General features: G+C 64.0%; 111 protein-coding genes, 1 tRNA gene and 4 pseudogenes (1 of these 116 only partly in view). 54 read left to right on the forward strand and 62 right to left on the reverse strand.

Annotated features, from left to right (window positions below):
• Window positions 1–71 precede the first annotated feature (71 nt).
• From GDA49_07650 to GDA49_07660, 3 genes and pseudogenes are all read left to right on the forward strand, one after another.
• Window positions 72–260, forward strand: a complete 189-nt coding sequence (locus GDA49_07650) for a hypothetical protein (protein MBC6440270.1) — start codon at window positions 72–74, stop codon at window positions 258–260.
• Window positions 257–3,259: pseudogene (locus GDA49_07655) on the forward strand (type I restriction endonuclease subunit R). Before GDA49_07650 ends, GDA49_07655 begins: the two are co-directional and overlap by 4 nt.
• Window positions 3,260–3,338: 79 nt before the next feature.
• Window positions 3,339–4,856 carry a M81 family metallopeptidase gene (locus tag GDA49_07660; protein ID MBC6440271.1) on the forward strand — a complete coding sequence of 506 codons (1,518 nt, stop codon included), beginning with the start codon at window positions 3,339–3,341 and terminating at the stop codon, window positions 4,854–4,856.
• A gap of 188 nt (window positions 4,857–5,044) precedes the next feature.
• On the opposite strand, the gene msrB is transcribed toward GDA49_07660, so the two are convergent.
• Window positions 5,045–5,467, reverse strand: coding sequence for a peptide-methionine (R)-S-oxide reductase MsrB (gene msrB, locus GDA49_07665; protein MBC6440272.1), 423 nt, complete (start codon window positions 5,465–5,467; stop codon window positions 5,045–5,047).
• Window positions 5,468–5,732: 265 nt separating this feature from the next.
• Entirely contained in the window at window positions 5,733–7,244 is a 1,512-nt protein-coding gene (locus GDA49_07670) for an ABC transporter substrate-binding protein (GenBank protein ID MBC6440273.1), read from the reverse strand.
• Window positions 7,245–7,610: 366 nt separating this feature from the next.
• Between GDA49_07670 and GDA49_07675 the strand changes: the two are divergent.
• A pseudogene (locus tag GDA49_07675) lies at window positions 7,611–8,118 on the forward strand (GFA family protein).
• Between the two features lie 121 nt (window positions 8,119–8,239).
• Here GDA49_07675 and groL read toward each other — a convergent pair.
• The 8 genes from groL to hisG all read right to left on the reverse strand — a co-directional run bounded on the left by groL (window position 8,240) and on the right by hisG (window position 15,076).
• Complete coding sequence (gene groL / locus GDA49_07680; protein MBC6440274.1) at window positions 8,240–9,874, reverse strand: chaperonin GroEL; 1,635 nt, start codon at window positions 9,872–9,874, stop codon at window positions 8,240–8,242.
• A 28-nt stretch (window positions 9,875–9,902) separates the two neighbouring features.
• Window positions 9,903–10,190 carry a co-chaperone GroES gene (gene groES / locus GDA49_07685; GenBank protein ID MBC6440275.1) on the reverse strand — a complete coding sequence of 96 codons (288 nt, stop codon included), beginning with the start codon at window positions 10,188–10,190 and terminating at the stop codon, window positions 9,903–9,905.
• A gap of 263 nt (window positions 10,191–10,453) precedes the next feature.
• Window positions 10,454–11,707 (reverse strand): phosphoribosyl-ATP diphosphatase, encoded by a 1,254-nt coding sequence (gene hisE / locus GDA49_07690; GenBank protein MBC6440276.1) that lies wholly within the window; start codon window positions 11,705–11,707, stop codon window positions 10,454–10,456.
• Complete coding sequence (locus GDA49_07695) at window positions 11,704–12,228, reverse strand: MFS transporter (GenBank protein ID MBC6440277.1); 525 nt, start codon at window positions 12,226–12,228, stop codon at window positions 11,704–11,706. Before GDA49_07695 ends, hisE begins: the two co-directional genes overlap by 4 nt.
• 8 nt (window positions 12,229–12,236) lie before the next feature.
• Window positions 12,237–13,010, reverse strand: a complete 774-nt coding sequence (gene hisF, locus GDA49_07700; GenBank protein ID MBC6440278.1) for an imidazole glycerol phosphate synthase subunit HisF — start codon at window positions 13,008–13,010, stop codon at window positions 12,237–12,239.
• Entirely contained in the window at window positions 13,004–13,609 is a 606-nt protein-coding gene (hisH, locus tag GDA49_07705) for an imidazole glycerol phosphate synthase subunit HisH (GenBank protein ID MBC6440279.1), read from the reverse strand. Before hisH ends, hisF begins: the two co-directional genes overlap by 7 nt.
• Window positions 13,606–14,193, reverse strand: a complete 588-nt coding sequence (gene hisB, locus GDA49_07710; protein MBC6440280.1) for an imidazoleglycerol-phosphate dehydratase HisB — start codon at window positions 14,191–14,193, stop codon at window positions 13,606–13,608. The genes hisH and hisB overlap by 4 nt, the downstream gene beginning before the upstream one ends.
• A 7-nt stretch (window positions 14,194–14,200) precedes the next feature.
• Window positions 14,201–15,076 (reverse strand): ATP phosphoribosyltransferase, encoded by an 876-nt coding sequence (hisG, locus tag GDA49_07715; protein ID MBC6440281.1) that lies wholly within the window; start codon window positions 15,074–15,076, stop codon window positions 14,201–14,203.
• Between the two features lie 311 nt (window positions 15,077–15,387).
• Between hisG and GDA49_07720 the strand changes: the two genes are divergently transcribed.
• Together GDA49_07720 and hisD are read left to right on the forward strand one after the other, a co-directional pair.
• Complete coding sequence (locus tag GDA49_07720) at window positions 15,388–15,792, forward strand: carboxymuconolactone decarboxylase family protein (GenBank protein MBC6440282.1); 405 nt, start codon at window positions 15,388–15,390, stop codon at window positions 15,790–15,792.
• An 8-nt stretch (window positions 15,793–15,800) separates the two neighbouring features.
• On the forward strand, window positions 15,801–17,108 hold the full coding sequence (hisD, locus tag GDA49_07725) for a histidinol dehydrogenase (GenBank protein MBC6440283.1): 1,308 nt from the start codon (window positions 15,801–15,803) through the stop codon (window positions 17,106–17,108).
• A 223-nt stretch (window positions 17,109–17,331) separates the two neighbouring features.
• Here hisD and GDA49_07730 read toward each other — a convergent pair whose 3' ends face one another.
• On the reverse strand, window positions 17,332–18,405 hold the full coding sequence (locus GDA49_07730) for a coat protein (GenBank protein MBC6440284.1): 1,074 nt from the start codon (window positions 18,403–18,405) through the stop codon (window positions 17,332–17,334).
• An 80-nt stretch (window positions 18,406–18,485) separates the two neighbouring features.
• Here GDA49_07730 and GDA49_07735 point away from each other — a divergent pair, with 80 nt between their 5' ends.
• The 5 genes from GDA49_07735 (at window position 18,486) to GDA49_07755 (ending at window position 21,653) form a co-directional block, all read left to right on the forward strand.
• The gene (locus GDA49_07735) at window positions 18,486–18,743 is read left to right on the forward strand and encodes a hypothetical protein (GenBank protein ID MBC6440285.1); all 258 of its coding nucleotides are present in this window, start codon (window positions 18,486–18,488) and stop codon (window positions 18,741–18,743) included.
• Entirely contained in the window at window positions 18,743–18,865 is a 123-nt protein-coding gene (locus GDA49_07740; GenBank protein ID MBC6440286.1) for a histidinol dehydrogenase, read from the forward strand. Before GDA49_07735 ends, GDA49_07740 begins: the two co-directional genes overlap by 1 nt.
• Window positions 18,866–18,984: 119 nt before the next feature.
• Window positions 18,985–19,983 (forward strand): membrane dipeptidase, encoded by a 999-nt coding sequence (locus GDA49_07745; GenBank protein MBC6440287.1) that lies wholly within the window; start codon window positions 18,985–18,987, stop codon window positions 19,981–19,983.
• Window positions 19,984–20,271: 288 nt separating this feature from the next.
• Complete coding sequence (locus GDA49_07750) at window positions 20,272–21,210, forward strand: OmpA family protein (protein MBC6440288.1); 939 nt, start codon at window positions 20,272–20,274, stop codon at window positions 21,208–21,210.
• A 53-nt stretch (window positions 21,211–21,263) separates the two neighbouring features.
• Entirely contained in the window at window positions 21,264–21,653 is a 390-nt protein-coding gene (locus tag GDA49_07755) for a cupin domain-containing protein (protein MBC6440289.1), read from the forward strand.
• 108 nt (window positions 21,654–21,761) lie between these two features.
• Here the strand turns inward: GDA49_07755 and GDA49_07760 are convergent, their stop codons facing one another.
• On the reverse strand, window positions 21,762–23,183 hold the full coding sequence (locus tag GDA49_07760; protein MBC6440290.1) for an FAD-binding oxidoreductase: 1,422 nt from the start codon (window positions 23,181–23,183) through the stop codon (window positions 21,762–21,764).
• The gene (gene cysQ / locus GDA49_07765; protein MBC6440291.1) at window positions 23,164–24,000 is read right to left on the reverse strand and encodes a 3'(2'),5'-bisphosphate nucleotidase CysQ; all 837 of its coding nucleotides are present in this window, start codon (window positions 23,998–24,000) and stop codon (window positions 23,164–23,166) included. The genes GDA49_07760 and cysQ overlap by 20 nt, the downstream gene beginning before the upstream one ends.
• A gap of 100 nt (window positions 24,001–24,100) precedes the next feature.
• On the opposite strand from cysQ, the gene GDA49_07770 reads away from it, so the two are divergent.
• The gene (locus GDA49_07770; protein MBC6440292.1) at window positions 24,101–24,826 is read left to right on the forward strand and encodes an SPOR domain-containing protein; all 726 of its coding nucleotides are present in this window, start codon (window positions 24,101–24,103) and stop codon (window positions 24,824–24,826) included.
• A 6-nt stretch (window positions 24,827–24,832) separates the two neighbouring features.
• Here the strand turns inward: GDA49_07770 and GDA49_07775 are convergent, their stop codons facing one another.
• The 3 genes from GDA49_07775 to GDA49_07785 are packed head-to-tail and all read right to left on the reverse strand — an operon-like array spanning window position 24,833 to window position 28,639.
• Entirely contained in the window at window positions 24,833–25,387 is a 555-nt protein-coding gene (locus tag GDA49_07775; GenBank protein MBC6440293.1) for a DUF924 domain-containing protein, read from the reverse strand.
• Window position 25,388: 1 nt separating this feature from the next.
• A complete protein-coding gene (locus GDA49_07780; GenBank protein MBC6440294.1) occupies window positions 25,389–27,350 on the reverse strand; it encodes an FAD-dependent oxidoreductase in 1,962 nt (653 codons plus the stop codon).
• A 44-nt stretch (window positions 27,351–27,394) separates the two neighbouring features.
• On the reverse strand, window positions 27,395–28,639 hold the full coding sequence (locus GDA49_07785) for a multidrug effflux MFS transporter (GenBank protein ID MBC6440295.1): 1,245 nt from the start codon (window positions 28,637–28,639) through the stop codon (window positions 27,395–27,397).
• A 262-nt stretch (window positions 28,640–28,901) separates the two neighbouring features.
• Here GDA49_07785 and GDA49_07790 point away from each other — a divergent pair, with 262 nt between their 5' ends.
• The gene (locus GDA49_07790; protein ID MBC6440296.1) at window positions 28,902–30,227 is read left to right on the forward strand and encodes an aminotransferase class III-fold pyridoxal phosphate-dependent enzyme; all 1,326 of its coding nucleotides are present in this window, start codon (window positions 28,902–28,904) and stop codon (window positions 30,225–30,227) included.
• A gap of 327 nt (window positions 30,228–30,554) precedes the next feature.
• On the opposite strand, the gene GDA49_07795 is transcribed toward GDA49_07790, so the two are convergent.
• Complete coding sequence (locus GDA49_07795; protein MBC6440297.1) at window positions 30,555–30,917, reverse strand: Ltp family lipoprotein; 363 nt, start codon at window positions 30,915–30,917, stop codon at window positions 30,555–30,557.
• Window positions 30,918–31,063: 146 nt separating this feature from the next.
• Window positions 31,064–32,686, reverse strand: a complete 1,623-nt coding sequence (locus GDA49_07800) for a 5-guanidino-2-oxopentanoate decarboxylase (protein ID MBC6440298.1) — start codon at window positions 32,684–32,686, stop codon at window positions 31,064–31,066.
• 396 nt (window positions 32,687–33,082) lie between these two features.
• On the opposite strand from GDA49_07800, the gene GDA49_07805 reads away from it, so the two are divergent.
• Together GDA49_07805 and GDA49_07810 are read left to right on the forward strand one after the other, a co-directional pair.
• The gene (locus tag GDA49_07805; GenBank protein ID MBC6440299.1) at window positions 33,083–33,988 is read left to right on the forward strand and encodes an amidinotransferase; all 906 of its coding nucleotides are present in this window, start codon (window positions 33,083–33,085) and stop codon (window positions 33,986–33,988) included.
• Between the two features lie 108 nt (window positions 33,989–34,096).
• On the forward strand, window positions 34,097–35,188 hold the full coding sequence (locus tag GDA49_07810; protein MBC6440300.1) for an ABC transporter substrate-binding protein: 1,092 nt from the start codon (window positions 34,097–34,099) through the stop codon (window positions 35,186–35,188).
• 100 nt (window positions 35,189–35,288) lie between these two features.
• Here the strand turns inward: GDA49_07810 and GDA49_07815 are convergent, their stop codons facing one another.
• The gene (locus GDA49_07815) at window positions 35,289–36,557 is read right to left on the reverse strand and encodes an MFS transporter (GenBank protein ID MBC6440301.1); all 1,269 of its coding nucleotides are present in this window, start codon (window positions 36,555–36,557) and stop codon (window positions 35,289–35,291) included.
• A gap of 283 nt (window positions 36,558–36,840) precedes the next feature.
• Window positions 36,841–36,911 (reverse strand) — tRNA-Gln (locus tag GDA49_07820).
• A 147-nt stretch (window positions 36,912–37,058) separates the two neighbouring features.
• On the opposite strand from GDA49_07820, the gene recQ reads away from it, so the two are divergent.
• The 9 genes from recQ (at window position 37,059) to GDA49_07865 (ending at window position 47,293) form a co-directional block, all read left to right on the forward strand.
• Entirely contained in the window at window positions 37,059–38,885 is a 1,827-nt protein-coding gene (gene recQ / locus GDA49_07825; protein MBC6440302.1) for a DNA helicase RecQ, read from the forward strand.
• Between the two features lie 335 nt (window positions 38,886–39,220).
• Window positions 39,221–40,303 (forward strand): Ppx/GppA family phosphatase, encoded by a 1,083-nt coding sequence (locus GDA49_07830; GenBank protein ID MBC6440303.1) that lies wholly within the window; start codon window positions 39,221–39,223, stop codon window positions 40,301–40,303.
• Window positions 40,258–40,992: an RlmE family RNA methyltransferase gene (locus tag GDA49_07835; GenBank protein MBC6440304.1), complete on the forward strand. Its 735-nt coding sequence runs from the start codon at window positions 40,258–40,260 to the stop codon at window positions 40,990–40,992. The genes GDA49_07830 and GDA49_07835 overlap by 46 nt, the downstream gene beginning before the upstream one ends.
• A gap of 108 nt (window positions 40,993–41,100) precedes the next feature.
• On the forward strand, window positions 41,101–42,246 hold the full coding sequence (locus GDA49_07840) for an extracellular solute-binding protein (protein ID MBC6440305.1): 1,146 nt from the start codon (window positions 41,101–41,103) through the stop codon (window positions 42,244–42,246).
• 414 nt (window positions 42,247–42,660) lie between these two features.
• Entirely contained in the window at window positions 42,661–44,121 is a 1,461-nt protein-coding gene (guaB, locus tag GDA49_07845) for an IMP dehydrogenase (protein ID MBC6440306.1), read from the forward strand.
• Between the two features lie 20 nt (window positions 44,122–44,141).
• Window positions 44,142–44,669 (forward strand): GNAT family N-acetyltransferase, encoded by a 528-nt coding sequence (locus tag GDA49_07850; GenBank protein ID MBC6440307.1) that lies wholly within the window; start codon window positions 44,142–44,144, stop codon window positions 44,667–44,669.
• Between the two features lie 239 nt (window positions 44,670–44,908).
• Window positions 44,909–46,471, forward strand: a complete 1,563-nt coding sequence (gene guaA / locus GDA49_07855; GenBank protein MBC6440308.1) for a glutamine-hydrolyzing GMP synthase — start codon at window positions 44,909–44,911, stop codon at window positions 46,469–46,471.
• 133 nt (window positions 46,472–46,604) lie between these two features.
• Window positions 46,605–46,826 (forward strand): hypothetical protein, encoded by a 222-nt coding sequence (locus GDA49_07860; protein MBC6440309.1) that lies wholly within the window; start codon window positions 46,605–46,607, stop codon window positions 46,824–46,826.
• Complete coding sequence (locus GDA49_07865; GenBank protein MBC6440310.1) at window positions 46,823–47,293, forward strand: hypothetical protein; 471 nt, start codon at window positions 46,823–46,825, stop codon at window positions 47,291–47,293. Before GDA49_07860 ends, GDA49_07865 begins: the two co-directional genes overlap by 4 nt.
• Here GDA49_07865 and GDA49_07870 read toward each other — a convergent pair.
• The 3 genes from GDA49_07870 to GDA49_07880 form a co-directional block, all read right to left on the reverse strand.
• On the reverse strand, window positions 47,271–47,705 hold the full coding sequence (locus GDA49_07870) for a hypothetical protein (GenBank protein MBC6440311.1): 435 nt from the start codon (window positions 47,703–47,705) through the stop codon (window positions 47,271–47,273). The genes GDA49_07865 and GDA49_07870 overlap by 23 nt on opposite strands.
• A gap of 1,340 nt (window positions 47,706–49,045) precedes the next feature.
• The gene (locus tag GDA49_07875; GenBank protein ID MBC6440312.1) at window positions 49,046–49,978 is read right to left on the reverse strand and encodes a DMT family transporter; all 933 of its coding nucleotides are present in this window, start codon (window positions 49,976–49,978) and stop codon (window positions 49,046–49,048) included.
• Window positions 49,944–50,291 carry a DUF962 domain-containing protein gene (locus tag GDA49_07880; GenBank protein ID MBC6440313.1) on the reverse strand — a complete coding sequence of 116 codons (348 nt, stop codon included), beginning with the start codon at window positions 50,289–50,291 and terminating at the stop codon, window positions 49,944–49,946. The genes GDA49_07875 and GDA49_07880 overlap by 35 nt, the downstream gene beginning before the upstream one ends.
• Before the next feature lie 122 nt (window positions 50,292–50,413).
• On the opposite strand from GDA49_07880, the gene GDA49_07885 reads away from it, so the two are divergent.
• Genes GDA49_07885 through der form a run of 3 tightly spaced genes read left to right on the forward strand, consistent with a single transcriptional unit; the run spans window position 50,414 to window position 53,743 of the window.
• Window positions 50,414–51,070, forward strand: coding sequence for a tetratricopeptide repeat protein (locus GDA49_07885; GenBank protein ID MBC6440314.1), 657 nt, complete (start codon window positions 50,414–50,416; stop codon window positions 51,068–51,070).
• Window positions 51,067–52,395: a PQQ-binding-like beta-propeller repeat protein gene (locus tag GDA49_07890; protein MBC6440315.1), complete on the forward strand. Its 1,329-nt coding sequence runs from the start codon at window positions 51,067–51,069 to the stop codon at window positions 52,393–52,395. Before GDA49_07885 ends, GDA49_07890 begins: the two co-directional genes overlap by 4 nt.
• Window positions 52,396–52,402: 7 nt before the next feature.
• On the forward strand, window positions 52,403–53,743 hold the full coding sequence (der, locus tag GDA49_07895) for a ribosome biogenesis GTPase Der (protein MBC6440316.1): 1,341 nt from the start codon (window positions 52,403–52,405) through the stop codon (window positions 53,741–53,743).
• Between the two features lie 3 nt (window positions 53,744–53,746).
• Here der and GDA49_07900 read toward each other — a convergent pair whose 3' ends face one another.
• The 8 genes from GDA49_07900 to GDA49_07935 form a co-directional block, all read right to left on the reverse strand.
• Window positions 53,747–54,469, reverse strand: coding sequence for an SDR family NAD(P)-dependent oxidoreductase (locus GDA49_07900; protein ID MBC6440317.1), 723 nt, complete (start codon window positions 54,467–54,469; stop codon window positions 53,747–53,749).
• Between the two features lie 120 nt (window positions 54,470–54,589).
• Window positions 54,590–56,047, reverse strand: a complete 1,458-nt coding sequence (locus GDA49_07905) for an amidophosphoribosyltransferase (GenBank protein ID MBC6440318.1) — start codon at window positions 56,045–56,047, stop codon at window positions 54,590–54,592.
• A gap of 28 nt (window positions 56,048–56,075) precedes the next feature.
• Entirely contained in the window at window positions 56,076–56,756 is a 681-nt protein-coding gene (locus tag GDA49_07910; protein MBC6440319.1) for a CvpA family protein, read from the reverse strand.
• Complete coding sequence (gene radA, locus GDA49_07915) at window positions 56,753–58,129, reverse strand: DNA repair protein RadA (protein ID MBC6440320.1); 1,377 nt, start codon at window positions 58,127–58,129, stop codon at window positions 56,753–56,755. The genes GDA49_07910 and radA overlap by 4 nt, the downstream gene beginning before the upstream one ends.
• Window positions 58,130–58,267: 138 nt before the next feature.
• Complete coding sequence (locus GDA49_07920; GenBank protein ID MBC6440321.1) at window positions 58,268–59,047, reverse strand: ATP-binding cassette domain-containing protein; 780 nt, start codon at window positions 59,045–59,047, stop codon at window positions 58,268–58,270.
• Window positions 59,044–59,817, reverse strand: a complete 774-nt coding sequence (locus tag GDA49_07925; protein ID MBC6440322.1) for an ABC transporter permease — start codon at window positions 59,815–59,817, stop codon at window positions 59,044–59,046. Before GDA49_07925 ends, GDA49_07920 begins: the two co-directional genes overlap by 4 nt.
• Window positions 59,814–60,971 carry an alanine racemase gene (gene alr / locus GDA49_07930; GenBank protein ID MBC6440323.1) on the reverse strand — a complete coding sequence of 386 codons (1,158 nt, stop codon included), beginning with the start codon at window positions 60,969–60,971 and terminating at the stop codon, window positions 59,814–59,816. Before alr ends, GDA49_07925 begins: the two co-directional genes overlap by 4 nt.
• On the reverse strand, window positions 60,907–62,430 hold the full coding sequence (locus tag GDA49_07935) for a replicative DNA helicase (GenBank protein ID MBC6440324.1): 1,524 nt from the start codon (window positions 62,428–62,430) through the stop codon (window positions 60,907–60,909). The genes alr and GDA49_07935 overlap by 65 nt, the downstream gene beginning before the upstream one ends.
• A gap of 193 nt (window positions 62,431–62,623) precedes the next feature.
• On the opposite strand from GDA49_07935, the pseudogene GDA49_07940 reads away from it, so the two are divergent.
• The 3 genes and pseudogenes from GDA49_07940 to GDA49_07950 all read left to right on the forward strand — a co-directional run bounded on the left by GDA49_07940 (window position 62,624) and on the right by GDA49_07950 (window position 64,394).
• Window positions 62,624–63,211 (forward strand): annotated as a pseudogene (locus GDA49_07940) (amino acid synthesis family protein).
• Window positions 63,208–63,600, forward strand: a pseudogene (locus GDA49_07945) (GFA family protein). Before GDA49_07940 ends, GDA49_07945 begins: the two co-directional pseudogenes overlap by 4 nt.
• Window positions 63,594–64,394 (forward strand): alpha/beta fold hydrolase, encoded by an 801-nt coding sequence (locus GDA49_07950; GenBank protein ID MBC6440325.1) that lies wholly within the window; start codon window positions 63,594–63,596, stop codon window positions 64,392–64,394. The pseudogene GDA49_07945 and the gene GDA49_07950 overlap by 7 nt, the downstream one beginning before the upstream one ends.
• A gap of 688 nt (window positions 64,395–65,082) precedes the next feature.
• On the opposite strand, the gene GDA49_07955 is transcribed toward GDA49_07950, so the two are convergent.
• The 5 genes from GDA49_07955 to rpsF form a co-directional block, all read right to left on the reverse strand.
• Window positions 65,083–66,318, reverse strand: a complete 1,236-nt coding sequence (locus GDA49_07955) for a class I SAM-dependent methyltransferase (GenBank protein ID MBC6440326.1) — start codon at window positions 66,316–66,318, stop codon at window positions 65,083–65,085.
• Between the two features lie 84 nt (window positions 66,319–66,402).
• Entirely contained in the window at window positions 66,403–67,053 is a 651-nt protein-coding gene (gene rplI, locus GDA49_07960; GenBank protein MBC6440327.1) for a 50S ribosomal protein L9, read from the reverse strand.
• Complete coding sequence (locus GDA49_07965) at window positions 67,054–68,052, reverse strand: hypothetical protein (protein ID MBC6440328.1); 999 nt, start codon at window positions 68,050–68,052, stop codon at window positions 67,054–67,056.
• 29 nt (window positions 68,053–68,081) lie between these two features.
• Complete coding sequence (locus GDA49_07970; GenBank protein ID MBC6440329.1) at window positions 68,082–68,318, reverse strand: 30S ribosomal protein S18; 237 nt, start codon at window positions 68,316–68,318, stop codon at window positions 68,082–68,084.
• A 3-nt stretch (window positions 68,319–68,321) separates the two neighbouring features.
• On the reverse strand, window positions 68,322–68,702 hold the full coding sequence (gene rpsF / locus GDA49_07975; protein ID MBC6440330.1) for a 30S ribosomal protein S6: 381 nt from the start codon (window positions 68,700–68,702) through the stop codon (window positions 68,322–68,324).
• A 224-nt stretch (window positions 68,703–68,926) separates the two neighbouring features.
• Here rpsF and fabD point away from each other — a divergent pair, with 224 nt between their 5' ends.
• From fabD to mltG, 5 genes are all read left to right on the forward strand, one after another.
• A complete protein-coding gene (gene fabD / locus GDA49_07980) occupies window positions 68,927–69,868 on the forward strand; it encodes an ACP S-malonyltransferase (GenBank protein ID MBC6440331.1) in 942 nt (313 codons plus the stop codon).
• Between the two features lie 28 nt (window positions 69,869–69,896).
• A complete protein-coding gene (gene fabG, locus GDA49_07985) occupies window positions 69,897–70,634 on the forward strand; it encodes a 3-oxoacyl-[acyl-carrier-protein] reductase (protein ID MBC6440332.1) in 738 nt (245 codons plus the stop codon).
• A 176-nt stretch (window positions 70,635–70,810) separates the two neighbouring features.
• Complete coding sequence (locus GDA49_07990; GenBank protein ID MBC6440333.1) at window positions 70,811–71,047, forward strand: acyl carrier protein; 237 nt, start codon at window positions 70,811–70,813, stop codon at window positions 71,045–71,047.
• 42 nt (window positions 71,048–71,089) lie between these two features.
• Window positions 71,090–72,367 carry a beta-ketoacyl-ACP synthase II gene (fabF, locus tag GDA49_07995; protein MBC6440334.1) on the forward strand — a complete coding sequence of 426 codons (1,278 nt, stop codon included), beginning with the start codon at window positions 71,090–71,092 and terminating at the stop codon, window positions 72,365–72,367.
• A gap of 16 nt (window positions 72,368–72,383) precedes the next feature.
• The gene (gene mltG / locus GDA49_08000) at window positions 72,384–73,352 is read left to right on the forward strand and encodes an endolytic transglycosylase MltG (protein MBC6440335.1); all 969 of its coding nucleotides are present in this window, start codon (window positions 72,384–72,386) and stop codon (window positions 73,350–73,352) included.
• A gap of 4 nt (window positions 73,353–73,356) precedes the next feature.
• Here mltG and GDA49_08005 read toward each other — a convergent pair whose 3' ends face one another.
• Complete coding sequence (locus GDA49_08005) at window positions 73,357–74,133, reverse strand: SDR family NAD(P)-dependent oxidoreductase (protein MBC6440336.1); 777 nt, start codon at window positions 74,131–74,133, stop codon at window positions 73,357–73,359.
• A gap of 90 nt (window positions 74,134–74,223) precedes the next feature.
• Between GDA49_08005 and GDA49_08010 the strand changes: the two genes are divergently transcribed.
• Window positions 74,224–75,093 (forward strand): YicC family protein, encoded by an 870-nt coding sequence (locus GDA49_08010; GenBank protein ID MBC6440337.1) that lies wholly within the window; start codon window positions 74,224–74,226, stop codon window positions 75,091–75,093.
• 2 nt (window positions 75,094–75,095) lie between these two features.
• A complete protein-coding gene (gene gmk / locus GDA49_08015; protein ID MBC6440338.1) occupies window positions 75,096–75,737 on the forward strand; it encodes a guanylate kinase in 642 nt (213 codons plus the stop codon).
• A gap of 129 nt (window positions 75,738–75,866) precedes the next feature.
• Here gmk and GDA49_08020 read toward each other — a convergent pair whose 3' ends face one another.
• The 7 genes from GDA49_08020 to lptF all read right to left on the reverse strand — a co-directional run bounded on the left by GDA49_08020 (window position 75,867) and on the right by lptF (window position 84,200).
• Window positions 75,867–76,391 (reverse strand): N-acetyltransferase, encoded by a 525-nt coding sequence (locus GDA49_08020; protein MBC6440339.1) that lies wholly within the window; start codon window positions 76,389–76,391, stop codon window positions 75,867–75,869.
• Between the two features lie 256 nt (window positions 76,392–76,647).
• Complete coding sequence (gene rsmA, locus GDA49_08025; protein MBC6440340.1) at window positions 76,648–77,487, reverse strand: 16S rRNA (adenine(1518)-N(6)/adenine(1519)-N(6))-dimethyltransferase RsmA; 840 nt, start codon at window positions 77,485–77,487, stop codon at window positions 76,648–76,650.
• The gene (gene pdxA, locus GDA49_08030; protein MBC6440341.1) at window positions 77,480–78,484 is read right to left on the reverse strand and encodes a 4-hydroxythreonine-4-phosphate dehydrogenase PdxA; all 1,005 of its coding nucleotides are present in this window, start codon (window positions 78,482–78,484) and stop codon (window positions 77,480–77,482) included. Before pdxA ends, rsmA begins: the two co-directional genes overlap by 8 nt.
• Window positions 78,481–79,740: a peptidylprolyl isomerase gene (locus GDA49_08035; GenBank protein MBC6440342.1), complete on the reverse strand. Its 1,260-nt coding sequence runs from the start codon at window positions 79,738–79,740 to the stop codon at window positions 78,481–78,483. The genes pdxA and GDA49_08035 overlap by 4 nt, the downstream gene beginning before the upstream one ends.
• A gap of 87 nt (window positions 79,741–79,827) precedes the next feature.
• On the reverse strand, window positions 79,828–81,975 hold the full coding sequence (locus tag GDA49_08040) for an LPS-assembly protein LptD (protein ID MBC6440343.1): 2,148 nt from the start codon (window positions 81,973–81,975) through the stop codon (window positions 79,828–79,830).
• Complete coding sequence (gene lptG, locus GDA49_08045) at window positions 81,975–83,069, reverse strand: LPS export ABC transporter permease LptG (protein MBC6440344.1); 1,095 nt, start codon at window positions 83,067–83,069, stop codon at window positions 81,975–81,977. The genes GDA49_08040 and lptG overlap by 1 nt, the downstream gene beginning before the upstream one ends.
• Window positions 83,070–83,075: 6 nt before the next feature.
• On the reverse strand, window positions 83,076–84,200 hold the full coding sequence (lptF, locus tag GDA49_08050; protein MBC6440345.1) for an LPS export ABC transporter permease LptF: 1,125 nt from the start codon (window positions 84,198–84,200) through the stop codon (window positions 83,076–83,078).
• A gap of 199 nt (window positions 84,201–84,399) precedes the next feature.
• On the opposite strand from lptF, the gene GDA49_08055 reads away from it, so the two are divergent.
• The 6 genes from GDA49_08055 to GDA49_08080 all read left to right on the forward strand — a co-directional run bounded on the left by GDA49_08055 (window position 84,400) and on the right by GDA49_08080 (window position 88,853).
• Window positions 84,400–85,869, forward strand: coding sequence for a leucyl aminopeptidase (locus tag GDA49_08055; protein MBC6440346.1), 1,470 nt, complete (start codon window positions 84,400–84,402; stop codon window positions 85,867–85,869).
• Between the two features lie 12 nt (window positions 85,870–85,881).
• On the forward strand, window positions 85,882–86,340 hold the full coding sequence (locus tag GDA49_08060; protein ID MBC6440347.1) for a DNA polymerase III subunit chi: 459 nt from the start codon (window positions 85,882–85,884) through the stop codon (window positions 86,338–86,340).
• A gap of 287 nt (window positions 86,341–86,627) precedes the next feature.
• A complete protein-coding gene (locus GDA49_08065) occupies window positions 86,628–86,804 on the forward strand; it encodes a hypothetical protein (protein MBC6440348.1) in 177 nt (58 codons plus the stop codon).
• Window positions 86,805–88,025, forward strand: a complete 1,221-nt coding sequence (locus GDA49_08070) for a GMC family oxidoreductase N-terminal domain-containing protein (GenBank protein MBC6440349.1) — start codon at window positions 86,805–86,807, stop codon at window positions 88,023–88,025.
• Window positions 88,026–88,048: 23 nt separating this feature from the next.
• Window positions 88,049–88,270 carry a hypothetical protein gene (locus GDA49_08075; GenBank protein ID MBC6440350.1) on the forward strand — a complete coding sequence of 74 codons (222 nt, stop codon included), beginning with the start codon at window positions 88,049–88,051 and terminating at the stop codon, window positions 88,268–88,270.
• A gap of 238 nt (window positions 88,271–88,508) precedes the next feature.
• The gene (locus GDA49_08080) at window positions 88,509–88,853 is read left to right on the forward strand and encodes a hypothetical protein (protein ID MBC6440351.1); all 345 of its coding nucleotides are present in this window, start codon (window positions 88,509–88,511) and stop codon (window positions 88,851–88,853) included.
• A 218-nt stretch (window positions 88,854–89,071) separates the two neighbouring features.
• Here GDA49_08080 and GDA49_08085 read toward each other — a convergent pair whose 3' ends face one another.
• Both GDA49_08085 and GDA49_08090 read right to left on the reverse strand, forming a co-directional pair.
• Complete coding sequence (locus tag GDA49_08085) at window positions 89,072–89,326, reverse strand: hypothetical protein (GenBank protein ID MBC6440352.1); 255 nt, start codon at window positions 89,324–89,326, stop codon at window positions 89,072–89,074.
• A gap of 47 nt (window positions 89,327–89,373) precedes the next feature.
• Window positions 89,374–89,832, reverse strand: coding sequence for a GFA family protein (locus GDA49_08090; protein MBC6440353.1), 459 nt, complete (start codon window positions 89,830–89,832; stop codon window positions 89,374–89,376).
• A 164-nt stretch (window positions 89,833–89,996) separates the two neighbouring features.
• Here GDA49_08090 and ndk point away from each other — a divergent pair, with 164 nt between their 5' ends.
• Window positions 89,997–90,416, forward strand: a complete 420-nt coding sequence (ndk, locus tag GDA49_08095) for a nucleoside-diphosphate kinase (GenBank protein MBC6440354.1) — start codon at window positions 89,997–89,999, stop codon at window positions 90,414–90,416.
• Between the two features lie 135 nt (window positions 90,417–90,551).
• Window positions 90,552–91,508 carry a D-2-hydroxyacid dehydrogenase gene (locus GDA49_08100; protein MBC6440355.1) on the forward strand — a complete coding sequence of 319 codons (957 nt, stop codon included), beginning with the start codon at window positions 90,552–90,554 and terminating at the stop codon, window positions 91,506–91,508.
• A gap of 542 nt (window positions 91,509–92,050) precedes the next feature.
• Here GDA49_08100 and GDA49_08105 read toward each other — a convergent pair.
• Entirely contained in the window at window positions 92,051–92,695 is a 645-nt protein-coding gene (locus GDA49_08105; protein MBC6440356.1) for a phosphoribosylglycinamide formyltransferase, read from the reverse strand.
• Window positions 92,692–93,765, reverse strand: a complete 1,074-nt coding sequence (locus tag GDA49_08110; GenBank protein ID MBC6440357.1) for a phosphoribosylformylglycinamidine cyclo-ligase — start codon at window positions 93,763–93,765, stop codon at window positions 92,692–92,694. The genes GDA49_08105 and GDA49_08110 overlap by 4 nt, the downstream gene beginning before the upstream one ends.
• 69 nt (window positions 93,766–93,834) lie before the next feature.
• Between GDA49_08110 and GDA49_08115 the strand changes: the two genes are divergently transcribed.
• From GDA49_08115 to GDA49_08130, 4 genes are all read left to right on the forward strand, one after another.
• The gene (locus GDA49_08115; GenBank protein ID MBC6440358.1) at window positions 93,835–94,977 is read left to right on the forward strand and encodes a DUF2066 domain-containing protein; all 1,143 of its coding nucleotides are present in this window, start codon (window positions 93,835–93,837) and stop codon (window positions 94,975–94,977) included.
• The gene (locus GDA49_08120; protein MBC6440359.1) at window positions 94,974–95,666 is read left to right on the forward strand and encodes a DNA replication protein; all 693 of its coding nucleotides are present in this window, start codon (window positions 94,974–94,976) and stop codon (window positions 95,664–95,666) included. Before GDA49_08115 ends, GDA49_08120 begins: the two co-directional genes overlap by 4 nt.
• 3 nt (window positions 95,667–95,669) lie before the next feature.
• Window positions 95,670–96,449 carry an SDR family oxidoreductase gene (locus GDA49_08125; protein ID MBC6440360.1) on the forward strand — a complete coding sequence of 260 codons (780 nt, stop codon included), beginning with the start codon at window positions 95,670–95,672 and terminating at the stop codon, window positions 96,447–96,449.
• A gap of 102 nt (window positions 96,450–96,551) precedes the next feature.
• Window positions 96,552–96,743: a (2Fe-2S)-binding protein gene (locus GDA49_08130; GenBank protein MBC6440361.1), complete on the forward strand. Its 192-nt coding sequence runs from the start codon at window positions 96,552–96,554 to the stop codon at window positions 96,741–96,743.
• A 117-nt stretch (window positions 96,744–96,860) separates the two neighbouring features.
• On the opposite strand, the gene bfr is transcribed toward GDA49_08130, so the two are convergent.
• From bfr to rnd, 6 genes are all read right to left on the reverse strand, one after another.
• Window positions 96,861–97,337 (reverse strand): bacterioferritin, encoded by a 477-nt coding sequence (gene bfr, locus GDA49_08135; protein ID MBC6440362.1) that lies wholly within the window; start codon window positions 97,335–97,337, stop codon window positions 96,861–96,863.
• Between the two features lie 412 nt (window positions 97,338–97,749).
• Window positions 97,750–97,950 (reverse strand): hypothetical protein, encoded by a 201-nt coding sequence (locus GDA49_08140; protein ID MBC6440363.1) that lies wholly within the window; start codon window positions 97,948–97,950, stop codon window positions 97,750–97,752.
• Window positions 97,947–98,252: a hypothetical protein gene (locus GDA49_08145; protein MBC6440364.1), complete on the reverse strand. Its 306-nt coding sequence runs from the start codon at window positions 98,250–98,252 to the stop codon at window positions 97,947–97,949. The genes GDA49_08140 and GDA49_08145 overlap by 4 nt, the downstream gene beginning before the upstream one ends.
• A 72-nt stretch (window positions 98,253–98,324) precedes the next feature.
• Complete coding sequence (locus tag GDA49_08150; protein ID MBC6440365.1) at window positions 98,325–98,498, reverse strand: hypothetical protein; 174 nt, start codon at window positions 98,496–98,498, stop codon at window positions 98,325–98,327.
• A 144-nt stretch (window positions 98,499–98,642) separates the two neighbouring features.
• Window positions 98,643–98,825 carry a hypothetical protein gene (locus GDA49_08155; protein MBC6440366.1) on the reverse strand — a complete coding sequence of 61 codons (183 nt, stop codon included), beginning with the start codon at window positions 98,823–98,825 and terminating at the stop codon, window positions 98,643–98,645.
• Window positions 98,826–98,945: 120 nt separating this feature from the next.
• On the reverse strand, window positions 98,946–100,097 hold the full coding sequence (gene rnd / locus GDA49_08160; GenBank protein MBC6440367.1) for a ribonuclease D: 1,152 nt from the start codon (window positions 100,095–100,097) through the stop codon (window positions 98,946–98,948).
• Between the two features lie 170 nt (window positions 100,098–100,267).
• Between rnd and aspS the strand changes: the two genes are divergently transcribed.
• On the forward strand, window positions 100,268–102,073 hold the full coding sequence (gene aspS / locus GDA49_08165) for an aspartate--tRNA ligase (GenBank protein MBC6440368.1): 1,806 nt from the start codon (window positions 100,268–100,270) through the stop codon (window positions 102,071–102,073).
• 232 nt (window positions 102,074–102,305) lie between these two features.
• On the opposite strand, the gene panB is transcribed toward aspS, so the two are convergent.
• The 3 genes from panB to GDA49_08180 form a co-directional block, all read right to left on the reverse strand.
• Window positions 102,306–103,184: a 3-methyl-2-oxobutanoate hydroxymethyltransferase gene (panB, locus tag GDA49_08170; protein MBC6440369.1), complete on the reverse strand. Its 879-nt coding sequence runs from the start codon at window positions 103,182–103,184 to the stop codon at window positions 102,306–102,308.
• Window positions 103,159–104,016, reverse strand: a complete 858-nt coding sequence (locus GDA49_08175) for a pantoate--beta-alanine ligase (protein ID MBC6440370.1) — start codon at window positions 104,014–104,016, stop codon at window positions 103,159–103,161. The genes panB and GDA49_08175 overlap by 26 nt, the downstream gene beginning before the upstream one ends.
• A gap of 1,076 nt (window positions 104,017–105,092) precedes the next feature.
• A complete protein-coding gene (locus GDA49_08180; GenBank protein MBC6440371.1) occupies window positions 105,093–108,740 on the reverse strand; it encodes a vitamin B12-dependent ribonucleotide reductase in 3,648 nt (1,215 codons plus the stop codon).
• 544 nt (window positions 108,741–109,284) lie between these two features.
• Here GDA49_08180 and GDA49_08185 point away from each other — a divergent pair.
• The 4 genes from GDA49_08185 to GDA49_08200 are packed head-to-tail and all read left to right on the forward strand — an operon-like array spanning window position 109,285 to window position 110,781.
• The gene (locus GDA49_08185; protein MBC6440372.1) at window positions 109,285–109,647 is read left to right on the forward strand and encodes an NADH:ubiquinone oxidoreductase subunit NDUFA12; all 363 of its coding nucleotides are present in this window, start codon (window positions 109,285–109,287) and stop codon (window positions 109,645–109,647) included.
• A 13-nt stretch (window positions 109,648–109,660) separates the two neighbouring features.
• Complete coding sequence (mlaD, locus tag GDA49_08190; GenBank protein ID MBC6440373.1) at window positions 109,661–110,110, forward strand: outer membrane lipid asymmetry maintenance protein MlaD; 450 nt, start codon at window positions 109,661–109,663, stop codon at window positions 110,108–110,110.
• Window positions 110,111–110,167: 57 nt separating this feature from the next.
• Window positions 110,168–110,389 (forward strand): hypothetical protein, encoded by a 222-nt coding sequence (locus GDA49_08195; protein ID MBC6440374.1) that lies wholly within the window; start codon window positions 110,168–110,170, stop codon window positions 110,387–110,389.
• A 29-nt stretch (window positions 110,390–110,418) separates the two neighbouring features.
• Complete coding sequence (locus GDA49_08200; protein ID MBC6440375.1) at window positions 110,419–110,781, forward strand: DUF2155 domain-containing protein; 363 nt, start codon at window positions 110,419–110,421, stop codon at window positions 110,779–110,781.
• Here the strand turns inward: GDA49_08200 and GDA49_08205 are convergent.
• From GDA49_08205 to GDA49_08225, 5 genes are all read right to left on the reverse strand, one after another.
• Complete coding sequence (locus tag GDA49_08205; protein ID MBC6440376.1) at window positions 110,721–111,368, reverse strand: leucyl/phenylalanyl-tRNA--protein transferase; 648 nt, start codon at window positions 111,366–111,368, stop codon at window positions 110,721–110,723. The two genes, GDA49_08200 and GDA49_08205, sit on opposite strands and share 61 nt — an antisense overlap.
• 16 nt (window positions 111,369–111,384) lie before the next feature.
• Window positions 111,385–112,728, reverse strand: a complete 1,344-nt coding sequence (gene accC / locus GDA49_08210) for an acetyl-CoA carboxylase biotin carboxylase subunit (GenBank protein ID MBC6440377.1) — start codon at window positions 112,726–112,728, stop codon at window positions 111,385–111,387.
• Window positions 112,729–112,738: 10 nt separating this feature from the next.
• The gene (accB, locus tag GDA49_08215) at window positions 112,739–113,194 is read right to left on the reverse strand and encodes an acetyl-CoA carboxylase biotin carboxyl carrier protein (protein ID MBC6440378.1); all 456 of its coding nucleotides are present in this window, start codon (window positions 113,192–113,194) and stop codon (window positions 112,739–112,741) included.
• Window positions 113,194–113,640 carry a type II 3-dehydroquinate dehydratase gene (gene aroQ / locus GDA49_08220; protein MBC6440379.1) on the reverse strand — a complete coding sequence of 149 codons (447 nt, stop codon included), beginning with the start codon at window positions 113,638–113,640 and terminating at the stop codon, window positions 113,194–113,196. Before aroQ ends, accB begins: the two co-directional genes overlap by 1 nt.
• A gap of 83 nt (window positions 113,641–113,723) precedes the next feature.
• Window positions 113,724–113,967, reverse strand: partial view of a M48 family metalloprotease gene (locus tag GDA49_08225; protein MBC6440380.1) — the 3' portion only. Its footprint extends 1,154 nt past the window's final position; 244 of the gene's 1,398 nt are visible here — the last part of the coding sequence; the start codon falls outside the window, past its right edge; the stop codon is at window positions 113,724–113,726.

Raw genomic sequence — 113,967 nt, forward strand, 5'->3', positions numbered from 1 at the left:
TCCCCGACCTCGCGACCCAGCGTCGGATTGCCGGGTTTCTGGACCGGGAGACCGCAAGGCTGGACCTTCTGATGGCGAAGATCGACGCTTCCATCGACCTTCTCAGGGAACGTCGCGCCGCCCTGATCACCGCCGCAGTCACGGGGCAGATCGACGTGCCGACCTCTGCCAAATCCGACACCCCCGGCACCCCCGACCACCCCCCGACGGACCCCCCGACGGACACCATGAACGCCCCTCAGGAGGAGACGAGCGCATGACGGAGAAACCCCACACCACCGCCGACATTCATCGCGAGGCGGTCTTCGAGGAACATATCGTCGCCCGCCTGACCGCCGATCAGGGATATATCGAACGCGCTCCGTCCCATTATGACGTCGCCCGTGCCCTCGATACCGGCTTGCTGTTTCGCTTTCTGAAGGCCACGCAACCCGACGCATGGAAGGCGCTGGAAGCGCACTATCCCGCGCAGGCAGAGGCCGAGGTTCTGAAACGTCTCGAAAAGGCGTGGAAGCGGAATCCGACCCATGTCGTGCTGCGCGAGGGCCTCAGACTGGTGCCGAATATCGAGCTCGGGCTCTGCTTCTTCAAACCCGCGTCGAACCTGAACCCCGACCTGACCCGTCGCTACGAGGCGAACATCCTCTCCGTCATGCGGCAGGTGAGCTATTCGGCGAGGAACGGGAACACCATCGATCTCGTGATCTTCGTCAACGGCATTCCGGTTGCCACCCTCGAAGTGAAGAACCTGCTGACGAACCAGAACGTCAGTCACGCCGAGAAGCAGTATCGGGAAGACCGCTCCCCCGCCGGCGAACCGCTGCTGACCTTCAAACGCGGTGCCATCGCACATTTTGCGGTGGATCAGGACAACCTGTCCGTGACAACCCGTCTGAGAAACGGCAAGACGCGCTTCCTGCCCTTCAACCGCGGGCGCGATGGCGGGGCCGGAAACCCCGATATCCCCGGCGAGAACCGGGTTGCCTGGCTCTACAGCGATCCGCCCGACGGCAAGGCGGTCTTCTCGCGCGATGTGCTGCTCGACCTGATCGGGCGCTTCGTTCGCCTCGAACGCCCGGACGGAAAAGACGGAAATGAGGCGCTGATCTTCCCCCGCTTCCAGCAGCTCGACGCCGTGCGCAAGGTTCTCGCCGACGCCCGATCAAGGGGCGCAGGACAAAACTACCTGATCCAGCACAGTGCCGGCTCCGGCAAGTCCGCCACCATCGCCTGGATCGCCCACGGCATCGTCAACCTGCACGACACGGACGACCGACCGCGCTTCGATACAGCAATCGTCGTGACCGATCGCCTGGTTCTGGACCGGCAGTTGCAGAACACCATCGGCGGCTTCGCCCGGACAGAAGGCGTGGTCAGGAAGATCGACGGCACATCCCGCGATCTGAAAGCGGCGATCCTTGAGGGCGCGCGGATCATCGTCACGACGATCCAGAAGTTCGGCACCGAACACCTCGCCACCGTCTCGGGCCAGTCCGACAGGAACTTCGCGGTCATTATCGACGAGGCCCATTCCTCGCAATCGGGCAAGGCGGCACAGGCCATGAGCGGCGCGCTGACCCGCCAGACAACCGGTTCCGCCACCGATTCCGCCACCGGTTCCGCCACCGATTCCGAGCATATCGAGGATATCGTTCTGGCCTTCCAGAAGGCGCGGGGACCGCAGAAGAACATCTCCTTCCTCGCCTTCACCGCAACACCCCGCAACGTCACACTGGAACGCTTCGGCCACCCCGGTTCCGACGGCAAACCCCACCCCTTCCACCTCTATTCCATGCGTCAGGCAATCGAGGAAGGCTTCATTCTGGACGTGCTCCGGAACTACACGACCTATGAGGCCTATTACCGGCTCGAAAAGACCATCGAGGACGATCCGGAGTTTCGCGGACGCAAGGCCGGGGCCCGTGTCGCCCGTTATGCCTCGCTGCACCCGACCGCCATCGAACGGAAGGTCGAGGTGATCGTCGAACACTTCCGTCGCCACGTCGCCGGGGAACTCGACGGTCAGGCAAAGGCGATGATCGTGACCCGGTCTCGCGAACACGCCCTGCGCTACTGGCAAGGCCTGAACCGATACATCGCGGATAGGGAATACACCGACATCAGGGCCCTGGTCGCCTTCTCCGGCGATCTCGACGTCGACGGCCACACATGGACCGAGGCGAGCGCGAACGGCTTCGCCGCGACCGAACTGCCCCGCAGGTTCGACAGCGCGGAATACCAAATCCTTGTCGTCGCCGAGAAATACCAGACCGGGTTCGACCAGCCGAAACTCGTCGCCATGTATGTCGACAAGGAACTCGCAGGCCTCCATGCGGTGCAGACACTCTCCCGCCTGAACCGCACCCGGCCGGGCAAGCAGAACACCTTCGTTCTCGACTTCTGCAACACGACCGAAGACATCAGGGAGGCCTTCGCGCCCTTCTTCGAGGCCACGGAGCTTGAGGACCGCACCGACCCCAACCAGCTCTACGACCTCGAACAGCGCATTCACCATGCAACCTACATCGACAGGCGCGAGGTTGAACGCTTCGCCGACCGTTTCTTCTCCGGCAACCTCACCGAAGCGGATCGCCCGCCCCTCGAAGGCATCGTCCGCCTCGCGCGGGAGAGGTTCGTTCTTGACGAGGACGAGGCACAACAGGAAGAGTTCCGCCAGCTCTTGAGGAGTTTCCAGCGCTTCTATGCCTTCATCGCCCAGGTCGTCACGCTGAACGATTCGTCGCTGGAAAAACTTTTTGTCTATACATCCTGGCTCTCGCGCCTGCTGCCGTCCCGCAATATCCCTGCCGATATCTCTGTCACCGACGACATGCTGTCCCTCTCCGCCTTCAGACTGGAAGCGAAGGACGAGGGCGATGCCTCGCTGAACCCCGGCGAAACCGCAACCCTGCAACCCATCGGCAAGTTCGGTGCCAACCCTCCCACAGAGGAGGAGAAAAGATCGCTCTCGGAGATCGTCGAGGCCTTCAACGAACGTTATGGCACCAGCATTGGCGAAGAGGATTTTCTGGTGGTTTATCAGGTGGCGGACAGGACAAACGACGCCGAAATGAGGCAGATGATCGACAGGAACCCCGCCGATGTCGTGGAAAGCTTCTGGAACAGGGCCATGCGGAACAACCTGATCCAGACGATTATGCGGAACAACGAGCTCAACAATGCCCTGATGAGCGATGACGACCTCATGGCAAAGGTGATCGCCCATTCGTTCCAGCGCGCCCTGCGCCAGGCCAGGGACGTCCGGCCCAATCCGGCCCAATCCGGCCCAATCCGGCTGAATACCAATAAAAAACCCTGTAACCCGCAAAGAACGCATCATGGCACGCATTGCCGTCGGCGGCTTTCAGCACGAAACCAACACCTTCGCCTCGACCGAAGCCACCTTCGCCGATTTCGCCACCCACGACGCCTGGCCCGCCCTCACCCGCGGCCCCGCCCTCTTCGAAGCCGTCTCCGGCCTCAACCTCGGGTTGGAAGGGTTCATCCAGGCGGCCCTTGCCGACGGCCACGACCTGGTGCCCCTGCTGTGGGCCTCGGCAGAACCCTCTTCCTTCGTCACCGGGGATGCCTTCGAGCGCATCACCGGCATGATGGCCGAGGACCTCCGGGCGAAGGGTCCGTTCGATGCCGTGTTTCTCGATCTGCATGGTGCCATGGTCGCGCAGCACTGCCAGGACGGCGAGGGCGAAACCCTCGGGCGCGTCCGAAAGATCGTCGGCCACGGCATACCGGTGGTGAACACGCTGGACCTGCACGCCAACATCACCGAACGCATGGTCGCCATGTCGTCGGCAATGACGATCTGTCGCACCTATCCCCATATCGACATGGAGGCCACGGGCGAGCGTTGTTATCGGCTTCTGATGCGCCTTGCTTGCGGCGAAACCCTGCACAAGGGCTTCGCCAGGGCGCCGTTTCTGGTTCCGCTCTCCGCCCAATGGACCGATGCCCGGCCCAACCGGGGCTTCTATGACCGCATAGCGAACCAGGAGCGGGAAGGGCTTGCGAGCAGCGACCTGGCACTTGCCTTCCCGCTGGCCGACATTCCGGAGTGTGGGCCTGCCGCCGTGGCCTACGATCCCGATCCCGAACGCGCGCGCGCGGCGGCGGGCGCGATCGGTGAGGCGTTCTGCGCCGCCGAGGGAGACTTCCGCAACACGCTGCTGACGCCCGACGACGCGGTGCGGCAGGCCATGGCGGAGCCGCGCGGGCCCGTTGTTCTGGCTGACGTCCAGGACAATCCCGGTGCCGGTGCCCGATCCGACACCGTCGGCGTGCTGGAGGCGCTGGTGCGCAACCATGCCGAACGGGCTGCGCTCGGCCTGCTGTGGGATCCGGACGTGGCGCGCGAAGCCCATGCGCAGGGTGAGGGGGCCGCGTTCGACGCCCTGCTGGGCGGCAAGTCCGGCCGGCCCGGCCAGACACCCTTCCCAGCCCGCTTCCATGTCGAACGCCTCGGCAACGGCGTGTTCGCTTGCACAGGCGAGATGTATCGGGGCACCGTGACCGACCTCGGGCCGCTGGCACTGCTCTCGGTCGCGGACGCCGATTGCGATGTCAGGGTGGTTGTCTCAAGCCGTCGGTTCCAGAACCTCGACCGGGCCTGTTTCCGTCACATCGGTGTTGAACCCGCCGAACAGCACATCCTCGTCGTCAAGAGCACGGTGCATTTCCGCGCCGACTACGATCCCATTGCCGCGCGCACGATTCTGGTCGAGGCTCCGGGCGAGAACGCCTGTCGCCTGGTTGGGCTCGACTACCGCAATCTGCGTGAGGGCGTAAGGCTTGAGCCCTTGGGCCCGGAACACCGGCACCCCTCGGGCAGGAAGCCATGAGCAGGCGGGAGAATCTGACATCGCAAGCCGCTGCCGTGGTCCGGTGGCATCCTCGTGACACGGCCCGCCGTCGCCATTCCCGCCGCCCCCGCACTCTCGGCGCTGGCCCCCACCGGAACCCGGTCTTGCGGAACCCGGCGTCAACCCGCTGCCCCATACTGATGACCCTTACTGATGACCCGGACTGACTATTCCGCCGCCTCGCTCCCGGCGGCTTCGTCCTCAAGACGCAAGGCCGCCGAGTTCATGCAGTAGCGCAGGCCGGTGGGCTGCGGCCCGTCGGGAAAGACATGGCCGAGATGGGCGTCGCAGCGTGCGCACAGCACCTCGGTGCGTGGCATGAACAGGATGCTGCGGTCGGTCTCGGTCGCGACGGCCTCGTCGTCCACAGGCTGCCAGAAGCTCGGCCAGCCGGTGCCCGAGTCGAACTTCGTCGTCGAAGCGAACAGGGGCGCATTGCAGCAGATGCAACGGTAGGTGCCTGCCGTTTTGGCATCGTGATACTTGCCGGTGAAGGCGCGTTCGGTGCCCTTCTTGCGGGTGATATGATACTGCTCGGGCGTCAGCTGTTCACGCCACGCCGCATCCGTCTTCACGACCTTGTCCGTCATCGAAACGCTCCGTTCGTTGCCCCCAGAATATGGTCCTCAGGATATGGTCTTGTCGGTCGCCCGGGGCAAGGCGGCACCAGGGTCGCGCGGGTGTTCTTCCCTTCGCCCGTCGGTCACGTTTCGGTCAGGTCACCGAAAATGCGATCGCGGCAGGCGAACCGCTCGGCGGCCCGCGCCGGCATCGGTCTGCCCACCGACTGCGAGACAAAAAAGAAAAGGACGCCGCAGACGCAGCGCCCTTTCCCGAAAACGAGGGAAGTGAAACTCAGGCGGTCGGATCCTGGAACCACCAGCGTTCCATCAGACGGGAGCCGTCCATGTTCCAGTTGCCGGCCACATGCGGGCCGTGCGCCAGGTTGGTCGAGGCCGCATCGACATTGTTGGCGTAGGCGAAGACCACCACGCCGCCCTCGGTCGAGACGATTTCCTGCATTTCGCGATACATCTCGCGGCGCAGGCCCTCGTCGAGCTCGGCTCGGGCCTGAACCAGGAGTTCGTTGAAGCGGTCGTGCGACCATACCGTGTCGTTCCACGGCGCATCCGCCGAGTAGGCCGTCGAGAACATCCAGTCCTCGGTCGGGCGCCCGCCCCAGTAGCAGGTGCACCAGGGCTTTTTATTCCAGACATCCGACCAGTAGCCGTCCGGCGTCTCGCGGACGACATTGATATCGATACCGGCAGGCGCAGCATGTTCCTTGTAGAGCACGGCCATGTCGACGGCACCGACGAAGGCGGCCTCCGAGGTCGAGAGATCGACCGAGAGGCTGTCGAGGCCCGACTGCTGCAGATACCACCTGGCCTTGTCGGGGTCGTAGGACGCGGCATCGATGTCGTCGGCGAAGAAGCGGTTGGCTGGCGTGATCGGCGAGTCCTGACCGGTAATACCGTGACCGCGCAGGATCTTGTCGACAATATCGTCACGGTCGATGGCATACTTCAGGGCCTGACGCACATTGTTGTCGTCGAACGGTGCCGTGTCGGTCCGCATCGGGGCCGTGTAGTGCAGCGTGCCCGTGGCTTCCACCAGGTTCACCGACGGATGCTGGGCCAGCATATGCGCCGTCTTGGTGTCGACACGGTCGATCGCATCGACCTGGCCCGACATCAGCGCGTTCTGGCGCGCGGCGGGATCGGCAATGGTCGTCATCTCGACATCGTCGAACCAGGCATAGCCGTCCTTCCAGTAGTTCGGATGGCGCTTGAGGATCGCGCGCACACCGGGCTCGTACTCAACCAGCATGTAGCTGCCGGCGCCTACGCCCGAGAGCGGATCGACGATCCTGCCCTCGGCCGTCGGCTGAATACCGAGGTGATAGTCGCTCATGATGTAAGGGAAGTCGGCGTTGCTCGCGTTGAGCGTGATCACCACCGTGTTGTCCCTGGCCCGGATGTCTTCGACCTGCTCCAACAGGCTCGAAATCGCCGAGACCGAGTCCTCGCCGCGGTGATAGTTCAGGCTGCCGACGATGTCCTCAGGGGTCACGTCCTTGCCGTTGTGGAAGGTCGGGCCCTTGCGAATCCTGAAGGTCCAGACCTTGGCGTCCGGGCTGGCTTCCCACTCCTCGGCCAGTTCGGGCTCAAGCTGGTTCTGCTCGTCGACCGCGGTCAAGTAGTTGAACAGGCCGCCCATGCCCATGCCCGACGTGAAGCCGTTCTCATAGGTTGCGGGATCGAGCGAGTCGGTCGTCGAACCATGGCCGATACCCATGCGCAGCGTACCGCCGCGCTGCGGTTCGGCAGCCTTCGCCTCGTTGTGGCCTAGAACGGTCGGGCCCATGGCCGCCGCGGCGCCGGCCGCAGCCGCGCCACCGAGAACCGTACGGCGCGTTGCCCCGGGTTTATGGCTGTCGGGTTTACGGGTGTCGAATTTATGGATGTTGTCAGTCACGTCGGTGTCTCCCCAAGAGGTGTTCCTGATTCGGTGTTCCTGATTCGGTGTTCTCGATTCCGGATGCGCGTTGGAAGGCGCATGTCCGGTGTTTCGTGTCCGGTGTTTCGTTGCACCGGACCAATTTATTGTAGCGATGATGCACGAAACGGACAACGGAAACAACGGAATTCGACAAGCCTACGTCATGCCTCCCCGCTCCCGCTGTAAGTCCCGCTATGATGACAGGCAATTTGAGGTCGGGGAGTATCGCCCATGCGTGAGGTCCGTGTCCAGTTTCCGCTCGAGGGCGGGTGCCAGTGTGGAACCTGCCGCTACGCGGTCCATCGGCCGCCGCTGACGTTGTACTGCTGCCACTGCACGGAATGTCAGGCGCAGACGTCCTCGGCCTTCGGCATGTCGATGCTGGTGCGGCGCAGGGATCTCGCGACCGACTGGGACCGGCTCGGGGTCTGGTCGCGGGGGACTGACAGCGGCAACCGGATAAACGGCCATTTCTGTCCGCAGTGCGGTCTGTCCGCAGTGCGGCGTTCGTCTGTTCCATGTCGGCGGGAATGATCCCGACATCGTGTCGATCAAGGCCGGCTCGCTCGACGACCGGCGCGTGCTCCAGCCGATTGGCCATATCTGGACCGGCAGTGCCCAACCCTGGTTCCGCGCGCCGGACGATTCCGTGCTGTCTGCCGGTCAGCCCGACGATATGTCGGACTATATCGAGCGCTGGCGTAAGGTGACGGCGGACTGGTTCGTCGAAGCCGGTTGATGCATCGCAGGAACGATCGTTCATCCCGCAAAAACCCGAAAAAACCCGGAAAGTCTCACCGGAACGAAAGGGGCCGCAGCGTCGCCACCGCGGCCCCCTCGTGACGTCTGACAGTCTGCGATCAGAAGTCCATGTCCGGCATACCGCCCCCGGCCGCCGCCGCAGGCGCATCCTCCTTCGGCTTCTCGGCGACCATGGCCTCGGTCGTGATCAGCAGGCCAGCCACCGAGGCCGCATCCTGCAGAGCGGTACGGACTACCTTGGTCGGGTCGACGATGCCCGCCTTGACGAGATCCTTGTAGGTCTCGGACTGGGCGTCGAAGCCGTGGTTGGTGTCCTTCTGCTCCAGCATCTTGCCGGTCACGACGGCACCGTCGAGGCCCGCGTTCTCGACAATCTGGCGGGCCGGTGCCTCGATCGCCCGGCGCACGATGTCGACGCCGACCTTCTGGTCGGTGTCATCGAGCTTGAGCTTGTCCAGTGCACGGGTTGCGTAGAGCAGGGCCGCACCGCCGCCGGGCACGATGCCTTCCTCGACCGCCGCGCGGGTGGCGTTCATGGCATCCTCGACGAGGTCCTTGCGCTCCTTCACCTCGACCTCGGTCGAACCGCCGACCTTGATCACGGCGACACCGCCGGCGAGCTTCGCCAGACGCTCCTGGAGTTTCTCGCGGTCGTAGTCCGACGAGGTGCTCTCGATCTGCTGGCGGATCTGGTTGCAGCGGCCCTTGATGTCCTTGGCCTTGCCGGACCCTCCGACGATCGTGGTGTCGTCCTTGCGGATGATCGCCTTCGCCGCCGAACCCAGCATGTCGAGCGTGACGTTCTCGAGCTTGATGCCGACGTCCTCGCTGATCACCTGGCCACCGGTGAGGATTGCGATGTCCTCAAGCATGGCCTTGCGGCGATCGCCGAAGCCCGGTGCCTTGACGGCGACGGCCTTCAGGCCGCCGCGCAGGCGGTTCACCACGAGCGTGGCCAGGGCCTCACCGTCGACATCCTCGGCGATGATCATGAGCGGACGGCTCGACTTGGCGACCTCCTCCAGAATGGGAAGCATCGGCTGCAAGCTCGAAAGCTTCTTCTCGTGGATCAGGATCGCGACGTCGTCGTACTCGGTCTTCATCTTCTCGGTGTCGGTGACGAAGTAGGGCGAGAGGTAGCCGCGGTCGAACTGCATGCCTTCGACGACATCAAGTTCGGTCTCGCGTGTCTTGGCCTCCTCGACCGTGATCACGCCCTCGTTGCCGACGGTCTCCATGGCGCTCGCGATCATGGCACCGACTTCCGAGTCGCCGTTTGCAGAGATCGTGCCGACCTGGGCAACCTCATCCGACGACTTGATCTTGCGCGAACGCTTCTCGAGATCCTCGACAACGGCTGCAACCGCAAGGTCGACGCCGCGGCGCAGGTCCATCGGGTTCATGCCGGCGGCAACCGCCTTCGCACCCTCGCGCACGATAGCATGGGCCAGAACGGTCGCAGTGGTGGTGCCGTCACCGGCCATGTCGTTGGTCTTCGAGGCGACCTCGCGGACCATCTGGGCACCCATGTTCTCGAACTTGTTCTCGAGTTCGATCTCCTTGGCGACGGTCACGCCGTCCTTGGTGATCCGGGGGGCACCGAACGACTTGTCCAGCACGACGGTGCGGCCCTTCGGGCCCAGTGTGACCTTGACCGCATCGGCCAGGGTATTGACGCCGCGCAGCATGCGCGTGCGGGCGTCGGCAGAGAATTTGACTTCCTTGGCAGCCATTGTGTCTTGCTCCTGTTTTCGCCGCGAATCAGCCGATCACGCCCATGATGTCGGTCTCCTTCATGATGAGGAGATCCTCGCCATCGAGCTTGACCTCGGTGCCCGACCACTTGCCGAACATCACCGTGTCGCCCTTCTTCACGTCGAGCGGCTGAACCTTGCCGTTGTCGTCCCGCGCACCGGGGCCGACCGCGATCACCTTGCCCTCCATGGGTTTTTCCTGGGCCGTGTCAGGGATAATGATGCCGCCGGCGGTTTTCTCGTCGCTATCGGTACGACGAACCACCACACGGTCGTGCAGGGGACGGAACGCCATTCTTCAACCTCCTGATTCTGGGGTGTTTCCTGTTTGAGATGCCGGATGTTTCCTGTTGGAGATGTTTTCCTGTCGGGACATCCGGGTTGGCACTCGTTTCGGGTGAGTGCTACCGGCGATATGGTCGCGCTCCCTGACAGTTCAAGGGGAATCATACCCGAAAAGTTGATTCTGCCGGCGCGCGCCGCGGCGCCATGACTCTCGACAGGACAGGACTCTCGACAGGGTTCGCCTCGGCGGCGCTGGCGTCCTGAGCGATCCGACTATTTCGCGTCGCCCTTGCGGCGGGTCACCCTGAGACTGCGGCGGTCGAGTTCGCGCGCGATGGTGTCGAGGTCGACCCCGGCGCGTGCGGCGGCGGTGAGGGCGAAATAGATGACGTCGGCGGCTTCGTGGGCCACGTCGTCGGGCTCGCTTGCCCTGGCCAGCTCGCGCGCCTCTTCCAGGAGCTTGGCGTCGAGCAGGCCGGGCTCCTCGAACAGACGGCGCGTGTACGCGCCTTCGGGCGCGGTCTCGCGGCGCTCGGCGATCGTGCGGGCGAGCGCGGGAAGGCCGCGATCCTCGCCCCAGCATGTCCAGGTGTGGAGGTGGCAGAAGCCCTTGCCCGTCTGGCGCACCACGAAGCGCAGGGCATCGCGGTCGCAGTCGAGGTCGATCCTGAGCAGCTCCTGGGTGGCACCGGAGGTCTCGCCCTTCACCCAGAGACCGCGCCTGCGTGAGTGATAGGCGCCAACCCGACGCTCGACTGCAGTGCGCAGGCTTTCGGCATCGGAATAGGCCATGCCCAGGGCGCGGTCGTGTTCGTCGCAGACCACCGTGGGCCAGAGACCGTCGGACCGGTCGCTGACGAGCGGCGCGGCGATGGCATCGCCCAGATGCAGCGCGCCGGAGTAGAGCGCCATGCCGACCTGGGCGTCTGCCCCGGCCTTGTCGGCGGTCGCAATGTCCCCGGCGGTCGTGAAGCCGCCCGCAACCGTCAGGGTGCAGGGGCCTGCCGCGTTTTTCAGGCGGCGTGTGGCGTCGGGATCGGTGCCCTGCATGCGGCCTTCGCGTTCGACGAAGGTCACGAGGAAGCCGCCGACGTATTCGTGCAGCTCCGCCATGCGGTCGTCGACCGAGGCGCCGGTCCTGGCGGTCCAGCCGTGGGTGACGACCTCGCCCTCGACCGCATCGAGCGCGGCGATCACCCGCTCTCGCGGCAACGCGCGCAGGATCCCGGGTTTCGCGGCGGTGCCGAGTATGACCTTGCGTGCACCGGCATCGAGCCAACGGATGGCGGTCCCGACATCGCGGATGCCGCCGCCGACGCGGCAGGGCGCGATCCCGATGAGGTCCTCGATCAATGCCCGGTTGTCGCCCTGGCCGAGTGCGGCGTCGAGGTCGATCACGGCGATCTCGCCGGCAAGGCGGAACTGTTCGGCGATCGGCCGGGGGTCGCCCGCCTCGATCGCCACCTCCTTGCCGCCGACAAGCTGAACCGCCTGGCCGCCCATGAGGTCGATCGAGGGAACGATCACTCCGCCGGCTCCGCCCGGATCCCGGGGAAGGCAAGCGCCGGGCCCGGCGCGAAGACCTCGGCCAGCGTGCAGCCCATGGCGTGGATGCCGAGCACGCGGGCGCGCTGGCCGGGCATGGTCCGGGTCAGGGTTCCGGTCGCCAGCGGATGCCAGGCCGAGGTGCCCATACCCGCGATGGCCAGTATCAGCGTCAGGGTCCGGAAGTCGGGTGCCAGGCTCGCGAGCCCGTAGCCGACCACGACCCGGACGAATGTCGCCACGAACACCGGTCCGCGCCGGCGCGTGTGATCGCTGACCATGCCCGCGGGGATGAGGCTGAGCGTCGCGCCGATTGCGGTCACACCGATCATCATGCCGACATCGGAGGGCGAAAGGTCCATGGCGACGGCGCTTGCCGGGATCAGGATCCAGAGCGCACCATGGGGCCAGTCGACGGCCATGTGGCCGCCGCAGAAGGTCAGAATCGGCAGCCGCTTCGGGCCGTTGTTCAGGCGCTTTGCGCCATTGTCGTCGATGGCCACCGGAGACCTCAGGGCGTGGCAGTGTCGAGGCGGGTCGGGATGCCGGCCTCGATCATCGCCCGCTTGATGTCGCCCACCCTGCAGTCGCCGTCGTGAAAGATCGAGGCCGCCAGCACCGCATCGGCACCGGCTTCCAGGGCCTCGACCAGATGCTCCGGTGCTGCTGCGCCGCCCGAGGCGATCGTCGGGACATGGACGGCCTGCGAGACGGCTGCGAGCAGGGCGGTGTCGTAGCCCGAGCGGGTGCCGTCGCGGTCCCAGCTCGTCAGCAGGATTTCCCCGGCACCGCGCTCGACCGCCTCGCGCGCCCAGCCCAATGCGTCGATGCCGGTGCGCTTCCTGCCCGACATCGTCACGACCTCCCAGCCGTCGCCGTTCTCACGGCGGGCTGCGTCGATTGCGACGATGGCGCACTGGCTGCCGAAGCGCTCGGCGATGTCGGTCAGCAAACCGGGCCGGGTCACGGCGGCCGTGTTGGCAGCGACCTTGTCGGCGCCCGCTTCCAGCAGGGTGGCGGCATCCTCAAGTTTGCGAACACCGCCGCCCACCGTGAGCGGTATGCCGAGGGCCTCACGCACGGCCGCGACCGTGTGGTGTGCGTTGCTGCGGCCTTCGGGCGTGGCCGAGACATCGAGCATGACCAGTTCGTCCGCACCCTGCGCCTCGTAGGATGTCGAGAGCTCCACGGGATCGCCGGCATCGCGCAGCCCTTGGAAGCGCACGCCTTTCACGACGCGGCCGGAGTCGACATCCAGGCAGGGAATGACGCGGGCGGTCAGCATGGCAGGGCGATCCAGCGTGTCAGAAGCGCCCGGCCATAGGCACCCGAGAGCTCGGGATGGAACTGGCATGCCACCACCGCACCGCGCTCCATGGCCGCGACAAAGGCACCGCCGTGATCGGCCATCGCGACGGACCAGCCCTCCGGCGGCGCGATCAGACGGTAGGAGTTGGCAAAATAGGCGTAACCGTCCTCAAGCGTGCGGCAACCGCCATCGACGCCGATCGGGTTCCAGCCGAATTGCGGCACCCGCACAGTCTCGGGGAAGCGCGTGAAGGCCGCATCGACAACGCCGAGGCCTTCGGTGCCGGGCGACTCCTCGCTCGTCGTACCGAGCAGCTGGAGGCCGACGCAGATCGACAGCGTCGGCCTGCCGGAAGCCATGCGTTCGCGCAGCGGGTCGGCCATGTCGCTGTCGTTGAGACTGGCCATGGCCGCACCGAACGCGCCGACGCCCGGCAGCATGACATGACCGGCGTCGCGCACATCGTCGGGATGGTCCGCCATACGCGGCGTGCCGCCCGCCCGGCGCAGACCGGCGAAGACACTCGCCAGGTTTGCGGTTCCGGTGCGGCAGACAACGATCTCGCGGCCGCTCACAGCACCCCCTTGGTGCTGGGGACCTCGCCATGGCCTGCGTCGGCGATTGCCATGCGCAGGGCAAGCGCCAGCGCCTTGAAGGCGGCCTCGGCCCGGTGATGGTCGTTCTGGCCGCGGATCAGCTCGACATGGAGCGTCATCTTCGCGGCCATGGCGAAGGACTGCAGGACATGCCCGATCATTTCGGTCGCGATATCGCCGACCTTCTCGCGGCGCAGGCCGAGGTCGACATAGGCATAGGCGCGCCCGGACAGATCGATCGCGGCGCGCGCCAGCGCCTCGTCGAGCGGAGCATGGCTCTCGCCGAAGCGGCGGATGCCGCGCTTGTCGCCGAGCGCCCGGTCGAAGGCCTCGCCCAGGGCCAGGGCGCAGTCCTCGGCCGTGTGATGGTCGTCGACGTCGAGATCGCCCTTGCAGGAAAGCGTCACATCCATGCGGCTGTGGCGGGTCAGGGCGTCGAACAGATGATCGAGGAAGCGCAGACCGGTGCCGATCTCGGCCTGGCCCGAACCGTCGAGGTTTACGGTGACCGCGATATCGGTCTCACGCGTCTTGCGGGTCACGCTGGCGTTGCGTTCGCTCATCCCGGCCTCACGACACGATGTTGCCGATGGGACTGACGACAATGTCGCTGCCGCCGCGTGCCTTGATCTGCGGGATGACCTGCGCCAGCAGGTCGCGCGGGACTGCCGACTTGATGGCAAAACCGCCGGTGCCGTGAAGCGGCGAGATTGTGGGCTCGCGCATGCTGGGCAACACGCCGATCACGGCTTCAAGCGCTTCTGCCGTGACGTTGACCTCGACCATGACCCGCTTGCGGGCATCGAGCACCGAGCGGATCATCATGACGAAGCTGTCGATCGCGCCGCGCTTGTCGGCATCGTCAAGCGAGGCCGGATGGGCGTAGAGCCGGGTCGACGAGCGCATGACCTCGCCGACGATTTCGAGCCCGTTGGCCCGCAACGTCGCGCCGGTTGCCGAGTTGTCGACGATGCAGTCGGCATCCTCCGGCGGAAACACCTCGGTCGCGCCGAAGGAGCGCACGAACGTGGTCCGGAGCCCGGCGCGCTCGATCCAGTCGCGGGTCAGTCGTTCGTATTCGCTCGCAACGACGATGTGGCGGTCCGGCAGCTTGCCGTCCTCAAGCAGCTTGAGCGGGGCAGCCGCTACCAGCCGCACGGGATCGAGCTCCGTGTCGATCAGCTCGACCGGATTGGCCTTCTTTTCCTCGACCCAGTCTTTCCCGACGAAGCCGAGGTCGCGGCTCCCGACATCGAGCATCTCGACGATGTTCTGGGCTTTCAGAAGCTTGGCGTCGAACCCGGGAAGCGACAGCTTCGGGCGGTAGTCACGCGCGCTGGAGCCGCCCGAGCGAATATGGATACCGGCGTCCTCCAGGAGGGCGAAGACATTGTCCTGCATGCGGCCCTTGGGCAGGCCTAGGCGTATGGTTGGCTCGGCACGCATGATGGTCGTGGTCCATGGCGGGACGGCGGCTCCCGGAAATCGCCCCGGACCCTCTTCCATCGGGCCGGGCAAGTCAACCGTCTAGGCAGCCGTCGCGGCAGCCGACCCATCGCCCGAACTGCCGGACACGGCGTGTCGCCGACCTCGATGGCGGCCTGAATGGCGGCCTGGTGCCCGCGGTCGAGGCGCTCGCGAGGTTTGCGGACGACCGCCCGGCCCCATTCCCCATCAGACGATTCCCGATTAAATTGATCCCCCATTAAACCTGCGCCCTGAGGTGCAGGTTCAAAACGCCAACCGGGGAGACTGCCATGAGCAGCGGGATGTACGAGAAGGGCCTCAGGAATCGCGGTGAGGTTCTGGGTCAGGAGTATGTCGACAAGGCCATCGACGGTGCCGACAGCTTCAACGGCGAGTTCCAGCGCATCCTGACGACCTATTGCTGGGGCGAGATCTGGAGCGGCGAGGGCCTCGACCGCAAGCAGAGGAGCCTCAACAACCTCTGCATGACCGCCGCCTCGGGTCGCAGCCACGAGTTCGAGCTGCACTTCAGGGGTGCCATCCGCAATGGCGTGAGTCTCGCCGCATTGCGCGACACGCTGATGCAGATCGCGGTCTATTGCGGCATGCCTGCGGGTGTCGAGAGCTTCAGGATCGCGCGCAGGGTGTTCGAGGAACTCGGCATCGATCCCGACGCCGACGAGAGCCTGCGCTGATCCCGACCGTGCGGCCCCGCATCCTCCATCTCGCCGACCTCGGTGACGACGAACGCGCGGCGCTTTCGGCGCGCGGCGCAATCGACAGCAGCGCTTTCGTCGCGCGCGCCCGTCCGATCGTCGAGGCCGTGCGCACCGGGGGCGACACGGCCCTCGTGCGGTTCGCCGCGCAGTTCGACAGGGTCGACATGAGCGCGGCGCAGATCCGCGTATCCGAAGCCGCCATGGATGCGGCTTACGAGACCGTGCCGCCCGCCGCCATCGCTGCGATTCGAGAGGCTGCCGGGAATGTGCGCAGGGTGCACGAACGGCAGAAGCCGCCGCCTCTCGACATGATCGAGATACGACCGGGGGTGATGGCCGGCGACCGCTGTGTTCCGATCGAGGCGGTCGCCTGCTACGTGCCGCGCGGCAAGGGGGCGTTTCCCTCTGTCGCGCTCATGACCGCGGTGCCGGCGGTCGTGGCGGGTGTGCCGCGCGTTGTCGTGGTGACGCCGCCCGGACCCGGTGGCACCTGCGATGCCGGAACCCTGGTCGCCGCGCGTGAGGCCGGAGTCACGGACGTCTTTCTCGCCGGCGGTGCCCAGGGCGTGGCCGCGGTTGCCTACGGCACCGAGACCATCCCGCGTTGTCGCAAGATCGTCGGCCCCGGTTCGCCCTGGGTCGGTGCGGCGATGGAACTCTGTGCCGACGCCATCGCGCCGGGGCCTCCGGCGGGGCCCAGCGAGAGCATGGTGCTGGCCGACGAGACGGCCGACATCGATCGCCTGGCACTCGATCTTCTGATCGAGGCGGAGCACGGCGACGATTCCACCAGCTTCCTCGTGGTCTGGGATGCGGACATCGCGCAGGCTGTCGCCGACCGGACCGTCGACTGTCTCGGTCGTCTGTCCGAAGAGCGGCGGGCCTGTGCGTCGGCGGCGCTGGGTGTGAACGGCGGTCTCGTCGTCGCCCGCGACCGGAACGATGCGCTGGCCTTCGTCAACGAATTCGCCGCCGAGCATCTCCAGATCGCCAGCACCCGGGCCCGCGACTATCTCGACGCCATCGTCAACGCGGGCGAGGTCCTGCTGGGCCAGGACGCGCCGTTTTCGATGGCGAACTTCATGATCGGCGTGAACGCCGTGCTGCCCACCGGGGGCAAGGCCGCGACCCATTCCGCGCTCGGCGTCATGGATTACATCAAGCGCCAGTCGATTGCCGAGCTCACGGCCGAGGGCTATCGGGCGCTCGCCGATCAGACCGAAGCCTTCGCGCTCTACGAGGGTTTCGACGCACACGCGCTGGCGATTGCAGCGCGGAGGGATCTGCCATGAGCGACCGCAGTTTTCACGATGACCTCATCGTCATCGACGCGCTGGAGACAGCAACGTCAACCCCGGATACTTCCTGCCGAACGACGAAGTAATCTATCTGATCTGCGTGGCCAATTTTGAGCAACAAGCCGTTCGCTTACAGGCATTTCCTGCGTCAAGCCCTTGCGTTGCGAATAGTCCCCTGCCAACGACTTCAACGGGATACGGCATAAGCTGCCTCCTTTTACGGCGTGCCAGTAGCGTAGATGACACCGCAACAACCCTTGGCGTGCTCGCGGATTTCAAGCCCCATCGACTGAAACACCTTGAAGTGGTAGTTGTGCATCTCATCCAGGCGCGGGATGGCAATCGTGCTCACAGCCTGGCCGATCAGGGGGCGGATGTACTTCGACATGAGCGGGAAGGCAAAAAGCTCGTTGCCGCTCAGTTCGTAGGTCTTCTTGATCGAGGCGATAAACGGAAGCTCTTCGAGGAACTCCATAAGAGTGCCAGCTTTGAATCCTGCGGAGCGGCTGTAGGACTGCCCAAAACGCCGGTTGATCTCGGGAGAGATGTAAATGTTGATCGGATCCCTCACCAGATTATCGTGCAGAATCTTCTGAACATCCCGAACGAAGAACTGCTCGATGTTGTCCGAGGACGTAGAGTAACTGGTCAGGTCGATGTTGAGACCGGACGAATCCAGGTCGATCATGTTCGTGGCCGGATGGTTCTTGATGCCGTAGCCGCGATAGTTCTTGACCTTGATCTTGTCATCGCCGTTTAGCACGTACTGCGCAACCTTTTGACGCAGGTTGGCGACCGCCTTCTCCTGCTTGTCGGCCAAGCCGTCGAAGTTCTCCGACTGTATTCCCATCCACTTACTGCAGGTAAAACGATATTTCTCTTCGAAGGGCGGCACAAGATCAACCTTATAGGAATAATCGGCCTCATCAATCCGCGGCGTGGTCTGGCCGGTCATCGTGATGTTGACGTTGCTGTTGACGGCGGTCGAGCGCCGGTAGACAGGGCCGTTCTTGCTGATGTCCACGCCACGGGCGAGAGGCATGAGATCGGCCATGTAAACCTGACCCTCGTCTTCGCGGAGAACGCGCATCGTGGCATCGTCCACCTCACGCCAGGCGTCCCGAGGCAGCAGCGCCGCGTTGTTGCTTATTTCACTTCGCAGCGCCGCCATGACGCGGTTGAAATAGAAACGACCCTCCAGCATCTCGTCGTACCGGTCACGCAGGTACTTACCACCGTTGATAGCGAACAGCTTCTTGTTCGGATAGGTGTGCAACGTTTCCTTGGGCATGTAAGACCTCCTTATTAGGCCGCAGTGTCGGTGTAGGCGCGAACAGTCACAAGCTCGCTTGCATTCGCAGATAGCAGCTCATGAAGAACGAAACAAGCACTAATGGCCTTAAAGATTTTGAAGAACAAAAAGTTAACATGTCCGATGCCGACGTGATGCGATATTGGCTGAGGAAGGTGCATCGCGGGGATGCGGCAGAAACGATCAACAGGATGCCTGTCGAAAGCGTCGAGGTGGTGGTGACGCCTCCGCCCTACAACATCAGGAACCCGACTGGAAACGGGCTTGAGGACGCATGTGGCGGCAAATGGCCGAAAGTCGCGTTGATCGAGGGCTGATGGGCCAGGGCGCGCCGTTTTCGATGGCGAACTTCATGATCGGCGTGAACGCCGTGCTGCCGACTGGCCGCAGGGCTACCGCCCACTCGGCACTGGGCGTTATGGATTACATCAAGCACTAGTCGATTGCCGAGCTCACGGCCGAGGGCTATTGGACGCTCACCGATCACACCGAAGCCTTCGCGCTCTACGAGGGTTTCGACGCACACGCGCTGGCGATTGCAGCGCGGAGGGATCTGCCATGAGCGACCGCAGTTTTCACGATGACCTCATCGTCATCGACGCGCTGGAGGCGAGCAACTGGGATCGCGAGCTTCTTGAGGAACTGCGGGCGGGCGGGGTCACCGCCGTCCATGTGACACTGGTGTTCTGGGAGGACGCGCGCACCACGCTCGACAACATTGGCCACTGGCATCGCATCTTCGAGACCCATGGCGATCTCGTCATGCCTGTGCGCACGGCGGCCGACATCGAGGAGGCCAGGCGTATCGGCAAGACCGGTATCATCCTCGGCTTCCAGAACTGCTCGCCGATCGAGGACGATCTGGCGCTGGTGCAGGTGTTCCACGAGCTCGGCGTCAGGATCATGCAGCTCACCTACAACAACCAGAGCCTGATCGGCGCGGGCTGCTACGAGACGGTGGATGCCGGGATCAGTCGGTTCGGTCGTCAGGTGATCGCCGAGATGAACCGTGTCGGCATGGTGATCGACATGAGCCACTCTGCCGAACTGACGACGCTCCAGGCGATAGAGATCTCCGAGCGTCCCATCGCCATCACGCATGCGAACCCGCTGAGCTTTCATCATGGGCTGCGCAACAAGTCCGACACTGTGCTGAGGGCGCTGGCCGAATCGGGCGGTATGCTCGGCTTCTCGACCTATCCGTTCCACATCGGCGGCAGCGACACCACGCTCGACGCCTTCTGCGGCATGATCGCCGACACGGCCCAGCTGATGGGTGTTGACCGCATCGGTCTCGGCACCGACATGTGCCGCAAGCTGACCTCGGGCTACCTCGACTGGATGCGTAGCGGTCGCTGGTCCAGGGAGATCGACAGCGGCGAGGCCAGGACTGCCGGTGGCGGCTGGCCCGACTGGCCGAGCTGGTTCGAGACCCCGGCCGATTTCCCCACCATCACCCGAGGCCTGCGCGACAAGGGCTTCGCCGACGCCGAGGTTGCGAAAATCATGGGCGGCAACTGGCTCGCATTCTTCCGCGACGGGTTCGAGGGGCGATGATCGCCCGCTCCCGATCTCGCCGGTAGACCGCGAGCGGTCTTGCGGAGGTTGGCGGAAGATGACCGGCGCTTGGCCGGCGATTGGATTACATCGGGCGTCACCATAGATTTGCCTTTATCCTGGGCGACTTGATGTTGGTCATGCTTGGGCAACTTGATGCTGGTCCTGGGCGTGTCCACAGCGTGCATGGTGCCCGGTTTTGCCGTGCCACATGAAGTCGAACGCAGCAGCCCGGGGTCGGGACAACCGTGAGTCCCGGAGAGGGCTGCGTTCCGGAGGGGAAAGCAGATGAACGTTTTGATCAGGACTCTTGTTACGGCTGCGGCGGCGGTCTCGCTGGCGGCCTGTACCACGGTCAGCTCCATCGACCGCGTGACCGGGATGGAGACCGGGGGCGATGCCTTCACGAGGGCCTTGCACACCGGATATGTCGATAACGCCTACAAGGAAGCCGGCTTCCACGACTGGGGCGACGCGGGTTTCTTCCGTGACAAGGCCGAGAAGGCCGGCATGGGTGAAGCGGTTCTGCCTGAGGATCCCGGCACATGGGACATTCAGGACGAGGCCATGCTCGCCGGGCTCAACAGCGAGCGTGCCCGCCTGATCGGTGTTCTCGATGACGGCGGGCGCAGCGAAATGGCCGGGCTCGCCGGTTTCGCCCAGACCAGATACGACTGCTGGGTCGAGGAGGCCGAGGAGGGCCCCGAGAAGAACGCTCCGGTCGCGGCTCACCAGGTCGAGGAGCTGGGCCGCTGCCGTGCTGCCTACCTCGCGGCCATGGAAGAGCTGACGGCGATGGCTGTTGTCATGACAGGCGAGACGGGCGAGGCAGCAGAGACAGCCATGCCGGTCGAGACAATCGAGACGGTCGAGACAGCCATGCCGGTCGAGACGGTCAGCGAATTCGTCGTCTACTTCCGTTGGGATCGCTCGGCTCTCTCGCCGCTGGCGCAGAGCTTCCTGGACGACGTCGCGGCTGCCGAAGCTGCTTCCAACCCGTCCTCGGTTTCGGTTTCCGGTTACACCGACACCTCGGGTCCGGCTGATTACAACATGGCTCTCTCGCAGAGCCGTGCGAACACTGTCGCCAACTACCTCGTCGCTGCGGGTGTGAACCCGGACACCGTGAACATCGGTTGGTTCGGTCAGAACGACCTTGCGGTCGAGACGGCTGACGGTGTCCGCGAGCCGAACAACCGCCGTGTCGAGATCGTCTTCGCGTGGTGATCCCATACGCTGCCACGCTGTCCGGACGCACCCGGCAAGGAGGAGACCGAGCCATGACCGCCTCGACCCATCGCCGCATCGTGGTGCGGCCCGACGATGCCGCCTTCGTGCCCTACGACCGCTATGGCGAGCCGGTTCCGGGGATGTACTGGGTCAACATCAGCCTTGATCGCGATACCGGTTGCGGCATGTTTCTGCTGCGCATGGACCCTGGCAGCCGATCGCTGCCGCATGAGCATGTCGACTATGAGGAGTTCCACGTTCTGAAGGGCGCGCTCGTGGATGACGACGGTTCCGTTTTCGGACCCGGCGCCATCGTTTCGTTCCGTCCGGGAACCTGCCATTCCTCCACCGCGCCGGAGGGCTGCACACTTCTGGTTTCGCTGCGCTGCGGCAACCGCCTTCTGAGCGCCGAAGAGGCCGGAAAACTGCCGGAAGCGTGACCGCCCCGAACCGCATGACAGGCTTCACAGGCGGCACCGTCATCGACAACGGCGGTGCGCTCCATGCCGTGGCCGACAACACGGCGTTGACGACACGGCGTTCTGGCCTCAGGCCTCGTCGAAGGCGACAACCTTGCCGGGATTGAGCAGGTGACAGGGGTCGAGTGCATCCTTCACGGCGATCATCAGATCGCGTTCGACGGATGATTTGTAGGCCGCCATCTGGCGCAGGCGTAACCGGCCGATGCCGTGTTCGGCGCTGAACGATCCCCCCATCCCGACCGCCAGGGATTCGACCGCATCGTTCACCGCGCGTTCCTTGCCGAGAAGTGCGGCGAGGCCGTCGGCATCGTGGGCGCACTGATTGAAGTGCAGGTTGCCGTCGCCGAGATGGCCGAATGCGACGATCCGGGCCTCGGGCACCATGGCGGCGACGGTTTCGCTGGCCCTCTCCAGAAACTCGGCGACCCGCGAGACCGGCACAGCGACATCGTGCTTGAGCCCACCCCCCTGAATCGCCTGGGCTTGCGGAATCTCCTCACGGATCCGCCATAGCGCGCGCGCCTGTCCCTCCGATTCCGCAACGACCGCATCGGCGACCAGACCGTCTTCGATGGCATCGGCCAGGATTTCCTCGATTGCCGTGCGCAGGCCATCGTCGGCCTGACCCGAGGACGCTTCGAGCAGAACGCAGGCGGGATGGTCGGCGGCCAGCGGCGAGCGGTGCACCGGAAGGTTCGCGAAGGTCAGCGCCAGGGCCTCGGCCACCATGTACTCGAAGCCGGAGACCTGGCCGCCGGTCGCCGCCTGGGCGCGCTGGAGCACCCCGATTGCGGCACGGGCATCCGGGACACCGAGCCAGGCCGTCACACTCTGGCGCGGCCGGGGCCAGAGCTTGAGCACAGCGGCCGTGATGATGCCGAGCGTGCCTTCGCTGCCGAGGAACAGCTGTTTCAGATCGTAACCGGTGTTGTCCTTGCGCAGACCCCTGAGACCGTCCCAGACGCGGCCATCCGCCAGGACCACTTCGAGACCCAGGACATGGTCCCGCGCATTGCCGTAGCGCAGAACGTTCGTGCCGCCGGCATTGGTTGAGAGATTGCCGCCGATCCGGCAGCTGCCCTCGGCGCTCAGGCTCAGGGGATAGAGACGATCGGCCTCGGCCGCGGCCTGCTGAACCTCGGCAAGGATACAGCCGGCCTCGACGGTGATCGTGTTGTTGACGGGATCGACCGCGCGGATCGCGGTCATGCGGTTGAGGCTCAGGACGACCTCGCGGCCATCCTCGCCGGGCCCGCTGCCTCCGACCAGCCCGGTGTTGCCGGCCTGCGGCACAACGGGGATGCGCTCACGCGAGCAGATCGCCATGATCCGCGCGACCTGCTCCGTGCTCGATGGACGCAGAACGAGGTCCGTCCTGCCGGGCCACCTGCGCCGCCAGTCCTGCACATAGGGTTCGGTGTCGAGGGGCGAGGCGAGCCAGCCTTCGGGGCCGACCGCCTCCTTGAGCTCATCGAGGGCGCGATCCATGCCCGATCCTGGCACCGTGGCGGGCGTCCAGCCCCCAGGCGATGAACGAGGGGTTTTCGAAACCGGCCTTGCCATAGCCCAGTTCCGTGCCGTCGGTCTTTCTGACGCTGCCGCCGGCGGCGCGCAGCACACCGTGGCCGGCCGCCGTGTCCCATTCCATGGTCCGGCCGAAGCGTGGATAGACATCGGCTTTGCCCTCGGCGACCAGACAGAATTTCAGGGAGCTGCCGCCGACCTTCTCGCCGGCCACGGTCAGGCCCTTCAGAAAGGCATCCGTCTCCGAATCGCGATGCGAACGGCTGACCGCGGCGGTGACGCCTTCCGGGGGCCGCGCGCGGGCCGCGATGCTTTCCAGCCCGCTCTTGCCTCCGCCACCGCTCTTGCCCCCGCCTTTGCCACGGCGTCGGAACGCGGCCTCGCCGTCGGAAGCATAGAGCACGTCCATCGCCGGTGCGCCGACGACGGCGACGGTCGGGCATCCGTCTTCGATCAGAGCGATGTTCACCGTGAACTCGCCGTTCTTGCTGAGGAACTCCTTGGTGCCGTCGAGCGGATCGACGAGCCAGAACCGGGTCCCGACGGAGCCCGGCCCGGCTCCCTGGGAGACCTGCTCCTCCGCAACCACCGGAATCCCGGGGCTCAACGCTGCGAGATGACGCAGGATGATGACTTCGGCGGCCTCGTCGGCGTCTGTGACCGGCGACCGGTCATCCTTCCGGCGTGCATCCACCTTGCCATAGAGCGCCATGATGGCGTCTCCGGCCTCGTCGGCGGCCGCGATCAGTCCTTCGAAAAGGCTGTCTGGTTCGGTGCTCATTCTGCATCCCCGTTTTGGCGCGCCCTGATAGCAGTGGCCCGCCGGACTGGCAACCATGACGCCGGTTTCGGGATTGCCGCTTCTGCACTAGTTTCGTGCCATGGATTGTTGCAGACCGATTGTCGTCGGCCTTGTTCTGGCCCTGACTCCCGCAGCCTGGGCGCAAACCGACACGACCGAGGCGCAACGGGTCCTTGAGATCGTGGAATCCGGTTATGGTGTGCTGATTCCGCTCGAAGGCGCGCTGGCGCCGCCGGAGTCAGAGTCGGCAGCCGATCCGCTGCTCGATCAGTTCGAAGAGGCTGAAGAGATCACGTCCTCCGAAGAGATGGTCGAGACCGAAGACGAGATGTCGGACGACGTCTCGGCGATGGTGGAAACGGCTGATGCTGACGATGCCGAGACAATGGCTGAAATGGTCGTCGACGACGTCGATACTACGGTTGTAGAGGTGATCAATGAGGCCGCGGTCACCGAGGAGATGGCGTCGGTCGAGACAACCACGCTGCCCGAGCCCCCCGCCGCCGACGCGGTCGACAGCCGCACCGTCGAACTGGGCGATCCCGAATTGATCGGCCCCTATCTCTTGTGGCTGGGGTCGTTCCGCAACATGAGCGAGGCGCAGGAGGGCTGGGACCAACTCGCCAAGGACCATCCCGACATCTTGGGAAGTCTTGTCCCGATCCTTGTTTTCAAGTATCTGGGCACGGAGGAGGGCACGTTCTTCCGGTTCCAGGCTGGTCCGCTTCAGTCCGAAGGCGAAGCGAACGACACCTGCGCTGCGCTTCAGGCCGCCCCATCCTTTTGCACTGTCCTGGGTCCGTGAACCGGCTCAGAAGCCGGCATCGGGCTGCGCAAGATAGTCGTTCTCATCTGCGGTCGACGATCGCCCGAGGATGGCGTTGCGGTGGGGAAACCGCCCGAACCTGTCTATGACATCCTTGTGCGCCTGGGCGAAAGCCAAGGTCCGCTCATCGCCGAGCTCCCGGAAGAGGGCGATGCATTCCGCCTGCACGGCGGCGTCCTCGGCATGCTGGTAAGGCATGTAGAGGAACTTTCTCTCGACCTCGCTGAGCTGGCGATCCAGTTCCAGCGCGAGCGTCTCGCGCGCCAAAGCAAGTGCCGCCGCGTCGGTGGCAAAGGCCTCCGGTCTGTCGCGGTGTATGTTGCGGGGAAACTGATCGAGCACGATCACCGCGGCAAGGCGATTCCGGGCCGTGTCGAGCCAGGATGACGGCACGCCGTCGCTGGAGAATGCGTCGAGCAGCGACCCGAATCGCCCGCGTATAGTTGCATCGAGCGCCTCGTCCTTGATGAACCACTGTCCGGGCTGGAGTTCGCCGAACCAGAAATCCAGCACAACCTGCGGGGCGGGCAGCGTTTCCACACTAAAGCTCCGCCGACACCTTGAGCCCCTCCAGCACCGCCTCCTCAGCGGTGCGGGGCGCAAGACAGTCACCGATCATGTGGATCTCGCCGGGCCAGTCTTCGAGCTTATCTGCAAGCGTGGTGACCGAGTGATGCCCGAGTGCGGTCACCAGCGTGTCGACCTGCTCGATGATGATCGCCTCGCCGCTGGTGACATGTTGCAGATAGACGCTGTCGGCATCGGCACCGAACACACGGGCGTAGGGAATCACCTTCACGCCGAGCCTGTGGAGCGTTGCGGCCCAATGGTCGCGGACATACATCTGGATGGTCTGGCCGGGCATGTAGCCGTCAACCGCCAGAGTGACGTTGCAGCCGTTGCGCGCGAGGTGTTCGGCGAGTCCCATGCCGATCCAGTCGCAACGCCAGTCGGCGATCACCACATTGCCGCCGACGTTCGCTTCGCCTTTAACGACCGACCAGGCCTCCACGACATGGGCCTCTTCCATGCCCTCGATGTCGACCGGCGCCGGCGTGGCGCCCGTGGCGACAATCACGGCATCGGGAGCCTGGGTCTCGATGAAGGCACGGTCGACGGCCTGGTTCTTCACGACGGTCACGCCGGTTAGCTCCATCTCGCGGGTCAGGTTGGTGACGATACCACCGAACTCGGCGCGGCCGGGGAGTGCCTGGGCCAGAAGCGTCTGACCGCCGAGCTGGCCTGAGGCCTCGTAGAGCGTGACGTCATGACCGCGCTCGGCGGCGACGGCGGCAGCCTTCATGCCTGCAGGGCCGCCGCCGGCGACAAGGACGTTCTTCTTATCGCCCAGCGGCTTGCGCGCCCCGTAGGCGAGTTCCCGGCCGGTCTCCGGGTGCTGAATGCAGGAGATCCCGACACCCATATGCATGTGGCCGATACAGGCCTGATTGCAGCCGATACAGGCGCGAATGTCGTCGACCCGACCGGCTTCCGCCTTGCCGGCCATCGCGGGATCGCAGATCTGGGCGCGTGTCATGCCGACCAGGTCAGCCTGCCCCGTGGCGACGATCTCCTCGGCCAGCTGCGGCTGGTTGACGCGTCCGGCCACGAATACCGGCACGTCGACCTTCTGCTTCACGCTGGCGGCGTAGGGCGCGATGTAGCCGTGTTCGATGAACATCGGAGGGACGATGTGGATTGAGCCGCCCAGCGAGGCCGACGAGCCCGCGATGACACTGAAGTAGTCGAGTCCGCCACCCTGATCGAGCAGTTCGATCGCCGCGGTCACCGTGTCCATGCCGGTCTGGTCGTGGGACTGCTCGTCGCCTGAGATACGCAGGCCGACGATGTAGTCGTCACCGACCTTCGATCGAATGTTGTCGGTGACCTCGCGCAGGAAACGGACGCGATTCTCGAGGCTGCCGCCGTACTCATCCTCGCGCAGGTTGACGTTTGGATTGAGGAACTGCGAGGGGAGATAACCGTGGCTCGCCACGATCTCCACCCCGTCCAGGCCACCTTCGCGCAAGCGCCCCGCCGCGTCGCCATAGCCGTCGATGACATCGTGGATCAGCTGCCGCGACATCGGCCGGGGCATGACGTGGAACCGTTCGTTGGGCACAGCCGACGGCGCATAGGCGACCGGCGCGCTGCCATCCATCGACTCCATGTTCTCGCGTCCGGGATGGAAGACCTGTCCGAACACCTTGCAGTCATGCTTGTTCACAGCGCGCGCAATGCGCTTGTAGCCCGGGATGCAGTCATCGTTGTAGGCTGAGATGGTGTGGGAGGTGTACACCGCCGATTCGTGGACCAGCGCCACCTCCACCACGACCAGTCCGGCACCACCGGCCGCACGCGCCTCGTGATAGGCCGCGAGATCCTCGCCGGGCAGGTAACCCGAAACAAGTGTCGTCATGTGACCGGTCGAGAAAATCCGGTTCTTGATCGTGACGTCCTTGATCGTGAGTGGCGAAAACAGGTGCGGAAACATCTCCGACATGGCGTGTCCCGGCCTCTGTTATGGCTATGCGGCGTGACGGTCCGTCATCCCTCGCACGGTTCACGCCCGGCTTCAACTTGAAGCCTGCGCCGTTCCAGCCAGGGAATCAGGGCCGCTGCGACCAGTCCCAGGGACGAAGCAAGCAGCATCATGGCCAGAAGTCCAGACGCCGCATCCGCGGGGACGAGAAGGGCGCCGGTCAGGGCCGAGAAGACCGCGCCGCCTGCAACCGCGAGCGCGCCGGAAAGCCCGGCAGCGCTGCCCGCCAGCTCCGGTCTGACGGACATGGCACCGGCATTGGCGCTTGGCATGGTGACGCCGTTGCCGACACCGACGAAGGCGCAGGCGGCAAAGAACAGGACCACATCCATGAGGCCTGCGAAGAGCAGGGCGAGCCCCGTCAGCAGACCCGTACAGGCGATCAGGCGTCCGGCGATCACCATCGTCGCCAGCGCTCGTCCCGCCGCCAGACGGCCCGAGAGGAAGCTGCCGAGGATGAAGCCTGCCGTGATCGTCCCCATCAGGACGCCCAGCATGGAGGTCTCCATGCCGAATGCGGCCGCGGCGACTAGTGGAACGCCTGCAAGGAAGGCATAGAAGGCGCCGATCGAGAACGCCATGCAGCCGGCATAGGCCCAGAACACGCCCGACCCCAAAAGGGCAGGGTAAGAACGAAACTGCTGGGTGAGGCTTTCGCTCCGCCTAGTGTTGGTTTCGCCAAGGTCGGCCCAGCAGAGCGCCAGGACACTCAGCCCGAGCAGAAGGAAGGCGACGAAGCTGGCGCGCCAGCCGAAGGCGCTGTGGAGCGCGCCTCCCAGCATCGGGCCCATCATGGGTGCGAGCGCCCAGGCCATGGCGAGGTAGCCAATCAGGCTCGCTGCACGGTCCGGGGACCGTGCATCGCGGATCACGGCCATCGAGACGGTGTGTCCGGCGATGATGGCGCCCTGGACCAGGCGGCAGGCCAGAAACATCCAGATGTCGGTGGCCAGCATGCAGCCGAGTGAGGCTGCGCAGAACATCGCGAGTCCGACTAGGATCACGGGCCGGCGACCAAAGCAGTCCGACAGCGGACCCATGATGACCTGCAGGACCGCCGTGACCGTGGCATATCCGGCGATCGAGAGGTTCGCCAGGGCGTAGTCGACCCGAAAGTCGTCCGCGATCTGCGGCAGCGATGGCAGGAACATGTTCAGCGACATGATCGAGAGGCCGCTCAGCACGATCAGGGTCGCGAGGTGAGGTGGGGTCTCCGCTCCGCGAAGGAGGTTGTCTTGTTGCTTGGTCATCGTTCGCTTCGCTGAACTCGGGCACAAAAAAGCCCCCGACGGTGTCGAGGGCGCATACGAATCGGTAACGGCTCTCGTTAGAGAACCGCGCGCCATACGTACTGCGATACGATCCGAATCGACATGGCTGTCCCGTGCGAACGCGGCCGGACGCTAGGCGTCACGATCCAGGGTGTCAATCGGCGCGGTGGTTTGGAAAGGTCGTTAGAGTGTGGTGTGTCCTGGGGCTAGACTTTGGGAAAAGAAGCCGCAGGGAAACACCATGGCCACGCTGGGCAACGTCGCGCTGGAAGCCGATCTTCGGGAAGCGCTCGGGAAGGCCGTCGCCGATTTCGTTGCGGCCAACCCGAAGAGTCGGACGGAGGACGAGAGGGCCGCGGGCTCCATGCCGGGCGGGAACACGCGAACCGTGCTGTTCCACCCGCCGTTCCCGCTCACCATCGAGCGCGGCGAAGGCCAGTACGTCCGGGACATTGACGGTCACAGCTACACCGACTTCGTGGGCGAGTTCGGTGCCGGCCTGTTCGGCCACTCCAATCCGCAGATCGTCGAGGCCATGACCCGCGCCATCGGCGACGGTGTCGTGCTTGGCGGACCGAACCGCTACGAACGTATTCTCGCCGCCGAACTGGTCAACCGCTTCCCTTCGCTCGACAAGGTGCGCTTCACCAACTCCGGCACCGAAGCCAACATGATGGCGATTGCGACTGCCCGTGTCGTCTCCGGCAAGTCGAAGGTCATGGTGTTCGCAGGCAGCTATCACGGCGGCGTCTTCATGTTTGCCCACGGCGGATCGCCCGTCAACGCGCCCTTCGACTATGTCATGGCACCGTTCAACAGGACCGACGAAACCGTTTCTCTCGTCGCGCAGCACGCCGGCGATCTGGCCTGTGTCGTGATCGAGCCGATGCAGGGCGCGGGCGGCATGATCCCGGCCGACAAGGACTTCCTGCAGGCCCTGCGGGACGTCACGGCAAGGCACGACATCATCCTCATCTTCGATGAAGTGGTGACAAGCCGCCTGTCCGGCGGCGGTCGGCAGAAGCTGCTGGGGATCACGCCCGACATGACGACGCTGGGCAAGTATATCGGCGGCGGCGCAACCTTCGGTGCCTTCGGCGGCCGGGAAGACATCATGAACCGCTATGACCCCCGTTCGGAGAATCCGATCGAGCACCCGGGCACCTTCAACAACAACGTCATCACCCACGCCGCGGGATCGACGGGCATGACGCAGATCTACACGCCCGGGAAGGCTGACAGCTTCAATGCCTGGGGCCAGGCCTTCCGGGACGGCCTCAACGAGACCATCCGCAAGCACAGCCTGCCGCTGCATGTTTCGGGCCTGGGTTCCATCATGCAGCTCCACTGCTGCGAAGGTCCGCTCAAAGACGTGCACGACAGCGAGAAGGGCAACAGGCTCAAGAGCGGGCTGGTGTTCTACGACCTGCTGGCGCGCGGTCAGCGCATGACCTGGCGCAACTCCATGCTGCTCTGCCTGCCGATGACCGATGAGGACCTCGATGGCTATGTGGCGGCCTTCGACGACGTCCTGTCGTCGCGCAGTCATCTTCTGGCGGCAGAGTGAAGCAGGAACCGTAACGCGCCCACGACAACGCGTTGTTGTCGCGTGCGCTGGTTGTCGTTCGATGCGGTTATGGCTCATCATCCGGCGAAAAATCACGATGAAGGCACGTCGAACCGATCATGATTGCGGGCCATGATATCGACCCGGCGCATGAAGAATGAGTTATGGACCTTCTGTATCCAATCCCTTCCGTATCCAGTCCCTGAGCCAGCGCCCTGCGGGGGCGGAGCCTGGGCTCATCGGTCGATGGCCCCTCCTCTGTCGGCATGACCCGACATCCCCGGTGGAACATCTACAGTGGAACATCCACAGTGGATGTTTCTTGCCTTAGCAAGCCCCTGTCTTGTGAGCACCGTGCTCGGCCTGACTGCGCGTGTAACCGTCGAAAGCCAGCTGATCGATCAGTCCTCTGCATGAAAATCCCATGACCGACAGGTAATTGTTTGCTGATTTTACCGCCTGCTCGTTCCAGTCTACCGACATGCTATCCACGGCCACCGCCGCGTCATGTCGCGCATAACCCTCGAATGACAATTGATCGATCAACCCACTCCGGGAGAATCCCATGACGCTGATGTAGCTGTGAGCTGAACGAACCGCATTTTGTTGCGGCCCTGTCAAACTTTGAGCCGACGCTGCAGAAAATCCGATCAGCAGCGAAATCGTGACAACGAGAACAGCTTTTTTCATGTCCAGTTCCTCCATGCCGCGCCGTTTTACATGAACGGCTGTGTTTGTCGCCATTCCTGTTTGTTTCACACATCTGGTTGAAACCGCAAGCGGTTCCGGCCAGATGCGCTCCGCGGAACAGATTTGGGCCGCGCCGGGCCGCTGCGTCAACGCAGATAGGCGGAGTCCTCGTGGACTTCGATCAGCGTCGGGCCCCTGGTCCTGAAGGCCTCCCTGACGGCACCGGTCAGGCCCTTGAGCGACTTCGGTTTCCGCGTGTTGGCACCGAACGCCTTGCCGAGCGCCATGAAGTCGGGATTGCGTCCGGGCACGACGCCGCATTCGGCGATATCGCGTTCGATCATGCCGTCGCGGATCTGGCTCAACGCATCGTTGTTCCAGATGACGATCGGCAGGCTCACCGCCTCGTCGACCGCGGTCGCGAGTTCCGTCGCGGTGAACAGGAAGCCGGCGTCGCCGGTCAGCACCACGCCGTCGCGTTCGGGCACGCCGAGCCTGGCACCGATGCCCGACGGCATCGACGAACCCAGCGTGCAATAGCCATTGGGATGGGTATAGCTGCGCGGGTGCGAGGTCGCCCAGTACGCGTTGGCGAAATAGGCGATCTGCGTCGCATCGGTGATCATCCAGCCGTCGTGCGGGAGCGCCGTGCGCAGGGCGTCGAGCACCTTCACGAACTTCGGCGCGCGCGGATCCTTCATCTGCAGCGCACGCGCCTTCCTGCGGATGTCGGCGATCGCCCTTGAGCCCGTGTAACCGGGCTTCCTGCCGCCCGAAGGCAGCGCGTCCGTGAGCATCTCCATGGCAAGGCCGGCATCGCCCAGGATCGCGGCATCGGGCACGTAGTCGCGGCTGAGGTTGGCGGGGTCGATGTCGATCCGCACCAGCTTGCCCTTCAGGTCGAGCCAGTCATTGGGCGCCCAGACGTCGGACTCGGCGAGCTCGGTGCCGATGGCGATCGTGACATCGGCGTTCTCGACCAGCCTGTGCCCAACGGACGAGGCCAGGATCGAGCCGCAATTCAACGGATGGTCGGCGGCGACCGTACCCTTTGAAGCATAGGTCAGGATGATCGCCGCGCCGAGCTTCTCGGCCAGCGCCTGCAGGGCCGCACCATGGTCCTGCGTGCCGCCACCGGCGACGATCACGGGCTTCCCGGCACCTCCGGCGACGGCTGCCGCGGCCTCGACCGAGGCCTCGTCCGGGCGCAGGGGGCCGGCGATCGGCGAGGTGCGCACCGCAAACTCGGCGACCTTGTCGATCTGGTCGATCGGCAGTTCGATGTAGCAGGGGCGGGGCCGGCCAGCGGCGAAGATGTCGAACGCACGGTTCAGTGCGCCGGGAATCTGGCGGCCGTCGATGATGGTCTGGGCGAAGCTGCAAAGCGGCCTGATGGTCGCAAGCTGGTCGGTGATCTCGTGCAGCCGGCCGCGGCCCGCGCCGAGATCGCCGGTGCCGTTGGTGCTGGCGATCACCAGCATGGGCGAGCTGTCGGCATAGGCATTGCCCACGGCGGTCGCGATGTTGGTGACACCGGGGCCGGTGATGACGCAGCAGACCGCGGGCTTGCCCGAGATGCGGGCGCAGCCGTCGGCCATGAAGCCGCCGCCCTGTTCGTGACGGAACAGCACGTGCCTCATCCCGGCATCGGCGATTCCCCGATAGTACTCCAGCGTATGGACGCCGGGCATCCCGAAGACGGTGTCGATGCCATAGGCCTTCACAAGCTGCATCAGCGCCTGTCCGCGGGTGAGGTTGCCTGCCGCCATGATCTGCCCCTTGTCCGGATGCGCGCGCATCATTCTGACGTGTATGGCAAGCTGTCAACACGCGTCGCTGTCAGGTCAGCCTTGCGGTCAGACGGTCGGTCAGCCGGGTCGCCACGACATCCGTGCGTCGGTGCCGCGCGTCATTGCCACGCATCATTGCGGGGCGCATGGGGAAGCCGGTTGCGGGTGCCGCCCGGCGGCCGCCTCGAAGGCGCGCAGGGCGTTGCGTGTCGGGAGTCGGCCTGTCAGGAGTCGGCGTATGGGCGGCCACGTTGTTCATTCGGCGGTCCGGGTTCGTCCGACGCTCCGGCTATCGGATGCGCGGAATTCTTTTCTCTTGTGCTCACGCGAACGAGACGCGACCTTACGGCCCGGACCCGCCCTCTGGAGACCGCCATGAAACCGTTGCGTTGCCGTTCGCCGGAAGGAAACACGCCCGAACTCTCCGACTGGGGATGTAACTCCGAATACGGCACGCTGACCGATGTGCTGCTCGGCCCTGCCGACAACTACAGGTGGCTCGCCACGAGCTCGATTTCCAGGGCGACCCTGAAGCGCGGTGACGTCTTCGATCGCCAGCTCGCCATGAGGCAGCATCGCGAGATGGTCGGCGCGTATGAGGAAGCGGGCGTCAACGTGCACTGGCTCGAGCCCGACGAGGACCTGCCCTATCAGGTCTACGCCCGCGATTCGTCGTTCATGACGCCCTATGGCGCTGTGGTCACGCAGATGGCCCAGTGGTGGCGGCGCGGTGAGTACGGTCCCGTGATGCGCTTCTACATGGACAAGGGAATCCCGATCTACGACATGGTCACCGCAGGCTCGTTCGAGGGCGGTGACTTCGACATCATCGAACCGGGCTGCGTGCTGATCGGCTGGTGCGGCGAGCGCACCCAGGAGCAGTCGGCCAATCAGGTCCGCCGCTGGTTCGAGAAGGAGGGCTGGGAGGTCCGCATCGCGCCGATCGCCGAGCACTACGTCCACATCGACCTCATGGTCTGCATGTTGGCCGACAGGCTCTGCGCGGTCTGCCTCGATACGACCGATCCCGGAATCGTCGACTGGCTCAAGGCCAGGAACATCGAGATCGTGCCCGTGAACTATCGGGACACCATGGCGCTTGCCTGCAACGTCATGGCGCTCGGCAACGACAGGGTGTTGGCACCCGCCCACGCCAGGGACCTGGTCTCGAAGCTGAAAGCGCTGGGCTTCACCGTCTACGACCCCGACGTCGACGTCTTCACCCGCGGCGGCGGTGGCGTTCACTGCATGGCCCAGTCCCTGCGCCGGGAGCGGGTCTGACCCCTTCGGGAATGCCATCCCGGACAAGGCCCGCAGCGCGAGAGCCCCCCGCCGACGGCGCGCCGTTCAAGCCCTGTCCGGAGCCGCGCGCCGTTTGACAGCATCGCCATGACGGAACCACAGTCGCCCATGGTCGGCATCGTCAGGCGCGTTCTCCTGCTGCTCCTCGCTGTCACCGGTCCGTCCCTGGCCGACGGGACGGGTGACGATGTGGCCCTTGGCGTCATCCTCACGCTGACCGGTGACGGTGCGGAGCGCGATGCGGCGATTGCGCACGGCTATGTCGCGGCGGCCGAACACATCAACGCGGCCGGCGGTATCGTCATCGCCGGAGAACGGCGGTCGATCCGGCTCGAGTTCATGGATGACCGCGGCAGCCCCCGTCGGGCGGCTGCACTGGCAGACGTCCTGGTGCGCTGGCGAGGTGTGACGGTCTTCCTTGGCGGCGGCGATCCGGTACTGACTCAGGCCGTTGCGGCGGACGTCGCCGATGTCGGTTTTCCCGTGTTCGATCCGCTGGGCGTGTCTCCGGCCGATACCGACGGTATCGTGCTCTCCGTCGTACCGCGTGCCCGCGACCGGCTTGTCGCCGTCCTGGCCGGTCTCTCCGTGGGCTACACGATTGCAGGCCAGGACACATCGCGCGTGGCGGTCTCGGTCGCGGCAGGGTCTGCCCGGACCGCGGACACCCTGGCGCAGGCGGCTGCCGACCTCGGGTTTGCTGTCGCCGGATTTGCTGTAGACGGGCACGGTGCGGGCAACCCGGGGATCCTGATCTACGGGCCGTCCCTGCCGGCGCAGCCGGCACGCGACCGTCTCGTCGTGTCGCTGACCTGTGAGGCCGTCTCAGGGGACGCAGGCGCACGCATGTTGTGTGCCGATCATTGGCCGTCGCTGCGCGACACGGCGACAGTGCCGGACTGGCTCGCTGCGCTCGACGAGGCGGGCACCCGCGATGCCGCGCTGACCCTGGCCGCGCTCTCGACTGCGATGTCGTTCGGCCGGTCGGCCCACGGTCCGGTGATTGCCGATGTCCTCCACGCCAACGAACTTGCGACACCGGGCGGACCGGTCCTGCTGTCGGATGGTGCCAACATTGCCGGCGGTACTGCCGTGTTTGCCGTGTCCGACGGTATTCCTGTCCCGTTTCGGGCCTCCGACCCCCTTGGCGACCCCCTTGGCCTCTCCGGAATCGAGTGACGGCCGGCAGTGCGATGCGTGGACGTCTCATGCTCGCTGCGTTGGGCGCTGTGCCTGTCGCGCGGGCCGGGGGTCGCCGGCGGACCGGTTGGCGGGTCGCTCACAGGTGGCGGAACGTGTTGGCGGGATCGCTGTCCATCCGATTGCGCTGATTGCGCAATGCGGCATCGGCCATGATGCCCGACGTGCGCGGCATACGGACGAAGTCGCGCTGCTCCTCGGCCGGCACGGCCGAACGGCGCGTCATCCGGAAGATCGCAAAGCCCGCCAGGGCCAACATCGCGCCGGCCGGAAACCACAGAAAGCCCGGAGGGCCGAGAAGCTCCATGGCCGCACCCGCCATGGTCGGCCCGGCCATGCCGCCGATGCCGTTGGCAAGCAGCAGCCCGCTGGACGCGGCGACCATCTGGTTCGGGTGAAGATGGTCGTTGGTGTGGGCGACCGAGAGCGAATAGAGCGGCATGATGAAGCCGCCGACCACGGCGACGGCAAGGATCTGCAATGTCGGTGAGGGCACACCCAGCAGCACGATCCCCAGCGCCAGCGTGCCGCCCGCGAGCGCGGTTCCGGTCAGGACCAGGCGACGGTCGAACCGGTCGCTCAAGCGGCCCAGAGGCCAGACGAGGATCGTGCCACCCAGGATCGATGCCGAGGCGAGAAGAGCGATGTTGTCGATGCTCAGTCCGATCGCCTTGCCGTAGACCGCGACAAGAGAGACCAGGGCGCCGGCCGTGGCGCCGTTGACGAGGCACCCCGCCACACCCAGCGGGGATACCTCCATGAGCTGTCGGATGCTGAAACGGTCCTGCTCCTCGAAGCGCGGTGCGGCATAGGCCGTCAGGGACAGCGGGATGAAGGCGATCGACACGAGGACGGATGCCGCGACGAAAAGCTCGAATCCCGTCGTCCTGCCGATGTTCAGCAGCAGGGGGCCTGTCGCCATCGAACCGGTCATGACGATCATGTAGAGCGACAGAAGCCGACCGCGTGTCTCGTTGGTGGACCGGTCGTTGAGCCAGCTCTCGGCAACGATGAAGAGGCCGATGTAACAGAAGCCTGTCATCACACGCAGGAAGCCCCAGACGATGGGATCGACGAAGGTGGCGTGCAACAGCGCGGTGATCGATGCGAGTGACGTCAGGGCACCGAAGACGCGAATATGCCCCACGCGGCGGATCAGGCGCGGCGTGGCCAGCGAGCCCAGGACGAAACCCGCGAAATAGCTCGACATAACGAGGCCTGTGACGAGCACGGAGAAGCCCTCGGCCGAGGCTCGGATACCGAGCAGCGATCCCTGAAGCCCGCTCCCGACCATGAGGAGGCCGATGCCGACGAGGAGGGCCCATACGGAAACAATAGCGGCGATCATGGCGTTCGATCCGGTGGCATATGCGCGCGCGCATATGCAGGATAATGGAGTGGAGTTCCACCGCAATCGCCCGTGCGAACCATGCCGCATTTGCGGGCCAAAGGGGGGTATGAAGGGGGGTATGTTGCACGCCTTCCCGAACAGGCGCGGTTGCCGCCATGTCGGACGATCCTGTCGGACGATCCTGCTTGGCGCGGCTGCGGTAACTGCCCCCCAACGTCTGATTCGGGAGCGCGGTTGCCCCTGCAACGCGGAAGCTCTGATGTGGGTGGGAAAGCAAGGGCTGGGGGACCTGGATTCGAACCAGGACTATTCGGGTCAGAGCCGAAGGTTCTACCGTTAAACTATCCCCCAGCAGGGGCACCGAAGCCGTCGCCCGAAGCCGTCGCCTAGGCGAGGGCAGCTTATGCCGAGGGTGGCTGATTCTGTCAACAGAGGCGGCCTTGCACGGGTCCGATCCCGGCCTATGGTCGCCCGACCGTGACCGACCTGCTCTCCGCCATCGCCGAACCTGAATCCCCGCCGCCCTGGCCGCGAGACAAACATGCCGTGCTGCATGAAACCTTCGGCTTCGAGGCGTTCCGGCCGGGCCAGGAGCCGGTGGTCGACCGGCTGATCGCCGGCGGTCATTCGCTGGTGATCATGCCCACGGGTGCCGGCAAGTCGCTCTGCTTCCAGGTTCCGGCGCTGGTGCGCGGCGGGCTCACGGTGGTGGTCTCGCCGCTCGTCGCGCTGATGCAGAACCAGGTTGCCGCGCTCAGGCTCGCGGGTGTGGCGGCCGACACGATCAACGCGTCACGCCACCGCGAGGACAATGTGGCCGTCTGGCGCGACGTCGCCGCGGGCCGGGTCAACCTGCTCTACCTGTCGCCCGAGCGGCTGATGACCGGGCGGATGCTGGCGGCCCTCGCGAAGCTGCCGCTCTCGATGATCGTGATCGACGAGGCGCACTGCATCTCGCAATGGGGTCACAGTTTCCGGCCCGAGTACGAACAGCTCACGGGCCTCAAGGATGTCTTTCCCGGCGTGCCGCTTGCCGCCTTCACCGCGACGGCCGACACGGTGACCCGCGAGGACATCGCCCGCAGGCTCTTCCCCGACGATGCCAGGACCTTTGTGGCCGGATTCGACCGGCCCAACATCCGCCTTGCGGTCGCGCCCAAGGTGAACGTCAGGAAACAACTCCTCGATTTCGTCGCCGGGCGCGAGGGCCGCTGTGGCATCGTCTACTGCCTCTCGCGCAAGCGCACGGAAGAGATGGCGGCCACCCTGGCCGAGGCCGGTCACAAGGCGCTCGCCTATCACGCCGGGCTCGGGTCTTGCGCACGCAAGCAGCTTCTCGATCGCTTCCTGACCGAACCCGACATCGTGATGACGGCGACCATCGCCTTCGGCATGGGGATCGACAAGCCGGACGTGTCCTACGTCGTGCATGTCGACCTGCCCGCGACGGTCGAGGCCTACTATCAGGAAATCGGTCGCGCCGGACGCGACGGCAAGGCAGCCGACGCCGCCATGTTCTTCGGCATCGAGGACATCCGCATGCGCCGCCACTTCATCGAGGACAGCGATGCGTCGGAAGACCGCAAGCGGGTCGATCACCGCCGGCTTGATGCGCTGGTGGCGTTCTGCGAATCGTCGGAATGCCGGCGCGTCGCGCTGTTGCGTTACTTCGGTGAGGAGGGAGAGGCCTGTGGCAACTGCGATGTCTGCCTCGATCCGCCGACCGTGATCGACGGCACGGACGCCGCCCGCCAGGCCGTCGAGGCGGTGATCCGGACGGGCGAGCGCTTCGGTGTGGCCCACATCGTCGACGTGCTGACCGGCAAGGCGACCGGCAAGGTGGTGCAGTTCCGTCACGAGACTCTCGCGGTCTATGGCGCGGGCAGCGATCGCAAGGGGCCGGTCTGGAGATCGATCATACGCCAGCTGGTCGCTGCCCACGTGCTGGAGGTCGACGTTGGCGGCTACGGCGGCCTGCGTGCGACGAGGCGGGGCCGATCCATTCTCGACGGCGGGGAGACGATTGCGCTGCGCCAGGAAACGCTTGCCAAAGCCCGTTCCGTCCGCAAGGCGCGCAGTGCTGTCGAACGCGAGATCGCCGTCGCCGATCCCGGCCTGTTGCAGGCGCTCAAGGATTTGCGGCTGGCGCTCGCGAAGGAGAGGGGTGTGCCGCCCTATGTGATCTTCCATGATGCGACCCTGATCGAACTTGCGGCGGCAAAGCCTGCCGATCGGAAGGCCTTCGCTGGCATCCACGGCGTCGGTGCCAGCAAGCTTGAGCGCTTCGCCGATGGGTTCCTTGCGGTCATCGCGCGTCATGGCTGATTACTGTTGCAATTAAGAATTATTCGCATATAAGATGCAGCGTCCTTCACAATTGGATTCTGCTCCCATGGTTGTTCGTTCAATAGGTCCGGAGATGCTTCTGCGACTGATGCGCTTGGACGCGTATTCCGAAGTGCTTCCGGAGACCATCATCCGGATCGAAATCGCTGTGCCCGAGACGGCTCTCGTGTGCGACGGATTGGCCCGTTGCGCTTGCGCTGGCCACACGCGAAAGCGCGACAACTGATCGCGGTTGCGCCGTTTCCCTTCCACTGCGTTTCGCGTTAGATAGAGAGGTTACGCTGTGCAGTGAGGACAGGTTCGTGGTCGTGGGTATGTACGGAAGTGGGCGCAAGAGACAAAACGGGCGGGGAGCCCGGCGTCCGGCGCAGCACACGTATGCCGCCATCGACCTTGGCACGAACAACTGCCGGTTGCTGGTCGCCAGGCCCAGCCGTGACGGCTTCCGCGTGATTGACGCCTTCTCCCGCATCGTCCGTCTGGGCGAGGGGCTCCATGCCAGCGGCCGCCTGTCGGATGCGGCCATCGAACGGACGATCGATGCGCTTCACATCTGCGCCGGCAAGATGCGGCACCGTCACGTCGACCGGGCGCGTTGCATCGCCACCGAAGCCTGCCGGCGGGCGATCAACGGCAGCGGCTTCCTGGCTCGGGTCGCTGCGGAAACCGGCATGACCTTCGAGATCATCGGTCCCGACGAAGAGGTCCATCTGGCATCTGTCGGCTGTCAGCCCCTGATCGAGTCGTGGGCGCGCCACGTCGTGGTGCTCGACATCGGCGGCGGCAGCACGGAGATCTCCTGGCTCACGATCGACGGTCAGGGCGAGAGCCGGATCGACGCCTGGGTTTCGCTGCCCTGCGGCGTCGTCTCCCTGACCGAATGCATCGGTGGGGACGAGCGGGACGATCCGGGCCATGAGGCCATGGTCAGGCACGTCATCGACGAATTGGCGCCGTTCGAGGCGGCACATCGCCTCTCCGAACGGCTTGCCGGCGGCGACGTCCAGATGATCGGAACCTCCGGCACCGTAACCACGCTGGCCGGCATTCATCTCGACCTGCCGCACTACGACCGCCGCCAGGTCGACGGCATCGCCATCGATTTCGCCGACCTCGCCGTCGTCACGGCAAGCCTTCGTGCCATGACCGTGCCGGAACGCGCCGAGGTGCCGTGCGTCAGCAGGGACCGGGCCGATCTGGTGGTGGCCGGTGCCGCGATCCTTGAGGCGGTGCGTCGCACCTGGCCGCTTGAGCGGCTGACGGTGGCCGACCGGGGACTCCGGGAAGGGATTCTGCTCGGCATGATGTCGCAGGATCGTCTGCATCGGCCCACGGATGCAGAGACCGGGCCATGCCTTCCCCACCCTGCCGCCCAAGCCGCCGAAGCCGCGCAGTGAGCCGGGGCACCGGGCGCCCGCCGGGCCGCGGGCTGAAACAACGCGTCAGAACGGCCAGGCGGCGCAAATCGTCCTCGACCCGCTGGCTGCAGCGCCAGCTCAACGATCCCTATGTCGCAGGTGCCCGGGCGGAAGGTTATCGCTCGCGCGCTGCCTACAAGCTGATTCAGCTCGATGAACGTTTCTCGCTGCTGGGGAAGGGCGTGCGTGTCGTCGACCTCGGTGCGGCACCCGGCGGCTGGTCGCAGGTTGCCGCGGCCGTTGTCGATGATGCCCCTGTTGTCGCGATCGATCTGCTCGCGATGGAACCGATCGACGGCGTCGGGATCATCCGGGGCGACGCGACCGATCCCGGGATGCAGCAGGCCATCCGTCGTGCGCTGGCGGGGCCTGCGGATCTTGTGCTGTCCGACATGGCATCGCCGGCCACCGGCCATCGTTCGACCGATCATCTGCGCACCATGGCGCTGGCCGAGGAGGCCTGTGCCATTGCTGCACGCCTGCTCGCACCCGGTGGCGCGGTTGTCGCCAAGGTGTTGCGCGGCGGTGCCGACGAAACGCTTCTGGCAGCGCTCAGGACCGACTTCGCCAGGGTCGTTCACGCCAAACCCGACGCGAGCCGACAGGATTCGCGCGAGATCTACGTCGTGGCCACCGGTTTCCGCGGCGACGACCGACCCGCACTTTAAGTATTGTCTGACCTGTTGCCTGGTCTATAGGTTTTCGCGCGAGGCGGTCCCGAGCGGGGAACGTCAGAGGTGCCTGCACCTCACTGTATGAACGAGGAGGGACAACGCATGGAATCCCAACGCGATATCGAGCGATTTATCGACAACATGAAGATGGGACGCCTGTCGAAGCGTGATTTCCACGCCGGCCTGGCATCCGTCGGCCTTGGCATGACGCTGATGCCGTTTGCCTCGGGCAAGGGGCGTGCGCAGACCGGCGAGGACCCCGTGTGTTTCACCTGGGCCGGCTACGAAGTGCCCGAGATGCACCTGGACTACATCGAAAAATACGGTAATTCGCCGAACTTCTCGCTCTGGGGCGACGAGGAAGAGGCCGAGGCCAGGATGATCGCCGGCTTCCGGCCCGATCTGACCATGCCGTGTTCCTACAAGGTTCGGAAGTGGAACGACCTGGGCTTCCTGCAGGCGATCGACACCGACCGCCTCGAGAACTGGGACAACGTCATCCCCGCGCTGCAGGGCGTCCCCGACATGGTGGCCGATGGCAACCAGATGATGGTGTGCGCCTGGTGGGGCCTGACATCGGTCACCTTCCGGACCGATCTTGCACCCGAATACGACGATCCCGCGAAGCACACATGGGGCATCCTCTGGGATCCGAAGTATGCCGGTCGCCTGTCGATGATCGACAGCCTGATCGACGGCGTCATGGTGGCGGCGATCTACTCGGGTGCCGCCGATCCCTTCGACATGACACCCGAAGAGGTCCGGGTCACCAAGGACCTCATGGTCGAGCAGCGTCCGCTGCTGCGCTACTACACCAACGATGCGACGAGTTGGGAGCAGGCGCTGGCCTCGGGCGAGCTGATCGCTGCGGTTTCGTGGAACTCCACCCCGCTCAACCTGCTGGAGCAGGACATTCCGGTCGCCTTCATGAAACCCAAGGAAGGCCCGATGACCTGGACCTGCGGCATTTCGCTGATGTCGTTCGCCGACCCGGCGAGGATCGACCGCGCCTATGACCTGATCGACGCCTTCCTCGCGCCGAACACCGGGGAGTTCTGGGTCGGGAGCCATGGCATGGGTCACGCCAACATCAAGACCTATCAGTCGTTCTCGGCGGCCGAGCTCGAGATGCGCGGCCTGCCGCCCGAGGATGTCGAGGGCTACATCAGGTCCGGCATCTTCCAGGCGACCATCCGGAACGAGCCGGAACTTCAGGAGATGTACGAAGAGGTCAAGGCCGGCTTCTGATCGGTCCTCTCCATCGACGCTTTGGCGGGCGACGCTTTGGCGGGGCGGTCTTCGGGCCGCCCCCCTTTGTTTCAGGGATTAGATGTTTTGGGGATTACATGTTTCAGGGATCGTATACTTGACGCCACAGGCTGGGCACCCTGTGCAGAATGCACCGCACAGGACGTGGCGCACAGGGGGACCCGGCAAGGCACACCGCAAAGGCCTCACTCCGATAAAGCTGTTCGGGATGTTCCCGGACGAGAAGGCGGCGCGCTGAAGGGTCGCCGCCGAGCGATGGGCGTGCCCTGCCCATCGCACAACCCGTTCGTCGCACAACCCGACTATGCACATGCGTGCGTCGCTTGGTGCTTGGCCCTCCCGTTCGGTCGTGATAGAGGGCCGCGCTACGTCACACCTGACGAGGTAGCGCCGATGATCCGGGAAGCTCTGACATTCGACGACGTTTCCCTGGTTCCCGCCTACTCCCGGGTTCTCCCCAACACCGTTTCGACTGCCACCCGGCTCACCGACGCGATCGAGCTCCGTATCCCCCTGCTGTCGGCCGCCATGGACACGGTGACCGAGGCGCCGATGGCAATCGCCATGGCGCAGAACGGCGGGCTGGGCGTGATCCACAAGAACATGACAATCGCCGCACAGGCCGGCGAGGTCGTCCGGGTGAAGAAGTTCGAATCCGGCATGGTGGTGAACCCGCTTACCATCGGTCCCGACGCGCCGCTCTCCGATGCGCTCGACCTCATGGCCGCCAACAGGATCTCGGGCGTTCCGGTGGTCGAGCCGGGTACCGAGAAGCTGCTCGGCATCCTGACCAACCGCGACGTGCGCTTCGCCAGCAATCGCTGCCAGCCGGTGCGCGAGCTGATGACGTCGGAGAACCTGATCACGGTGAAGGAGGGTGTCGAGCGCGACGAGGCCCGGCGCCTGCTGCATCGGCACCGGATCGAGAAGGTTCTTGTGGTCGACAACGCCCACCGCTGCATCGGGCTGATCACGGTCAAGGACATTGAGAAGGCCGAAGCGCATCCCAACGCCTGCAAGGACAGGCAGGGCCGCCTGCGCTGCGGCGCAGCGACCGGCGTTGGCGAGGACGGTTTCGCCCGCGCCGAGGCGATGATTGATGCCGGTGTCGACGTTGTTGTGGTCGACACGGCCCATGGCCACAGCCAGGGCGTGATCGACGTTGTCGCGGCGATCAGGAAACAGTCGAACGACACCCAGGTCATCGCCGGCAATGTTGCGACGTCCGAGGGTGCGCGCATCCTGATCGACCAGGGCGCCGACGCCATCAAGGTCGGCATCGGACCGGGTTCGATCTGCACTACCCGCGTCGTGGCCGGTGTCGGTGTGCCCCAGCTCACCGCCATCATGGACGTCGCCGAGGAAGCGGCAAGGTCGAACACGCCGGTCGTGGCCGACGGCGGCATCAGGTTCTCGGGCGATCTCGCCAAGGCTGTCGCCGGTGGTGCCGATATCGCAATGATCGGCTCCCTTCTGGCGGGAACGGACGAAGCGCCGGGCGAGGTCTTTCTGGTCGGCGGCCGATCCTACAAGCAGTATCGCGGCATGGGCTCGCTGGGCGCAATGGCGCGCGGTTCGGCCGACCGCTACTTCCAGCAGGACATTTCCGACGTCGTGAAGATGGTGCCCGAGGGTATCGAGGGTCGCGTCGCCTGCAAGGGGCCGATGCATCGCATCGTGCACCAGCTTGTCGGCGGCCTGCGCTCGTCCATGGGCTACACCGGTCACGCCGATCTCGCGTCCATGCGGCAGAACTGCAATTTCGTCCGTCTGACCAACGCGGGCCTGCGCGAAAGCCATGTGCACGACGTGACGATGATGCACGACGCCCCGAACTATCAAACCGACAGGTAGGCCAAACCGACAGGCAGGTCATGGTCGAGTTACGCAACGCCCAGAGATCCGACGCCCCGGCGATTGCGCGCGTCCACGTCGAGAGCTGGCGCACGACCTATGCCGGCATGCTGCCCGACGCTCACCTGCTGAGCCTTTCGGTGCCCCGGCACACCGCCTTCTGGACCCGTCTGCTGACGCCCCGCGGCGACGCCATCGTCGTGGCCGATGATCCCGACGAGGGCGTCGTGGGTTTTGGAAGCTGCGGGCCGATTCGTCAGGCGGAACAGCCGCGCGGCGGCGACTGGTCGGGCGAGATCCGCACGCTCTACCTGCTCACGGACTGGCACGGTCGGGGCATCGGACGCCTGCTGCTGACCTGGCTGCTCGACCGGCTCCGTGCCCGTGGTTTCGATCGCGTCCTGCTCTGGGTCGTCGAAGCGAATCCGACCCGCTTCTTCTACGAGGCCATGGGCGCACGCCGGATCGCCCGCCGCAGCGAACCCTTTGCCGGCGTCATGCTCGACGAACTGGCCTATGGCTGGAGACCCGAATGGCAGACCCCGTGATCCGTTTCCGCAATCGAAATCGCATCGTGCCGCGCGTCGCCGATATCGATTATTCTGGCGCAATGTGCCACGCTGCCTGCCGGACTGCGCCCTGCGGGAACCCGGCCTGACAGATGCCCGCCGGTGCGGCCCCTCGATCGACCTCACCGACCCCGATGGCAACACCATTGGATGCAAGGGTCATCGAACGCGAGGACCATCGAACGCAAGGGCTCGCCCGAAACCGCGACGGAGACCGGATGACCGAAACGCCCCGTGCCGACAAGGTCCTGATTCTCGACTTCGGATCGCAGGTGACCCAGCTGATCGCCCGCCGCGTGCGCGAGGCCGGAGTCTATTGCGAAATCCTGCCGTGCACGGTGCCCGACACCCGCATTCGCGCGTTCGGTGCCCGGGCGATTATCCTGTCGGGCGGGCCGGCCTCGACCACGTGGGACACCGCGCCCGAGGCGCCACCCGCGGTGTTCGACCAGGGCGTACCGATCCTCGGCATCTGTTACGGCGAGCAGACCATCTGCGCCCGGATGGGCGGTGCCGTGGAGGTCTCCGACCGGCGCGAGTTCGGCCGCGCCTTCATCGACATCGAGGCCGATTGCGACCTCTTCCAAGGTCTCTGGTCACCCGGTGAACGCCACCAGGTGTGGATGAGCCACGGCGACAGGATCACGAGGATTCCCGAGGGCTTCAGGGTCGTCGCCACTTCGGAGGGGTCGCCCTATGCCGCGATTGCCGATGACGAACGCCGCATCTTCGCCGTGCAGTTTCATCCCGAAGTGGTGCACACGCCCGACGGCGGCCGCCTGCTGTCGAACTTCGTCCACAAGGTCGCAGGACTCTCCGGCGACTGGTCCATGGCCGCCTTCCGCGCCCAGGCGATCGAGGCAATCCGCGAGCAGGTCAGGGACGGCCGTGTCATCCTGGGCCTCTCGGGCGGGGTCGACAGCTCCGTTGCTGCCGTGCTGTTGCATGAGGCGATTGGCGACCGGCTGACCTGCGTCTTCGTCGACAACGGCCTTCTGCGCATGGACGAGGCGCGCCAGGTCGAGGAGCTCTTCCGCGGCCACTACAACATGCCGCTCGTGGTTCACGACGCTTCCGACCTCTTCCTGGGCAAGCTCGAGGGCGTCACCGACCCCGAGCAGAAGCGCAGGATCGTCGGCGCCACCTTCATCGACGTTTTCGAGCACGAGGCGAACAGGATCGGCGGTGCCGGGTTCCTCGGCCAGGGCACACTCTACCCGGACGTGATCGAGAGCGTCAGCTTCCACGGCGGCCCCTCGGCCACCATCAAGTCGCACCACAACGTGGGCGGCCTGCCCGAGCGCATGAACATGCAGCTTGTCGAACCCCTGCGCGAGCTCTTCAAGGACGAGGTGCGCGCACTGGGTCGCGAGCTCGGCCTGCCCGAAACCATGGTTGGCCGCCATCCGTTCCCGGGCCCCGGTCTTGCCATCCGCATCCCCGGCGAGATCACCCGCGAGAAGATTGCCATCCTGCAGAAGGCCGACGCCATCTACATTGAGGAGATGCGCAACGCCGGCCTTTACGACGCCATCTGGCAGGCCTTTGCCGTGCTGCTGCCCGTCAGGACTGTCGGCGTCATGGGCGATGAACGCACCTACGACCACGTCTGCGCCCTGCGCGCGGTCACCGGCACCGACGGCATGACCGCCGACTGCTACCCTTTCGATCACATCTTCCTGGGACATGTCGCGAGCCGGATCGTCAACGAGGTCCGGGGCATCAACCGCGTGGTCTATGACGTCACATCGAAACCGCCCGGCACGATCGAGTGGGAGTAGGGGGCACTCTGCGCGATCCAGCCACCGACGCAGTGTTGGCTATTTCAACATCCTGTTGAATCCAGCCCCATCCAGCCCCATCCCACCAAAAATGCGCAACGAGTTTCGCATCAAGACACACCCCGTCTTTCCCATGCCTCCAGTGTTGTTCGTCGCAGCCTCCATACGCCGCCGCGACAACCGCGCCTCCGCCCTCTTGCCGCAGAACGAGAACCGGAACGGCAACTTTGCTGCCGATCCGACCACCGAGACCCTGCTTGATGCCGCGATGATTCCAGTCCAGGCACGCCTGACCGAAGAGTTGCTGGCCGTCGAATATACGGGTGCCGGTCCCGAAGCGCATGTGAAGCGATGACAGGGCGTTGGCTGTTTCTTGTCGTGGTGGTCGGTCTTGCGTCTCATACCGCACAGGCGGAGACGCTGGGTCCTTACATTCACGGCGAGTTCCGCGAGAACGATGGCAAGCTGATCGTTTGCTACGACGAGGCAAGCGCCGTCAACGCGGCCCAGGCGGTCAATGCCGCGTTCATGGCGCTGTTGCCGGAAATCGAGGCGGCGTCCGACGAACAGACGCTCCAGCTGCTCTATCAGACCGATCTTTATCCCTCGCCGGGATGGCAGGACCTGCTGAAAGCCATTCGTGAACTGCGTTGCGACCTCGTGGACGAGGCGAGCCACGTCTCTCGGTCGACCGTCTTCAGGGGACCTGCTGACCTCATCTCCTACGGTGCGTCCCACAGCGTCGTGCGCTCCGACTTCGTCTCGCAGTTCACCCAGGCCACAACCCGGGGCTGGGTGGTTACGACGGAAGAGGTGCCTTGACCACGACCTCCTGCTGCAAGCCGACGATCTTCTCGAAGCCCTCGTCCGTCGGTTCTTCGAAGAAGTCGTCCTGGGCCTCCACCACACCGAACGTGACGCCGAGGTGCTTCCATACACTGGAATCCGTCTTGATTTGGCCCCGCATCGCGGTGTCGAGATCAGTGATTGTTGAGACGGCTTCCGAGAACGCTTCCTTGTCGACGTAGCCGGCGCCGGCGAAGGCACGGATGCACTCGCTCACCGGCAGGCTGTAATCGATTGCTGCCGAGAGATGCGTGTCTTCGCGTTTCCTGGTGGTTTCGATGCTGTCGGAGTCGTCGAAGCGGAACTCGCGCGCATCGAAGCTGAGCGCCAGGAAGCGCGATTCGTTTTCGACGCCGATCGCATCAATCGACGTGGTCTCGAAACCCAATGCCAGATTCTAAAGTGCCCATGTTGTAGCTGAACTGGTCGTCAGTGGTGTTCGCCCTGGCGATGCTTCCGGTCAGGATAACATAGGCCGAATCGTTTGCAGGCTGGCAGATCTTCGCTCAGCGATAGCATGGTGGCCGTGCTGTCTGCGGGATCGGCATCGGCATCGGCGAAGTCCGTCAACGCCATGTCGACGCCGAACCGCGCGGAAGGGTACCGCTGTGGGATCGGTCATGCGGCCGCCAAAAAAGTACGAAGGAATCTCCCTGTGCAGCGCCAGTCCGAGTGACAGGCGCTCGTCGGTTTCGCGCCGGGGGCACAAACAGCAGATCGAACTGCGCGTCGCGTGCAATGCCGTCGATCCAGCCCGTGATCAGATCCCAGTTGGGATCATCCGCCTCGGCGTCGCGTTTCTCCGCCGATATCAGACCACGCCCGCTGTCGGCTAGGATATCGTTGGCCGCCGCTGCGTCGTCACTGGTCGATGCCAGAGCTTTGGCACGCCACGAGAGCGCACTTGCTCCTCAATCCGGATCAAGGCCGCCGGTCGTCGTCTGGGTGCCGAGCGCCAACTCGCGCTGTCGCGGCGGGAAGGCATGCGTCATCGTCGCAAAGCAGGCGGGGAAGATAATGGCCGTGCCCACTTTTTGCAGGGCGTGTCCGGCGATCAGCCAGGCCAGGTCGGATGCCGACCCCGCGAGGATGCGGCGTCTGATCTAGAGTTGTGCTAGTCGATGCGTGCTACGTGAGCGCACGATTGAGGACTGAAGATGCCGAGACTCGCATCAAGCCGAGCTCTGGCTCTTTGTCTGTTAGCTTCGCCTTCGGCAGTTCAAGTTCATCTTCCAGAAAAAGCTGCTGACGATAATCCCATCGACTGCCAAGGATGGTTCGATCAGCGAGACAGTCCTGGTGCCGCTCGGCTCCACCACGCCTTACAGTTGTGCCGCCGGAACGACATGATCAATGAAGCGTGCCTTCTCTACACGCTATTCGAGATTTGATCCTGGTCGGACCTTCGACTGTGCAAAGCGGTCACAGATGAGGGAAAGATGGGAACCATCATGATGGCAATGATGATGGTCGGAGCCGAGAGCCTCTACATACACAGAGGACGTCTTCTAGGACGGCGTCCGCCGTGGGGCCCTGTTCAACCGTCTCGAACAGTGGGATCCCACTGTTCTGCTGGCCTATGCATTCAGCGGGGCGTGCGAAGACACGCCGGACGGCGATGTCTATGGGACCGACATTGAAGCAAATCGCCAGGACAAGCTGGAATTCTTCGAAGCCGAAGCAAGCACGCTTCAGTAACAGGTGGAACCTGGTGCGCTGGTGCGGTAGTCAGTCGGATTGAGATGCGATCTTGCGCTCCCGGCTGAAGGCGTAGAGGCCGCCGGCGACCACGATGCCGATGCCGGTGATCGTCCAGGTATCCGGGAAGTCGTCGAACAGCAGGTAGCCCATCATCGTGGCCCACAGGACCATGGTGTAGCTGAACGGCTGCAGCAGGGATGCAGGTGCCAACTGGAGGGCCCGGAATAGCACCAGATGGCCGGCGCTGCCCAGCGCACCGACCGCCAGCATCAGCAGCCATCCCTCGCGATCCAGCGGAGCCCACATGAAGGGCGCCACGCAGGCCAGGATGGCGACGGCGATGAAGGCCGTGTAGAGCGAGGTTGTCTCGACGCTGTCCCGGAGACCGACCTTGCGGATCAGCACCTGGAAGAGCGCCCAGAGGAAGGCCGCGGCGATCGCGACCAGGGCGGCCGACTCCATGACGCCGGAGCCGGGCCTGACGATGATAAGTACACCGACGAAGCCGACGCCGACCGCGACCCAGCTGTGCCAGCCGATCCTCTCACCCAGCATCGGCACGGCGAGCGTTAAGGCGATCAGCGGTGAGACAGCCGCGATGCCATGCACATCGGCGAGTGGCAGCAGGCTGAAGGCCCAGATGAAGACGTAGATCTCGGCCAGCATGACAAGGCAGCGCAGGACCTGAAGGCCGGGCCTGTCGGATTTCAGTGTGGCGACGAAACCCTTTCGTGCGGCAAGCGCGATCGCGACGACGAGGAAGAAACAGAACCGGATCAGCAGGATCTGGGCGATGGAATGGTCCTCGACGAGCCATTTGGCCGTCGCATCCATCGAGGCCATGAGGCACATGGCGAGCACCATGAGTGCGATGCCGAGGCCGTGGCGTGCGGTGCGCTCCTGAACGGCTGGATCGGTCAAGCGGTCAGGCCAGGTCGGCCAGCCGGGGCCCCTCGGCATGCCGCGCAGCCTCGGCGTTCATCCGGCCCGTCAGCATCAGGCCGAACATCTGGAAATCGCCGATCAGGCTCCAGACAGGATGGGTGAAGGTCGCCGGTTTATTGCGCTCGACGAAGGCGTGGCTGAGCCATGCGAAGCCGTAGCCGAAGACCGGGATGGCCGGCAGCAGCCAAGGGTCCGCCTTCACGATCGTCAGAATCGCGATCACGATGACGCCGGCGGTCCCGATGAAGTGGAGCCATCGGGTCGTGTTCTTCAGGTGCTCGCGCACATAAAAGGGCCAGAATTCACGGTAGGATTGGAGTCGAGCCATGAAAAAGACATAGGCTGTGGAGCCATTTACGCAAGAACGGCGGAGTTTTTTCCGGCGCATTGCTGCACCGACCGCAGATCGTTAAGTTTGCCGCCTGATTCGTCTCTGGCAGGATGGTGAATATGGCCGATACCGGCGATCAATTGTTACGCGAAGTCAAGGAAGATCTTCAGCGGGAGCAGTGGCTCCGGCTGTGGAAGGCCTATGGCCGCTACGTAGTGGGTGCCATCACGCTGGTGGTCCTGATCGTGGCTGGCTACACCGGCTATACGAACTGGCGCAAAGGCCAGCTTGTCGAGAACGGCCATACCTTCTGGTTGGCGGATCGCGCCGCCACGCTCGGCGACAACGACGAGGCGCAAGCCTATTTTAACGCATTGCTCGAGGATGGAAACGCCGGCTACCCCTATCTTGCTGGCCTTCGCCAGGCGCAGATTCTGGCTCGCGACGGCGATCGCGAGGCCGCTGTGGCGATCTACGATCAACTCGCGGGCATGAATGCGGTCGACGAACGCTATCGCCAGCTTGCCGCGCTCTATGCCGTCATCCTTCTTGTCGATGATGGCGACAGTACCGACGTCATGGCCAGGATAGAACCCCTGCTGGCCGGAGACTGGCGGCATTCAGCGATGGAAATGAAGGGGCTTCTGGAGATACGCGACGGCGAGACCGCCGCCGCAGCGGCGACCTTCGAAGCGATCATCGCGGACCCCAACACGCCGATCACACTCCGGAACCGGGCCTCCGAACTGCTGGCGATTGCAGGCGGCCGCGCATGATCATCCGCCGTCTCGGCATTGTAGCGCTCGGGCTTGTGCTGACAGGTTGCGGATCCGATGGCTTCGACTGGCTCGGTGAACCGCCACCCCCGCCGCTCAAGGGTGACCGCATCGCTGTGCTTGATCTCGAGACGGAGCTTCAGGCCGACGCCGGGGTTGAAAACACGCCGGTCATCCTGCCGCTGCCGACCGACACGCCCAACTGGCCACAGTACGGCGGTCGGCTTGACAAGGCGATGCACCACGTTGCCGCGCCGGGTGCCTTGGAGGAGATCTGGTCCCGCAGCATCGGCGAGGGGCAGGGCCGCTTCCGCAAGCTGATTGCCCAGCCGGTAGTCGCACTCGGCCGCGTCTTCACGCTCGATGCTGACACCACGGTTCGGGCCTTCGATGCCGCCACAGGCGATTCGCTCTGGAGCTTCGACATTGAGCCCGAGGACGAGGACGAGGGCGGATGGGGCGGCGGCCTGGCGTTCTATCGTGACCGTCTCTACGTCACGACCGGTTATGGCGAGCTGATCATGCTCGATCATGAGACGGGCGAGGAGTACTGGCGCGTCAGGATCGGTCCGCCCCTGCGCAAGCCGCCGACCGTGAGCCAGGGTCGCGTCTATCTCGTCACGTCCGACAACGAGCTGGTCGCGCTCAATGCCGATACCGGCGATATCCTGTGGTCGCATCGGGGCCTTGACGAGATTGCCGGCCTGCTTGGCGGCGGCAGCCCGGCCGTTTCAGGCTCGGTCGTGATTGCCAGTTACCTGTCGGGCGAGCTCTATGCTCTGCGCGCCGAAAACGGGCGGGTTGTCTGGGTTGACACCTTGGCCTATGCCGCGCGCTTCGGCTCACTCGCTGCGCTCAACGACATCAACGGCAGCCCGGTCATCGACCGCGGGCTCGTCTTCGCCATCAGCCACAGCGGGCGTCTGGTGGCGATCGACCTCGCGAGCGGTGCGCGCGTCTGGGAACGTGACATCGCAGGCGTGCAGACACCCTGGGTCGCTGGTGATTATCTCTACGTCGTCACGATCGACGGTCACGTCATCTGCCTCTTCCGTCTCGACGGGCGGATCCGCTGGGTCACGACGCTTCCGCAGTTCGAGAATCTGGAAGACCGTGAGGACCCGATCCAGTGGACCGGGCCGGTGCTGGCCGGCGACCGTTTGCTTGTGGCCGGCTCCGATGGCCGTGCTGCCTCGGTGTCGCCCTACACTGGCGTCGTGCTCGGTATGGTCGATCTGGGCAGCGGCCTGCCGCTTTCGCCCGTTGTCGCGAGCGAGATCGTCTACTTCGTCGAAGAGGCGGGCGAGCTCATCGCCCTGCGGTAGGTGCGCGATGTCCTCCTTCACGGTCGCCATCGTCGGCCGGCCGAATGTCGGCAAGTCAACACTCTTCAACCGCCTGACTGGCAAACGTGTGGCCATTGTCGATCCCGCACCCGGCGTCACGCGTGATCGCCGCGAGGGCGAGGGTAGCATCGGCCCGCTGACCTTTCAGGTGGTCGACACCGCCGGTCTTGAGGAGGCCGAACCCGGCACGGTTGCCCACCGCATGCGCATTCAGACCGATCGCGCGCTCGATGAAGCCGATCTTCTTCTCTTCGTCATCGATGCCCGTGCTGGCGTGACACCCGACGACGAACACTTCGCCCGTGAATTGCGCCGCACCGGGACACCCATCGTCTTGGTCGCCAACAAGGCCGAGGCGCGCGTCGCCGACGCAGGCTTCTATGACGCATTTTCGCTCGGCACCGGCGATCCCGTTCCGTTCTCCGCCGAACACGGCGAGGGCATGGGCGATCTCTACCAGGCGGTCGCACCTTATGCGGAAGCGGCCGAGGAGGAGAGCGACGCCGCGGCCGAGGGACCGCTGCGGCTCGCGATCGTCGGCCGGCCGAATGTCGGCAAGTCGACGCTGGTCAATCATCTGCTGGGCGAGGACCGGATGATCACCGGCCCGGAACCGGGACTGACGCGCGATGCCATCGCCGCGCGCTGGTCGTTCGAGGGCCAGGCGATCGAGCTGGTCGATACGGCAGGCATGCGGCGCAAGGCCAGGGTGCGGGAACAGGTCGAAAAGCTCTCCGTCTCCGATAGCCTCAACGCCATCCAGTTCGCCCACGTCGTCGTGGTCATGCTCGACGCCGGTCAGGCCTTCGACAAACAGGATCTCGCCATTGCCGATCTGGTTGATCGTGAAGGCCGATCGATCGTCGTTGCGATCAACAAGTGGGATCTCGTCAAGGACCAGGTCGCCATGCGGCGCGAGTTCGAACTCAGACTGGGTGAACTGCTGCCCCAGATCCGTGGCGTGCCGCTCGTGACGCTCTCCGCACTGAACGGGCGCGGTACGAAGCGCTTGATGCCGGCCGTTGTGGAAAGCTATGGGCATTGGAACCGCCGCATCGGCACGGCCGATCTCAACCGCTGGCTCGAGGACGCCGTCTCGGCCCATCCGCCGCCTGTTGTTCGTGGCGGTCGCGTCAAACTGCGCTACGCCACACAGGGCAAGTCGCGCCCGCCGACCTTCACCGTCTTCGGGACGCGGGTGTCCGATCTGCCGGACTCCTATCGCCGCTATCTGATCAATCGCCTGCGCGACGACTTCGACCTGCCGGGAACCCCGCTCCGGCTGCGCTTCAAGGCCCCGAAAAACCCCTACGCCGAACGGTCCTGACCCTCAGCAGAGTGTCTCGGCGTCGATCCGCGCCCCGTTCTCGGTCCAGTCCGGGAGCGCCATTCTGATGAAGGCTTCGGCAATGGTCTCGGGCAGGGGAAGCGTTTCCGGGTCTTCGCCCGGGAAGGCCCGGGCACGCATGGCGGTCCGCAGGATGCCGGGATCGAGCAGGTTGGCCTTGATATCGGTCTTGCCGAGCTCGCGCGACCAGCAGGTGACGAGCGCCTCCAACGCAGCCTTTGTCGCGGCATAGGTCGTCCAGTAGGGGCGCAGCGACTGTGCTGCACCCGAGGTGACGAAGATCGCGCGGCCGGCGTCGGACCGGCGCAGCAGCGGGTCCATGCTGCGGATCAGCCGCGCGTTCGCCGTGACGTTGATGTCGAAGGCCTGCTGCCAGATTTCGGGAACGATGTGATGGGTTGGTGTCAGCGTACTCAGCACTGCGGCGTTGGCCACCATGATGTCGAGATGTCCGAAGCGCTCGTAGAGCGCAGCACCCATGCGGTCGATGCCGTCGAAGTCCGTCAGGTCGAGCGGTACTAGCACCGACGGTTTGCCGCCCGCCTGGCGTACGTCGTCATCGACCTCTTCGAGGCCGCCGACCGTGCGCGCCACCAGCACAAGCTGCACACCTTCCCGACCATAGGCCCGCGCCACCGCCGCACCGATGCCGCGCGATGCGCCCGTGACGAGTGCGATACGGCCTTCGAGACGAGCTTCAGACATCACTCCACCTTTCTGTCATCCCGGGCGACTACAGGAAGACGCCGGGACATCGAGAGGGTTTGCCCGTGCCTGTCGAGGTCCCGGCTCGGCGCGCCTGAGGCGCTTGGCCGGGATGACATGTCAACAGTTGGGATCGTCCAGCAGGGACAGCTGTTGGGCTTCGATGCCGCCGTCGCGATCGACCAGCGGGACCGGATACTCGCCCGTCAGGCAGGCGTCGCAGTAATGCGGCTTTTCCTTCACTCGGCCTTCCGGCTTGCCGGTGGCCCGATAGAGACCGTCCACCGTCAGATAGGCCAGCGTGTCGACACCGATGAAATCGGCCATCTCGTCGATGTTCATGCGCGAAGCGAGCAGTTCCTCGCGGGACGGGGTGTCGACCCCGTAGAAGCAGGAGTGTGTGTTGGGTGGGCTCGCGATCCGCATGTGGACCTCGGTCGCACCGGCATCGCGTACCATGGCGACGATCTTGGTCGAGGTTGTGCCGCGCACGATGGAGTCATCCAGCAGGATCACCCGCTTGCCTTCCAGCTCGGCGCGATTGGCGTTGTGCTTCAGCTTTACACCCAGGTGCCGGATGTTCTGGGTCGGCTGAATGAAGGTGCGGCCGACATAGTGGTTTCGGATGATCCCGAGAGTGAAGAGCAGGTTGGCTTCCTCGGCATAACCCAGCGCGGCCGGCACGCCGGAATCGGGCACGGGTACGACGACATCGGCGGCCACGCCGTTCTCGCGCGCAAGCTCCGCGCCCATCCGTTTGCGAACCTCATAGGCGTTGCGGCCGTCGACCAGGCTGTCGGGGCGGGCGAAGTAAATGTACTCGAAGACGCAGAAACGTTGTGCCTCGGCCTTGAAGGGCTTGAACGAACGAAGCCCGCCATGGTCGATGATAACCAGTTCGCCCGGTTCGATATCGCGCACGAAGGTCGCACCCATGATGTCGAGCGCGCAGGTCTCGGACGTCAGGACATAGGCACCGTCAAGCTGGCCGAGCACCAGAGGCCTGACCCCGAGGGCATCACGAACACCAATCATCGCGGTGTCGGTCAGGGCAACCAGCGAGTAGGCGCCGACGACCTGTTTGAGCGCATTGATCAGGCGGCCGGCCATGTCGTCCATGTCGCTGAGCGCGACGAGATGCACGATGATCTCGGTGTCCGAGGTCGACTGGAAGATCGCACCGCACTTTACCAGATCCTGACGCACGGTATGGGCGTTGGTCAGGTTGCCGTTGTGCGCCAACGCCAGCCCGCCCATGTCAGTCTCGACGAAGATGGGCTGCACGTTGCGCAAAACGGTGTCGCCGGTGGTGGCGTAGCGGTTGTGCCCGATCGCGGCATGGCCCTTGAGACGATCCATGATCGCATCGCTGGCGAAGACGTCGGAAACCAGTCCGAGGTCTCGGTGAACGTGAAATTTCGTGCTGTCGAAGGCGACGATGCCGGCCGATTCCTGGCCGCGGTGCTGCAGGGCATGAAGACCGAGCACGGTGTGGGCGGCGGCATCTTCCGTGCCGAAAATGCCGAACACGCCGCACTCTTCGTGCAGACGGTCATCGTCGAAGGGGCGGCTAAACAGGAAACGCGTCACGCGGTGCGGCCTCGTTTCACTCTTCGGCTCCGATCATCTCGTCGAGCGCGGAACGGTCACCCTCATTATACCCGTCTTCCGGTGGATTGCCAGTTTCGCCCGCGCCCGGCTGGGGATCGATAAGGTCGTTGTAGTCGACGCCGAGCTCGTCGAGCGTCGATGACGTGTCCTTCAGTTGCTGGGCGACCCGGTTGCCGTGCAGGCCCCAGTCCTCGGGAACGAGCGCCAGCATGACCTCGGCGCCTTCGGCAACGGCCGGTGTCAGCTTGGCTTCCTGCAGCCACTGCGGGTGCTCCTCAATCGGTGCCATGAGCGTGTAGAGCAGGTAGATCAGGCAGACGATCAACACACCGCGCACCAGCCCGAAGACAAAGCCGAGCGAGCGGTCGAGCACGTTGAGCTTGGAGTCTTCGGTCCGCTTCACGACGACCATCGAGATCAGCGTCATGGCCGTCAGCGCCAGGACGAAGAGGCCCGCCGCATTGGCCAGCGCCGAAATCAGCGGGTCGCCGCCGACCCATTCGGTCACAAAGGGCAGGGTGTAGCTGTAGAGGTAAACGGTTGCCGCGACCGCGCCGCCCCAGGTCGCAAGGAAGAAGAACTCACGCAACGCACCACGGAAATAGGCCAGGAATCCCGAAAGGAAGATGATTCCCAAGGCCACCAAGTCGGCGATAGAGAGTGGCAGATCGTTCATCGGCACCCGCTGTTGCCGTAGATCAAGTCCACGAGGGAGACCAGTTCCCCTATGGCACGTGTCTGCAAACTGCTTCCGACGGTGGCCTTGCCCTTTCGGTCTGGCATCACGGCCTTGGTGAAGCCGAGTTTGGCGGCTTCGCTCAGGCGCACCTCGGACTGGCTTACCGGCCGAATCTCGCCCGCCAGCCCGACTTCGCCGAAGACAATTCCATCGTGGGGCAGGGGCTTCGCTGCCATCGAGGAGATCAGCGCCGCTGCCACCGCCAAGTCTGCCGCCGGCTCACGAATGCTGAAGCCGCCAGCGACGTTGAGATAGACATCGTGAGCGCCCATCGCAAGGCCGCAGCTGGTATTGAGCACCGCGAGCACCATGGCGAGGCGGCCGGAATCCCAGCCGACCACGGCTCGGCGCGGTGTGCCGAGCGCCGAGGGCGCCACCAGCGCCTGAATCTCCATCAGCATCGGCCGACTGCCCTCGATCCCGGCGAACACCACGGTGCCGGCGACATCCTCGTCGCGTCGATCCAGAAACAGTGCGGAGGGGTTGGGAACCTCGTCGAGACCGTGATCGGTCATCTCGAAGACGCCGATCTCGTCGGTCGGCCCGAAGCGGTTCTTCACCGCACGCAGAATCCGGAACTGATGGCCGCGCTCGCCCTCGAAGTAGAGGACGGTGTCGACCATGTGCTCCAACACCTTGGGCCCCGCGATCTGGCCTTCCTTGGTGACATGACCGATGAGCAGCAGGATCGTCCCGGTTTCCTTGGCGTGGCGGATCAGCTCCTGGCCCGCACCGCGCACTTGGCCAACCGTTCCGGGTGCCGAATCCAGGTTGTCGAGGTACATCGTCTGGATCGAGTCGACGACCACCAGATCGGCGCGGTCTTCCGAGAGGCTCGTCACGATGTCGCGCACGTTCGTCGCGGCGGCCAGCCCCAGCGGTGCACTCTCGAGGCCCAGCCTGCGGGCGCGCAGCCGGACCTGATCGATCGCTTCCTCACCGGAGAGATAGATGCAGCGCGCCCCGGCGCGGCTCAGATTGGCCGCCGCCTGCAGCGCGATGGTCGACTTGCCGATACCGGGATCGCCGCCCAACAGCAACGCGGAGCCGGGGACGAGGCCCCCGCCGAAGACCCGGTCGAGCTCGGCGATGCCGCTGGTCATCCGGGGCGGCGGCTCCGAAGCGCCCGCCAGGCTTTCGAAGGTCAGGCGGCGCCCCTTATATTTGCCCTTGAGCCCGCCGGGAGCGCTCTTATCGACGGCTTCCTCGACGACCGTGTTCCACGCTCCGCAGCCCTCGCAGCGACCGACCCACTTCCTGTGTTCGGTGCCGCAGGACTGGCAGATGAAGCGTGACGCCGTTGCCGTCATGTCAGATCCGTTCCACCCGGGATGTCATCCCGGACAAGGCCCGCAGGGCCGCCGATCCGGGCTCCCGGGCCGCGCCGCCCCTGCGTGACGGAATCCCGGCTCTCCCGTGGGGCGGCCGGGATGACGGTTTGATCTTGTTCACGGCCGTCGGACGTTCATGGCGATGGGGCCTTCGGCGCGGCCGTTGATGAACTGGTCGACGAAGGCGTTGCCGCTGGTGTCAATCTCGCTCACCGGACCGGTCCAGACGAGCTCACCGCCGTGCAGCATGGCGACCCGGTCGGCGATCTTGCGCACGCTCGCCATGTCATGAGTGATCGAGACCGTGGAGACGCCCAGCTTCTCGCGCACCGAGACGATCAGTTCGTTGATCACGTCCCCGGTGATCGGGTCGAGCCCGGTGGTCGGTTCGTCGAAGAAGATGATCTCGGGCCGGGCCGCGATGGCGCGGGCCAGAGCGACACGTTTCATCATGCCGCCGGAGAGCTCGGCAGGATGCAGGTTGGCGATGTCCTCGCCCAGCCCGACCATGCCGAGGTTCTCGATCGCACCCTCGCGCGCCTCGCGCCGGGTGTGCCCGCGTTCCTGAAGCAGGCGGAAGGCGACGTTCTCCCAGACCGAGAGGCTGTCGAAGTGCGCGCCGCCCTGGAACAGCATGCCGAACTTCGACATCAGCGCATCGCGCTCGCGGCCGCGCAGGCCGACAGCGTTCTGACCGTCGATCAGAATCGTGCCCTCGTCGGGCTGGATCAGGCCCAGGATACACTTGATGGTGACCGACTTTCCGGTGCCGGAGCCGCCGATGACGACAAGCGATTCGCCCTCGGCGACGTCGAAGTCGACGCCGTCCAACACGGTCTTGCGCCCGAAGCTCTTCTTCAGGCCGCGCACATGGATCTTGGCGATCGTTCCGGTCATTGTGCGAAGAAGATCTCGGTGACGACGTAGTTGAACGTCAGGATGAGGATTGAGCCCGAGACCACGGCGTATGTCGTCGCCTGGCCGACGCCTTGGGCACCCCGGCGCGAATGATAGCCGTGATAACAGCCCATCAGCGCGATCAGGAAGCCGAAGACGGCGGCCTTCACAAGGCCCGAGATCACGTCCATCGGCTCGAGGATGTCGAAGGTGTTGGCGAGATAAGTGGTCGGATTGAAACCCAGCTTGTGGATCGAGATCACATAGCCGCCCATCACGCCGATGACGTCGGCCACCAGCACCAGCACCGGCAGGGTCATCGTGGCAGCCAGGACGCGGGGTGCGACGAGATACTTGAAGGGATTGGTCGACAGCGTGGTCAGAGCGTCGATCTGCTCGGTCACACGCATGGTGCCGATCTCGGCGGCGATCGCCGCGCCGACTCGGCCCGCCACCATCAGGCCGGCCAGCACGGGCCCGAGCTCGCGCGTGACCGACAGAACCACGATCCCGGCGATCGCACTTTCGGCCTCGAAGCGGGAAAACCCGGTGTAGCTCTGCAGTGCCAGCACCATGCCGGTGAAGACCGCTGTCAGGCCGACGACCGGCAGAGAGTAGTAGCCGATCTCCATCATCTGGCGCAGGACAAGGCGCGGGTACCAGGGCGGCAGAACACAGTGGATGACCCCTTGCGCAGCGAACAGCGCGACCCGTCCCGCTGCCGCAAGAAACGCCAGGAAGGTTCGTCCGATGGCCGCCAGAGGGTTCACGCGGCGCCCTCTCCGACATAGATGCGCGCGTAGCGGCCGCCCAGGGCGGTCAGCAGCTCATATCCGATCGTGCCAGCCCGCATCGCCAAGTCGTCCAGCATCTCGCCCCCCCAGATCAGGTCAACCCAGGTTCCCACGTGCGCCTTTTCCTCGCCAAGCGCGCCGATGTCCAGCGTTACGAGGTCCATCGAGACCCGCCCGATCACCGGGACCTCGGTGTCGCCGATCCGCGCGGTCGCGCACGAACTGAGGGTTCGGAGGTAACCGTCGGCATAACCCAGTGGGATCGTCGCCACGCGGGTCGGCCGATCGACCGTGTGGGTCGCGCCGTAGCCGACCGTCTGGCCCGGCTCCGCATCGCGCACCTGGATTATCTGGGCGGAGAGCCGCACCACCGGCGCCATCGGGTTCATTGCGTCGGGCGTCGGGTTGCCGCCATAGACGGCGTATCCGGGCCGGACGAGGTCATAGTGATAGTCCGGACCAAGGAACACACCGGACGAATTCGCGAAGCTTGCCGGCATGTCAGGGAGCAGGCACCGGTAGTGATTGAAGGCGGTGAGCTGTTCGGTGTTCTGATTGCCGGCGCTGTTCTCGACGCTCGCTAGATGAGACATCAGGTACTTGACGTCGAGTGGTGCCAAGAGCTCCGGCCGTTCGGCCAGGCGATGGATTTCGGCATGCGGCAGGCCCAGTCGGCTCATGCCCGTGTCGGTGTGGATCACGGCCGGGAGTCGGCGCTCAAGCGTCGATCCCAGGGCCGACCAGCGTTCGATCTGTCCGAGATCGTTGAGCACAGGCGTCAGGCCCTGATCTACGTACTCTTCGGGCGTGCCAAGCAGGCCGTTGAGAACATGCACCTCGGCCTCGGGCAGCAGCCGCTTCACGGTCAGAGCACCGTCCGGATTGGCCGTGAAGAAACGCCGGCAGCCCGCGCTCCATAAAGCAGGCGCGACGCGATCCACGCCCAATCCATAGCCGTTGGCTTTCACGATGCCGGCACAGTCGGCGCCCGACGCGCGGGCCTTCAGGTCGCGCCAGTTCGAAACCAGGGCGTCGAGATCAATCGTCAGGCGGGTAGCGGCGCGCTCAATAGGGGCCGTCGCTGGGGGAATACCGGTTCTCCAGGTCCGTGTACTTGGTCGTGGCTGCATTGAAGTGGAGCTTCACGTCGCCGGTTGCACCATGGCGGTTCTTGGCGACGATCACTTCGGTGATGCCGCGGACGTTGTCCATCCTCTGCTCCCAGTTTTCAAGCCGCTCGCGGTACTTGCCGCTTTCTTCGTTTTCGTCGGCCTTGGGCTGGGGCTGCTGGCGCTGGAGATAGTACTCTTCTCGATAGAGGAACATGACGATGTCGGCGTCCTGCTCGATCGAGCCCGATTCACGCAGATCGGAGAGCAGGGGGCGTTTGTCCTCGCGCTGCTCGACAGCACGGCTGAGCTGGGAACAGGCGATCACCGGAACGTCGAGCTCCTTGGCCAGCGCCTTGAGGCCCTGGGTCACCTCCGAGACCTCCTGCACGCGGTTCTCGCCGCTGGAACGGCCGCTCGGCCGGACAAGCTGCAGGTAGTCGATGATGACGAGCGACAGACCGTGACGGCGCTTCAATCGGCGCGCGCGTGTCCTGAGGCTCTGGATCGTGATCGCCGCCGTGTCGTCGATATAGAGCGGGATACGTGAGAGTTCCTGGCTTGCCTTGACGATGGCCTCGAAGTCACGCGCGTTGATATCACCGCGTCGCAGCATGTCGGACGGGATGCCCGAAGCCTCGGACAGCACGCGTGCAACGAGTTGCTCGGACGACATCTCAAGCGAGAAGATGCCCACGACCGCGCCGTCGACCACCCGGGCCGTGCCTGAATCGTCGACCTCGGTGTGGTAGCGCTTGGCCGCATCGAAGGCGATGTTGGTCACGATCGAGGTTTTGCCCATGGCGGGCCGCGCGGCGAGGATGATCAGGTCGGACTTGTGCATGCCGCCCAGCTGATCATCGAGATCGCGCAGGCCGGTTGCCACGCCGGCCATGCCCATATCCTTGCGGAAGGCGGCCTCCATGGTCTGCAGCGTGTCGATGGCGATATCGCGGAAGTCGCGGAAGTCACTGTCGTTCTGGCCAGTCTCGGCGAGCTCGAAGAGCTGCTTTTCAGCGTGTTCGATCTGCTCTTCGGCGCTCTGGTCGACCGTGTGCTCGAAGGCGTCGTTTACCATGTCCTCACCGATTCCGATGAGCTGGCGACGGACGTGGCTTTCGTGAATCTGCCGAGCGTACTCGGCGGCGTTGATGATGGTCGCCGCACTGGAGGCTAGACGCGCCAGATAGCCCGCACCGCCCATCTCGCTCAGCGCGTCGTCGTTCTCGAAGTAGGCCTTCAGGGTGATCGGATTGGCGATCTGGGCCTTCTCGACGATGCACTGGATCGCCTCGTAGATGCGGCCATGAACGGGAATGAAGAAATGCTCGGGCTGGAGGAAATCCTCGATCCGGTTGAGCACGTCGTTGTTGACCAGCATCGCGCCGAGCAGCGCCTGTTCCGCCTCCTCGTTGTGCGGCATCGACCGGTACTCAGGCGTGTCGTCGGTAGGGAGTCCGGTGATGTCGGCGTGTACCATGATCGGGCGGGGCTTGTCGTTGCGTCAGTCCGGCGTGTGTAGTGGAACCGTCATCCGCATCCCATCGGGAACTGTGTTGAATGCGGGGACAGCCTTCATCCTACACTACTATTGCGGCGACACGCGGGCGCGTGCATCGTCTTGACAGAGACATTCCTGCGTCGGTCTATGCGCCCGAGCAAAGGGAGATGCCATGACAGCCGAAATCCGCAAGATCGTCACCCACACCGACGAGACCTTCATCGAAGGCGGCAAGGTCACGTCCAGACCGTGGTAGATGACGGCCGTGGCCGCGGTGATCCGCAATCCCTGGACCGGGCAGGGTTTCGTCGAGGACCTGCGCACCAACATTCTCGCAATGACGCCGCCGCTGGGCGACGTGCTCGTGTCGCACATTATCGATGCCTGTGGTGGTAAGGACGCGATCGAGGCCTATGGCAAATCCGCCGTCGTCGGACTTGACGGCGAGATCGAACACGGCTCGGGTTTCATCCACACGCTGCGCTTCGGCAACAAGTACCGCGAGGCCGTGGGCGGAACGTCCTGTCTCTCGTTCACCAACACGCGCTCGGGCCTGGGCCAGTCGATCCAGATTCCCATGATGCACAAGAACGACCCGGGCTTCTGCGACTACTACACCACGCTCGAGTTCACGATTCAGGATGCCCCGGGCCCCGATGGGATCGTCGTTGCCCTCGGTGCCGCGACCTCCGGCCGCCCGCATCACCGCATCGGCAACCGCTACTCCGACATGGAAGAGATGGGGATAGAACAACCGTGAGCGATGACGCGGATCGGACGCGACAGGCGGTCTGCTGTTGCGGGCAGCTTGTCGTCACCTGCACCGGTGAACCGGCCAACGTGTCGCTCTGTCATTGCAGGTAGTGTCAGAAGCACACAGGGAGCACCTATGGCATCGCCGCCTTCCATGCGCGTGATCATGTGTCGGTCGATGGAGCCTTCGAGGATTTCTGGTGCACCGCCGAGAGCGGGTTCGACGTCACGTTCCACTTCTGCCCAGCCTGTAGATCGACAGTCTTCTGGGAACCGGAGCGCAAACCGGACATGGTGGCGGTTGCCGTCGGGTCCTTTGCGGACCCTGGCTTTCCTGCACCGATGACATCGGTCTGGCACGAGTCGAAGCACGATTGGGTGGTCGATCCATGTTGATCGGCGACACCAGAGTCCGGATCGACGGTCAGGGACCGGATGTCGTTCTGGTCCATGGCGTTGGCTGTGACCTCCACATGTGGGACGATCTCTTTCCAGCCCTCGCCGAACGCTATCGCATCATCCGCTACGACACGCTCGGCCACGGCGCGACGCCAATGCCCTCGACCGATATCACCCTGCGCGACTATGCCGATCAGCTGGAGTCCGTAAGGTCCGGGCTTGGCCTAGAACGGTTTGCACTCATCGGGTTCTCGATGGGCGTGCCGATTTCGCAGCTCTTCGCGATCGAATACAATACGGATCTCGCGGGTCTCGTCCTGATGAGCGGCGTCTATGACCGTGAGCCCGATCAGCTCCAGGCGATCCTGGACCGCATCCGACTGGCGCGCAAGGAGGGCACGGACGCCCTGATGAAAGCTGCCCTGAAGCGCTGGCTCTCGCCGGCGTTTCGCGAGGCCCGGCCGGACGCCGAGGCCCGGATCAGAAAGCGCTTCTCGGACAACGACCCCGAGAGCTTCCTGACCGCCTACAGGATCTTCGCCGAGGCCGACCCGTGGGTCGTCGGCAAGATCGGTGCCATCGCCTGCCCGACGCTGACGAGCACCGGCGAGAACGATCCCGGCTCCCATCCCGGCATGAGCCGGGCCATGGCCGCCGAGATTCCCGGCGCGCGCTTCGAGATGATGCCCGACCTCTACCACATGCCCATGGTCGAACGGCCCGATGTGGTCATCGACCTTCTCTTGCGCTTCCTCGACGGGCTGCCGCAGGACGAAGACCGCTGGTCATAGCTGGAGACCAAACCGGCGCACTCCATGAGCGTGGAGGCACCAGAGGAGAAAACAGCATCGTGATTGCACCGCAGGACATGAAATCCGTGGCCATTGTCGGCAACGGCCTGATGGGGCAGGGCATGACCCAAGTGTTCGCAGGCGAAGAAAGACGGTAACGTTGATCGGCTGAAGCGACGAGAGCCTCGCGCGCCATGGAGGTGGTGCGCAACAACTTCGCCCCGTTCGTGGAGAGGGAGCTGACCGGCCGCGAGGCCGCGGCCGTGGCCTCGCGCGAATCGCGATCTCCAGATCGAGGGGTTTTCCAGGCGCGATGCGGTGTGCGACCCCGCGATCGTGCCTGGCTCCACCAGCGGACAGCCGATCAGCCTCATGGTGGGCGGCATGAAGAACCCCGAGCGGGCCGCCGTTGCCATGCACTTCATCATATCCGGTCCAGATCATGCCGTTGGTCGAGGTTTGCAGCGGGGACCTGACGGCGCCCGAGGTCGTGCAGTGGGCGTCCGACTCTCTCGTTTCGTTGGGCCAGACCCCGCCTGATCAGTTCGATCGGGGCCCGCAGCATCGCGAGATTGCAACCCACCCGGTGCATGTCGCCGTCGGCCGCGCAGAAATCGCACTGCATGTCGATCACGAAGAGCGCGGTGCGAGCCGGATCGAGATCGCTCTTCCGGAAAAGGAGAGCGGGTCAATCCTGAATCCTGTCGGTCGTCATGCGCGCGCGTTCCCAGTCGACCATGTAATCCCGGGTCTCCGGGGTCGCATCGCGTCGCTTCGCGAGCTGGAGCTGGAAGACCATCTGGTCATCATGGCGGAAGGCGGCCTCGCAACCGAGCAGATAGAACTCCCACATACGGCAGAAACGGTCGTCGTAGAGATCGCGGACACGGTCGCGATTGTCCTGGAACCGCCGGTGCCAGAGCTTGAGCGTGTCGGCGTAATGCACCCTCAGGATCTCCATGTCGGTGGAGATCAGCTTGGAACGCTCGAGCGCGGTGAAGACTTCTGAGAGGGCAGGCGAATAGCCGCCGGGGAAGATGTACTTCCGCAGCCAGGCGTTGGTGTTGCCGGGCTCCGCGAAACGGCCAATCGAGTGCAGCAGCATCACACCCTGGTCGTTGAGCAGGGTGCGCACCTTGCGGAAGAACTCGAGATAGTGGCGCGAGCCGACGTGCTCGAACATGCCGACCGAAACGATCCGGTCGAAGCTCTGGTCGACATCGCGATAGTCCTTCAGCTCGAAGCGCACCCGTTCCGACAAGCCAAGCGCTTTGGCGCGTTCGTTGGAGATCTTGTGCTGTTCCCCCGACAGCGTGACGCCGGTGACGTCGACATCGGCCATCTGGGCCAGATAAAGCCCCATGCCGCCCCAGCCCGAGCCGATGTCGAGCACCCGCTGGCCGGGTTCCAGCAACAGCTTCGCGGCGATGTGTCGCTTCTTGTCGGCCTGGGCCTGGTCGATCGAGCTGTTGGGGGTTGTGAAGTAGGCGCAGGAGTACTGGCGATCCTCGTCGAGGAAGAGATCGAAGAGATCATCCGAGAGGTCGTAGTGGTGCGCCACGTTCCGGCGTGACCGGGTTGCCGGATTGTGCTGCTGCAGGGGGCGCGTGATGTTGCGGCGGATCCATGCCGACGTCCGGCCGATCATGTCGTCGCGCTCGAGGTTATTCAGGTTCCTGCCGATGACCTCGAAGAAGTCGACGATCGAGCCGTCTTCGAGGGTCATGGTGCCGTCCATATAGGCTTCGCCCACGACGATGCGTGGCATCAGAGGAATCTTCCAATGCAGCGACGGATCGTGCAGCCGGACAGTAATAGAGGGTTGGGCTCCGACAGTGCCGAAGTCGTGACGTTTGCCGTTGGCGTCGATCAGCCCGAAATGGCCGATCGTGATGTAGCGATCAAGCACATTTGCCACGAGCATGACTTAATCTCCCGCACGAAGACGTCATGTCACGAAGTATGTTAACGCCGGAAATCGCGGCCCTCAACGGGCCGCAGCACGGAATCAGACGGTTTGCGTATCGTCCTCGGCAGGAACTTCTTCGACCGTCTCGCCATCGTCGGCAGGCTTGTCCGAAAGCTCCTCGGCGAACTGGTCGACGACCTCGGCCTCGACCAGCTCCTCGAGCGCGGGTGCCTGGTCTTCGGCCTCATTCTCTTCGACCATGCGGCCGACAGCCTTGCCTGTCTCCTGCTGAATCTGCGCCTCGTCCTCGGTGCGAGCCACATTGGCAATCACCTCGACGGTGACCTCCGGATGCAGCACGGCCGTCACGGTATGCAGACCCAAGGTCTTGATCGGCTCGGCGAGAACGACGTTGCGCCGGTCGATAGCAAAACCCTGGGCGATCAGGCCGTCTGCGATGTCGCGCGCCTTGATCGAGCCGTAGAGCTGCAGGTTGTCGGAAGCCTGCCGGATCAGGGTCACGTGCGCGCCCTCGACATCGCCGGCAAGGCTCTCGGCCGCGCTCCGTGCATCCGCATTCTTGGCTTCGCGCTCGGCGCGCTCGGCCTCGAAACGGGCCACATTGTCCTTGCTGGCGCGCAGCGCCTTGCCCTGCGGAATCAGGAAGTTGCGCGCGTAGCCGGGGCGTACGGTCACGACCTCGCCCATTTGGCCCAGCTTGTCGATCCGCTCCAAAAGAACGACGTCCATCTAATCCTCCATCGCGGCGTCATCAGCGACGCCGAACCGGCCACGAAAGTTAGCCCAATGATCGACGAATCCCACGGCGGCAAAAGCCATGGCACCGAACGGCTGCAAGATGAGCACAGTCATATACGCGCCCACCAGAATAAGGGGCTGCCAGCCCATGCCGCGCGTCAGCGCATGCAGAACAGCGAGGCCCTGTAGCAGAAAACCCACGCAAAAGACCAGAAAGAATCCGGTCAGCGTGAAAATCAGGAGTGCCGGTGTGCCTTCCCGGTCATAGCTCATCGTGTCGAGCCCGAGGATCACAACGACGAGGATCAGCGCCACCAAGGTGGGCCATGTCGGCAGGCTCAGACGCCAGAACGGCGGCGCTGTCCGAATCGGCGTGCTGCTGCTGTTGACCAGACCCTGCCCCAGGGCACCCATAGCGACGTGCGCGGATAACACGGCGGCAATGATGAATCCGAGCACAGGCGAGTCCCAGAAATCGATGATATCGGCAACGTCAGTCACCATGTCCGGGCCGTGGTTCGAACGCGCGCCGTAGAGCGCTTCGGTCAGAAGGCTCAGATTGCTGCGGATCGTGCCGACCAGTCCGGCCTGCGTCAGGGAGATGGCCATCACGGTCACGATGACCATGAGAATGCCGATGACGACGAGGGCCAGTGTCAGGTCGGTTGCATCGAGATAGACCGGGTTGTCGTCGTCACCGGCGATCCGTGTGGTTGCAAGGTGGACCAGCAGGAACGCCGGCATCACAAAGGCGAAGCTGAAAACCGTTGCGATCAGCAGGTCGCTGAACACGATCGATCCCATGACGGCGAAGACTCCGCCGGCACCGGCTGCCAGCGAGCCCCACTTCATCCCGGCGATGTAGATGGGGAGCGGCGAGACCAGGACCAGAAAAACACCCCAGATCGAACCGCCCAGGCCCACGACGTAGAGCCCGGCACTCGCAAATCCGGCCACAAGCGCGACCAGCGACGTGTGGAGGCTCAGCATGGCGGAAACCGGCCGATGGCCGGCGGGGCTCAGTTAGCGACGTAAGGCACCAGGGCGAGATACCGGGCGCGCTTGATGGCGCGGGCCAGCTCACGCTGCTTCTTGGCCGAGACGGCCGTGATACGCGACGGCACGATCTTGCCGCGCTCGGACACGTAGCGCTGCAGGAGCTTGATGTCCTTGTAGTCGATCGTCGGCGCGTTCGGACTGGAGAACGGGCAGGTCTTGCGGCGGCGCCAGAAGGGGCGGCGGGGTGGCATGGACATGGCTTATTCTCCGTCTTTCACTTCTTGACCGTCGCGTCGGATCGACCGGTCGTCGCGGCTCGACTTGTTGCGGATCATCGGCGAGGCCTCTGGATCGAGTTTTTCGACCTTGATCGACATGTGCCTCAGGATGTCTTCGTTGAAGCGCAGGTGGCGCTCAAGCTCGGTCAGCGTCTCGGCGGAGGCATCGACGTTCATGAAGACGTAGTGACCCTTGCGGTTCTTCTTGATCCGATAGGCCAGCGACTTCAAGCCCCAGATCTCCGTCTTGGGGACTTGGCCGCCGTGCTCCTTGATCATGGTTTCCACCTCATCGGCAAGCGTCTCGACCTGCTGGGGCGACGCGTCGGGGCGGACGATGAATGTGCTCTCGTAGAAAGGCATCAAACCTTCCCTTGTAGTGTGTCTTGTCAATGTTTCGGACGCAGGAAAGGAACGGTCGGCAAGAAACGCCGCGGCTCGCATCCGTCGTGCCGGTGAGGGAACGCACTATAGCCAGATTCGTTTCGGGTGCAAGCGTGCTTGACATTGCAGGCGGCACGTATTTTGTCTCGCTCTACGCCACGTTCGGGCGGCAACAGGAACGCTTTGGGGAACACCACCAATACATGTCGACCATTTTCGTCTTTCCGGGCCAGGGCAGCCAGAAGCCCGGCATGGGCGCCGAACTGGCGGAAGCCTTCGGTGCCGCACGCGAGGTCTTCCAGGAGGTCGACGAGGCCCTGGGCCAGAATCTCTCGCGCCTGATGCGCGAGGGGCCGGAGGACGAACTCACCCTGACCCAGAATGCCCAGCCCGCCCTGATGGCCTCCTCAATCGCCGTTCTGCGCGTGCTGCAGGCCGAAAGCGGCAAGGGAATCGACGAGTTGGTCGCCATGGTCGCGGGCCATTCGCTGGGCGAGTACTCTGCGCTCGTGGCTTCGGGCGCGCTGCCGCTTGATGTTACCGTGCGCCTTCTCAGGCTGCGTGGCGAGGCGATGCAGGCTGCGGTGCCGGTCGGTGAAGGCGCCATGGCCGCAATCCTCGGCCTTGAGATTGATGACGTCTCGGTGATCGTTGAAGAAGCCGCATCAAGCGGTGTCTGCGCGGTGGCCAACGACAACTCGCCCGGCCAAGTGGTCGTCAGCGGCGCCACAGCGGCCGTCGAGAAGGCTTCGGAGCTGGCCAAGGACAAGGGTGCCAAGCGCGCTATGCTTCTGCCGGTGAGCGCGCCGTTCCACTGCCCGCTGATGCAGCCTGCGGCCGACAAGATGGACGAGGCGCTTGCCGCCACGACGATTGCCGGCCCAGCCGTCTCCGTCGTCGCCAATGTTACGGCCCAGCCCGAGAGCGTGCCCGAGACTCTGCGTGGCCTCCTGGTCCAGCAGGTCACGGCAACGGTGCGCTGGCGCGAGAGCATCGCCGGACTGCGCGATCACGACATCGGCAGGGTCGTCGAGCTCGGTACCGGCAAGGTGTTGTCGGGCCTAGTCAGCCGCATCGACCGTGAGCTTGAGAGCGCTTCGGTCGAGACACCGGCCGATGTCGAGAGCTTTCTGGGTTTCATCTAAGCGACGGCCGAGAGCCGGGGAGACCATCATGTTCGCTCTGACAGGACGCAAGGCGCTGGTCACCGGCGCATCGGGCGGTATCGGGGGCGCCATCGCGCGGGCTCTCTATGCCCAAGGCGCTGAGGTGGTGCTCGCCGGGCGCCGTCGCGAAGCGCTCGATGACTTGGCCAGGGAGCTGGGCGAACGCACCCACGTTCTGACCGCCAATCTCGGCTCTGCCGAGGCCGATAAAGGCCTCGCCAAGGCGGCCGAAGAGGCCATGGGGCAGGTCGACATCCTGGTCAACAACGCCGGTGTTACCGCCGACACGCTCGCCATGCGTATGAAGGACGAGGACTGGCAGCGAATTCTAGACCTCAATCTCACGTCGGGTTTCCGCATCATCCGGACCCTGCTGCACGGCATGCTGAAGCGCCGCCACGGCCGTGTCATCGGCATCACGTCGGTCGTTGGCGTCACCGGCAATCCGGGCCAAGCGAACTATGCCGCAGCCAAGGCGGGTATCATCGGTATGTCCAAGGCCCTGGCCCAGGAAGTCGCCGAACGCGGCATCACGGTAAACTGCGTAGCGCCCGGTTTCATTGAGACCGCCATGACCGACGGCCTGCCCGATCAGGTGAAGGTGAACCTGCTCGGACGCATTCCGGTCCGGCGCCTGGGTTCATCCGAAGACATCGCCGCCGCGGTTGCCTATCTTGCGAGTGACGAGGCCGCCTACGTGACCGGTCAGACCGTCCATGTGAACGGCGGCATGGCGATGATCTGAGCTTGATTCCGGGGGGCGTGGATAATCGCTGTTTTGCGGCTATCGCAAATCTCGGAAAGTGTGTTACATGACACCGCCCGCTAGACGGGCCGGTACCGGTGGAAAATTGGGTCGGCGTATGGCCGTGCGGAGTCCAGCGTTCTGGTTTTTCTTAAGAGTTTGGAGGTGGTTAGGCCATGAGCGACGTAGCTGAGCGCGTGAAGAAGATCGTGATCGATCACCTTGGTGTCGACGAGAGCAAGGTGACCGAGAGCGCGAGCTTCATTGACGATCTGGGTGCAGACAGCTTGGACACTGTCGAGCTCGTCATGGCGTTCGAGGAAGAGTTCGGCGTCGAGATACCGGACGATGCGGCTGAGAAGATCGTCAACGTCAAGGACGCCATTGATTACATCGAACAGAACGCGGACTGACGCCGGTGCCGTGGTACGACATCGCGACCGGCCAGAAATCATATGACAAATCCCGACGAACGCAGGGTGGTTGTCACCGGCCTAGGCATGGTGACGCCTCTGGGCGATGGTGTTGCGCACAACTGGTCCGAGATCACGGCCGGCAAGTCCGGTCTGCGCAAGATCGTGGACTTCAAGGTCGATGACCTGACCGCGAAAATCGCTGGCCAGCCGCCCAACGGCGACGGCGACGGCGAGTTCAACGCCGACAGCTATCTGGCGCCCAAGGAACAGCGGAAGATGGATGACTTCATCATCTACGCTGTCTGTGCCGCGCAGCAAGCGGTCGAAGACTCTGGCTGGACGCCCGAGGATGAAGAGGGATGCCAGCGTACCGGCGTGATCATCGGCTCGGGCATCGGCGGTCTGAAGACCATTGAGGAAGCCTCTCTGCTCCTGCGTGACCGCGGTCCGCGCAAGGTCAGCCCGTTCTTCATTCCCTCGGCGCTGATCAATCTGGCGTCCGGTCACGTGTCCATTCGTTATGGCTTCAAGGGCCCGAACCACTCGGTGGTGACGGCCTGCTCGACCGGCGCGCATGCGATCGGCGATGCCTCCCGGCTGATCAAGTTCTGCGATGCCGATGTCATGGTCGCTGGCGGTGCCGAAGCCGCCGTGTCGCGCCTCGGGATCGCAGGCTTCGCGGCCTCGCGCGCGTTATCGACGGGTTTCAACGACGAGCCTGAGCGCGCTTCGCGCCCTTGGGACAAGAACCGCGACGGCTTCGTCATGGGCGAGGGTGCGGGCATCGTCGTACTCGAGGAGCTGGAGCATGCCAAGAAGCGCGGTGCCAAGATCTATGCCGAGGTCGTCGGCTACGGCCTCTCGGGCGATGCGTACCACATCACCGCTCCGGCGGCCGATGGTGACGGCGGTTTCCGTTCCATGCGTGCCGCCATGAAGACGGCCGGGCTCTCGCCCGACGACATCGACTACGTCAACGCCCACGGCACCTCCACGCCGCTCGGTGACGAAATCGAGTTCGGTGCGGTCAAGCGTCTGTTCGGCAACGCCGCCGGCGAGATCAGCATGTCCTCGACCAAATCGTCGATCGGGCATCTTCTGGGTGCGGCTGGCAGCGTGGAGGCGATCTACGCCATCCTCGCGGTCAACAACGACGTCGTGCCGCCCACGCTGAACCTCGACGATCCGTCGGAAGGATGCGACGGTATCGATTTGGTTCCGCACCAGGCCAAGGAACGCAGCGTGCGCGCGGCGCTTTCGAACTCCTTCGGGTTCGGCGGCACAAACGCTTCGCTGATCGTGGCAAAGGCGCACTGAGGTCCCGGTGGGCCGCATCGCCGGTCGGCTCTTCACCATCGTCGCGCTGGCGGCGGCAGCGGCGATCATCGGCGTTCTCTGGTTCGAACGCGAGGTGTCCGATCCCGGGTCCCTGACCGAACCCGTCACCATCATGGTGCCGACCGGTGTCGGCGTCTCGGCGATCGCCGACGAACTCGAACGCCAGGGTGTCGTGGCCGATGCCAACTATGTCGTCCTCAGGGCGCGCTGGCGCAACGAGGCGCATCTGCTGAAGGCCGGCGAGTACGTCTTTGAACCTGCTGTTTCCGTCGACCAGGTCCTCGACGTCCTGATCGAGGGCCGCACGGTGATCCACAAGGTGACCGTGCCGGAGGGGCTCACCAGCTTGGAGATCGTCGACATCCTCAACGGTGCCGAGCTTCTTGAGGGCGAGATTGCCGAGGTGCCGCCCCAGGGTGCGGTGCTGCCGGAGACCTATCACTTCGAGCGCAGCGACACCCGCCAGCAGGTGCTCGACCGCATGGTCGATGCGATGGATTCGACCCTCGCCGAACTCTGGCCGAACCGGGCCGAAGACCTGCCGATCGCGTCGCCGGAAGAGGCGGTCATTCTCGCTTCAATCGTCGAGAAAGAGACCGGCGTGGCCGAGGAGCGGGCCCATATCGCCGGCGTCTTCGTCAATCGTCTCAACCTCGGTATGCGCCTGCAGTCCGATCCCACGGTGATCTATGCACTGACACGGGGCCTCGAGCCTCTGGGTCGTGCGCCGCTGCGGTCTGACTGGGAGTACGACGACCCTTACAACACTTACGTCTATGCCGGCCTGCCGCCGGGTCCCATCGCAAGCCCCGGTCGTGATGCCATTGCCGCGGTGCTCAATCCGCTGGAGACGAAGGACATCTACTTCGTCGCTGATGGCACCGGTGGCCATGCCTTCGCGGAAACGCTGGCCGAGCACAACCGCAACGTCGCGGCCTATCGTTCGCTCCAGAACGCGGAGTAACTGACTAGGCGCCCATCGACGGTTTGTTCGGCATGCGGCGCAGGATGCGGTCGGACAGCGCGACCGGCATGAACGCCAGGAGCTGGGCCAGCCCATACGTCTGCCAAGGAAAAGCGATCCGCGCCTTGTTGCGCGTCAAGCCGCGCTTGATGATCCGGGCGGCGCGATCGGCATCCATCAGGAAGGGCATGGGGTAGGGGTTGCCGTCGCTCATCGGCGTCCGGATGAAGCCGGGACAGATCACCGAGAGCTTCACACCCTTGTTGTGCAGCCAGCCACGCTGGCCTTCGCCCCAGATCCGTAGCGCCGCCTTGCTGGCGCAATAGGCCGGCGCACCTGGGAACCCCCGGAAGCTCGCGATCGACGACGTAAGGGCAAGCTGCCCATGTCCCCGTTCCACCATTGCCGGCAGCACCGGCAGCACTGTGTTGAGCGCGCCATCGACATTGATGGCGAAGATGCGTCGCGCCTGCTCCGTGCCTTCTCCGGCAAACCCGGTACCGGCGGAAACACCGGCGTTGGCGATGACCAGATCGAGCGGGGCCCGTCCGTCGCAGCCGTGAACCCAGGCCGCCATGCCCTCCGCGTCGTCCACGTCGTGGATGTGTTCGTGCACGGTGGCGCCCAGGGCCCTGCACGTCGTGGCGACCGCGGCCAGCCGTTCCCGATGGCGTCCGCCCAAGAACAGTGTGGTCTCCGGTTCCGCATAGATCTTGGCAAGCGCAGCGCCGATACCGCTGCTGGCGCCCGTGATCAGGATGGAACGGGGTTGTTGCTCCATGGTGAGCACGGTTATACAGAATTCGTCGGGTCGGGGGCGATCGGTCCGGCGTCCTTCCATCGGCCGGGGTTCCCCGTGGCGCTACAGAGCATGACCGGATTTGCCCGCATCCAGGGTGGGGACGACGTTTTGGTCTGGCTCTGGGAGGCGCGCAGCGTGAACGGCAAGGTTCTCGATGTCCGTTGCCGCCTGCCGCACGGCTTTGATCGTCTGGAACAGGCCGCTCGCGACGGTGCGGCCAAGGTCATAGCGCGCGGCAATGTCACGCTGAGCCTGACGATCAACCGCAAGGACCAGACCGGTGCCCTGGTGATCAACGAACAGGCTTTCGTCCGTGTCGCAGCCCTTGCCCGCGAGTTTCAGGAACTCGAGGGCATTGCTCCGCCCACGCTCGACGGTCTGTTGCGCTTGCCCGGCGTGATCGAGACCGGCACCCAGGCCAGCGACGACCTCGACGACGAACGCCATGCCGCCATCACGGCCGATCTGCAGTCCCTGCTTAAGGCGCTCGCGCAACAGCGCACCGGCGAGGGGGCCCGGTTGCTTGAGATCATCGGGACTCTCATTGCTGAGATTGCCGACCTTGTTGCGCAGGCGACGGACAGCGCGGGAGCGCAGCCCGAAGCGATCCGCGACCGCCTCATCGCGCAGATCGCCGACCTGACCAAAGGCAAGTCGCCGGTCACCCAAGAGCGGCTCGCCCAGGAGGTCACGCTGCTGGTCACTCGGGCCGACGTGCGTGAGGAGATCGACCGGCTCAACACGCACATCGCTGCCGTGCGCGAACTCCTGGCCTCGGGTGCGGTGCCGGGCCGCAGGCTCGGTTTTCTGTGTCAGGAGCTGCTGCGCGAAACCAACACGCTCTGTTCCAAGTCGTCCGACAAGGGGCTGACGGCCATCGGTCTCGACCTCAAGGTCGCCATCGATCGCCTGCGCGAGCAGGCCCTGAACGTGGAGTGACGATGCCCGATGTCAATCGCCGCGGCCTCATGTTGGTGCTGTCCTCGCCGTCGGGCGCGGGCAAGACGACGATCTCGCGCCGGCTGCTGGACGAGGAGCCGAACCTGGCGATGTCGGTCTCGGCTACTACCCGTCCGATGCGTCCCAACGAGGTCGGTGGCGTCGACTATCACTTTATCGACAAGGACCGTTTCCAGGCCATGGTGTCAGCCGGCGAGTTCCTCGAACACGCCACCGTCTTCGGCAACTCCTACGGCACACCGCGCGGGCCGGTGGAGAAAGCGTTGAGCGGGGGCCGCGACATCCTGTTCGACGTGGATTGGCAGGGTGCACAGCTCCTGAACGCGGCGATGCCCGACGATCTCGTCTCAGTCTTCATCCTGCCGCCGTCCGCCGATGAACTGCATCGCCGTCTGATCAATCGGGCATCCGATCCGGAGGGCGTGGTCTGTCACCGCATGACGAAGGCCTCGGACGAGATGAGCCACTGGGACGCCTACGACTACGTCGTGGTCAACGAGGAGATCGACGAGAGCGTCGCCGGTGTCCGGTCCATCCTGCATGGTGAACGGCTGCGACGCGGACGCCAAGTCGGTATGGCACAATTCGTCAACGCCATGCGCGACGAACTCGACCGCGGATGACACCAGACAAAATCGATCGCCGTCATTGCCCGGCTTGACCGGGCGATCCATCGTCCGACACCCGCCGCCCGTGAAGGCGGACGATGGATGCTCCCGTCAAGCGAGGGGGGTCTGGGCGTTGGTTGGCTATCAGGCGCGCAGGCGGTCGCTGTTGAGGCTCGGGATCGTGTCGGGGCGTACGGCGCCGTTCAGGCCGTCGAGCGCGCCGGGAGCGAGCGCCTTCACCTGCAGGCGATCGCGGTCCTCGAACTCGGGAAGCGTGATGCCGTGGGGGATCGCCGCTTCGAACCCGTAACGTTCGTAGATCGCGGGATCCCCGATCAGGACCACGATGCGGTGACCGAGGTCGTGCGCGCGGTCGAGGCTGTAGCGGATCAGCATACGCGCGAAGCCGCGACCCCGCTGATCGGGATGGATGGCGACGGGGCCAAGCTGGATCGCCTTGGTACCGGCACCGATCATGACGGGCCAGTAGCGGATCGTGCCGACGAGTTCGTCGTTTTCGAGCACGATCATGGAAAGCCCTGGGACGGGATTGGCGCCCGCCCGCAGCCGTGCGGCGGGGCTATCGGTGACCCGGTTGCCGAGCGACAGTCTGGCAAGCATTTCGACCGCGGCCCGGTCGTGCTGCCGTTCTTCGATAATGGAAAACACCTTGCTACTCCTGAAAGGGTGAGACGGTCGTCATCGTGTCCGCCTCGGTCCGGTGGTCCTTGCCGGTGCCGTGTTCGGTCAGCCCTTCCATGGAATCCCGCATGCGCGGAGGCCGCGACCGGACCGCGGCTTGGTTCGCGAAAGGCGTCGTCGGCGTAACGTGATCGCAAGCTGGACCATGTTCTTTTCGGGCGCGCAAACGGTGCGGGATGTATCCGATCCGCTGCGCCATTTCCACAGCTTTCGTGATGGATTTCTAGCCGATCTGCATCGCGTGCTCGCGCGCCAGAGCGCAGAAGTCCTCGATCCCCACGGTCTCCGCCCGGACTTCGGGTTTGATCCCCGCGGCCTCAAGCGCCGCCACGGGGTCCGGAAACGCCGATTTCAGGCTGTTCCGCAGCGTCTTGCGGCGTTGTCCGAAGGCGGCCGCCGTGACCGCCTTCAGTGAAACCTCGGGGGCGGGGGCGAGGGGTTCCGCGCGCGGTGCGATGCGCAGGACGCTGGCGGAAACCTTGGGCGGCGGGACAAACGCGCGGGCGGGAACCTCGAAGCAGGTCTCCGCCTGGCACAGCCACTGCACGATCACGCTCAGTCGCCCGTAGCTGCGGGTGCCGGGCTGTGCCGCGATTCGTTCGCCCACCTCCTTTTGAAACATCAGCACCATGCGGTCGATTCGCGTGTTGCGCACAACGAGGCGCATCAGAAGTTCGGTCGCGATGTTGAAGGGCAGGTTGCCGACGACAACGAACGGACTGTTGCCGAGCGACTCGACGTCGACCTCCATCGCATCGGCCTCGACAAAGTGCAGGCGGCCGTCGGACACTGCGATGAGATCCGCCAAGGCGTCCCGGCAGCGTCGGTCCTTGTCGATCGCTGTCACGCTGTGTGCTCCGGCTCGCAACAGCGCGCGTGTCAGGCCACCCGGACCCGGGCCGATTTCGATGACATGGGTATCCGAGAGGTCACTGGCGATGCGCGCGATCCGGTCCAGCAGGTTTTCGTCGAAGAGAAAGTTCTGACCAAGCGAGCGACGCGCCCGAAACCCGTGCGCATCGGCGACGTCCCGAAGGCTCGGAAGCGATGCGAAATCAGCCATGGCTGCGTCTGTTGTGCACCATGCTTTCGGCCAGACGGAGCGCAGCGATCAGGCTCGCGGGCGAAGCCTTGTCCTGGCCGGCGATGTCGAGCGCCGTGCCATGGTCGGGCGATGTCCTGACGAAAGGCAGGCCCAGCGTTACATTGACACCCTCGTCGAAGGCCAGAGTCTTGAGCGGGATCAGCGCCTGGTCGTGATACATGCAGATCGCCGCGTCATAGGTCCGGCGCGCGACGGCATGGAACATCGCGTCGGCCGAGAGTGGCCCCTTGATATCGAGGCCGTCGCGGCGAAGAGCGTCGATCGCAGGCCGGATCGTGCGGTTCTCTTCCTGACCCAACACACCGTCCTCGCCCGCATGTGGGTTGAGGCCGGCGACGGCCAGGCGTGGGGCCGCGATCCCGAAGTCGGTTGTCAGTGCCCGGTGGGTGATCCGAATGGCTGTTTCGATCATGCCGAACGTGAGGGAGCTCGAGACCGTTGCGAGCGGAACATGCACCGTGACCGGCACGACCCGCAGATCAGCGCCCACCAGCATCATGATCGAGGTTGTTCCAGGGCCCGACAGCTCCGCCAGGAACTCTGTGTGACCGGGGTGCGGAAAGCCAGCATCGGCGAGGACAGACTTCTGCACCGGGTTCGTCACCACGCCCGAAGCCGAACCGTTCATCGAAAGCGCGACGGCCTTGCGGATTGCATCGGTCACGGCCGAGGCATTGCTGACGACTGGAGAGCCGGGAACCGCGGCGACCGCATGACCGATGGGAATAACAGGAAGCGCGCCCGCGAAGGCATCGGAACACGCCGATGGGTCATCAATGGTGGCGACCGCCACGTCGTGCTCCGAGCCCGCCGCGAGGTGCGTCATCCGCGCGGGATCATCGATCAGAAAGAAGGCCGGACCGTCGTGCCGCAAGGCCCGCCAGGCCTTCAGTGCAATCTCTGCACCAATGCCCGCCGGCTCGCCCATGGTCAGGGCAAGCGGCGCGTCGCTCATATGCGGATTTCCACGAAGGCCGCGCGCCGCAGATTGCGAAGGTAGCTGCGCGAGATCAGATCGAATTTCTGGGCCTCAAGCGACCGCAGGACCTGCTCGCGCGTCGGCATGCCGGCCCCCCCCCGATCGCAGACCACGATGACCGCAAAACTCTGACCGACCGGGAAGGGATCGCTCGTTTCCCCGACGTCGAGTTGGCCGACGGTCTGCTGGAGGTCGCCCTGGAGATCGCCAAAGCGAACGGGAATCTCCGTGCCGACAGCAATCGTGGGATCTGTGCCAGCCAATGCGTCGAGGTCTTCGCAAGCGCCGATCGTGCTCATTGCAGCGGCGGCCCGTTCCCGGAGATGTGTCGCGGTCTCGCCTTCCTCGGGGTTGAACGCGGCCTGCCTCAGGATCAGAGGCGTGTCGTCGGGATTGGCCTCCTGACCCGTGCGTTTGTCGATCAGCAGGATAATCGAGAATCCGCCGATCACACGGATCGGTTCGGAAAGCTGCCCGGGTTCCATCGCCGTCACGACGGGCGCGAGTTCGTCGGAGAGCTGGCTTTCGACAATCCATCCCAGGTCGCCGCCGTTGTTGCGGCTGGATCCTTGCGAGAACTGGCGGGCCAGGACCTGGAAATCAGCCCCCGAGAGCAGCGTATTGCGCAGCCGGTCCATGTTGGCCGCGACCTCTGGTTCGCGCGACGGCTGATCGACGGTCAGGAAGATCTCTGCCAGCCGAAACGCCGGCTGATTCACGGCGACCCGCAACCGCTCCATCTCTTCGTCGATGTCGTCCTCGGAGATTTCCTCCCGACGCAGGCGCTGTTCGACTAGGCGCGTCCAGATCACTTCGGCCCGGAGCTGGTCGTTCAAGGTATCGACGTTGAGATTGTTGGCATTCAGGAAGGGGATCAGGGTGCCGGGCTGCAGGTCCAGATTCTGTTCCACAAGATCGTAGGCGATCTCGAAATTGATGTTGGTTTCATCGAAGTTGTTCCGGCGCCCCTCCTGAATCTGAAGCTGCTCGTCGATCAGCGTTCGCAGCACTTGCGGCAACAGGCGCTTCTGGTTGTCGGGCGTGTTGTTGATGCCGGTGGTTGCGAAGATCAGTGCCATGCGGTCGATCAGGTCGAGCATGGTGATCGCGCTATCGTCGACAACGGCAACGATACGGCCGGCATCCTGGGCGGTCGCGGTCGGAATAGCGAAGCCGGTCCAGAAAAACAGACAGATCAGGAAAGCCGAGAGGTAGCGCAGTCGGTCGGTCATTACGCATTTTCGATGATCGTGTCGACGATGCGAGACAGATTGGACGAAATCAAGGCGGATTCGCCATGTGGTCGGCCTGCGCATTGTCTATCCGAGAGTTCTCAGTTCGACCGTGAAGAACAGAACGGTCTCGGGATCGATGCCGATGTTGCTGGTCAGGCGTCGTTCGGCACGGCCGGTGATGGCGATGCACTCGTTTTCGTAGGTGATCGCACCGCTGTACGAGATCGTGCCGCCGCCCTGAAGGTCCTCGCGCCAGTCGCCCGAGAGCACCCATTCGTCCTGAACCTGCAGCCGGGCGGTTGTCATGATCTGCTCGCGTGTGCCGTCGGTATCGACGACGTTCCCCGCGGCTTCGTCGAGGCGGATGTAGGCCACGCCCAGAACGGCCCGTTCGGACCCCACACGTACACCGAGTTCCGAGCGCTTGAAGCTGAATTCCTCATCGTCGATCCGGAAGCGGTAGAGCAGATTGACGTACCGGCTCGGGCTGATGACAAGACGACCCACATAGTCCGAGAAATGCCCGTCGAACCCCGATTCCGGTGCAAATGTGTTGTCGTCGCGCTCGCGCCAGGTTTGCCCGATCAGGAGTTCGCTGCGTCCGCCGCCGAAGCCGAAGGCGCCTATGCGCAGGCCGTAGTTGATGCGCAGGCCCCCTTCGACGCGGTCGATGCCGGTGAACCTGTTGGTGCTGAAGAGGTTGATCTCGTCGAACTCGAAGTCTTGACTGTCCTCGTTGGGAATGCCCTCCGGGTTGCTGCCGTTGGGACTCCAGACCGCCTGAACGATGGGCTCGATCGTCTGCTGTATGGTGCCGATTGTGCGCATCATCGGATAACGCCACTCCAGCGAGGCCTGTGGCACGATCCGGCCGACGAAGCCGGATTCGAGAGATTTTCCGGGGCCCACGTTGACGTCGTCGACGTCATAGGCGTCGCCGCGCAGCGAGCCGCGAACGGTGAAGAGGTGCCCGCTTTCGGTCAGCAGCGGGCGTTCCCAGCCACCCTTGAGCGAGATGACGTTGCTCTCGGCACCTTCGTCCCGGGTCAACGATCGAATCTTGCCGTCGACCGTGAAGAACCCGCCCCAGGAATCGGGATCGGTGACAAGGCTGTAGTCAAGCTCCGGCAGGGCAAGTGGAATCGCGTCTTGATCGTCCGCCTGACGCAGGCCCTGGAAGGCGTATCCGAAGGCGGAGGCATAGGAGCGGCCGCGGAAGCCCTCCACATAGACCGAGGTCGTCAGCGTGTCAGAATCGTCGATGCTGTAGCGCGAGAGGTAACTGTCGTCGGACGACCGGAAGAACTCGAAGCCGTACTGCCAAGTCGGGCCATAGTTCCACAGACCTTCGCCGCGGGCATGCCAGCGTTCTTCCTGGCCACCGGTCTTGGCGCCGAAATTGTCACGCGCATCGGTGTAGGTGATCGAGCCGTCGAGCGCGTAGATGCCCGTTTGTGTGCGTTCCCGGTACTCGCCGAACATTACGAGACCTTCGTCTTCCGTGATGAGCGGCGAGACCGTCGCATCGCGGTTCGGGTCGAGGACGAAATAGTAGGGAATCAGAATGTTGTAGCCCAGTGTACTGCTCGATCCGAAGCGCGGCGTCAGAAGGCCGCTGCGGCGGTCGACCGTGGGGTCGGGAAGGCGCAGATAGGGCGTGTAGAGCACCGGCAGGCCGAAAAGCTCCAGCGTGGCGTCATGATAGATAATGTCCTGCAGGGTTTGGTCGTGGATCACCCGATCGGCCTTCACCTGCCAGAACGGCGCATCGCTGGGGTTCTCCTGGCAGAGCTCGCACGGGCTGTAGACCGCTTTGCTCATCTCCGTGACCCGGCCTTCGAAGCGCCGTGCGCCGTTCGCCGCAAGCCGGCTGTTGTCGGACAGCAAAATGCGGATGCCGTCGATCAGGCCTTCGTGCAGATCTCCTGTCATTTCGGCGTACTCGGAGAACAGCACTTCGCCCGTCGGTTCGACCAGGACCACGTTGCCGGTCGCGATCACCAGATCGGTCGTCTCGTTGTAGGTCACCGTGTCGGCCTGAAGAATGCGTCCCTGATAGGCGAACTCCACGTTGCCGGTGGCTGTGGTGATCCCGTTGACATCGTCGTAGCGCACGTCATCGGCCTGCATGACGATGTAGTCCGCGAACGCCTCCTCCTGTGCTGCGGCAGGCAACATGACCGCCTGCAAAGCGAGAAACAGCACGGCTGCGGCCAGATGACGCCGCACCATCAACCGTCCTCCAGATGGAAGAGTAGGGCGCCGCCGATCATCGCGAAGATGGCCGCCGGCGCCGAGGCGGCAAGGACTGGCGGCAAACTCCCCGACATGCCGAGGGCCAGCGATATGTCGGACAGGAAATAGAGCAGGAAGCCTGAACCGAGCCCGGCCAGGATGAAGAGACCCAGACGGCCCCGCCGTGTCAGGCGGAGCGAGAAGGTGGCCGCCACCAGCACCATCGCCGTCAGGAGTAGTGGTGTCGAGAGGATAGCGTACCAGTGAATTCTGTGGCGCAGCGGGGAGAATCCTGCTTCCTCCAGGGTGTCGATGAAGGCCGGCAGTTCCCAGAACGACATCGTTTCCGGTGAGGCGAAGCTGTTCTGAATGCGCAGAATTGTCAGCTGCGTCGGAACCTCAAGGGTCTCGAAACGTTCCACCGTGGCGTCAGGCCGGGTCACGAGAACATCCTCAAGCATCCAGTAGCCGTCGTGCAGCACGGCGGTTTCGGCATCAAGGCGCTCAATGAAACGGTCGTTGTCCTCGAAGGTAAAGATGATGACGCTGCCGAGTTTGGCGCCGCGCGAGGCAACATTGGTGGCATGGATCACGAACTGGCGCGTTCCATCGCCCTCGCGCAACCAGAGGCCGCCCTCCGAAACCGCGAGCAGGCTGCTTTGGCCGCGCAGATACTGGGACTCCAGTTGCTCGAAGCGCGCTACCATCGCCGAAGCCAGCGGGTTGGACACTGTGATCACGATGCCGCCGAGAACCAGCGCAATGGCGAGCGACGGCAGCAGGAACTGCCATGCCGAGACGCCCGAGGCACGCGTGACGACGAGCTCATGGGACCGAGTCAGCCAGACGTAGGTCAGCATCGTGCCGAACAGCAGGGCAAAGGGCAGCACCTTCTGTGCCAGGAAGGGCATGCGCAGCAGGGCCATCTCAAGCACCAGCCCGAAACCCGCCTCCTCGCGCGAGGCCGCACGGTCGCCCAGGTTGACCAGGTCGATCAGGAAGGCGACGCCGATCACGATGCCGAACACCAGCAGGATCGACGACAGAAAGCGTTGCGCGATGTAGCGTGAGAGGATCAGGGAGATGCGCACGGCCGATCAGGAACCTGTCGGTGTAAGCTGGGTCAGCACGCGCAGCAGCGTGAAACGCTGCCGTGTCATGATCCAGATTGCGAGCGCACAGGTCGCCACGGGGAGCAGGTAGTAGGCGCTCAGCAGGGCCGGGTTCTTCACGATCGCGCCCGCAAGAGCAAACGATCCTCCGAAGTAGGTCAGGCCGCCGACAATGCCCCAGGCGATCCGCGCCCATTGGCGGCGGCGGTCGAACTCCCCCGCAATCATCGCGGCGAGCCCGATCAGGGCGAGCGCCAGCGCATTGAACGGCGTCACGATCCGCCGATGAGCCTCGGCCAGCAGTTCGTGGTAGTTCTGGATTTCGCTCGAAGTCTGCGGTTCGCGCACGAGCTCGTGCAGATAGCGCTCCTTGGGTTCGCGATAGCGCTCGCCGGGTTCTTCGACGAGCGGCGAAAGGTCGAGCGTGTAGCTGTCGAAGTAGAGCATCTGGAGCGACCGGTCGACGTCCGAGACCTCCTGTCGATTGCCCTGTCCCAACACCAGCATCGGTCCGTTGCCTCGCGAAACAAGGGCACCCCATACAGCCATCATCGTCACGACGAGCTCGGAATCGGATGTATCGTGCACCAGGATGCCCAAGAGGCGGCCGTCGTCGTCACGGGTGCGCACGTAAACCGTCAACTCGTCGGTGATTGTGTTGAAGACGCCTTCCTTCAGCAGGACGTGGGAGAAATCGTTGCGCAGCACGGCTTGCTCGTCCTTGAACGTGCGAAAACCGGCCGGCATCAGGTAAAGCGACAGGGCAAAGCCGATCAGAGTGCAGATCATGCCCAGAAGAAGCGCCGGTCGTGCCAGGCCCCAGTGGCTGATCCCGACAGCCCTGAGAACGACTAGTTCGCGATCCGATGTCAGGCGGTTGTACGTATAGATGACGGCACACAGCGTCGCGATCGGGATGATCACGGTCAGCACGTCCGGCATCAGGAGGATCGTGAGCCTCAGGAAGCTCAGAACCGACAGCCCCTTGTTGATGATAAAATCAAGGAACCGCAGGGACTGGCTCAGCCATACGACACCAGTAAGCGCCAGGATGACACCTGTGGCCATCACAAGAAGTTGCTTCAGGATGTAAGAGGTATGCTCACGCACGCACCGTACTCACGCCTTGTCGTCCGATCATTGTTCCATTCCACGCCCGAGAACGTCGAACTATACGTGAAGGGTTGCCATAAGTCAGGGGAAGGACGCTCCTTTTGTTCGTGCCGGGGTGCCGGTCGTGCCTTCACAACCGCCGCTGATCCGCTACAGTCGCGGGCCCACAAAAATTGCCAGAAACCGTGAGGACACCATGGAAATCGCCTTCGCCAACGCCATTCCCGATGACGCCGATGCCGTGCTTGTGGTGATCGAAGAGGGGCGGAAGCTGTTTCCGTCGGCCCAACGCGTGGACGAGGCGGCTGGTGGCGTAATCGCGCGTGCGGTCGGAATCGGCCGCTACACCGGCAAGAAAGGCGAGATGCTCGACATTCTGGCGCCCGACGGCCTGAGCGCTGATCGCATCGTGGCGGTCGGAGCCGGCGATTACTCGACATTCAAGCCGCTTGATCGCCAGCATTTGGGCGGCAACAGCTATGCTCATCTCAACAGGGTCGGTGCGCGCCATGTCGCGATCCCGGCCTCGTCGGCACTGGATGTCTGCGACTACGTCTACGGCATGACGCTGCGCAGCTACCGCTTCGACAACTACCGGACGAAGATCAAGGACGAGGATCGGCCGACCCTGAAGAAGGTCACCGTCGTGGCCGACGAACTTGCGGGTGCCGAAGAGAAGATGGCGCGTCTCGGTCACCTCCGGGACGGTGTCTTTCTGACCCGAAATCTCGTCAGCGAGCCTGCGAATACGCTTTATCCCGAGGAGTTCGCACGGCGCGCCAGTGAGCTCTCGAAACTCGGTGTCGATGTCGAGGTCCTCGGCGAGGCCAGGATGGCCAAGATCGGCATGGGTTCCCTGCTCGGCGTCGGCCAGGGAAGTGAGAAGGAAAGCCAGCTCGTCGTGATGCGCTGGGAAGGCAGATCGGACGACGACCCCTGGCTGGCCGTGGTCGGTAAGGGTGTCTGCTTCGACACCGGCGGTATCTCGCTCAAGCCTGGTGCCGGCATGGAGGAGATGAAGTTCGACATGGCGGGCGCGGGCTGCGTCATGGGCCTGATGCATGCGCTTGCGGCACGCGGGGCCAAGGCCAACGTCGTCGGCGTGATCGGCTGTGTCGAGAATATGCCCTCGCACAATGCGCAGCGCCCGGGCGACGTCGTCACCACCATGTCGGGCCAGACCATCGAGGTGATCAACACCGATGCGGAAGGTCGGCTCGTGCTGGCCGACGCGCTCTACTACACGGTGAAGACGTTCAAGCCGAAGCAGATCGTCGATCTCGCTACGCTCACCGGCGCGATCATCGTGGCGCTCGGCAGCTACCAGGCCGGCCTCTTCTCAAACGACGACGACCTCGCGTCCACGCTCACGGCCGCCGGCAAGGAGACGGGCGAGGAGCTCTGGCGCATGCCGCTGGGTGACCGCTACGACAAGGATATCAACTCCGACATCGCCGACATGAAGAATGTCGGCAAGGCGCGCGAGGCTGGCTCCACCGCCGGTGCGGTCCTTCTGCAGCGCTTCGTCGAGGGTACCCCCTGGGCCCACCTCGACATCGCTGGCACTGCCTGGACGAAGGGCGATGAGCCGATCACGCCCAAGGGTGCGACGGGTTACGGTGTGCGCCTGCTCGATCGGTTTGTCGCGGACAACTACGAAACTTGATCGCTGCATCCGTTGACCGACATCGGCTTCTATCATCTGCAGCGCACGCCCTTGGGGCGTGCGCTGCCGAAGCTGCTTGAGAAGGCTCTTGAGCGCGGCATGCGCGTCCTGGTAGTCGCGGGCAGCGAAGAGCGTGTCGCCCAGCTTAACGACCTGCTCTGGACGTTCGATCCCGCGAGCTTCCTGCCTCACGGCACGGCAGGCGAGGATGCTCCGGAGCACCAGCCGGTCTGGCTTTCCGAACACGAAGCCAATGCGAACGGCGCCAACCTCCTCGTTCTGCTCGACAGCGCCGACAGCGAGCGGATCGACACTTACGAGCGCGTCATCGACATGTTCGACGGCTACGATGACACGGCCGTCGCGGCCGCCCGTGAACGCTGGAAGGCCCGAAAGGACGCCGGCCACACCCTGACCTACTGGCAGCAGACCGATCGTGGCGGCTGGGAGAAGAAGGCCGAGAGCAACTGATCCCAGCGCTATGTCTTAATGTCGGGCGACCCATCGGTCTGTGACGTCAACAAGGCGGTGCTCGAGGCTCTGGGCGGAGGCAACACCTTCGTCTCCGACAACGTGAAGGGTCTGCCGCGCTCAATCTCGGCTGGTTCGGCCTGCTGCAGGGGGCGACGTTCAGCCAGAATCTCAGGATCGACCCCAAGGTCTTCTTCGGTGCCATGCCTTTCTTCGATCCCGAGATCAAACATGCGACGGGGAGTAAGGTGACATGATCGGCCGCGACGCCTAACGAGGCTGATCAGGTGCCGCTCGATGTTTATGTCGCAGCCATGCAGCATCTGGTGTCGTGGGCCGAGGAGAACGGCCTCGACACCCGTTTCACCAAGCTGATGACCGAGGTCTTCGGTGATGCCTGCACCAAATGCTTCGGCGACAGGGAGGTCGCCGCGACGATCACGATCCTGAACGGGAGCCGGTGATTGTGGCCAACCGCGACTACGACTAACATCGTTCTCGACAGCGGCAGTACGGGTGGGACGCTCGCGGTTCGGCTGAGGGAGGATCCGTCCGTCTCCATGCTGCTGCTGGAGGCGGGACCGGCAAAGGGCACGTTGCTGAACAACTGGCGGGTCGATATGCTCGCCGCGTTCGGCAGCACTTGGCAGTCTCCCGCCTTCAACTGGATGTTCGAGGGCAAGAACGAGACCACGCTGAATGACCGTTCGATCATCCAGCCGCGCGGCAAGATGCTGGGCGTCTCCAGCTCCAGCAACATCATGTGCTTCATCCGTGGCCATGCGCTCGATTTCGAGCGCTGGGTCACGGAAGGCGCGGACGACTGGTCCTGGCGCGAGGTGCTGTCCTATCTCAAGCGCATGGAGACTTGGCAGAGTGGCGAGAGTGCCTGGCGCAGTGGCCCCGGCCAGGTCCACGTCATCCAGGGCGACTACCCGGCGGATCTCCACGAAGCTTTCATCCAGTCGGGCGAACAGGCGGGTTATGCCGTCACCGACGACATCAACGGCCAGCATCACGAAGGCTTCGGTGCCTTCCAGATGAACATCTACAACGGCATGCGCACGTCGACGGCCGAGGTCTGCGTCCGGTTCAATGCCGGCCGCGCCAACCTGACGGTCGAGACCGATGCGCTTGCCACGAAGGTCGCCCTCGTAGGCACCCGCACGGCCGGCCTGGAGATCCGGAAGGGCAACGGCCAAGCCCATACCATGCGCGCCACGCGCGAGCTGATCCTCTCGGGCGGTGCGGTGGGATCGCCCCATCTGGTGATGTTGTGGGGCATCAGCCCGGCCGACGAGCTGCGCCAGCACGGTATCGACGTGAAGGTGGACCTGCCGGGCGTCGGACAGAACCTTCACGACCATCCGCTGATCTACATGAAGTGGCGTACCGACAAGTCAGTCTCAATGAGCAAGTACATGCGCAAGGACCTGATGCTCTGCAAGGGCGCGCGCTGGCTCTCGATCCACACGGGCCCAGGTGCGGCCAACAATGTCGAGAGACATGCTGTTGGCTGCGCACCGACCCCACCGATACGCCGCGCATTCATTCCAGCTTCCTGGTTGCCGAGAGCGACTTCAAGCGAATGGCGCACACCATCGAAATGGGGTGTGAGATCGCCAACTAGCCTGCCCATATGGTGCATGGCATCACCGAGGTCGATCCCGGCACCGATATCTTGAGGCCCGCTGAGACCGAGACATTCATGCGCGACAATGTGGCCGGCAGCTTCCACCTCGCCGGCACCTGCAAAATGGGCAACGACGCCATGGCTGTTGTCGATTCGAACCTCAAGGTTCACGACATTAAGGGCCTGCAGGTCGCTGATGCCTTCGATTGTATACTTGAACACGAATGCAACTTCGATTGTGATTGGTGGGAAGGCCACCGACATAATCCTGGGGAAACCGCCGTTGCAAGCGGCTGACGTGCCCCTGCCGATGTAAGGGAGAAGCGGACATGAGAATCGCTCGAACGTTCAGCCTGCTTCTGGTCTTTCTCCTGCTGAGCGACGCCCCGACGGTTATGGTGGCCGATGTCACCTACCGCGACAGCACTACAAATTCCGCATCTCCTATCCGAACTCGTGGTCGCTCCAGCACAACAGTGATGACAAGATTCGCCTGACGATCGTGAGAGATTTCGGCCGTGGACCGGCGGCCTGCTTGGTGCAGGTCATGCCGAGCGATTCGGACCACGTCGCTGTTTGCACTGTATCGGTCGTCTCTCACGCGGCCCTGCAGGATATGACGCAGGACCAGATCAACGCGTTCATGACGACGAAGCCGTCGGATAAACTGATCGCCGTCATCATTGAGCAGATTCCGGGTGCAGGTGTGGTCGACGCCAAGCGCGGAGAGTTCGACAGTCGCGCCGCCGTCCTGTTGATCGCTGACATCACCTTCCCCGAGACGGAAAGGACGTTCCGCTACTTGATGATGTCGGTCGTCCTACACGAGTGTTGCCGAGATGAAGCTGGTCTGCGGAACGACCCTGGCCGACTAAAGTAGGGGCCCGCCGACCTTCACGCGATTCATTGCTCTCGCTGAGGTTCGAGGAGTAGGCCGAAACAAGCTTCTGCACTCATTGAGCTCGGGTGCGCGAACGTCTCAATCAGTCGACCACGGGGTCCGATAGTACCTTCCGCAGACGCTCGCGGATCGTCCAGCGCGCCCGTGTCCCTGCCTTCAGGATCAGGAATGTTTCGGGTCGGAGCTCGACCGGGGCATCATCGCTGTTTGAGGAATTCGATGGTGCAATCGCTCGAGATGATGACGGCAAGCTCGTCGGTCTCCGTGTCTTCCACGATACCTTCGGCAGCTTCCCAAACGCCCCGCTCGATCTCCTTTGCCTTGTCGACGCTGAACGTCAGCGCACGGACCTCGCCAGAGCCTTCCAGCACATTCATGCCGTGGTCCTCGACGAGCGGCAGGTCGATCGCGGCAACGTCGAGGGCGAAGTTGGATCTGAAGAGGTCGGTCATGATCGACGGTCCTCCGACGGAACGGGACGTTGGGCAGGGCAGGTGCGCTAACCCATCAGTGACTTCATGCGCATGAGGCTCTCTTCGGGCCACATCTTCTTGGCACTGTAGTACTCCTCGACCACCGGCTTGCCTTCGGGCAGCGGCACCCAGGGCTGCTTGGTCGACGTGAAGATGTGGATGTCGGGCTCGATCGCGGCACCCCCGTCGAGCGAACCGGCGCGGACGAAGGCGATTTTGTCGCCCGCCGCTGCGTAGTGGCTCCACACGGCGACGCGACAGGTTGGACAGCGCATGATTGTCTGGCCGGCACCCGAGGTGGTGGGCACCGTCACGGGTTCCGTCTGTCCCTTCAACAACTCGATCCTGTCGGTCTCGATCATGGCGTTGACCGCGAAGGCTGCCCCCGACTGGCGTTGGCAAAAGCTGCAGTGGCAGCTGTGGACGAAGAGCGGCTTGGTCATCATGCGGTAGCGGATTTCGCCACAGGCACAGCCGCCCTCAATGGGGTAGGTCACGGTCATGATCGAAGCTCCCGGACTTGCTGGTCTTCGCGTTGCGATTCGTGCGCAGGGCGAGGTCCGTCAAACGGTGGACGGGCCGCAACACAGTGCCTATAAGGCGCGCCAAATTCCCTGCTATCAACCCTTACGAACGGACACTTTCAACCATGGGCGAACGCACCTTTTCGATCATCAAGCCCGATGCCACCCGTCGCAACCTGACCGGTAAGATCAACGCCATGCTGGAAGACGCTGGCCTGCGGATTGTCGCCCAGAAGCGCATCCACATGACCCAGGAGAACGCCGAGACGTTCTACGCCGTCCACAAGGAGCGGCCGTTTTTCGGTTCTCTCGTCGCGTTCATGACTTCGGGCCCGGTGGTGGTTCAGGTCCTCGAAGGCGACAACGCCGTCGCCAAGAACCGAGAAGTCATGGGCGCGACCAATCCGGCCGATGCCGCCGATGGTACGATCCGCAAGGCCTTCGCCGAATCGATCGAGGCCAATTCGGTGCACGGCTCGGACTCGCCCGAGAACGCCGCTATTGAGATCGCCTACTTTTTCTCCGGCTCCGAGGTCGTCGGCTGACGTTGTGATGTGTCATCCAGCACAAGGCCCGAAACGCCGCCAATCCGGGACCTCGACAGGCACGTCCCCATCGTTCGAGGTCCCGGCTCGACCTTCGGTCGACCGGGGTGACACAGCAGAATTCGCGAGCGCTCTGTGATTCGCGTCCTGATCCATCACAACGAGCCCGAACCGCTGAGGGACCGGCTGCTGGAGCTGGTACTCGGCGTCGAGGTCGGCCTGTCGGCGAGCTATGATGCCCTGATCGCCGACACAACAGCGTTCGGTCCGGATGTGCAGTTCCACATTCGTTTCGAGGACAAGACTTATCCCATCGCGGCGGTCTTCGATCAGCCCTCGCTGCGCTGGATCGCGGTCGGCGGTGTCGGCGTCGACCATCTCGGGCCGTGGGACCCCAAGGCGATCCTCGTGACCAACGGCGCCGGGGTGGCGACTGAGGCGCTGGCCTGGCACGTCATCGGCTCGATCATCGCGCTGACGCTCAAGTATCCGACCTTTGCTCGCCGGCAGGCCGATCATGTCTGGTCCGGTCAAAGCGTCGGCCACATCTCGGGCAAGACGATCTGTGTCGTCGGGCTGGGCCACATCGGCCGCGACATCGCGCGCATGGCGAAGGCCCTGGGCCTCACGGTCGTCGGCACCCGGGCCAATCCGCAGCCGACCGACAATGTCGATCGGGTCTATGCTGCCGACGATCTCCACGCCGCGCTCGCCGAGGCCGATTTCGTCGCCGTCGCGACGCCAAAAACCGAACGCACCATCGGACTGATCGACAGGACTGCCTTCGCAGCGATGAAACCCGGTGCCATGCTGGTCGATGTGTCACGCGGCGGTGTGACGCTTGCCGTGGACCTGATGGCTGCACTCGATAGCGGTCATGTCGCCGGTGCCTCGCTGGACGTCTTCGATCCCGAGCCGATGCCTGAGGATCATCCGCTGTGGGACTACGAGAACGTCATGATCACACCGCACAGCTGCGCAACCTTTGAGGGTTGGGAACTGCGCTCGATCGAGCTCTTCGCCGACAACCTCAAGCGCTATATGGCGGGCGAGCCTGTTTTCAACGTTGTCGACCCTGTCCGCGGCTACTGACCTCCATAGGAGCGTCCCGCACCCTCGTCCTCGTTCATGGTGCATGGCACGGCGACGTTGTGCTGGTCGGTCACAGCTACGGCGGCGTCACGCCTGAACAGGCATCATGGCTCGACACCAAGCTCGTGTCCCGTCCCCTGCGCACCTGCACCACACCCCTCCGGCTTGCCCATCCGCCCGGCAACGGTGTGCCAACCGACTACGTCGCCTGCACCGATCCCGTCTGTCAGGTGATGGAACCGATCTGGCAACGCCTCCGTGCCGCCGGTTGGTTGGCCGAACCACGAACTGGCGACAGGCCGCGACGCCATGATCATCACCCCCGAAGCAACCGCCGACCTGCTGGAGCAGATGCAGATCCCCGACGGCGATTCCTCTTCACACTGCTGCGGCCAGGCTCGTCTCTCGCCAAACTTCCGCTGACCTCTCCCCGGTGAGGTGAGGGGTTTGTTCGTGCGGCTTGCTCATTTGTCCACTCTCCCGGGATCGGGAGAGGGAGGGACCCGCGGCGCAGCCGCAGGAGGGTGAGGGTCGATCGTTGGTCAAATCGCTACCGGGTTCACCAGCACACCATCGGCCTGGGTGACGTCGTGGATGCGGACGCGCTCGTTGACGATGCGCACCCGGCCCTGGGCGATGAGCTTGAGGGCCATGGGGTAGATGCGGTGCTCGGCTTCCAGGATACGGTCGGCGAGCGTGTCCTCGTCGTCGTCGGGCAACACCGGCACGGCGGCCTGGACGATGATCGGGCCGTTGTCGAGCTCGGGCCTGGCGAAGTGCACCGTGCAGCCTGAAACGGTCACGCCCATCTCGATCGCACGGGCATGGCAGTTCAGCCCGGGGAACGAGGGCAGCAACGAGGGGTGGACGTTGAGAATGCGGTCACGCCAGGTGCGCATGAAGTCTTCGGTCAGCACCCTCATGAAGCCCGCAAGGCAGATCATGGAGCAGTTGGCGCGGCGCACTGCGGCATCAAGCGCGGCGTCGAAGGTCTCGCGGCTGTCGTAGGTCGTATGATCGACGACCACGGTCGGAATGCCTGCCGCTGCTGCGCGCTGAAGGCCCTGAGCGCCGGGCCGGTTCGAGAGCACCAAGTTGATCTCGGCCGGGTTGTCTTCCTCGGTGCAGCCATTGAGCAGCGCCTGCAGGTTGGTGCCGCGTCCGGAGATGAAGACGGCAACCTTCATGATCCCAGCCAGTCGCCGTCGAGCCTGTCGATCACGACCTGTGGCCTGTCACCGGCAGGAACCAGCTTTCCGATCATTGTCACGGTCTCGCCATGGTCGGCCAGTACGCTTGCAAGATGATCCGCCCGGTCCGCCGCCACGATGAGCACCATGCCGATGCCGCAGTTGAACGTGCGTGCCATCTCGGCAGCCGCAATGCCGGGGCCCTGGTGACCGCGCGCAAGCCAGCCGAACACCGCCGGCACCTTCCAGCTCCCGGCCTCCAGCCGTGCGGCCAGACCGTCGGTCAGGACACGCGGAATGTTCTCCAGAAGGCCGCCGCCGGTGATGTGGCTCAGGCCCTTCACGCCGCCAGCCCGGATCGCGGCAAGACAACTCTTCACGTAGATCCGCGTGGGGTCGAGCAAGGCTTCGCCGATCGTACGGCCCGGCGCGAAGGGCGCATCGTCGCCGAGCGCCATGCCGCGAACGGCGAGTGCACGGAGGACCAGCGAGAAACCGTTGGAGTGAACACCGTCGGACGCGAGCCCCAGGAGTACATCGCCGTCGGCCATGTCAGGTGTGGGCAGCATCGCGCCGCGTTCCACCGCGCCGACGCAGAACCCGGCGAGATCGTAGTCGCTCTCGGCATAGAGACCCGGCAGCTCCGCCGATTCGCCGCCGATCAGGGCACAGCCTGCCTGGCGGCAACCCTCGGCCACGCCGCCGATGATCTCGGCACCCTTGGCAACATCCATCGCCCCGATGGCGAGGTAATCGAGGAAAAAAAGCGGTTCGGCACCCTGCACCACGACATCGTTCACGCACATCGCCACGCAATCGATGCCGACCGTATTGTGGATGCCGGTATCAATGGCGAGCTTGAGCTTGGTGCCGACGCCGTCGGTACCCGAGACCAGGATGGGATCGTCGTAGCCGGCGGCCTTCAGGTCGAAGAACGCGCCGAAGCCGCCCAGCGCACCGTCGGCGCCGGTTCGCGATGTCGCCTTCGCCAGCGGTTTGATTGCTTCGACGAGGCTTTCCCCGGCATCAATGTCGACCCCGGCGGCCTTGTAAGTGAGGCCTGTCATGCAGCCTCGCTCCCCCCGATCCGATTTGCTAAGGTTCCTCCATCTATACGGTATGATCCCGGCTTTGCAATGAGAGACCGTCTGACATTCCCTAGGACCTTTTGGCTGTTCGTCGTCGCGCTTGCGACCGTATGGCTGAGCGCGGCACCGACTGCCGATGCGGCCGGGCAGGTGCTGACCATCCGCAACGTTGCGGTCGACGAATCGGCCGGTGATGCCAGCGAGGCACGGCGAGTCGCAATCGCGAACGCCCAGCGCATCGCCTGGAACCGTCTGATCGAGAGGATGGTCACCGGTGACATCTCCCTGGTCGACGAGCCCGATGCCGCGACCCTGGAGACAATTGTCCAGAGCCTCGAGTTCGCCGACGAGAAGATCACTACGGGTCGCTATCGCGCCAATGTCACCGTCCGTTTCCGTTCGGATTCGGTGCTGGCCTGGCTCGGCAACTCCGGCGTGCCGCATCTTGTGGTGCCGACACCGGTCATGTTAGTCCTGCCCGTCCTCCAGACGACGGAAGGCAACCAGCTCTGGGAGGAGGTCAATCCTTGGCTTCGGGCCTGGCAGCAACGACCGGGATCGGGGTTCGCGGTTAAAATCATATCGCCCGTGGCTGATCTTAACGATCTCCTCGCGATCGATGCGGATGGGGCGCTGGCCGGTGATTGGTCAAAGATGCAGGTGCTGCTGGCGCGCTACGAGGTCGACGGCATCCTCGTCGCCGTTGCGCAGCCGACGGCTTCCCGCCTTGGCCAGACGCTGACTTGGTACGAAGGCCCCGAGGGTGAAACCATTCCCATGAGCATCCTGCTCGAGCCGCCGCCCGGCGTGCTCGACGGGGTAACCGACGGCGAGGTCGAGGCGACGGAGACAGTCGTCGATATCTCCGCGCAGGACTACATCGCTGCCGTCGATACCACCCGGCAGGGCGTCAGTGACTACTGGACCGCCGCGACCTACGTCCCCGACGGCGTCGAGGCTGCGATGGTTGCCGAGATTCCTGTCCGCAGTCTGGGTGAGTGGGTCGATATCCGCAGTCGCCTTGCGCAACCGGCCGTGCTCACCGAGACCCTGCCGCTGGTTGTCTCCGTCGACCGTGTTCGTATTCTGCTGCGTTATGTCGGGACGCTCGAGGAGTTGCGTGCGGGGCTGCGGCGCGTCGGCCTCGGGCTGAGCGCCCAGGGCGACAACTGGATCATCCTGCCGTTGTGAGACCGGCCCAGCTTGTCTTCGGTTTCGAGCATCGTCCGGCTCTGGTCGAAGAGAGTTTCCTCGTTGCTGCGGAAAACACTGAGGCGGTCGCATGGATCGACCGTTGGCCCGACTGGCCTGGACGTGTTCTGGCGCTCCATGGGCCCATTGGCTGCGGCAAGACTCATCTGGCCCATGTCTGGCGACGGCGCAGCGGTGCCGACCTGCTGTCGGCGAGCGATCTTGAAGAGAGCCTTCTGTGCACGTGGTCCGAGGCTGAACCCGTTGTGGTCGTCGAAGACGGCAACCGTGTCGTCGACGAAGCGGCGCTCTTCCATCTTATCAATCTGGTGCGCGAGAACGACGGTTTCCTTCTTCTGACGAGTCAGGCACCGCCCGCCCGCTGGTCCGTTGCCCTGCCGGATCTTCGCTCCCGGCTTTCGGCGATTCAGGTCGTTGGCATCGAGCGTCCGGGCGACGATCTGATCGGCGCTGTGCTCTCCAAGCAGTTCCACGATCGCCAGCTTGCCGTGCCTGACGACGTGATTGCCTATCTGGTCGCCCGCATGGAACGGTCATTTGCCGCCGTCGGTAGCGTTGTCGCGGCACTCGATGATTTGTCGCTGGCAGAACGTCGCGCTATCACGATGCCCTTGGCGCGCCACGTTCTGGAGGCGGCGCAGACCGAACTCGATCTCAAGGGGGACTGATCCATGGACATGGGAATTCGGGGCCGCAAGGCCATCGTCTGCGCGTCGAGCAAGGGCTTGGGCCGCGCGTGTGCCGAAGCGCTCGCCGCCGAGGGCTGCGACGTGGTGATCAACGGCCGTACCGAAGAGACCGTCGCGGCCACGGCCACCGCGATCCGCACCGCCAGTCCCGACGTGACCATCAGCGAGGTCGCCTGTGACGTCACGAACGCCGAAGGCCAGGCTGAGCTTCTGGCCGCTTGCCCGCAGCCCGACATCTTCGTCAATAATGCAGGTGGTCCGCCGCCAGGCAACTTCCGTGATTGGGACCGGGACGACTGGGTCAAGGCGCTGGATGCGAACATGCTGACCGCCATCATGTTGATCAAGGCCACTGTTGACGGCATGATCGACCGCAGGTTCGGCCGCATCGTCAACATAACCTCGGCTGCCGTGAAGTCGCCGATCCCGATCCTGGGTCTGTCGAACGGCGCTCGTGCCGGCCTGACCGGCTTCTGCGCCGGCCTGGCCCGCGAGACCGTCGAACACAACGTCACGATCAACGGTCTTCTTCCGGGTCCCTTCAACACGGACCGGCTGAAGCAGACCATGGTCGGCCGCCAGCAGGGCGACGAAACCATGGAGGACACCATGAAGCGCGAAGCCCAGGGAAATCCCGCCAAACGCTTCGGCGAACCCGACGAGTTCGGTGCCGCCTGTGCCTTCCTTTGCAGCCAGCACGCCGGTTTCATCACTGGCCAGAACCTGGTAATGGACGGAGGCAGCTTCCGCGGAACGCTTTAGGACAGAGCGTGCTCGGCGATGTCTTCGCCGTTGGTGAAAATTAGTCTTGCAAATGCGAATGGCTCGCATCTACTATCTCGCTATTGCCAGCTGGGTTGTGCCATGTACGTGTGCATTTGCAACGGTTACCGCGAAGACGACGTCCATGAGGCGGCGGCCGATGGTGCGCGTTACGCCGAAGAGGTCTACTATGCGCTCGGCAATGGTCCGTGCTGCGGACAATGCTTGGAGCACGCTCAGGAAATCTTGGACGCCATTCACGGCTCCAAGGGGACATCGTCGGGGTCGCCCTGACTATGGCGTTCGCTTGGCCCGGGTTAAGCGCCGAAAAGACGGGTCTAGCCCTCAGACTGTTCGTCTCGCAGTCTCAGGTGAGCAAGGACCAAAACTCCGAACAGGCAATGCTTGAGACTACTCCTCTGCCGACATCTGCGACTGGGTGTAGTTCTGGATTCCCATCTTCTCGATCAGACCTATCTGGGTCTCAATCCAGTCCTCATGCTCCTCCTCGTCATCGAGGATGGACACCAGGAGTGATCGACTGACGTAGTCGCTCTTCTGCTCACAGAGAGCAATCGCTTCCCTTAGTTGGGGGATGGCTTCCTGCTCCAAAGCGAGGTCGCATGTCATGATCTCTTCAATGCTCTCGCCGATCCGCAAGCGGCCAAGGTCCTGCAGGTTGGGCAGTCCCTTGATGAGGAGGATGCGCTTGATCAGCGCATCGGCGTGCTCCATTTCCTCGATCGATTCCCTGTAGAGCTTTTGCGCAAGACAATCAAAGCCCCAGTCCTCGAGCATTCGGGAATGCAGGAAGTACTGGTTGATCGCGGTCAGCTCGTTCTTGAGTACACCGTTCAGGTGCTTGATGATGTCCTTGTCGCCGTCCATGTCACTCCGCCAAGTCGATGGGTTGAAAGAGGTGTGAATTTGGCTTTGTCGCAAGCGCGCCCAAAAGCCTCGGCCATTTTACACGAAAAGAGCCCGTGCGAATTGGTTTGTTTGCTTTTGGATCGAATGATCGAACAAATCGATCATTCGACGGCGACTTCGCCCGTATCGGCGACCAGCAGCTTCCAGCCCCTGGCGGTGGTGCTGTCGAGGTTGGGTGGCCGGCCATGAAGTAGAGCCGATCGCGGTCTTCGCCCTGGGCCGTGCAGAAACGATGCTGCAGGTAGAAGAGGGAGGTGTCGCCTGGAGGTAGAGCTGAATGCGGACGGATGCCGGGGTGCTGCTCAAATCGTCGGCGGTAACGCGATAGATCAGGCTGTCCATGCCATTGCCGTCGGCGTAGTCCGGATCGTCACCGACCGCCGTCGATGCCCATGTCCTTGTCGGCCCCGAGCGCGATGTCGCCGCGATCGCTCTCAGGTAGATAGCCGTGGGACAGGAGCCGGTCGTTCTTCACCTCGGTGCAGATCGACAGGAACGAGGTCGTCAACTGGCCGGCGGGTTCGGCGTCAAGGCCGCACTGCGGGCCGGGACCGTCACCGGGCGTGCTCACGAACTCCTGATAGATCTGGGCCTGGTCGACGATCTCGCGGCCGTGTAGTCGAGCGAATCAATCGCCTTGTTCACCATCATCGGATCGACGGTGCGGACTCCCATCACGTCGGGGAACTGCTGGCCCATTATCACCAGGAAGATGTTGAGCCCAAGGAGGTCGTGGCGGTCGAAGCTTTCGCGCTCGGGAATGTCGATCGCATAGGGGCCTGAGATGAACGCGGTCTCGGCCAAGGTCGAGTACTCCTGAATGCTGGCGATCTTCGAGACCGTGGGCGAGCCGTCGTCGGTGACGCACGGCATGTGGCACTGCTGGCAGGTCTCGGGCGTCTTGCCCGCGCCGTGCAGCAGGTCGCCGTCGGGCGCATCGCTCGGTCACGGCGTGGCAGAGACGAACTCGCGGCTGAAGCTGCCGTATTCGTCTGTTGCGGCATGCTGGTCGATGTTGTACTGGCGCTGGCCCATGAAGCCGTGACGGCCCAGACAGGTGTTCTCGACTAGGGCGACTTCGTCGCCGGGCGCGCGGTTCTCCTCCATCCGGGTGTGCATCTCGGGCGATTACCAGATCACGAACGGCGAATGTGTGCTGTTGTACTGCGAGTGCCAGGCGCTATCGATCAACATGGCGGTGAAGGGCCAGGCGGCGCGCACCGTGATGGCGCGCACCCAGCCGGAATCGGTGTCGCGGTGGCACTAGTTGTCGAAATAGCGGGAGTAGATATTCTCGTAGGTGTCCAGCAACATGACGGCCGGATCGCGCATGGCGTCCTGAAGTTCGGCACAGACCGCGAAATCGATGACCGTGATCGGATCGGCGACCTCGGCCGGACAATCAGCCGCGAGTGCTGTGCCAGTATCCAAGTCGATGGCGGCCACAATATCTATCGTCAAACGAGTCACGGATCCGTGTATCAAGCGCCTCCCTATGGTCCGCCATCCGTCCCGTGGTGGCGATGTGCCTCTCGCGTCAATAAGACAACGATCGGGTAAACAAGCCTAGATTTCGATCAGCTTGAGGCTTTCGCCGTCGGGTGCAAGTGCCAGCTTTCCGGCCTTCAGGCGGCGGGCGTCCTTGCCGAAAATCTCGTTGCGCCAGCCGTGTACTAGCGGGCTGTCGGGGTCGTCTTGAGCGGCGAACCGCTCGACCTCCGACATGTTGGCGACGAGCCGTGGGGCGACGCCCTCCATCTCGCACTTGGCGCGCAACAGGGTTTTCATCAGGTCGACCAGCGCAGCGGGCGCAGCGGGCGGCGGCCGTTCGTTCATTTCCTTCTTCGGCAGGTCATCGTCCGACAACGCGAGCGCACGTCCGACGGCTGCCAGCATGCCCTTGCCGTTGTTGCTGCGGGCCATGCCCTGGGGCACCAGCCGGATCGTATCCATCTCTTCCAACGATTTCGGCAGCTGCAGGGCGATCTGAACGAGAGCATCGTCCTTGATGATACGGTTACGCGGGATATCCTTGGCCTGCGCGGTCTTCTCGCGCCATGCGGCGAGCTCGCGCAGGGCCGCCATCTGACGCGGCTTGCATCCCTTCATCTTGATCCGCTGCCAGACCTGATCGATGTCGACCCGATAGGTGTCGGCGCTGGTCAGCACCGCCATCTCCTCCTCGATCCAGGCAGTGCGGCCTTTCTTCTCCAAGGTCGCGGCGATCGACTCATAAACCGGGCGCAGGTGCGTGACGTCGGCCAGCGCATATTTGATCTGCTTGTCGGTCAGGGGGCGGCGGCACCAGTCGGTGAAACGCGAATCCTTGTCGACATGCTGGCCGATGACTTTGCGCACGATCGCCTCATAGCCGATCTGGTCGCCGAAGTCGCAGACCATGGCCGCCACCTGGGTGTCGAACACCGGATGCGGCACGTGGCTGGTCATGTGAAAGAAGATTTCGAGGTCCTGGCGGGCAGCGTGGAAGACCTTCAACACGCTCTCGTCGGCCAGAAGATCGAAGAAAGGCTGGAGGTCAATCCCGTTGGTCCGCGGGTCGATCGCGGCGACCTCGTCCTTGCCGGCGATCTGGATCAGGCAGAGCTGGGACCAGTAGGTCCGCTCGCGCATGAATTCGGTGTCGATGGTGACATAGGGCTCATCGCGCAGCTGCGCGCACAGGGCGGCAACGTCGGCGGAATCGGTTAAAACAATCATAACCCCTCTCTCTACAGGGTTTTGATGACGAGTCTACAGTTCGACGTTGATGCTCGCTTGCATTCACTCGGCCCGGCCCCTGCCTGCCTTGACATTGGTGGGGCCAAGGCGTTGATTGCGCGCCTCGGTACAGGGCCGGGAAAACGACGATGATTCCGGGCAATTCGACCATGCACCGCTACCGCACACACACCTGCGGCGACCTTTGCCGCGACCACGTCGGCGAGATCGTTCGCCTGTCGGGCTGGGTTCACCGTAAGCGCGACCACGGCAACCTGCTGTTCGTCGACTTGCGCGACCATTATGGCATGACGCAGTGCGTGATCGAAACCGACGGCGAACACTTCCCCGTGGTCGAGGCCGTGCGCAGCGAAAGCGTCGTGACGATCGAGGGCCCCGTCGTTGCCCGTACCGACGAGACAGTGAACCCCGACCTGCCGACGGGCCATGTCGAGGTCCGCATTCGTGCCTTCGATGTGCTGTCGGCAGCCGAGATCCTGCCCATGCCGGTGTTCGGCGAGGTCGACTATCCTGAGGATATGCGCCTGCGCTACCGCTTCCTCGATCTCCGGCGCGAGCAGATGCAGAAGAACATCGTGCTGCGCTCGAAGGTCATCCACTCGATCCGCATGCGCATGGTTGAGGCCGGCTTCACCGAGTTCCAGACCCCGATCCTGACGGCCTCGAGTCCCGAAGGCGCGCGCGACTTCCTGGTGCCCAGCCGCCTGCATCCCGGCGAGTTCTACGCCTTGCCGCAGGCCCCGCAGCAGTTCAAGCAGCTGGTCATGGCCTCGGGCTTCGACCGCTATTTCCAGATCGCACCCTGCTTCCGCGACGAGGATGCGCGCGCCGACCGTTCGCCTGGCGAGTTCTACCAGCTCGATGTCGAGATGAACTTCGTGACCCAGGAGGACGTGCTTTCGACCATCGAACCGGTCATGCACGGCGTCTTTGAGGAATTCGCCGACCGGCCCGTCACGCCCATGCCGTTCCCGCGCATCGGCTTTGACGAGGCCATGCTGAAGTACGGCACCGACAAGCCCGATCTCCGCAACCCGGTTATCAACGCTGACGTCACGGCCACGTTCGCCGAGTCCGACTTCAAGATCTTCAGGAGTCAAATCGAGAAGGGTGCAGTGGCGTGCGCCATTCCGGCACCCGGTGCGGGCGGGCGGCCGCGCAGCTTCTTCGACAAGATGATCGGCTTCGCCCAGGACAACGGTGCGAAGGGTCTAGCCTACATCATCTTCGAGGATGGCGCTGGCAAGGGGCCGATCGCCAAGCTGATGAAGGACACAGAGCTCCAGCAGATCCGCGAGCTCGCGGGCGTGGGCGACGGCGATGCCGTTTTCTTCTCCTGCGCGGCCAAGGGTGAGGCCGAACGCATCGCCGGTCTCGTACGCACCCGCGTCGGTACCGAACTCGGTCTGCTCGAGGAGAACGTCTATCGCTTCTGCTGGATCGTCGACTATCCGATGTACGAGTACGACGAGAAGGAAAAGCGCATCGACTTCAGCCACAACCCTTTCTCGATGCCCCAGGGCGGTCTTGAGGCGCTGGAGTCCAGGGACCCGCTCGAGATCCTCGCCTACCAGTACGACATCGTCTGCAACGGCGTGGAGCTCTGCTCGGGTGCCATCCGGAACCACGAGCCTGACACCATGGTGAAGGCCTTCGAGATCGCGGGCTACACGGCCAAGGACGTTGAGGAGCGCTTCGGCGCGCTGTTCAACGCCTTCCAGTACGGCACCCCGCCGCACGGCGGCTTGGCACCCGGCATCGACCGCATCGTCATGCTGCTCGCCGACGAGCACAACATCCGCCAGATCACGCTGTTCCCCATGAACCAGCAGGCCCAGGACCTGATGATGGGCGCACCCGGCGAAGCCGCCACCCACCATCTGCACGAACTCCATCTCCGCATGTCTGCCGAAGCCGAACAGCGCCTCAAGGACAAGGCCGCAGGCGAGGGCTGACCGCACGAACCTTCCCTCGCCCTACTTGGGAGAGGGATGCGGAGCCTTGGCGAGAAACGAGCCTAGGTGGAGCTGGGTGAGGGGGAACTGACCTGATCAGGCGCGCCAGCCACTGCGTCATCCCGGCCGAACAACGCGAGAGTCAGGATATCGGTCCGCGATGATCAGAAGGTGGTGCGCTGCCGGAATACCGGATTGGTGCGGCTGTGCCGCTTGTCCTGGATGACACGATTCAGGTGCCGAAGGCCGGTTTCTTCTTGCGCTGCTTGAAGGTGTGCTCAGGCCCGGGGAAGCGGCGGTGCCTCACGTCGTCGGCGTAGGCGATGACGGCCTCTTCCATGAGCTTGCCAAGTTCGGCGTAACGTTTGACGAACTTCGGTTTGAACGTGTCGAACATGCCGGTCATGTCCTCGGTGACAAGGATCTGGCCGTCGCAGGCGGCCGAGGCGCCGATGCCGATGGTGGAGACCGGGCACTTTTCGGTCAGCTCGGCCGCCACGGTCTCGACCACACCCTCGACGACGATGGCGAAGGCACCGGCCTCGGCGATCGCCTGGGCGTCCTTGATGATGCTCCGGCGGGCGGTGTCGGAATGACCCTTGGACTTGAACTGGCCCGCCGACTTCACCTTCTGCGGCATCAGCCCGACATGGCCCATCACCGGGATGCCGCGCTTCACGGCTGCTTCAACGGTGCCCCCGAGACCTGCGCCGCCTTCCATTTTCACGGCATCGCAGCCGGTCGCGTCCATCACGCGCCAGGCGTTGTCGAGCGCGCGGTCGCGGTTGTGTTCATAGGTGCCGAAGGGCATGTCGACGATGACGATCGTGTTCTTGGCCGCCTGGGCGACGGCGTAACCGTGGCGGATCATGGTGTCGAGGTCGATCGTGCGTGTGGTTTCCATGCCGTAAAGCACCATAGCGAGCGAATCGCCGACCAGCATGAAGTCGACATGGCGGTCGAGGCAGCGCGCGGTGGGCGCGGTGTAGGCCGTCAACCCCACGATGGGTTTGCCGCCCTTGGGCCCCAGCAGTTCGTGGTGCGCCAAGCCGGAGATCAGACGCGCCGAGCACCGGCGGTCGCCCTTACTTTTCTCGGTCCACAGCGACATTGTCGATCAGCCGTGTTGTGTTGAGGCGCACCGCCGCCAGCAGGCGACCCGCACCGTCCCCCGATTCAAGCGGGGTCAGCGTAGCCGCATCGCGCAGGGTGAGATAGTCCACCCGATCGAAGTTGCCTTCAAGTGTCTGCCGTCCCGCCGACAGCGCGACATCGACAGGCGTGCCCGCCCGGACCGCCGCCGCGGTTTCGATCAGCGTGGCATGAAGGGCAGGGGCCCGGGCACGATCTTCGTCGCTCAGATAGGCATTGCGCGACGACATTGCGAGCCCGTCGGCCTCCCGCACCGTCTCAACGCCTACAATCTGCGTCCTGAGATCAAGATCGCGCGCGAGCTGCGTGACAACGATGAGCTGCTGGTAGTCCTTCTGGCCGAACACCGCGATGTCGGCCTCGGCCTGGATCAGCAGCTTGGCGACCACCGTGGCGACGCCGGTGAAGAACCCGTGGCGATGGTCGGCCTCCAATCCCTCGGCCGGGCCTGCCATGCTGATCTGGGTCGCGAAGCCCTCGGCATACATTGCCGCCGCATCCGGCGCATAGAGCAGGTCGAGGCCGGCCTCGCGGAACAGTGTGGTATCGCTCGCCTCGTCGCGCGGGTAACGGTCGAGGTCCTCGCCCTCGGCAAACTGCCGCGGATTGACGAAGAGGCTCGCCACGACCCGGTCGGCGCGGCTCCGGGCCAGCGCCACGAGTGCCAGGTGGCCCGCGTGCAGCGCGCCCATGGTCGGCACCAGCGCCACGGTGGCACCCTCGCGGCGCCAAGCGTCGGTCATCTGTCTCAGGTCGTTGACGGTGCGTACGGTGCGCATGAGCCAGTCCATTCTGCGACCATTGTGCAGTGCGGCATAGAATTTCGCAATCGCAGCAACACGACAACACTGGCGACCGATCATCCGTCCCTGTAGCGTTCCCATACAGGAGGACGGCCATGCGCTTCGAACAGTTGAAGACCTGCCTGCGGCTGCTTGCCGAGAGGGTGATGCTGCGGTTTGTGAATTAGAGGGTGGGAGGATCGATCTTTGGCTCTAGTAGGTTTGTGCACACACCTGGCGCATAACTCTGAGTTCCATTTCTCATCGATCTTGACGTCAAGATTGATATCCTCGCAGGTAGCGAGGAAACGGATGGCCAAACAGTGACTAGGAGTCGTTCGAGACTCAATCATCTCATATCTTGCGGAACTAGGTCGTGATGCGTCGATCGCCGAGATCACTGCTGCCGCTGGTCAGTGCCTCGGAGATGTTTCTGCTTCGTCCGTACGTTCCTATCTCAGACTCAACGTGCCTGATTTGTTCGAGCGTACTAGCAGAGGCAGATACAGACTCGTCAACGTTGAAAACAGTCTAAACGGAGACGGGACTCAGGAAACCTACAGTTTCCCATCGGTCGCAAATGGAGACGCTCAGCTCTATGCGGCCGATTGCTTCGATTGGTTAGCGAACCGCGAAGCAAGCTCATTTCATGCTATCGTGACGGATCCGCCTTACGGATTGGTTGAATATACAGACAAGGAGAAAGCTAAGCTGAGAAATGGCAAAGATGGAGTCTGGAGGATTCCTCGATCCTTTGACGGCCATAAGCGTTGTCCGCGACACACAACTCGTAGAGCAAGGAAAAATGGAGATTAAACTGTTCTGCGTTGACTGGCTATCGTACAAACATGTAGGGCAACCTATCGCTTTAGTAAGCTTATCTTTACTTTAGAACTTGTTGTTGGCGAATACAAGAACTGCATCCGATTAAGTTGAACAAATCTACCTTTGCACATTCCTAAAGTATATCTCCAAAAAAGTGAGCGCGATTGCTCGCGCCCCAAGTCAGGGAGAACACACCATAAGCTGGCGACCGGCCCGCGGATACAGGCTTGGGCCACCCACGTCTGCAACGGTTGAGCGGGTCAGGAGCACCCGCTCGTTGCACCACATGTAACGCACTTGAGGCACGTTCCGTTGCGGACCAAGGTGAGGTTTCCGCATTCGTTGCACGGATCTCCCTCGTAACCTTGCATGCGCGCCCGACGAACCTCCTCGGCGCGCGGATCAACCTCTGTCTCGTCGACCATCACGGCGGCCATGGCAGCCCCCGACGGGGCGGCGACCGAGACGTTGCCGAAGGCCGCTTCGGCCTTGAACATCTGTTCGCCCATGGTGACGCCGCTGCCCAGGCCGCCCTCGAGTACCTGCAGGCGCCCGCGGGTGTAGCCGTTGCTGGCCAATTCCTTGAACAGCTTGGCGACCTCAGCCATGCCGCCGTCGTCGGGCAGATCCTCGTTGGCGTCGCCACGGCCCACCGTGTCGGTGCGCAGGTCGCGGGGCTCGACATGGGCCAGGTCGTCGCGGGCGAGGTAGCTGATGGCGAGCTCGCGGAAGATGTAGTCGAGGATCGAGGTCGACATCTTGATCGTCTCGTTGCCTTCGACCATGCCCGAGGGCTCGAAGCGGGTGAAGGTGAACGCCTCGACGAACTCTTCAAGCGGCACGCCGTACTGCAGACCGATCGAGACTGCGATGGCAAAGTTGTTCATCAGGCTGCGGAAGGCGGCACCTTCCTTGTGCATGTCGATGAAGATCTCGCCGAGCGAGCCATCCTGGTATTCGCCAGTTTTCAGGTAGACCTTGTGGCCACCCACGATGGCCTTCTGGGTGTAGCCGCGGCGGCGGTTGTCGAGCCGCTCGCGCTGGCCGCGGTCGCCGCGGTGGACGATTTTGGTGACGATCTTTTCGGCCACGGCCCGGGCTGCGGCGGCGGGCGGGGTTTCGGCTTCCCCGATCTCCTCGGCGATGTCGCCCAGGTTGATAGCCGACAGCGGCTGGCTGAGCTTGGAGCCGTCGCGGTAGAGCGCGTTGGCCTTCAGGCCTAGGCGCCATGAGAGCTCGTAGGCCTCCCGGCACTCGGTGACAGAGGCGATGTTGGGCATGTTGATCGTCTTTGAGATCGCGCCCGAGATGAACGGCTGGCTGGCCGCCATCATGCGGATATGGCTCTCGGTCGAGAGGAACCGCTTACCGATCCGGCCGCAGGGGTTGGCGCAGTCGAACACTGTGAGGTGCCCGTCGCGCAGGTGCGGCGCACCCTCCAGCGTCATCGCCCCGCAGCAGAAGGTGTTGGCGAGATTTATGTCGTCCTTCGAGAAGCCGAGCGCGGTCAGCATGTCGAACGACGGATTGTTGAGCTGGCCGGCATCGAGCCCCAAGGTCTGGGTGCAGAACTCCTCGCCCAGGATCCACTTGTTGAAAACGAACTTGATGTCGAAGGCGCTGGCGATCGAGGCCTCAAGCTTCTCGATCGTGTCAGCGTTGAAGCCCTTGGCGGAGAGCGTGTCGTGGTTGATGCCCGGTGCGCCTTCCAGCGTGCCGTGGCCGACCGCGTAGGAGATGATCTCCTCGACCTGAATCGGGCCATAGCCGAGTGTCTTCAGCGCCACCGGCACCGTGCGATTGATGATCTTGAAGTAACCGCCGCCAGCGAGCTTCTTGAACTTCACCAGCGCGAAGTCGGGCTCAATACCGGTGGTGTCGCAATCCATAACCAGCCCGATCGTGCCCGTGGGCGCGATCACGGTGGCCTGCGCGTTGCGGTAGCCGTTTTTCTCGCCGAGTTCGACCGCACTCTCCCAAGCCTTGATAGCGGCATCACCCATGGTCGGGTCGGGCAGCACGTCGTGGTCGATCGCGACCGGCATGACCGAGAGGCCTTCGTAGTTGTCCTGGCCGCCGACCGCTGCCTGGCGGTGGTTGCGCATGACGCGTAGCATAGCCTCACTGTTTTCCTTGTAGCGCGGGAAGGTGCCGAGCTCGCCCGCCATCTCGGCCGAGGTGGCGTAGCTGATGCCGGTCATAATGGCGCTGATCGCACCGCAGATAGCGCGGCCTTCTTCCGAGTCATAGGAGTAGCCCGAGGCCATCAGGAAGCCGCCGAGGTTGGCGAAACCCAGACCCAGGGTGCGGAAGTCGTACGACCGCTGGGCGATCTCCTTGGACGGGAACTGCGCCATCAGGACCGAGATCTCGAGCACCACGGTCCACAGGCGGACGGCATGCTCAAATGCCGGGATGTCGAAGTGTCCGTCCTCGGTGCGGAACTTCTGCAGGTTGAGCGAAGCCAGGTTGCACGCCGTGTCGTCGAGGAACATGTACTCCGAGCACGGGTTCGATGCGTTGATCCGGCCGCTCTTGGGGCAGGTGTGCCACTCGTTGATCGTGGTATCGTACTGGATGCCGGGATCGGCTGAGGCCCAAGCGGCGTAGGCGATCTGGTCCCACAGCTCGCGTGCCTGCAGGGTCTTGGAGACCTTGCCGTCGGTGCGGCGGATAAGTCGCCACTCGCCGTCCTTCTCGACCGCAGCCAGGAACTCGTTGGTCACGCGCACGGTGTTGTTGGCGTTCTGGCCGGAGACCGTGCGGTAGGCTTCTGAATCCCAGTCGGTGTCGAAGCTGGGGAAGGCGATGCCGGTGAAGCCCTGCTTGGCGAGCTGCATGACACGCTCAATGTAGGCCTCGGGTACTAAGGAACGGCGTGCTAGGAGGATCGCCTTCTTCAGGGTGCTGTTGGCCTTGGGGTCGAAGCGGTCCTCGTCGTGGCGGTCGCCCTCGTGGCAGGCCTCCATGACCTCGTTGAGGTGCTTCTCGCAGAGCTTCGAGCCGGCGACGAGTGCCGCGACCTTCTGCTCCTCGATCATCTTCCAGCCGATGAAGTCCTCGACGTCGGGATGGTCGATGTCGAGCACCACCATCTTGGCCGCGCGACGTGTGGTGCCGCCCGACTTGATCGAGCCTGCCGCCCGGTCGCCAACCTTCAGGAAGCTCATCAAGCCAGACGACTTGCCACCACCCGAGAGCTGTTCGCCCTCCCCCCGCAATTGGGAGAAGTTCGAGCCTGTGCCCGAGCCGAACTTGAAGAGACGCGCCTCGCGGACCCACAGATCCATGATGCCGTTGTCGTTCACCAAGTCGTCCTTAACGCTCTGAATGAAGCAAGCATGGGGCTGGGGGCGTTCGTAGGCGTTGGTCGAGCGGGTCAGCTTGCCCGTCTCGTGATTAACGAAGTAGTGGCCCTGCGCCTGTCCGGCCACGCCATAGGCCCAGTGCAGACCCGTGTTGAACCACTGAGGCGAGTTGGGCGCGCCGACTTGGCTGGCAAGCATGTGGCGCATCTCGTCGAAGAAGGCGCGCGCGTCGGCCTCCTGATCGAAATAGCCGCCCTTCCAGCCCCAGTAGGTCCAGGTGCCCGAAAGCCGGTCGAACACCTGGCGGCTGTCTGTCTCGCTGATAATTCCGGCACCCTCGGTGGCTTCACTGCGCCACAGCCACTCGGGCACGCCCTTTTCCTTGACCGGGGTCAGCTCGCTGGGGACGCCAGCCTTGCGGAAGTACTTCTGCGCGATGATGTCGCAGGCCACCTGCGACCACGACGACGGAACGTCTATATCCTTCTGCTGGAACACCACCGAGCCGTCCGGATTCTTAATTTCGCTCGTTGCCTTGCGAAATTCGATGCCCTCGTAGGCGTCTTTGCCTTCGATGGTGAAATGACGCGCGATACGCATTGCCCCTGTCCCCATATCGTTCTGCGACCTCAGGCAAGGGTCGCTGTGTGTTTCAACGAACGCGGCAAGGGACCCGGATTTGTTCTTCCAGTGGTTGAGCCCACGAAATCTACTATGTCGTGGCTCACCTGACCCAGCCCGCTACTGCTTGAGTATGGTGGCGAAACGATGGCGGGCGGTCAAGCAGATTTTGGGGTCACATTATCCACACATACAAGATGCTGTGTCGCTGTGACAATTTCACGACTTACAATCATGACCTTAACGAGAGGTGTGGATGCATGGCGGAAAGCACTTTGATTTCATCCTTTTGCAGCGGCAAGTTTATTGTTTGAAGGACTCCAAACTCGGCGATGAAATTCTTGAGACCGCTCGACAGACGCTCTCGACTCGGGGCAGAAGAACCCTGTAGATAGCCGCGGAATTTGTTTTGGCTGCAGTTTTTCGGTCGCCGTCCGATCATCGGATCTGGACGTTCCGGCACCGCAAAAGGCAAGATGGGCTGGGCCAACGATTCGAGGGCAGCACAGTAGCGCGGGGCTTCATGGCAACGCTGGGTACGATGATTTACACATGGTGGAAGGGCGAACCCGTCGGTGAGGACGAGTTCGGCAACCGCTACTACCAAGAGAAGGGCAGGGCCGAAGGCCGCTGGCGCCGCCGCTGGGTGGTCTATAAGGGCCGGCCGGAGGCGTCTAAGGTGCCGCCAGACTGGCATGCTTGGCTGCACCGCACGATCAATGAGCCGCCCAGTGCGAGCCCGCTGCTTGCCAAGGACTGGGAGAAGACCCATCTGCCCAACCTGACCGGCACCAAGGCCGCCTATCTGCCACAGGGTCACGTGCTGCGCGGCGGCAAGCGCGCAGCGGCGACCGGTGACTACGAGGCTTGGCAGCCCGAGGGCTGACCGGAGCGCGACGATGGGAGCAAAGACATTCGAAACCCTGGTCGGTGCGGCCGTTCTGCTGGTCGCGGTGATGTTCTTCTTCTTTGCCTACGAGAAGGCCGACGTCGCGAAGGTCTCGGGCTATCAGGTCAAGGCCGAGTTCAGTTCGGTCGGCGGCCTGAAGACCGGCGACGATGTCCGCATTGCCGGCATCAAGGTTGGCACCGTGGCGTCGATGGAGCTTGATCCGGACTGGTACATCGCCTTGGTCACCATGTCGATAGATCCGGGAATTTTTCTTTCAGAAGACACGTTTGTATCGATTTCCTCAGAAAATTTCTTGGGTGGAAACTACGTCGCACTCCACCCGGGTGGCAGCACCGACATGGCGGCGGACGGCTACACCTTCACCCAGACCCAAGGTGCAGTGGACCTCATGGACATGATCTCGCGCGCACTCTTCGGCGGTGTCTCTGAGCAGTGATCGGAATCGCCCTTGTGCGGACTTGAGATCGCCGCAAAGGATCAGCACATAGGCGCCATGAGTGACGAATTTACCTATCTGCCCGATGTCTGGCTCGGCCCCGACGGCGAGCCGGTGTCCTGCGTCGACAAGCTGAAGCTGCTCCAAGAGAACCTAGAGGAGTTGCGCGAGATGGCCCGGGAAGCGCTCGAGGACGCCGTGGTCATGGGATGTGATGAGGCTCAGACCCGCAAGGTCCTGAACGACCTTGTGGCGTCCCTGGAAAAGCCCTTCGCGTGAAACCGGCGGGTATCATTGCGGCCCTCTGGCTGATGCTCGCCGCACCTGCCGCAGCGCAGCAGACCTTCGAGCCCTATGCTTTCGCCGTTCTAGGCGGTATGGACAAGGTCACCGGCCATATCTCGACCCTCGACCTGCCGGTCGGCGTGACCGGCGTCTTCGGCACGCTCGAGGTGACACCGCGCTCGTGCCAGAAGACACCGCCACACGAGGCACCCGAAAGCGCCTCCTTCCTGCAGATTCGCGACTACAGGACGGGCGAGAGCGAAACCGTGTTTTCCGGCTGGATGTTCGCCTCGACGCCGGGCGTCTCGACGCTCGAACATCCGGTCTACGATATCTGGGTGATCGACTGCACGAACTCGGCCTCGTCGCCGGGCAGCAGCGAGTAGAAGTCGGCATCTGCGCCGAGCGCTTCGGCCAGCCGTTCCTGATAGTCCTCACGCAGGATCTCGACGGCACCGAACTGCTTGAGGTGGTCGGTGATGAACTGGGCATCGAGCAGCCGGAACTGCCCGGCGATCAGTCGCGCCACGAGATGGACCAGGGCGACCTTGCTGGCGTTGGTGGTGTGCGAAAACATGCTTTCTCCGAAGAACGCGCCCGCGAGCCTGACGCCGTAGAGCCCGCCGACCAGCTCGTTGCCGCGCCAGCATTCGACGCTGTGGGCGTGGCCTGCGCGGTGGAGGTTGGTGTAGGCGCGTTCGATGCCGGTGTTGATCCAGGTGTTGCGCCGGTCGCGTGCCGCTGCGGCGCAGGCGGCGATGACCTCGGGAAAAGCCCGGTCGACGGTGACTGTGAACGGGCGGCGCTTCAGCGTCTTGCGCAGGCTGCGCGGGACATGAAAGCCATCCAATGGGAAGATTCCCCTGTAGTCGGGGTCAACCCAGAAGACCTCGGACGCGTTGCGGTCGTCGGCCATGGGAAAGACCCCAACGGCATAGGCCTTGAGCAGCAGATCGGGTGTCAGTTCGATCATCGACCGGATATGTGGTCTAGACGTCCGCCTCCAGCAAGCGCTCAAGCCACTTTACGTCGTAATCGCCGTTGGCGAAGTCCTGATTGGCGATCAGGGCCTGGTGAAGGGGGATGGTCGTCTCGATCCCGTCGATGACAAATTCCTCGAGCGCCCGGCGCAACCGCATCATGCATTCGTTGCGGCTGCGGCCGTGCACGATCAGCTTGGCGATCAGACTGTCGTAGGTCGGTGGCACGGCGTAACCGGCGTAGAGCGCCGAATCGACGCGCACATTCATGCCGCCCGGTGCATGATAGGTGCCCACGTGGCCGGGCGAGGGCGCGAAGGTCTCGGGATGTTCGGCCGTCACGCGGCATTCGATGGCGTGGCCTGAGAACGAGACGTCGTCCTGGCCGAATGACAGCGGCGCGCCCGAGGCCAGGCGGATCTGCTCGCGCACGAGATCAATGCCCGTGGTCATTTCCGTGACCGGGTGCTCGACCTGCAGCCGGGTGTTCATTTCGATGAAGTAGAACGCGCCATTCTCGTATAGGAACTCGACCGTGCCGACGTTGCTATAGCCCAGCTTGCGCATGGCGTCGGCCGCGCGGCCGCCGATCTGGGCGCGTTGTTCGGCATTGAGTGCGGGACTGGGCGCTTCCTCGACGACCTTCTGGTGGCGGCGCTGAACGGAGCAGTCGCGTTCGCCCAAGTGAACGACATTGCCGTGGTGGTCGCCCGCGACCTGGATTTCGATATGGCGCGGCCTCTGCAGGAACCTCTCGACGTAGAGTGAACCGTCGCCGAAGCCGGCTTCGGCCTCGCGCTGGGTACGGGTGAACGCGCTATGCAGTTCGGTCTCGTCGTGAACCAGCGTGATGCCGCGCCCGCCGCCGCCTGCCGCCGCCTTGAGCAGAACGGGGTAGCCGATCTCGCCGGCGATCGCGGCGGCCTCTTCCGTATCGGCCACCGCACCGTTCGAGCCCGGCACGATCGACAGACCGAGTTCCACAGCCTTGTCGCGTGCGGCGAGCTTGTCGCCCATCAGGCTGATGTGCTCGCTCTTCGGCCCGATAAAGGTGATGCCATGCCCTTCGACGATCTCGGCGAAGCGCGCGTTCTCGCTCAGGAAGCCGTAGCCCGGATGGATCGCGTCGGCGCCGGTAATCTCGGCTGCCGAGACGATCGCCGGGATGTTGAGGTAGCTCTGCGGCGCAGGTGCGGGCCCGATGCAGACGCTTTCGTCGGCAAGGCGCACGTGCATGGCGCCGGCGTCGACCTCGGAATGGACGGCGACCGTGCTGATTCCCATCTCACGGCAGGCACGGTGGATGCGAAGCGCGATTTCGCCACGGTTGGCGATGAGCACCTTGTCGAACATCGGCGTTCTGTCAGTCGATCACCATGAGGACCTGGCCGAACTCGACGGGGCCGCCGTTTTCGACGAGCACACGGGCGACCGTGCCGCTGTGGGGTGCGCGGATCGGGTTCATGACCTTCATGGCCTCAATGATGAGCAGCGTGTCGCTTTCGTTCACCCGGTCGCCCGCCTTGACGAAGGGTGCGGCGCCAGGTTCGGGCGAGAGATAGGCCGTGCCGACCATGGGCGAACTGACCGCCCTAGGATGACCGCTGTCGACATCGGCGGCGGAGGTTTTCTCCGCGGCTGGGGCCGGCAGTGGCGCGGCTGCGGCCGCCGGCATCGGCACCATGGCAACGCCGCCACGTGCGACGCGCAGCTTGCGGCCCTTGTCCTCCAGCTCGATCTCGGTCAGGCGGGTCTCGTCCAGGAGGCCCGCGAGCTCGCGGATCGCGTCTGAATCGACGTGGAACTTCCCATCATTCATCAGGACGAATGCTCCAGAAGGTTGGATACGGCGTCGAGCGCCAGAACGTAGCCGTGGCTGCCGAAGCCACAGATCGAGCCCACGGAGGCCTTGGCGACATAGGAATGGTGGCGAAAGCGTTCCCGGCGGTGAATGTTTGAGAGATGGACCTCAATGACGGGGCCCTCGAAGGCGTTGAGCGAATCGAGCAGGGCGACCGAGGTGTGGGTCAGCCCGCCTGCGTTCACGATCACGGCCTGGGCTGCCTTGCGCGCCTCATGGACCGCGTCGATCAGATCGCCTTCGTGGTTGCTCTGGCGGAAATCGACGGTAAGTTTGTAGCTTGCGGCATGATCGCGCACCTTGGCTTCAATATCGGCCAAGGTCTCGTAGCCATAGATCTCCGATTCCCGCTCGCCAAGCAGGTTCAGATTCGGACCGTTGAGGATGAAAACTGTGGCGACCATGAGCGTGTCCCCGAACAACGGATGTCAGCCACCCGTTGAAAACAGCGGTTATATCATGCGGCCCTGCGCTGGCAACGCAGCGATCAGTTGGTGGTTTCGGCAGCGTTGATGATATCCGACGCGATAAACCAGTCCGGCGTACCGTAGTCTAGGCCTTGGATCGCGCGAGAGGCAAAATCGTTGGCCTGCGAGAGGTTGCCGCGCAGGTAGTACATCTGGGCGCGATAGAGGTTCGATTCGGGCATCCGGTCGAGCCGGGCATAGGCGTCGCCCAGGAGATACCATGTCGGCGGATAGTCGTTCTCGAGGCGCCGGGCGGTGTTGAGA

The sequence above is a fragment of the Rhodospirillales bacterium genome (assembly GCA_014323865.1).
GTDB lineage: Bacteria > Pseudomonadota > Alphaproteobacteria > SP197 > SP197 > SP197.

Coding starts and splice junctions, on each gene's coding strand:
- GDA49_07900 (MBC6440317.1), bottom strand. CDS start 54,469: ATGTCTGAAGCTCGTCTCGAAGGCCGTATCGCACTCGTCACGGGCGCA.
- GDA49_08130 (MBC6440361.1), top strand. CDS start 96,552: ATGTACGTGTGCATTTGCAACGGTTACCGCGAAGACGACGTCCATGAG.
- GDA49_08010 (MBC6440337.1), top strand. CDS start 74,224: ATGACCGGATTTGCCCGCATCCAGGGTGGGGACGACGTTTTGGTCTGG.
- rnd (MBC6440367.1), bottom strand. CDS start 100,097: ATGATTGTTTTAACCGATTCCGCCGACGTTGCCGCCCTGTGCGCGCAG.
- rsmA (MBC6440340.1), bottom strand. CDS start 77,487: ATGGCTGATTTCGCATCGCTTCCGAGCCTTCGGGACGTCGCCGATGCG.
- hisF (MBC6440278.1), bottom strand. CDS start 13,010: ATGCTGACCGCCCGCGTCATTCCCTGCCTGGATGTCGACTCCGGCCGC.
- GDA49_07840 (MBC6440305.1), top strand. CDS start 41,101: ATGGAATCCCAACGCGATATCGAGCGATTTATCGACAACATGAAGATG.
- GDA49_07720 (MBC6440282.1), top strand. CDS start 15,388: ATGAGCAGCGGGATGTACGAGAAGGGCCTCAGGAATCGCGGTGAGGTT.
- GDA49_07850 (MBC6440307.1), top strand. CDS start 44,142: ATGGTCGAGTTACGCAACGCCCAGAGATCCGACGCCCCGGCGATTGCG.
- gmk (MBC6440338.1), top strand. CDS start 75,096: ATGCCCGATGTCAATCGCCGCGGCCTCATGTTGGTGCTGTCCTCGCCG.
- GDA49_07735 (MBC6440285.1), top strand. CDS start 18,486: ATGAAGAACGAAACAAGCACTAATGGCCTTAAAGATTTTGAAGAACAA.
- GDA49_07955 (MBC6440326.1), bottom strand. CDS start 66,318: ATGCTCGTGGCAAATGTGCTTGATCGCTACATCACGATCGGCCATTTC.
- rpsF (MBC6440330.1), bottom strand. CDS start 68,702: ATGCCTTTCTACGAGAGCACATTCATCGTCCGCCCCGACGCGTCGCCC.
- GDA49_07890 (MBC6440315.1), top strand. CDS start 51,067: ATGATCATCCGCCGTCTCGGCATTGTAGCGCTCGGGCTTGTGCTGACA.
- GDA49_07740 (MBC6440286.1), top strand. CDS start 18,743: ATGGGCCAGGGCGCGCCGTTTTCGATGGCGAACTTCATGATCGGCGTG.
- fabF (MBC6440334.1), top strand. CDS start 71,090: ATGACAAATCCCGACGAACGCAGGGTGGTTGTCACCGGCCTAGGCATG.
- GDA49_08175 (MBC6440370.1), bottom strand. CDS start 104,016: ATGGACTGGCTCATGCGCACCGTACGCACCGTCAACGACCTGAGACAG.
- GDA49_07950 (MBC6440325.1), top strand. CDS start 63,594: ATGTTGATCGGCGACACCAGAGTCCGGATCGACGGTCAGGGACCGGAT.
- GDA49_07990 (MBC6440333.1), top strand. CDS start 70,811: ATGAGCGACGTAGCTGAGCGCGTGAAGAAGATCGTGATCGATCACCTT.
- GDA49_08040 (MBC6440343.1), bottom strand. CDS start 81,975: ATGGTGCGGCGTCATCTGGCCGCAGCCGTGCTGTTTCTCGCTTTGCAG.
- GDA49_08110 (MBC6440357.1), bottom strand. CDS start 93,765: ATGACAGGCCTCACTTACAAGGCCGCCGGGGTCGACATTGATGCCGGG.
- GDA49_07750 (MBC6440288.1), top strand. CDS start 20,272: ATGAACGTTTTGATCAGGACTCTTGTTACGGCTGCGGCGGCGGTCTCG.
- GDA49_07805 (MBC6440299.1), top strand. CDS start 33,083: ATGAAACCGTTGCGTTGCCGTTCGCCGGAAGGAAACACGCCCGAACTC.
- cysQ (MBC6440291.1), bottom strand. CDS start 24,000: ATGAGCACCGAACCAGACAGCCTTTTCGAAGGACTGATCGCGGCCGCC.
- mlaD (MBC6440373.1), top strand. CDS start 109,661: ATGGGAGCAAAGACATTCGAAACCCTGGTCGGTGCGGCCGTTCTGCTG.
- panB (MBC6440369.1), bottom strand. CDS start 103,184: ATGTCGCTGTGGACCGAGAAAAGTAAGGGCGACCGCCGGTGCTCGGCG.
- aroQ (MBC6440379.1), bottom strand. CDS start 113,640: ATGGTCGCCACAGTTTTCATCCTCAACGGTCCGAATCTGAACCTGCTT.
- GDA49_07800 (MBC6440298.1), bottom strand. CDS start 32,686: ATGGCGGCAGGCAACCTCACCCGCGGACAGGCGCTGATGCAGCTTGTG.
- accB (MBC6440378.1), bottom strand. CDS start 113,194: ATGAATGATGGGAAGTTCCACGTCGATTCAGACGCGATCCGCGAGCTC.
- GDA49_07770 (MBC6440292.1), top strand. CDS start 24,101: ATGGATTGTTGCAGACCGATTGTCGTCGGCCTTGTTCTGGCCCTGACT.
- GDA49_08185 (MBC6440372.1), top strand. CDS start 109,285: ATGGCAACGCTGGGTACGATGATTTACACATGGTGGAAGGGCGAACCC.
- ndk (MBC6440354.1), top strand. CDS start 89,997: ATGGGCGAACGCACCTTTTCGATCATCAAGCCCGATGCCACCCGTCGC.
- GDA49_07910 (MBC6440319.1), bottom strand. CDS start 56,756: ATGAACGATCTGCCACTCTCTATCGCCGACTTGGTGGCCTTGGGAATC.
- GDA49_07760 (MBC6440290.1), bottom strand. CDS start 23,183: ATGGATCGCGCCCTCGATGAGCTCAAGGAGGCGGTCGGCCCCGAAGGC.
- guaA (MBC6440308.1), top strand. CDS start 44,909: ATGACCGAAACGCCCCGTGCCGACAAGGTCCTGATTCTCGACTTCGGA.
- GDA49_07670 (MBC6440273.1), bottom strand. CDS start 7,244: ATGGGCCCGACCGTTCTAGGCCACAACGAGGCGAAGGCTGCCGAACCG.
- GDA49_07730 (MBC6440284.1), bottom strand. CDS start 18,405: ATGCCCAAGGAAACGTTGCACACCTATCCGAACAAGAAGCTGTTCGCT.
- GDA49_07880 (MBC6440313.1), bottom strand. CDS start 50,291: ATGGCTCGACTCCAATCCTACCGTGAATTCTGGCCCTTTTATGTGCGC.
- alr (MBC6440323.1), bottom strand. CDS start 60,971: ATGCAGCCACGACCAAGTACACGGACCTGGAGAACCGGTATTCCCCCA.
- GDA49_08005 (MBC6440336.1), bottom strand. CDS start 74,133: ATGGAGCAACAACCCCGTTCCATCCTGATCACGGGCGCCAGCAGCGGT.
- guaB (MBC6440306.1), top strand. CDS start 42,661: ATGATCCGGGAAGCTCTGACATTCGACGACGTTTCCCTGGTTCCCGCC.
- GDA49_07830 (MBC6440303.1), top strand. CDS start 39,221: ATGTACGGAAGTGGGCGCAAGAGACAAAACGGGCGGGGAGCCCGGCGT.
- GDA49_08125 (MBC6440360.1), top strand. CDS start 95,670: ATGGACATGGGAATTCGGGGCCGCAAGGCCATCGTCTGCGCGTCGAGC.
- GDA49_08180 (MBC6440371.1), bottom strand. CDS start 108,740: ATGCGTATCGCGCGTCATTTCACCATCGAAGGCAAAGACGCCTACGAG.
- GDA49_08085 (MBC6440352.1), bottom strand. CDS start 89,326: ATGACCGACCTCTTCAGATCCAACTTCGCCCTCGACGTTGCCGCGATC.
- GDA49_07650 (MBC6440270.1), top strand. CDS start 72: ATGGCGAAGATCGACGCTTCCATCGACCTTCTCAGGGAACGTCGCGCC.
- GDA49_07780 (MBC6440294.1), bottom strand. CDS start 27,350: ATGTCGGAGATGTTTCCGCACCTGTTTTCGCCACTCACGATCAAGGAC.
- aspS (MBC6440368.1), top strand. CDS start 100,268: ATGCACCGCTACCGCACACACACCTGCGGCGACCTTTGCCGCGACCAC.
- GDA49_07810 (MBC6440300.1), top strand. CDS start 34,097: ATGACGGAACCACAGTCGCCCATGGTCGGCATCGTCAGGCGCGTTCTC.
- GDA49_07755 (MBC6440289.1), top strand. CDS start 21,264: ATGACCGCCTCGACCCATCGCCGCATCGTGGTGCGGCCCGACGATGCC.
- GDA49_07970 (MBC6440329.1), bottom strand. CDS start 68,318: ATGTCCATGCCACCCCGCCGCCCCTTCTGGCGCCGCCGCAAGACCTGC.
- groL (MBC6440274.1), bottom strand. CDS start 9,874: ATGGCTGCCAAGGAAGTCAAATTCTCTGCCGACGCCCGCACGCGCATG.
- GDA49_08035 (MBC6440342.1), bottom strand. CDS start 79,740: ATGACCGACCGACTGCGCTACCTCTCGGCTTTCCTGATCTGTCTGTTT.
- rplI (MBC6440327.1), bottom strand. CDS start 67,053: ATGGACGTCGTTCTTTTGGAGCGGATCGACAAGCTGGGCCAAATGGGC.
- hisB (MBC6440280.1), bottom strand. CDS start 14,193: ATGAGCGAACGCAACGCCAGCGTGACCCGCAAGACGCGTGAGACCGAT.
- GDA49_07835 (MBC6440304.1), top strand. CDS start 40,258: ATGCCTTCCCCACCCTGCCGCCCAAGCCGCCGAAGCCGCGCAGTGAGC.
- groES (MBC6440275.1), bottom strand. CDS start 10,190: ATGGCGTTCCGTCCCCTGCACGACCGTGTGGTGGTTCGTCGTACCGAT.
- GDA49_07815 (MBC6440301.1), bottom strand. CDS start 36,557: ATGATCGCCGCTATTGTTTCCGTATGGGCCCTCCTCGTCGGCATCGGC.
- GDA49_08150 (MBC6440365.1), bottom strand. CDS start 98,498: ATGCACACCCGGATGGAGGAGAACCGCGCGCCCGGCGACGAAGTCGCC.
- fabG (MBC6440332.1), top strand. CDS start 69,897: ATGTTCGCTCTGACAGGACGCAAGGCGCTGGTCACCGGCGCATCGGGC.
- GDA49_07965 (MBC6440328.1), bottom strand. CDS start 68,052: ATGCTGAGCCTCCACACGTCGCTGGTCGCGCTTGTGGCCGGATTTGCG.
- msrB (MBC6440272.1), bottom strand. CDS start 5,467: ATGACGGACAAGGTCGTGAAGACGGATGCGGCGTGGCGTGAACAGCTG.
- accC (MBC6440377.1), bottom strand. CDS start 112,728: ATGTTCGACAAGGTGCTCATCGCCAACCGTGGCGAAATCGCGCTTCGC.
- bfr (MBC6440362.1), bottom strand. CDS start 97,337: ATGGACGGCGACAAGGACATCATCAAGCACCTGAACGGTGTACTCAAG.
- GDA49_08145 (MBC6440364.1), bottom strand. CDS start 98,252: ATGCCGTGCGTCACCGACGACGGCTCGCCCACGGTCTCGAAGATCGCC.
- GDA49_07860 (MBC6440309.1), top strand. CDS start 46,605: ATGCCTCCAGTGTTGTTCGTCGCAGCCTCCATACGCCGCCGCGACAAC.
- GDA49_07795 (MBC6440297.1), bottom strand. CDS start 30,917: ATGAAAAAAGCTGTTCTCGTTGTCACGATTTCGCTGCTGATCGGATTT.
- radA (MBC6440320.1), bottom strand. CDS start 58,129: ATGACGGCAACGGCGTCACGCTTCATCTGCCAGTCCTGCGGCACCGAA.
- GDA49_07935 (MBC6440324.1), bottom strand. CDS start 62,430: ATGGTACACGCCGACATCACCGGACTCCCTACCGACGACACGCCTGAG.
- pdxA (MBC6440341.1), bottom strand. CDS start 78,484: ATGAGCGACGCGCCGCTTGCCCTGACCATGGGCGAGCCGGCGGGCATT.
- GDA49_07875 (MBC6440312.1), bottom strand. CDS start 49,978: ATGCCGAGGGGCCCCGGCTGGCCGACCTGGCCTGACCGCTTGACCGAT.
- GDA49_07885 (MBC6440314.1), top strand. CDS start 50,414: ATGGCCGATACCGGCGATCAATTGTTACGCGAAGTCAAGGAAGATCTT.
- GDA49_07745 (MBC6440287.1), top strand. CDS start 18,985: ATGAGCGACCGCAGTTTTCACGATGACCTCATCGTCATCGACGCGCTG.
- GDA49_08205 (MBC6440376.1), bottom strand. CDS start 111,368: ATGATCGAACTGACACCCGATCTGCTGCTCAAGGCCTATGCCGTTGGG.
- GDA49_08105 (MBC6440356.1), bottom strand. CDS start 92,695: ATGAAGGTTGCCGTCTTCATCTCCGGACGCGGCACCAACCTGCAGGCG.
- GDA49_07920 (MBC6440321.1), bottom strand. CDS start 59,047: ATGACCGGAACGATCGCCAAGATCCATGTGCGCGGCCTGAAGAAGAGC.
- GDA49_08115 (MBC6440358.1), top strand. CDS start 93,835: ATGAGAGACCGTCTGACATTCCCTAGGACCTTTTGGCTGTTCGTCGTC.
- GDA49_07790 (MBC6440296.1), top strand. CDS start 28,902: ATGGCCACGCTGGGCAACGTCGCGCTGGAAGCCGATCTTCGGGAAGCG.
- GDA49_08075 (MBC6440350.1), top strand. CDS start 88,049: ATGCGCGACAATGTGGCCGGCAGCTTCCACCTCGCCGGCACCTGCAAA.
- GDA49_08055 (MBC6440346.1), top strand. CDS start 84,400: ATGGAAATCGCCTTCGCCAACGCCATTCCCGATGACGCCGATGCCGTG.
- GDA49_07660 (MBC6440271.1), top strand. CDS start 3,339: ATGGCACGCATTGCCGTCGGCGGCTTTCAGCACGAAACCAACACCTTC.
- fabD (MBC6440331.1), top strand. CDS start 68,927: ATGTCGACCATTTTCGTCTTTCCGGGCCAGGGCAGCCAGAAGCCCGGC.
- GDA49_08195 (MBC6440374.1), top strand. CDS start 110,168: ATGAGTGACGAATTTACCTATCTGCCCGATGTCTGGCTCGGCCCCGAC.
- hisG (MBC6440281.1), bottom strand. CDS start 15,076: ATGCGTGCCGAGCCAACCATACGCCTAGGCCTGCCCAAGGGCCGCATG.
- GDA49_07785 (MBC6440295.1), bottom strand. CDS start 28,639: ATGACCAAGCAACAAGACAACCTCCTTCGCGGAGCGGAGACCCCACCT.
- der (MBC6440316.1), top strand. CDS start 52,403: ATGTCCTCCTTCACGGTCGCCATCGTCGGCCGGCCGAATGTCGGCAAG.
- GDA49_07865 (MBC6440310.1), top strand. CDS start 46,823: ATGACAGGGCGTTGGCTGTTTCTTGTCGTGGTGGTCGGTCTTGCGTCT.